This is a genomic window from Novosphingobium aeonii (assembly GCF_052279045.1).
Lineage (GTDB): Bacteria > Pseudomonadota > Alphaproteobacteria > Sphingomonadales > Sphingomonadaceae > Novosphingobium.
The window spans coordinates 880,010-995,352 of sequence record NZ_CP176833.1; the positions used below are offsets into that span (position 1 = coordinate 880,010).

Annotated in this window: 91 protein-coding genes and 1 riboswitch (2 of these 92 running past the window's edge); of the genes, 45 read left to right on the forward strand and 46 right to left on the reverse strand. The window is 66.4% G+C overall.

Going from position 1 to position 115,343, the window contains the following annotated elements; genetic code table 11:
* Positions 1-299 carry the end of an FAD-dependent oxidoreductase gene (locus ACLIMP_RS19475; protein WP_324699556.1) on the forward strand. It extends 853 nt beyond the left edge of the window, so 299 of the gene's 1,152 nt are visible here — the last part of the coding sequence; the start codon falls outside the window, past its left edge; it ends in the stop codon at positions 297-299.
* Positions 296-1,813 carry an aldehyde dehydrogenase family protein gene (locus tag ACLIMP_RS19480; protein ID WP_324699558.1) on the forward strand — a complete coding sequence of 506 codons (1,518 nt, stop codon included), beginning with the start codon at positions 296-298 and terminating at the stop codon, positions 1,811-1,813. Before ACLIMP_RS19475 ends, ACLIMP_RS19480 begins: the two co-directional genes overlap by 4 nt.
* A gap of 66 nt (positions 1,814-1,879) precedes the next feature.
* Here the strand turns inward: ACLIMP_RS19480 and ACLIMP_RS19485 are convergent, their stop codons facing one another.
* From ACLIMP_RS19485 to ACLIMP_RS19505, 5 genes are all read right to left on the reverse strand, one after another.
* Entirely contained in the window at positions 1,880-2,674 is a 795-nt protein-coding gene (locus ACLIMP_RS19485; RefSeq protein WP_054441876.1) for an IclR family transcriptional regulator, read from the reverse strand.
* Positions 2,675-2,914: 240 nt separating this feature from the next.
* Complete coding sequence (locus ACLIMP_RS19490) at positions 2,915-4,033, reverse strand: alcohol dehydrogenase catalytic domain-containing protein (RefSeq protein ID WP_054441877.1); 1,119 nt, start codon at positions 4,031-4,033, stop codon at positions 2,915-2,917.
* A gap of 4 nt (positions 4,034-4,037) precedes the next feature.
* Positions 4,038-4,910, reverse strand: coding sequence for an isocitrate lyase/PEP mutase family protein (locus ACLIMP_RS19495; RefSeq protein WP_324699561.1), 873 nt, complete (start codon positions 4,908-4,910; stop codon positions 4,038-4,040).
* Positions 4,911-4,933: 23 nt separating this feature from the next.
* Complete coding sequence (locus tag ACLIMP_RS19500; RefSeq protein ID WP_324699562.1) at positions 4,934-6,823, reverse strand: hydantoinase B/oxoprolinase family protein; 1,890 nt, start codon at positions 6,821-6,823, stop codon at positions 4,934-4,936.
* Positions 6,824-6,837: 14 nt separating this feature from the next.
* Positions 6,838-8,886, reverse strand: coding sequence for a hydantoinase/oxoprolinase family protein (locus ACLIMP_RS19505; protein ID WP_132468861.1), 2,049 nt, complete (start codon positions 8,884-8,886; stop codon positions 6,838-6,840).
* Positions 8,887-9,142: 256 nt separating this feature from the next.
* Here ACLIMP_RS19505 and ACLIMP_RS19510 point away from each other — a divergent pair, with 256 nt between their 5' ends.
* The 3 genes from ACLIMP_RS19510 to ACLIMP_RS19520 all read left to right on the forward strand — a co-directional run bounded on the left by ACLIMP_RS19510 (position 9,143) and on the right by ACLIMP_RS19520 (position 12,922).
* On the forward strand, positions 9,143-10,648 hold the full coding sequence (locus tag ACLIMP_RS19510) for an aldehyde dehydrogenase family protein (protein WP_324699565.1): 1,506 nt from the start codon (positions 9,143-9,145) through the stop codon (positions 10,646-10,648).
* Between the two features lie 236 nt (positions 10,649-10,884).
* Positions 10,885-12,102: an FAD-dependent oxidoreductase gene (locus ACLIMP_RS19515; RefSeq protein WP_054441880.1), complete on the forward strand. Its 1,218-nt coding sequence runs from the start codon at positions 10,885-10,887 to the stop codon at positions 12,100-12,102.
* Positions 12,103-12,178: 76 nt separating this feature from the next.
* The gene (locus tag ACLIMP_RS19520) at positions 12,179-12,922 is read left to right on the forward strand and encodes a maleate cis-trans isomerase family protein (RefSeq protein WP_324699567.1); all 744 of its coding nucleotides are present in this window, start codon (positions 12,179-12,181) and stop codon (positions 12,920-12,922) included.
* A gap of 49 nt (positions 12,923-12,971) precedes the next feature.
* Here the strand turns inward: ACLIMP_RS19520 and ACLIMP_RS19525 are convergent, their stop codons facing one another.
* The 10 genes from ACLIMP_RS19525 to ACLIMP_RS19570 all read right to left on the reverse strand — a co-directional run bounded on the left by ACLIMP_RS19525 (position 12,972) and on the right by ACLIMP_RS19570 (position 24,175).
* Positions 12,972-14,159, reverse strand: coding sequence for a GAF domain-containing sensor histidine kinase (locus ACLIMP_RS19525; RefSeq protein ID WP_324699568.1), 1,188 nt, complete (start codon positions 14,157-14,159; stop codon positions 12,972-12,974).
* 121 nt (positions 14,160-14,280) lie between these two features.
* The gene (locus ACLIMP_RS19530) at positions 14,281-15,477 is read right to left on the reverse strand and encodes a CaiB/BaiF CoA transferase family protein (RefSeq protein ID WP_324699569.1); all 1,197 of its coding nucleotides are present in this window, start codon (positions 15,475-15,477) and stop codon (positions 14,281-14,283) included.
* Complete coding sequence (locus ACLIMP_RS19535; protein ID WP_185999636.1) at positions 15,474-16,394, reverse strand: hydroxymethylglutaryl-CoA lyase; 921 nt, start codon at positions 16,392-16,394, stop codon at positions 15,474-15,476. Before ACLIMP_RS19535 ends, ACLIMP_RS19530 begins: the two co-directional genes overlap by 4 nt.
* The gene (gene leuD, locus ACLIMP_RS19540; RefSeq protein WP_185999637.1) at positions 16,391-17,008 is read right to left on the reverse strand and encodes a 3-isopropylmalate dehydratase small subunit; all 618 of its coding nucleotides are present in this window, start codon (positions 17,006-17,008) and stop codon (positions 16,391-16,393) included. Before leuD (ACLIMP_RS19540) ends, ACLIMP_RS19535 begins: the two co-directional genes overlap by 4 nt.
* The gene (locus ACLIMP_RS19545) at positions 17,005-18,387 is read right to left on the reverse strand and encodes a 3-isopropylmalate dehydratase large subunit (RefSeq protein ID WP_324699572.1); all 1,383 of its coding nucleotides are present in this window, start codon (positions 18,385-18,387) and stop codon (positions 17,005-17,007) included. The genes leuD (ACLIMP_RS19540) and ACLIMP_RS19545 overlap by 4 nt, the downstream gene beginning before the upstream one ends.
* Positions 18,388-18,415: 28 nt before the next feature.
* On the reverse strand, positions 18,416-19,435 hold the full coding sequence (locus ACLIMP_RS19550; protein WP_443478840.1) for a zinc-binding dehydrogenase: 1,020 nt from the start codon (positions 19,433-19,435) through the stop codon (positions 18,416-18,418).
* The gene (locus tag ACLIMP_RS19555; RefSeq protein WP_132468856.1) at positions 19,432-21,069 is read right to left on the reverse strand and encodes an FAD-binding oxidoreductase; all 1,638 of its coding nucleotides are present in this window, start codon (positions 21,067-21,069) and stop codon (positions 19,432-19,434) included. The genes ACLIMP_RS19550 and ACLIMP_RS19555 overlap by 4 nt, the downstream gene beginning before the upstream one ends.
* Positions 21,070-21,165: 96 nt before the next feature.
* Positions 21,166-22,578 carry an FAD-dependent oxidoreductase gene (locus tag ACLIMP_RS19560; protein WP_443478841.1) on the reverse strand — a complete coding sequence of 471 codons (1,413 nt, stop codon included), beginning with the start codon at positions 22,576-22,578 and terminating at the stop codon, positions 21,166-21,168.
* The gene (locus ACLIMP_RS19565; RefSeq protein WP_185999641.1) at positions 22,575-22,934 is read right to left on the reverse strand and encodes a hypothetical protein; all 360 of its coding nucleotides are present in this window, start codon (positions 22,932-22,934) and stop codon (positions 22,575-22,577) included. Before ACLIMP_RS19565 ends, ACLIMP_RS19560 begins: the two co-directional genes overlap by 4 nt.
* Positions 22,931-24,175 carry a class I SAM-dependent methyltransferase gene (locus ACLIMP_RS19570; RefSeq protein WP_443478842.1) on the reverse strand — a complete coding sequence of 415 codons (1,245 nt, stop codon included), beginning with the start codon at positions 24,173-24,175 and terminating at the stop codon, positions 22,931-22,933. The genes ACLIMP_RS19565 and ACLIMP_RS19570 overlap by 4 nt, the downstream gene beginning before the upstream one ends.
* 101 nt (positions 24,176-24,276) lie before the next feature.
* Here ACLIMP_RS19570 and ACLIMP_RS19575 point away from each other — a divergent pair, with 101 nt between their 5' ends.
* The 7 genes from ACLIMP_RS19575 to ACLIMP_RS19605 all read left to right on the forward strand — a co-directional run bounded on the left by ACLIMP_RS19575 (position 24,277) and on the right by ACLIMP_RS19605 (position 30,077).
* On the forward strand, positions 24,277-24,600 hold the full coding sequence (locus ACLIMP_RS19575) for a RedY/HapK family protein (protein ID WP_185999643.1): 324 nt from the start codon (positions 24,277-24,279) through the stop codon (positions 24,598-24,600).
* Positions 24,597-25,418: an SDR family NAD(P)-dependent oxidoreductase gene (locus ACLIMP_RS19580; protein WP_443478843.1), complete on the forward strand. Its 822-nt coding sequence runs from the start codon at positions 24,597-24,599 to the stop codon at positions 25,416-25,418. Before ACLIMP_RS19575 ends, ACLIMP_RS19580 begins: the two co-directional genes overlap by 4 nt.
* 1 nt (position 25,419) lies before the next feature.
* Entirely contained in the window at positions 25,420-26,796 is a 1,377-nt protein-coding gene (locus ACLIMP_RS19585) for an MmgE/PrpD family protein (RefSeq protein ID WP_443478844.1), read from the forward strand.
* A gap of 133 nt (positions 26,797-26,929) precedes the next feature.
* Positions 26,930-27,820, forward strand: a complete 891-nt coding sequence (locus tag ACLIMP_RS19590) for a VOC family protein (RefSeq protein WP_443478845.1) — start codon at positions 26,930-26,932, stop codon at positions 27,818-27,820.
* A gap of 2 nt (positions 27,821-27,822) precedes the next feature.
* Entirely contained in the window at positions 27,823-28,668 is an 846-nt protein-coding gene (locus ACLIMP_RS19595) for an alpha/beta fold hydrolase (RefSeq protein WP_443478846.1), read from the forward strand.
* Between the two features lie 3 nt (positions 28,669-28,671).
* Positions 28,672-29,334, forward strand: coding sequence for a hypothetical protein (locus ACLIMP_RS19600; RefSeq protein ID WP_054441891.1), 663 nt, complete (start codon positions 28,672-28,674; stop codon positions 29,332-29,334).
* Positions 29,335-29,348: 14 nt separating this feature from the next.
* The gene (locus tag ACLIMP_RS19605) at positions 29,349-30,077 is read left to right on the forward strand and encodes a DUF3108 domain-containing protein (protein ID WP_054441892.1); all 729 of its coding nucleotides are present in this window, start codon (positions 29,349-29,351) and stop codon (positions 30,075-30,077) included.
* Positions 30,078-30,113: 36 nt separating this feature from the next.
* On the opposite strand, the gene ACLIMP_RS19610 is transcribed toward ACLIMP_RS19605, so the two are convergent.
* The 3 genes from ACLIMP_RS19610 to ACLIMP_RS19620 are packed head-to-tail and all read right to left on the reverse strand — an operon-like array spanning position 30,114 to position 34,755.
* Positions 30,114-31,691 carry an FAD-binding oxidoreductase gene (locus ACLIMP_RS19610; RefSeq protein WP_443478847.1) on the reverse strand — a complete coding sequence of 526 codons (1,578 nt, stop codon included), beginning with the start codon at positions 31,689-31,691 and terminating at the stop codon, positions 30,114-30,116.
* Entirely contained in the window at positions 31,688-33,037 is a 1,350-nt protein-coding gene (locus ACLIMP_RS19615) for an MFS transporter (protein WP_443478848.1), read from the reverse strand. Before ACLIMP_RS19615 ends, ACLIMP_RS19610 begins: the two co-directional genes overlap by 4 nt.
* The gene (locus ACLIMP_RS19620; protein WP_443478849.1) at positions 33,034-34,755 is read right to left on the reverse strand and encodes an alpha/beta fold hydrolase; all 1,722 of its coding nucleotides are present in this window, start codon (positions 34,753-34,755) and stop codon (positions 33,034-33,036) included. The genes ACLIMP_RS19615 and ACLIMP_RS19620 overlap by 4 nt, the downstream gene beginning before the upstream one ends.
* A gap of 107 nt (positions 34,756-34,862) precedes the next feature.
* Between ACLIMP_RS19620 and ACLIMP_RS19625 the strand changes: the two genes are divergently transcribed.
* From ACLIMP_RS19625 to ACLIMP_RS19635, 3 genes are all read left to right on the forward strand, one after another.
* Complete coding sequence (locus ACLIMP_RS19625; RefSeq protein ID WP_443478850.1) at positions 34,863-36,173, forward strand: MFS transporter; 1,311 nt, start codon at positions 34,863-34,865, stop codon at positions 36,171-36,173.
* Between the two features lie 78 nt (positions 36,174-36,251).
* Positions 36,252-36,989, forward strand: coding sequence for a GntR family transcriptional regulator (locus ACLIMP_RS19630; protein WP_054441896.1), 738 nt, complete (start codon positions 36,252-36,254; stop codon positions 36,987-36,989).
* Positions 36,986-39,955, forward strand: a complete 2,970-nt coding sequence (locus ACLIMP_RS19635; RefSeq protein WP_443478851.1) for a sensor histidine kinase — start codon at positions 36,986-36,988, stop codon at positions 39,953-39,955. Before ACLIMP_RS19630 ends, ACLIMP_RS19635 begins: the two co-directional genes overlap by 4 nt.
* Before the next feature lie 9 nt (positions 39,956-39,964).
* Here ACLIMP_RS19635 and ACLIMP_RS19640 read toward each other — a convergent pair whose 3' ends face one another.
* Positions 39,965-40,864, reverse strand: coding sequence for a LysR family transcriptional regulator (locus ACLIMP_RS19640; RefSeq protein ID WP_054441897.1), 900 nt, complete (start codon positions 40,862-40,864; stop codon positions 39,965-39,967).
* A 157-nt stretch (positions 40,865-41,021) separates the two neighbouring features.
* Here ACLIMP_RS19640 and ACLIMP_RS19645 point away from each other — a divergent pair, with 157 nt between their 5' ends.
* From ACLIMP_RS19645 to ACLIMP_RS19700, 12 genes are all read left to right on the forward strand, one after another.
* Positions 41,022-42,137 carry an FAD-dependent oxidoreductase gene (locus tag ACLIMP_RS19645; RefSeq protein WP_054441980.1) on the forward strand — a complete coding sequence of 372 codons (1,116 nt, stop codon included), beginning with the start codon at positions 41,022-41,024 and terminating at the stop codon, positions 42,135-42,137.
* Between the two features lie 25 nt (positions 42,138-42,162).
* Positions 42,163-43,065 (forward strand): VOC family protein, encoded by a 903-nt coding sequence (locus ACLIMP_RS19650; protein ID WP_054441898.1) that lies wholly within the window; start codon positions 42,163-42,165, stop codon positions 43,063-43,065.
* 3 nt (positions 43,066-43,068) lie between these two features.
* The gene (locus tag ACLIMP_RS19655) at positions 43,069-44,226 is read left to right on the forward strand and encodes an alpha/beta hydrolase family protein (protein ID WP_443478852.1); all 1,158 of its coding nucleotides are present in this window, start codon (positions 43,069-43,071) and stop codon (positions 44,224-44,226) included.
* Positions 44,223-45,014 (forward strand): cyclase family protein, encoded by a 792-nt coding sequence (locus ACLIMP_RS19660; protein ID WP_443478853.1) that lies wholly within the window; start codon positions 44,223-44,225, stop codon positions 45,012-45,014. Before ACLIMP_RS19655 ends, ACLIMP_RS19660 begins: the two co-directional genes overlap by 4 nt.
* Before the next feature lie 2 nt (positions 45,015-45,016).
* Positions 45,017-45,976: a fumarylacetoacetate hydrolase family protein gene (locus ACLIMP_RS19665; RefSeq protein ID WP_443478854.1), complete on the forward strand. Its 960-nt coding sequence runs from the start codon at positions 45,017-45,019 to the stop codon at positions 45,974-45,976.
* A 54-nt stretch (positions 45,977-46,030) separates the two neighbouring features.
* The gene (locus ACLIMP_RS19670; protein WP_443478855.1) at positions 46,031-46,570 is read left to right on the forward strand and encodes a sigma-70 family RNA polymerase sigma factor; all 540 of its coding nucleotides are present in this window, start codon (positions 46,031-46,033) and stop codon (positions 46,568-46,570) included.
* A gap of 93 nt (positions 46,571-46,663) precedes the next feature.
* Positions 46,664-47,629 carry a FecR family protein gene (locus ACLIMP_RS19675; protein ID WP_443478908.1) on the forward strand — a complete coding sequence of 322 codons (966 nt, stop codon included), beginning with the start codon at positions 46,664-46,666 and terminating at the stop codon, positions 47,627-47,629.
* Positions 47,630-47,839: 210 nt separating this feature from the next.
* Complete coding sequence (locus ACLIMP_RS19680) at positions 47,840-50,914, forward strand: TonB-dependent receptor (RefSeq protein WP_443478856.1); 3,075 nt, start codon at positions 47,840-47,842, stop codon at positions 50,912-50,914.
* Positions 50,915-51,028: 114 nt separating this feature from the next.
* The gene (locus ACLIMP_RS19685; protein WP_165913204.1) at positions 51,029-51,802 is read left to right on the forward strand and encodes a Slam-dependent surface lipoprotein; all 774 of its coding nucleotides are present in this window, start codon (positions 51,029-51,031) and stop codon (positions 51,800-51,802) included.
* A 7-nt stretch (positions 51,803-51,809) separates the two neighbouring features.
* On the forward strand, positions 51,810-53,369 hold the full coding sequence (locus ACLIMP_RS19690; RefSeq protein ID WP_231636244.1) for a surface lipoprotein assembly modifier: 1,560 nt from the start codon (positions 51,810-51,812) through the stop codon (positions 53,367-53,369).
* Positions 53,370-53,396: 27 nt separating this feature from the next.
* Entirely contained in the window at positions 53,397-53,996 is a 600-nt protein-coding gene (locus tag ACLIMP_RS19695; RefSeq protein WP_443478857.1) for a biliverdin-producing heme oxygenase, read from the forward strand.
* Entirely contained in the window at positions 53,989-54,687 is a 699-nt protein-coding gene (locus ACLIMP_RS19700; protein WP_243692609.1) for a TonB family protein, read from the forward strand. Before ACLIMP_RS19695 ends, ACLIMP_RS19700 begins: the two co-directional genes overlap by 8 nt.
* Before the next feature lie 63 nt (positions 54,688-54,750).
* Here the strand turns inward: ACLIMP_RS19700 and ACLIMP_RS19705 are convergent, their stop codons facing one another.
* From ACLIMP_RS19705 to ACLIMP_RS19735, 7 genes are all read right to left on the reverse strand, one after another.
* Positions 54,751-57,261 carry a TonB-dependent receptor gene (locus ACLIMP_RS19705; protein WP_443478858.1) on the reverse strand — a complete coding sequence of 837 codons (2,511 nt, stop codon included), beginning with the start codon at positions 57,259-57,261 and terminating at the stop codon, positions 54,751-54,753.
* A gap of 456 nt (positions 57,262-57,717) precedes the next feature.
* On the reverse strand, positions 57,718-58,353 hold the full coding sequence (locus ACLIMP_RS19710) for an isochorismatase family protein (protein ID WP_443478859.1): 636 nt from the start codon (positions 58,351-58,353) through the stop codon (positions 57,718-57,720).
* Positions 58,350-58,979: a 3-isopropylmalate dehydratase small subunit gene (gene leuD, locus ACLIMP_RS19715; protein WP_324699601.1), complete on the reverse strand. Its 630-nt coding sequence runs from the start codon at positions 58,977-58,979 to the stop codon at positions 58,350-58,352. Before leuD (ACLIMP_RS19715) ends, ACLIMP_RS19710 begins: the two co-directional genes overlap by 4 nt.
* Positions 58,979-60,385 (reverse strand): 3-isopropylmalate dehydratase large subunit, encoded by a 1,407-nt coding sequence (gene leuC / locus ACLIMP_RS19720; RefSeq protein WP_443478860.1) that lies wholly within the window; start codon positions 60,383-60,385, stop codon positions 58,979-58,981. Before leuC ends, leuD (ACLIMP_RS19715) begins: the two co-directional genes overlap by 1 nt.
* 84 nt (positions 60,386-60,469) lie before the next feature.
* Positions 60,470-61,480: an alpha/beta fold hydrolase gene (locus ACLIMP_RS19725; protein ID WP_443478861.1), complete on the reverse strand. Its 1,011-nt coding sequence runs from the start codon at positions 61,478-61,480 to the stop codon at positions 60,470-60,472.
* Between the two features lie 128 nt (positions 61,481-61,608).
* Positions 61,609-62,904: a HAMP domain-containing sensor histidine kinase gene (locus ACLIMP_RS19730; protein ID WP_443478862.1), complete on the reverse strand. Its 1,296-nt coding sequence runs from the start codon at positions 62,902-62,904 to the stop codon at positions 61,609-61,611.
* The gene (locus tag ACLIMP_RS19735; RefSeq protein ID WP_292636141.1) at positions 62,901-63,602 is read right to left on the reverse strand and encodes a response regulator transcription factor; all 702 of its coding nucleotides are present in this window, start codon (positions 63,600-63,602) and stop codon (positions 62,901-62,903) included. The genes ACLIMP_RS19730 and ACLIMP_RS19735 overlap by 4 nt, the downstream gene beginning before the upstream one ends.
* Before the next feature lie 194 nt (positions 63,603-63,796).
* On the opposite strand from ACLIMP_RS19735, the gene ACLIMP_RS19740 reads away from it, so the two are divergent.
* From ACLIMP_RS19740 to treY, 8 genes are all read left to right on the forward strand, one after another.
* The gene (locus ACLIMP_RS19740) at positions 63,797-66,601 is read left to right on the forward strand and encodes a TonB-dependent receptor (protein WP_443478863.1); all 2,805 of its coding nucleotides are present in this window, start codon (positions 63,797-63,799) and stop codon (positions 66,599-66,601) included.
* Between the two features lie 159 nt (positions 66,602-66,760).
* Positions 66,761-67,510, forward strand: coding sequence for a FadR/GntR family transcriptional regulator (locus ACLIMP_RS19745; RefSeq protein ID WP_443478864.1), 750 nt, complete (start codon positions 66,761-66,763; stop codon positions 67,508-67,510).
* A 144-nt stretch (positions 67,511-67,654) separates the two neighbouring features.
* Positions 67,655-68,848 carry an efflux RND transporter periplasmic adaptor subunit gene (locus tag ACLIMP_RS19750; RefSeq protein WP_443478865.1) on the forward strand — a complete coding sequence of 398 codons (1,194 nt, stop codon included), beginning with the start codon at positions 67,655-67,657 and terminating at the stop codon, positions 68,846-68,848.
* Between the two features lie 16 nt (positions 68,849-68,864).
* Positions 68,865-70,814: a MacB family efflux pump subunit gene (locus tag ACLIMP_RS19755; RefSeq protein WP_443478866.1), complete on the forward strand. Its 1,950-nt coding sequence runs from the start codon at positions 68,865-68,867 to the stop codon at positions 70,812-70,814.
* 4 nt (positions 70,815-70,818) lie between these two features.
* Complete coding sequence (locus ACLIMP_RS19760) at positions 70,819-72,213, forward strand: efflux transporter outer membrane subunit (RefSeq protein WP_443478867.1); 1,395 nt, start codon at positions 70,819-70,821, stop codon at positions 72,211-72,213.
* A 287-nt stretch (positions 72,214-72,500) separates the two neighbouring features.
* Positions 72,501-74,600 carry a glycogen debranching protein GlgX gene (glgX, locus tag ACLIMP_RS19765; protein ID WP_443478868.1) on the forward strand — a complete coding sequence of 700 codons (2,100 nt, stop codon included), beginning with the start codon at positions 72,501-72,503 and terminating at the stop codon, positions 74,598-74,600.
* A 17-nt stretch (positions 74,601-74,617) separates the two neighbouring features.
* Complete coding sequence (gene treZ / locus ACLIMP_RS19770; RefSeq protein ID WP_443478869.1) at positions 74,618-76,342, forward strand: malto-oligosyltrehalose trehalohydrolase; 1,725 nt, start codon at positions 74,618-74,620, stop codon at positions 76,340-76,342.
* A gap of 5 nt (positions 76,343-76,347) precedes the next feature.
* Entirely contained in the window at positions 76,348-78,543 is a 2,196-nt protein-coding gene (gene treY, locus ACLIMP_RS19775; RefSeq protein WP_443478870.1) for a malto-oligosyltrehalose synthase, read from the forward strand.
* 25 nt (positions 78,544-78,568) lie between these two features.
* Here the strand turns inward: treY and ACLIMP_RS19780 are convergent, their stop codons facing one another.
* The 3 genes from ACLIMP_RS19780 to ACLIMP_RS19790 form a co-directional block, all read right to left on the reverse strand.
* Positions 78,569-79,771 (reverse strand): mechanosensitive ion channel family protein, encoded by a 1,203-nt coding sequence (locus ACLIMP_RS19780; RefSeq protein WP_443478871.1) that lies wholly within the window; start codon positions 79,769-79,771, stop codon positions 78,569-78,571.
* A gap of 215 nt (positions 79,772-79,986) precedes the next feature.
* Entirely contained in the window at positions 79,987-80,445 is a 459-nt protein-coding gene (gene msrB, locus ACLIMP_RS19785) for a peptide-methionine (R)-S-oxide reductase MsrB (RefSeq protein ID WP_185999672.1), read from the reverse strand.
* 141 nt (positions 80,446-80,586) lie between these two features.
* The gene (locus tag ACLIMP_RS19790) at positions 80,587-81,168 is read right to left on the reverse strand and encodes an outer membrane protein (RefSeq protein ID WP_185999673.1); all 582 of its coding nucleotides are present in this window, start codon (positions 81,166-81,168) and stop codon (positions 80,587-80,589) included.
* Positions 81,169-81,431: 263 nt separating this feature from the next.
* Between ACLIMP_RS19790 and poxB the strand changes: the two genes are divergently transcribed.
* Positions 81,432-83,168, forward strand: coding sequence for a ubiquinone-dependent pyruvate dehydrogenase (poxB, locus tag ACLIMP_RS19795; protein WP_443478872.1), 1,737 nt, complete (start codon positions 81,432-81,434; stop codon positions 83,166-83,168).
* A gap of 51 nt (positions 83,169-83,219) precedes the next feature.
* Positions 83,220-83,669, forward strand: a complete 450-nt coding sequence (gene trxC, locus ACLIMP_RS19800; protein ID WP_443478873.1) for a thioredoxin TrxC — start codon at positions 83,220-83,222, stop codon at positions 83,667-83,669.
* Between the two features lie 19 nt (positions 83,670-83,688).
* Here trxC and ACLIMP_RS19805 read toward each other — a convergent pair whose 3' ends face one another.
* Entirely contained in the window at positions 83,689-86,001 is a 2,313-nt protein-coding gene (locus tag ACLIMP_RS19805; protein WP_443478874.1) for an arylsulfatase, read from the reverse strand.
* Between the two features lie 134 nt (positions 86,002-86,135).
* Here ACLIMP_RS19805 and ACLIMP_RS19810 point away from each other — a divergent pair, with 134 nt between their 5' ends.
* Positions 86,136-87,032, forward strand: coding sequence for a LysR family transcriptional regulator (locus ACLIMP_RS19810; protein WP_443478875.1), 897 nt, complete (start codon positions 86,136-86,138; stop codon positions 87,030-87,032).
* On the opposite strand, the gene ACLIMP_RS19815 is transcribed toward ACLIMP_RS19810, so the two are convergent.
* Positions 87,029-88,561 (reverse strand): DHA2 family efflux MFS transporter permease subunit, encoded by a 1,533-nt coding sequence (locus ACLIMP_RS19815; RefSeq protein WP_443478876.1) that lies wholly within the window; start codon positions 88,559-88,561, stop codon positions 87,029-87,031. The genes ACLIMP_RS19810 and ACLIMP_RS19815 overlap by 4 nt on opposite strands.
* Positions 88,562-88,976: 415 nt before the next feature.
* On the opposite strand from ACLIMP_RS19815, the gene ACLIMP_RS19820 reads away from it, so the two are divergent.
* Entirely contained in the window at positions 88,977-89,786 is an 810-nt protein-coding gene (locus tag ACLIMP_RS19820) for an ABC transporter substrate-binding protein (RefSeq protein WP_324699619.1), read from the forward strand.
* Here ACLIMP_RS19820 and bluB read toward each other — a convergent pair.
* From bluB to ACLIMP_RS19845, 5 genes are all read right to left on the reverse strand, one after another.
* Positions 89,773-90,411 (reverse strand): 5,6-dimethylbenzimidazole synthase, encoded by a 639-nt coding sequence (bluB, locus tag ACLIMP_RS19825; protein WP_132468839.1) that lies wholly within the window; start codon positions 90,409-90,411, stop codon positions 89,773-89,775. The genes ACLIMP_RS19820 and bluB overlap by 14 nt on opposite strands.
* Positions 90,412-90,413: 2 nt before the next feature.
* Positions 90,414-91,019, reverse strand: a complete 606-nt coding sequence (gene cobO / locus ACLIMP_RS19830) for a cob(I)yrinic acid a,c-diamide adenosyltransferase (RefSeq protein ID WP_054441918.1) — start codon at positions 91,017-91,019, stop codon at positions 90,414-90,416.
* 2 nt (positions 91,020-91,021) lie between these two features.
* On the reverse strand, positions 91,022-94,744 hold the full coding sequence (gene cobN, locus ACLIMP_RS19835; protein WP_443478877.1) for a cobaltochelatase subunit CobN: 3,723 nt from the start codon (positions 94,742-94,744) through the stop codon (positions 91,022-91,024).
* A complete protein-coding gene (cobW, locus tag ACLIMP_RS19840) occupies positions 94,744-95,805 on the reverse strand; it encodes a cobalamin biosynthesis protein CobW (protein WP_443478878.1) in 1,062 nt (353 codons plus the stop codon). The genes cobN and cobW overlap by 1 nt, the downstream gene beginning before the upstream one ends.
* Before the next feature lie 190 nt (positions 95,806-95,995).
* Positions 95,996-96,248: riboswitch (cobalamin riboswitch) on the reverse strand.
* A gap of 35 nt (positions 96,249-96,283) precedes the next feature.
* On the reverse strand, positions 96,284-96,877 hold the full coding sequence (locus ACLIMP_RS19845) for a histidine phosphatase family protein (protein WP_443478879.1): 594 nt from the start codon (positions 96,875-96,877) through the stop codon (positions 96,284-96,286).
* A gap of 196 nt (positions 96,878-97,073) precedes the next feature.
* On the opposite strand from ACLIMP_RS19845, the gene ACLIMP_RS19850 reads away from it, so the two are divergent.
* Positions 97,074-97,301, forward strand: a complete 228-nt coding sequence (locus tag ACLIMP_RS19850; RefSeq protein WP_197283150.1) for a CbtB domain-containing protein — start codon at positions 97,074-97,076, stop codon at positions 97,299-97,301.
* Between the two features lie 9 nt (positions 97,302-97,310).
* Entirely contained in the window at positions 97,311-98,096 is a 786-nt protein-coding gene (locus ACLIMP_RS19855) for a CbtA family protein (protein WP_185999683.1), read from the forward strand.
* A gap of 27 nt (positions 98,097-98,123) precedes the next feature.
* On the opposite strand, the gene ACLIMP_RS19860 is transcribed toward ACLIMP_RS19855, so the two are convergent.
* The 5 genes from ACLIMP_RS19860 to ACLIMP_RS19880 all read right to left on the reverse strand — a co-directional run bounded on the left by ACLIMP_RS19860 (position 98,124) and on the right by ACLIMP_RS19880 (position 104,109).
* The gene (locus ACLIMP_RS19860; RefSeq protein WP_185999684.1) at positions 98,124-98,609 is read right to left on the reverse strand and encodes a MarR family winged helix-turn-helix transcriptional regulator; all 486 of its coding nucleotides are present in this window, start codon (positions 98,607-98,609) and stop codon (positions 98,124-98,126) included.
* Positions 98,610-98,685: 76 nt separating this feature from the next.
* Positions 98,686-100,626, reverse strand: coding sequence for an FAD-binding monooxygenase (locus ACLIMP_RS19865; protein WP_443478880.1), 1,941 nt, complete (start codon positions 100,624-100,626; stop codon positions 98,686-98,688).
* 127 nt (positions 100,627-100,753) lie between these two features.
* Positions 100,754-101,728: a DMT family transporter gene (locus ACLIMP_RS19870; protein ID WP_054441925.1), complete on the reverse strand. Its 975-nt coding sequence runs from the start codon at positions 101,726-101,728 to the stop codon at positions 100,754-100,756.
* Between the two features lie 183 nt (positions 101,729-101,911).
* The gene (locus tag ACLIMP_RS19875; RefSeq protein ID WP_443478881.1) at positions 101,912-102,481 is read right to left on the reverse strand and encodes a hypothetical protein; all 570 of its coding nucleotides are present in this window, start codon (positions 102,479-102,481) and stop codon (positions 101,912-101,914) included.
* Positions 102,482-102,672: 191 nt separating this feature from the next.
* Positions 102,673-104,109, reverse strand: coding sequence for a globin-coupled sensor protein (locus ACLIMP_RS19880; RefSeq protein ID WP_221937306.1), 1,437 nt, complete (start codon positions 104,107-104,109; stop codon positions 102,673-102,675).
* Between the two features lie 219 nt (positions 104,110-104,328).
* Between ACLIMP_RS19880 and ACLIMP_RS19885 the strand changes: the two genes are divergently transcribed.
* A complete protein-coding gene (locus ACLIMP_RS19885) occupies positions 104,329-104,850 on the forward strand; it encodes a GNAT family N-acetyltransferase (protein ID WP_443478882.1) in 522 nt (173 codons plus the stop codon).
* A 2-nt stretch (positions 104,851-104,852) separates the two neighbouring features.
* On the opposite strand, the gene ACLIMP_RS19890 is transcribed toward ACLIMP_RS19885, so the two are convergent.
* From ACLIMP_RS19890 to ACLIMP_RS19910, 5 genes are read right to left on the reverse strand one after another with little or no spacing between them, the layout of a single operon-like run.
* On the reverse strand, positions 104,853-105,716 hold the full coding sequence (locus ACLIMP_RS19890; protein ID WP_324699626.1) for a glucosamine kinase nucleotide-binding domain-containing protein: 864 nt from the start codon (positions 105,714-105,716) through the stop codon (positions 104,853-104,855).
* The gene (gene dld, locus ACLIMP_RS19895) at positions 105,713-107,428 is read right to left on the reverse strand and encodes a D-lactate dehydrogenase (RefSeq protein WP_443478883.1); all 1,716 of its coding nucleotides are present in this window, start codon (positions 107,426-107,428) and stop codon (positions 105,713-105,715) included. Before dld ends, ACLIMP_RS19890 begins: the two co-directional genes overlap by 4 nt.
* 14 nt (positions 107,429-107,442) lie before the next feature.
* Entirely contained in the window at positions 107,443-108,540 is a 1,098-nt protein-coding gene (locus ACLIMP_RS19900; protein WP_443478884.1) for a beta-N-acetylglucosaminidase domain-containing protein, read from the reverse strand.
* Positions 108,537-109,688: an N-acetylglucosamine-6-phosphate deacetylase gene (gene nagA / locus ACLIMP_RS19905; RefSeq protein WP_443478885.1), complete on the reverse strand. Its 1,152-nt coding sequence runs from the start codon at positions 109,686-109,688 to the stop codon at positions 108,537-108,539. Before nagA ends, ACLIMP_RS19900 begins: the two co-directional genes overlap by 4 nt.
* Positions 109,685-110,707, reverse strand: coding sequence for an SIS domain-containing protein (locus ACLIMP_RS19910; protein ID WP_231636255.1), 1,023 nt, complete (start codon positions 110,705-110,707; stop codon positions 109,685-109,687). Before ACLIMP_RS19910 ends, nagA begins: the two co-directional genes overlap by 4 nt.
* A gap of 171 nt (positions 110,708-110,878) precedes the next feature.
* Between ACLIMP_RS19910 and ACLIMP_RS19915 the strand changes: the two genes are divergently transcribed.
* From ACLIMP_RS19915 to ACLIMP_RS19925, 3 genes are all read left to right on the forward strand, one after another.
* Entirely contained in the window at positions 110,879-111,736 is an 858-nt protein-coding gene (locus ACLIMP_RS19915; RefSeq protein ID WP_443478886.1) for a protein phosphatase 2C domain-containing protein, read from the forward strand.
* Complete coding sequence (locus ACLIMP_RS19920) at positions 111,736-112,842, forward strand: anhydro-N-acetylmuramic acid kinase (protein WP_054441932.1); 1,107 nt, start codon at positions 111,736-111,738, stop codon at positions 112,840-112,842. The genes ACLIMP_RS19915 and ACLIMP_RS19920 overlap by 1 nt, the downstream gene beginning before the upstream one ends.
* A gap of 163 nt (positions 112,843-113,005) precedes the next feature.
* A protein-coding gene (locus ACLIMP_RS19925; RefSeq protein WP_185999693.1) for a TonB-dependent receptor domain-containing protein crosses the window boundary here: on the forward strand, positions 113,006-115,343 show its 5' portion. 389 nt of this gene lie beyond the right edge of the window; the window shows 2,338 of its 2,727 coding nt (coding positions 1-2,338); it begins with the start codon at positions 113,006-113,008; its stop codon lies beyond the right edge, outside the window.

The following is a 115,343-nucleotide window of genomic DNA, read 5'->3' on the forward strand; positions in this document are numbered from 1 at the left end:
TGACCCTGATCGGCGATGCCGCCCATGCCATGACGCCGTTTCTTGGCCACGGCGCGGCCTGCGGGATCGAGGACGGCGTGGTCCTTGCCCGCGCGCTGGCGGCATCGGCCACCATCGGCGAGGGTCTTCGTCGCTACGAGGCCGCGCGCCACGAACGCGCGACTTTCATCCAGGCGGAAAGCAACGCCAACGCCGACCGGATGCAGGGCCAGAACACCGACTTCTTCGGCCTTGAAGGCACCAAGGACGAGGAATCGCTGGGCCTGTTCAACTACGATTGCAGGACAGTACCGGTATGAGCGCGGTTCCCTTTGCCCCCGTTCCCTTTGATGGCCATAAGATCGCGCCTGAAACCGAGGCGTTTCTCGGCCAGACCCACAAGCTGCTGATCGGCGGCGAATGGGTGGAAGGCAGCGGGGAACTGGCCAGCCGCGATCCGGCGACCGGCCTCGAACTGACCCGCGTGCAGACCGGCGGCGCGGCGGAAGTGGACCTTGCGGTTGCCGCCGCGCGGCGCGCCTTCGACGGGCCGTGGTCGCGCATGACCGTGGCGGAGCGTACCGCGCTGATGCACCGGCTGGCCCGGATCATGGAGCAGAACGCCACGCTGCTCAGCCAGCTCGATATTCTCGACAACGGCATGCCCGGTTTCATCGCCGGGCTCACCACCGCCAACTGCGTCGAGATGATCGACTATTATGCCGGCGCGGTGATGCGGATCGAGGGCACCACCACTGCCCCGCCGCGCCATATCGCGGCCGAGACCGAGGCGCTGACGTATACCCTGCGCGAGCCTGTGGGCGTGGTTGGCCAGATCGTGCCGTGGAACGTGCCGCTCTCCACCGCGATCCTCAAGCTGGCCCCGGCGCTGGCGGCGGGCTGCACGGTCGTGGTCAAGCCTTCGGAAGAGACGCCGCTTTCGGTATTGGCGCTCGGCCAGATGGTGCTCGATGCGGGCTTCCCGGCGGGCGTGGTCAATATCGTCAACGGTCTTGGCGGTGATGCCGGGGCGGCGATCGCGGCGCATCCGGGGATCGACAAGGTCTCGTTCACTGGCTCCACCGCAACCGGGCGCAAGATCGTTTCGGCGGCGCTGGGCAATCTCAAGAAGGTAAGCCTCGAACTGGGCGGCAAGAGCCCGGTCATGATCATGCCGGATGCCGACCTTGCGCTGGCGGTGCCGGGCACGGCGATGGCCACGTTCTTCCTGCAGGGCCAGAACTGCATGGCTGGAACGCGCATCTTCGCCCATGCCGATGTGCATGACGAACTGGTGGCGGGGCTCAAGGCTTTCGCGGAATCGATGACGCTGGGTCACGGGCTGGACCCTGCGACGATTCAGGGGCCGATGATCTCCGACGCCCATTGCGCCAAGGTCATGGGCTATATCGAGGGGGCCGAGGCGGCCGGGGCCAGGCTGGTGACGGGCGGCGGGAAGCTGGACCGCCCCGGCAACTTCGTCCGCCCGACGATCTATACGGACTGCCGCCCGGACATGGCGCTGGTGAAGGAGGAGATCTTCGGCCCGGTGATGGCGGTGATGAAAGTGGAAACCACCGACCTCGACGAGCTGGCGGCACTGGCCAACGACACGCCTTACGGGCTTTCCGGCTCGGTCTGGACGAAGGACCTGTCCACCGCGCACCGGCTGGTGAAGCGTATCCGGTCGGGCCATGTCTCCATCAACTGCCACGGCGCGGTGGGGACGAACATTCCGTTCGGCGGCTACGGCCAGTCCGGCTGGGGCCGGGAGTTCGGCAAGGAAGGGCTCGACGGTTACCTGGAAACCAAGGCGGTAACCGCGCGGCTCTGAACGGGCGCTACATCGGGAAACAGGAAAGGGAGGCCCATCGGGACCTCCCTTTTTTTATCCCGGGCTTCAGGCATTTCCCATCGGCACGGGGTTCGACAGATCGTGGCTGATCGCCGCCGCCGTCGACTTGAGATCGTCTAAATAGAGTTCCAGCGCCTGCGACAGGCGCATGGCGGCCACGAAGAACACCATGGTCATCGCCGCCTCGAAGTGGCCGTTGCGGAAGATCGGCACCGAGACCGACGAGGTCTTGCCCGGCGTGAGGTTGAAGTGGTTGCGGCCCTGCACGGCGTAGCCTTCGGCGCGGATGCGATCGACATCGAGGCTGACTTCGGCGGTGGCGAGGTAATTGAGGTCGATGTCCTGCGAGACGCGCATGAAGCGCAGGATCATCTCGCGCTCGTCATCAGGCGCATAAGCCATCGACACCTTGCCCGAGGCGCTGTCGAGGATCGGCAGGGTAAAGCCGGGGTAATAGTGTTCGAACGTCAGCGAGGAGTTCGAATGGGTGCTGTCGCGCAGCATCATCTCGCGGCCCACGCGGATGGCGATGGAGACCGGCCAGCCGAGCCGCTTGGTCAGGCCCACGATGTGCGGCCGGGCAAGACGGACCAGTTCGTCGTCATGCTGGAAGCCGGTTGCCAGTGTCTGCACCATGGCCGTGGCGCGGTAGCGCTTGCGCGAGGGTTCCTGTTCGATCAGGCCTTCATAGAGCAAGGTCTGGACGATGCGGCAGGCGGTGGGATAGGGCACCTCGGATGCCTTGGCGATCTCCATCATGGAGAGCGAGCCGTGGCGGTTGATCGCCTTCAGCGCCGCGATTGACCGCGTGATAGAGCGAATTGGAACCCCTTTTTCCATCGTCAGACCCCGTCCGTTTTTTGTGTTATCGGAAGAGTGACAAGGGAATGACGTTTGCTCGAAATAATCAAGACGATATCCGCCTGTCGGATAGATATGCCGACAGGCGGAACCAAAACGGGTTCATAGTTTTCCGCCAGCGCCCTTTTTCTTGATCGGAACGAAAATTAATTTCGCGCCGGGCCAGCGGGAGGGCCTGATCGCAAAGGCCGGCGCCCCCATGCGGTAACGATTCGCTGCTTACCAGCCGGGCACGATCACCTGGCGGATCGCCTCGCCCGAGGCGAGCTTGTCCATGGCCTCGTTGATCTCCTCCAGCGGGCCGACCGAGGTCAGCAGCTTCTCCACCGGCAGCCGTCCCGCGCGCCAGAGCTTGATGTAGCGCGGAATGTCGCGCGCGGGGATCGAGGAGCCCATGTAGCTGCCCATCAGCGTCTTGGCGTCCGCCACCAGCGACAGTGCGTTGATGGCCAGATCCTCCGACGGGTTGGGCAGGCCCACCGTCACGATCCGGCCGCCGCGCCGGGCAGAGCGATAGGCATGGGCCAGTACGGCGGCCTTGCCGACCGTTTCCACCACCACGTCGCTGCCCATGGCCGCATCGTCCTCTCCGGGGGCGGAAGCGCTGGCCGCGCCCAGTTCCAGCGCCAGCGCGCGTTTGGCAGGGGACGGGTCCACCGCATGGACCGGCTGCGCGCCCGCCGCCAGCGCGCCGAGCAGCGCGGAAAGCCCGACGCCGCCCAGCCCGATCACGGTCACGCTTTCGCCCGGCTGGACTTTGGCCGTGTTCATCACCGCGCCGACCCCGGTGAGCACCGCGCAGCCGAACAGTGCGGCGGTCTCGGGCGGGATATCGGCGTCGATCTTCACCAGCGAGCGCCGGTCCACCACCGCCTGCGTCGCGAAGGCCGAGACGCCGAGATGGTGGTGGACGACGCCGTCCTCGCAGGAGAGGCGGCTGCCGCCGCGCATCAGTTCGCCCTTGCCGTTGGCGGCGGCGCCTTTCGCGCAGAGGTAGCCCTCGCCCGAGAGGCAGGCCGCGCATTGCCCGCAGCTCGGCAGGAACACCAGTACCACGCGGTCCCCCACCGCGAGGTCCGGTTCATCGGGATCGCCAAGTGCGAGCACGGTGCCCGCCGCCTCGTGCCCCAGCGCCATCGGCATCGGCCGGGGCCGGTCGCCGTTGATGACGGAGAGGTCCGAGTGGCAGATCCCCGCCGCGTCGATCCGCACCAGCACTTCGCCGGGCAGCGGATCGGAGAGATCGAGCGGCCGGACCGCCAGCGGCTCGTTCTCGGCATAGGGCCGGGGATGGTCCCCGGAGCGGGAGAGGACGGCGGCGGCGATCCGGCGCTTCATCGGCTTACTTCGCCGGAGCCGGAGCAGGCGCCCACTGCTTCTCGAAGTCCCACACTTCGTCGAAGCCGATCAGCGAGCAGAACTCCTTGAAGTTGAAGATGCCCTCGGGCTCGCCGATGCCGTGGTCCTTGAGATCGCGCAGCGACTTCTCGATGGCGGTGCAGGCGACCAGGCTGGTGAGCGAGGGGTAGATCGCATAGCCATAGCCGATCTCCTCCAGCACCGAGGCGAGCGGGATCGGCGTGGAGCCGCCGTTCGCCATGTTGGCCATCAGCGGCTTGTCGAAAGCGGCGCAGGCTTTCGCCATTTCCTCCTCGCTTTCCAGCGCTTCGGGGAAGAGGACGTGGGCGCCCGCCTTGTCGTAGGCTTCGAGGCGGCGCATCACGCTGTCCAGCCCCTCGCTCTGGCGCGCGTCGGTGCGGGCGATGACGAGGAAGTCCTCGCTCTCGCGCGCGGCGATCGCCACCTTGATCTTCTCGACCATGTCTTCCACCGGGATCACCCGGCGGAACGGCGTGTGGCCGCATTTCTTGGGGAATTCCTGATCCTCGAGCTGGATCGCGGTGACGCCGGCGGCCTCATAGCCCTTCACGGTGTGATGGACGTTGAGCAGGCCGCCATAACCGGTATCGCCGTCCGCGATGACCGCCGCATTGCTGGTGCGCACCAGCGTTTCCATGCGGTTCTTCATCTCGGTGTAGGTGGCGATCCCGGCGTCGGGCAGGCCCCAGGCCGAGGCGGTAAGCCAGTAGCCGGTGCCATAGACGAGATCGAAGCCGACCTTGTTGGCGATCACCGCGGTGATCATGTCCTGGATGCCGGGAATGACGAAGAACTTGCCGCTCTCCAGCTTCTGGCGGAAAATCGGATTGGCCATGATGGTGCTCTCCTGTGTTCTGTTTATTCGGCGGCTTCTGCGAGAGCAGGAGCGGCCACATGCGTCCACTGCGGCGCGATGGGGGCGGGAAGGCCGGTTTCGGCAAGGCAGTTGGCGCGCAGCGTCTCGATGTCCGGGCCGAAGTTGAACACGCCGATTTCGCCGCGGGCCTTGCGCATTTCGGCGCGCAGGGCCTGCGTCGCGGCTTCGTCCACCGCGCCATCCACCAGCACCACGCCGTAGTCCTTCGCGCCTTCGGCGGTGACGAGGCCCTGCTTCAGTTCCTTGGCCAGCAGCGCGGGATCGCGGTCGAGCGGATCGCCCCAGCCGCCGCCGCCCCAGGTGATGAACTGCAGCTCGTCACCGGCCTCGACCGGATAGTCCTCCAGCTTGTTGCCGACCACGATCTGCGTGCCGTCCGCCTTGGTGAGGATCTTCTTCGCACGCTTGCCCGGAAGGCCGCCGTTGACGCCCCAGGGCGGCACGAACCAGCGGTCGTCATGGATCGCGATCACGCCGCTCTCGAGGAAGCGGTACACCATGTTGATGCCGTTGCCGCCGCGATGGAGGCCCGCGCCGCCCGAATCCGCCACTGTCTCGTACTTGACGATCTCCAGCGGGAAATAGCGTTCGAGGAACTCGTTGGGGACGTTGGTGAAGCCGGGGAACAGCGAGTGTCCGTCCGGCCCGTCGCCCAGCGGACGGCCGGGGATGCCGCCGAAGCCGATCTGGAACAGCTGGAACCACTTACCGGCCTTGTCGTGCCCGGCATAGAACAGGTGCGGCGAGGAAGAGAAACCGGCGGCGTTGAGGAATTCCGGCGTCTTCTGGCCGAGCAGACCGCCCAGGATGTCGAACAGGCGGCCCAGAACGTGGGTGCGGCCCGAAAGCGCGGCCGGGAATTTCGGCTTGAGCAGCGAGCCTTCCGGGATGCGCACGTCGATCAGGTCGTAGTAGCCATCGTTGAACAGGATCTGCGGATCGAAGATCATGATCATGTAGATGCCGAAGAACATGCGCATCATGTTCTCGTTCAGCAGCATGTTGATCGAGGCCTTGGACTGCGGGTCGGTGCCGTCGAAATCGAGCACCACGCGGCCGTTTTCGCGCCACATCGTGCACTTGATCCGGTAGGGACCGTAGCCCATGCCGTCATCGCAGATGTAGTCCTCGAACGTGACCTTCTCCTCGCCGATGGAGGTTTCGATCAGATGCTTCATCGCGCGGTGGTTGCGTTCGAGCAGCATTTCCGTGGCGGAGACGAACACGTCGTCGCCGAAGCGTTCCACCATTTCCACCACGCGGTGCGCGGCGACGCGGCACGAGGCGATCAGCGCGTTGAGATCCGCCTTGCACCAGTCCGGCGTGCGCGACTGGTGCATGACCAGCTTGACGAGATCCTCGTTGTATTCACCCTTCTTCCAGATCTTCACGGGCGGGATGCGCACGCCTTCCTGGAAAATCTCGGTGGCGTGGATCGGCATCGAGCCGGGGACCATGCCGCCGATGTCGCTCTGGTGGCCGAACATCGAGGTATAGGCGATCAGGCGCCCGTCCTTGAACACCGGCAGCAGCACCAGCCAGTCGTTGCAGTGGCTGATCGCGCCGCCGACCGAGTAGGGGTCCGACAGGAAGATCAGGTCGCCGTCTTCCACGGTGCCGTCGAACCCTTCGAGGAAGGGGCCGATGTAGGAACCGAACTGGCCGACGATCATCTTGCCCTGATGGTCGGCGATCAGCGGGAAGGCGTCTCCCTGTTCGCGGATGCCGGGCGACATCGCGGTGCGCACCAGCGTGGCGTCCATCTCGATGCGGGCGTTGCGCAGGGCGTTCTCGATGATGTCGAGGGTTACGGGATCGACGGGAACCGTCTGGAACGGGGCTTCATTGGCCTGAATGATACGTGCGGGCATGGTCTTGGCTCCCCTCAGGCGAGGTTGATGAGGATGTTGCCGGCGTGATCGACGGTGCCGACGCAGTCGGCCTCGATCAGCGTGGTGGAGTCCATCTCGGTGACGACGGCGGGTCCGGGGATCACGTCTCCGGCGCGCAGCTTCGCGCGGTCGTAGATGACGGCGGCCTGCATTTCGGTGCCGGTCCACAGTTCGTGGTCGCGGATCTTGGCGCGGATGGGATCGCCGTCTCCCTGCTCCAGCGGCGGCGAGGGCAGTTCGAGGGCAGGGCCCATGGCGACGGCGCGCAGGTTCACCAGTTCATGGGCGCTGTCCATGTTGAAGGTGAAGAGGCGCAGGTGCTCGGCATCGAAGCGGGCGGTGACGCCGGCAAGGCCATCGGCGCGCAGCGTTTCCGGGTCGATCGAAAGCGGCACTTCGAAGGCCTGGCCTTCATAGCGCACGTCGAGTTCGAACTGGCTGGTGATGTCCGCCTCGGCAATGCCTTCGGCGGCGAGTTCGGCGCGGGTCTGCGCGGCCATTTCTTCCAGCAGGGCCAGCACGTCGGCCTCGCTGGTGTCCGCCACGCGCTGCGAGAACGAGCGCGCGGTTTCGGTGCGCATGCGGGTGGTGGCATCCCCGAGCGCGCAGAGCACGCCGGGCGAGACCGGCGAGACGGCGGGCCAGGAACCCATCAGCTTGGACACGGCATTGACGTGGAGCGGCCCGGCACCGCCGAAGCCCATCACCGCGAAGTCGCGCGGGTCGTAGCCCTGCTGCACCGAGATCATGCGCAGCGCGCCGAACATGTTCTCGTTGACGATGTCGATGATGCCGCGCGCCGCTTCCATCAGGCCGATGCCGAGCGCGTCGGCAATGGTCTGGACGGCCGCCTTGGCGCCTTCGCGGTCGAGCTTGAAGGTGCCGCCGAGGAGGTTCTCGGGCAGGTAGCCGAGCACGACGTTGGCGTCGGTCACGGTGGGCAGCTTGCCGCCCTTGCCGTAAGCGACCGGGCCGGGCACCGCGCCTGCCGATTGCGGGCCGACGCGCAGCGCCTTGGTCAGTTCCGGCACATAGGCGATCGAGCCGCCGCCCGCGCCCACCGTCTTCACGTCCAGCGCCGAGGCGCGGACCGAGAGGTGGCCGACTTCGGTGGTACGCTGGCGGCGCGCCTCGAGGTTCTCGATCAGCGCCACGTCGGTCGAGGTGCCGCCCACGTCGAGCGTGAGGATGTTTCTGATGCCGGCATTGCGGCCGACCCAGATCGCGCCGGTCACGCCGCCTGCCGGACCCGACATCAGCAGCGAGACGGGGTGTTCCTCCGACTTTTCGGAAGACATCAGCCCGCCGTCGGAGCGCAGCAGCGAGAGCGAACCCGCCATGCCGGCGCCGCGCAGCGATGCGCGCAAGTTGCGCACGTACTTGCCGACGACCGGACGCACCGCCGCATTGGCGACCGTGGTGAGCGTGCGTTCGTATTCCTGCATTTCGGGCAGGACCAGATGGCTGAGCGAGATCGGCACCTCGGGCATGATCTCTGCCGCCAGTTCCGCCACGCGCGCCTCGTGCGCGCCGTTGAGATAGGCGTTGACGAGCGCGACGGTCAGCGCCTCGACGCCGGAAGCCTTGAGCGCTTCGAGCGCGGCGCGGATCTCGCCTTCGTCGATTCCGGCGGTTTCCTGTCCGCGCGCGTTCATGCGGCCGCTGATCTCGAAAGTGTCCTCCAGCGCGGCCAGTGGCTCGGGCTTGGGCCAGACGATCCAGCCGGCCAGGCCGCCCGGCACGAAGGAACGGGCGATCTGCATGACCTGCCGGTAGCCCTGCGTGGTGATGAGGCCGACGCGCGCGCCCTTGCCTTCAAGCACCGCATTGGTGGCCACGGTGGTGCCGTGCAGGAAGAATTCCACGTCGGACGGGGCGATGCCGCCCTTTTCGCAGACCGCGGTGACACCGTTCAGGATGCCTTCGGAACTGTCGTGCGGGGTCGATGGCGTCTTGTGACGCCAGAACTCGCCGTTGTCCTGGTTGAAAAGAAGCAGATCGGTGAACGTCCCTCCGACGTCCACGCCCAAACGATAGGTCATGCGTTCCCCATCCGGCTTTGCCCTCAGGCAGTGTTCGGTTCCGGATCTCGGGCGCGGATTGCGGCCGACGACTCCGGGTGATGAAATGGTATATCGATATGACAATACGGCAAGGCCGCATTGCAGTCTGCGTACCGCGCCGGGGGGCGGGCGCTGCGGTTTCGGACAGAGTTATCCGCCAAGCGAATTTTTGGGGTGGCGGGGGGCCGCCGCGCCGTTCACCAGATTAGGAAAGGTCGCAACAAAGGAGACAGCCATGCCACTCGACTTCAGCACGCTTCGCCCCGGCACGAAGGAGTTTCTCGCCCGCCGCGCGGGCGGTGAGGGCCTGCTTATCGGCGGGGCATGGGGCACGGCTGCGCAAGGCGCCACCTTCGCTACCCTCGATCCGGCCACCGGCAGCGAGCTGGGACAAGTCGCCAAGGCGGGCGCGGCCGATGTCGATGCCGCCGTTTCGGCCGCCCGCGCGGCGCTGGCCGGCTGGGGCGCCACCGTGCCGGTGGAGCGCGCGCGCATCCTGTGGAAGATCGCCGACCTTATAGAAGCGAACATCGACGACCTTGCCGAACTGGAAACGCTCGACCAGGGCAAGCCGCTGTTCGTCGGCCGCTGGGCGGAGATCCCCGGCGCGGTGAACCAGTTCCGCTTCTTCGCCGGGCAGGCCATGGCGATCGAGGGCAGCACCCTCGAAAGCTCGATCAACTACCAGCCGCAGGGCAAGCAGATGCGGACCTGGACCGTGCGCGAGCCGGTGGGCGTGGTGGCGGCCATCGTGCCGTGGAACTCGCCGCTGGTGCTCACCGCGATGAAGCTGGCGCCCGCGCTGGCGGCGGGCTGCACGGTGGTGCTCAAGCCCGCCGAGGATACCTCGCTCACCGCGCTGCGGCTTGCCGAACTGATGGTGGAGGCCGGTGTTCCGGCAGGCGTCATCAATGTCGTCACCGGGCTTGGCGGAGAGACCGGCGCGGCGCTGGCCGCCCATCCGGGGGTGGACAAGATCGCCTTCACCGGCTCCACCGCCACCGGCCGCGCGGTGCTCGATGCCGCCAAGACCAACTTCAAGCGCGTGACGCTGGAGCTGGGCGGCAAGTCGCCCTCCATCGTCATGCCCGACGCCGATCTTTCGCTGGCGATCCCTGGCGTGGCCAATGCCATCTACTTCAACGGCGGGCAGGTCTGCATCGCCGGATCGCGGCTCTACGTCCACCGCTCGGTCCATGACCAGGTGGTGGAGGGCGTGGCGGAATATGCCAAGGGCCTGAAGCTCGGCCACGGCCTTGCCCCCGATACGCAGATGGGCCCGGTGGTCTCGCTGCGCCATGCCGAGCGGGTCGAAGGCTTCCTGCAGCGCGCGCGGGCCGAAGGGGCGACGATGCTGGCGGGCGGCGAACGCACCGGCGAGGCGGGCACCTTCATCACCCCCACCGTGGTCGTCGACGTGAAGCCCGGCATGGAGATCGTGCGCGAGGAAGTGTTCGGTCCGGTGCTGGTCGCGCAGGCGTTCGACGATGTGGAGGAAGTGATCGCCGCCGCCAACGACAGCGAATACGGCCTTGCCGCCAGCGTCTGGACCGAGGGGCTGTCGAACGCCCACCGCATGTCGAGCGCGATCAAGGCGGGCACGGTGTGGATCAACTGCCACGCCATGTATGACGCCACTCTTGCCATCGGCGGGGTCAAGCAGTCCGGCTGGGGCCGGGACAGCGGGCGGCAGGCGCTGGAAAACTACCTTGAATGGAAGACCGTCTGCGCGGTCGTCTGATCGGGGGCATCATCGCGGGTTGAGGGAGGAGGGGCGCATCGCAAGGTGCGCCCCTTTTCGTTGTCCTGCCTGCGCCGCTCCGTGCCGCCCGCCCCCCCCGGACCGGCTGCGGGCGGGCGGAGTGTCCGCCAACCGGCGCGCCTCCCCGTACCTCGGATAGTTCCGCGACTTCGCCCGTCCCGCCGGACCGCCCGGTCCATAGCGGGGGACGGAACAGGAAATGGAGTCTGCTCGATATGGCGGCAGTTGAACGGTGTCAGGTGGCGATCGCGGGGGCGGGACCGGTCGGAACGGTTCTGGCGACGCTGCTGGCGCAGGCGGGTATCGACGTGGTGGTGCTGGAAGTGAACGGCGATTGCGCGCAGGATCTGCGCGCCTCCACGTTCCATCCGCCGACGCTGGAAATGCTCGACCAGATCGGGGTGACGCCGATGCTGCTGGAGAAGGGGCTCAAGGCGCCGGTCTATCACTGGCGAGACCGTCACTCGGGCGAAGTGATCGACTTCGACCTTGCCGAGATCGACGACGTGACCCGCTACCCTTTCCGCATCCAGTGCGAACAGTATCACCTGTCGCGTGCGCTTGCCTCGGGGCTTGAGAAGCAGGGCAATGCCGATGTCCGCTTCGGCCAGCGCCTGCTGACCTTCGAGGAGGACGCGGACGGCGTGAACCTTGCGGTCGAGACGATGACCGGCATCGCGCAGATGCGCTGCGATTACCTGATCGGTGCGGACGGCGCGAATTCCATCGTGCGCAAGTGGCTGGGCATCGAATTCGACGGGTTCACTTATCCCGAACGCTTCCTCTGCCTCTCGACCGCGTTCGAACTGGGCGACCACATCCCCAACCTGGCCTGGGTCAACTACGTGTCCGACCCGGACGAATGGCTGGTGCTGCTGCGCGTGCCCACGCTCTGGCGCGTGCTGGTGCCGACCGACGGTTCGCTCAGTGACGAGGAACTGCGCTCGGATGCGATGAAGAACGCGATCTTCGGCAGGCTGGTCGGCGACGGGGAGATGGTGAAGACCGAGCACCGCACGCTCTACCGGGTCCACCAGCGCGTGGCGAAATCCTTCCGCGAGGGCCGCGTGCTGCTGGCGGGCGATGCCGGGCATCTCAACAACCCGCTTGGCGGCTTCGGCATGAATTCGGGCGTGCATGATGCCTTCAACCTGTTCGAGAAGCTGCTGCCGGTGCTCAAGGGGCAGAAGACGGGTTCGGGGGCAGAGGAGAACCTCGCGCTTTACGACCGGCAGCGCCGCGAAGTGACGCACAGCTTCACGCAGATGCAGACCAAGGAAAACATGGCGATGATCCGCGGCGGGCAGGACGAGGCGCACAAGCGCCGCCGCGAAGCCATGCTGGCGATCAAGCAGGACGATACGCGCCGCCGCGCCTACATGCTGCGGCAGGCGATGTACGAGAGCCTCGCCCAGGCGGCCGAGATCCGCTGAACCAGGTCGTAAACCAGACCCCCGGCACCCCATCAACCAGCGGCACCGGCACCGGTCCGCAACAGGAGTATCTGCAATGGGAGACGTTCTCGGTTGGCGAAAGCTGCTGGGTGTCATCGCCCCCTCCACCAACACCGTGGTCCAGCCGGACATGGAGCGCATGCGCCCTGCGGGCGTGACCAACCATTTTTCGCGCATCTATGTCGAGGACCCGCTGGCGCTCTCGAACGAGGATTTCATCGCCGGAACCACGGCGATCGCCGAAAACACGCTGGACGCGGTGCGATCGGTGATGACCTGCAAGCCGGACTACCTCGTGCTCGGCATGTCGGCGATCACGTTCTACGGCGGGGTCGAGGGTAGCCGGAAATGGAAGAGGCAGGTCGAGGAACTGGCGGGCGTCGGCGCGTCTACGGGGGCGGAATCGGTGGCGGCGGCGCTTCATGCCTACGGCGCGAAGACGGTGAGCTTCGTTTCGCCCTATTACCCGGTCGCCAATGCCGAAGTCCGCAATTTCCTGGAGGAATCGGGCTTCACCGTGAAGCGCGACGTGCCGCTGGAATGCCGCCGCTGGACCGACATCGCCAAAGTCGGCCCTGACCGCCTGCGCGAGGTGATCGAAGAGCTGGACGGGGATGACGTTGACGCCATCGTGCAGGTCGGCACCAATCTCTCGATGGTGGACCTTGCGGCCGAATACGAGGCGAAACTGGGCAAGCCGGTGATCGCGATCAACACCGCAACCTACTGGCACGCCCTGCGCGCGCAGGGGATCGCGGACCGGATCGAAGGCATGGGCCGCCTGCTCGCCGAATACTGAGACATGCGCCGCACCGGAGCGGTTCCGGGGCGGCGCAAAGGATCGCCTGTCACGAACCCGAAGGCATCGACAGTTCGAAGACCGTCAGGTTCCTGTCCGAGCTGACATGTACCGTGCCGCCGTGCGCCTTGGCGATTTCGGAAACGATGAACAGCCCGAGCCCCAACCCGTTCCCCCGCTCGTTCCCGTTCGCCATGGTGAACGGTTCGAACAATGTGGGGACGAGCTCCGGGGCGATCGGACCGCCTTCATTGGCGATCGACAAACTGAACCGCCCTTGCCCGCTGCGCGCGTGCACGGTGATCGGCCGGTTCGGGGTCCCATGGACGAGCGCGTTGCCGACCAGGTTGGAAAGCAATTGCGAAATCCGGGAAATGTCGCAGATGATCGGTTCTTCCAGATCGAGGATCACATCGATCGATGCCTCTGGATGAACGATCTGCAATTCCTCGATCACCTCTCGAACGGGCGCTTCCAGCGAGTCCGTCGTCTGCAGATCGAGGAATACGCCGTCGCCCAGGCGGCCGCGCGCAAAGTCCAGCAGGTCGTCGATCAGCATTTCGATGCGCCGGGTGCTCTGGCCCATTTTCTCGATCACCAGGGCGGCCCGAGGTGAGGGATCCATCCTTGCAAGCAGCCTCATTCCCGAAACCACGGCGGCGAGGGGATTGCGCAGATCGTGGCCGAGGATGGCGATGAAACGTTCCCGGATCAAAGCGGAACGATCCGCATTCGCCAGTTCCTGCTCCTTGCGGTGCAGATCGTCCTGAAGGTCGAGTTGGAGGCCGATCAATCTGGCGAAATTCTCGAATGTGGCTACGATTCCCGGATCGGACAGCTTGGCGGGAAGCGGGTCCAGCGCACAAAGGGTTCCGAAGAAACTGCCGTCGCGGCGGAAGATCGGGATCGAGATATAGCTTTCGAAGCCATATAGACGCGGCGTGTGGTGATTGTGGAATATCGGGTCCAGGGCCACGTGATCGATGATCACGCCGGTTCCCGAATCCCGGATCTCGTCGCAGATCGTCGTCTTGAGATCGAGCGAGCCGCCCACTTCCAGGCCGAAGGCAATTTCGTCCCTGACCGCACAGGCCGTCCAGCTGGTGCTGGTCACCCGGGCCACGGCGGCGAAGCGCAGGCCGGTAATGCGGCAGGCTATCTCCAGGATGGAGGGCACCGCGTCGATACGGGCGACCGCTTCCATATCATCTGCGATCAGGTCCGACATCGCGTGCATTTGCTTCCCTAGCCTTGAACCCGATTGGCCTAGCTCAGTATGACTACGCGATCAAATTCAAGTCTGGGCCTCAATCCTTCCGGCTGCAGGGCGCGGGGGCGGCGCCCCGGGAACGGAAAGCTCAGGCCCCTACCGCGCCTTGCGCGACGAGGGCTTCGATCCGCTCCGGCGCATAGCCCAGCGTTTCGAGCACCGCGCGGCTGTTCGCGCCGGGGGCGGGCAGCGTCACCGGCGCGCCGGGGCGCAGGCCGCCCATCTGGAGCGGGATCGTCGGCAGGCGGGTTTCCTCGCCGGTGTCGAGCACGACCGGTTCCAGCCCGCCTTCGGCCAGCTGCGGATCGTCGAACATGTCCTCCGGACGGGCGATGGGGGCGAAAGGCAGGCCGGTGCCTTCCAGCTTCGCCACGATCTCGGCCCGCGTCATCGAGGCGACGAGCTGGCGGACCTGCGGCAGGATACGGTCGCGGGCGAGGACGCGCTGGTTGTTGGTGCGCAGGCTCTCGTCGGCCCAGAGCTCATGCAGTTCGAACAGGGCGCAGAACTTCTGCCACAGCACGTCGGAAACCACGCCGATGAATACGGGCTCGTCGCGGGTTTCGAACACGTCGTAGATCGCCCAGGCCGAGATGCGCGCGGGCATCGGCGCGGCGGCTTTCCCGGTGACGGCGAACTGCGCCATGTGCTGGCCAACGAGGTAGGCGGTGGTCTCGAACAGGCTGGCGACGACCTTCTGGCCGCGCCCGGTGCGATGGCGCTCCTCCAGCGCGGCGAGGATGCCGATCACGCCGAACATGCCGCCGGTCACGTCGATCACGCTGGAGCCCGCGCGCAAGGGGCGTCCCGGCGGGCCGGTCATATAGGCAAGGCCGCCCATCATCTGCGCCACTTCGTCCAGCGCGGTGCGCTGTTCGTAGGGGCCGGGCAGGAAGCCTTTTTCCGAGCAGTAGATCAGGCGCGGATTGGCCTGTGCCAGTTCCTCGTAGGACAGGCCGAGCCGGTCGAGCGCGCCGGGGCGGAAATTCTCGATCAGCACGTCGGCGCCCTCGGCAAGGTCGCGGGCGACCTGCAGGCCCTCGGCCGACTTGAGGTCGAGGCAGATCGACTGCTTGCCCCGGTTGTACATCGGGAAATAGCCCGAGCCCGAGCCGAGCAGGCGCCGGGTCTGGTCCCCGCCGATGGGCTCGATCCGCACCACTTCGGCGCCCAGCCCGGCGAGGATGTGGCCCACGGCGGGGCCCATGACCATGTGCGTGAATTCGGCGACGCGGATGCCGGCCAAAGGCTGCGGGACCGCTGGCTGCGTTACGTTCTCGCTCATCGGGCGATCCTTTCGTTGTAGTCGAGCATCGGCCCGGCATCCGGCGTGAAGCCGTAGAGTGGTTCGCCGGGCAGGGCGGCGGCCAGGATCTGGCGCACTTCCAGCAGGCGTTCGAGGTCGATGCCGGTATCGAGCCCCATGGCATTGAGCATGAGCACGAGATCCTCGGTCACGAGATTGCCCGAGGCCCCCGGCGCGGCGGGGCAGCCGCCGAGCCCGCCGAGCGAGGCGTCAAGCGTGGTGATGCCCTCCTCCAGCCCGGCCAGCGCATTGGCGAGGCCGAGCCCGCGCGTGTTGTGGAGGTGGAGCGTGGTCAGCATGTCCGCCCCCACCGCCGCCCTGACCTTGCGAACCAGCCGCCGGACCTGCGCGGGGTCGGCATAGCCGGTGGTGTCGGACAGGCTGAACTCCTGCGCGCCCGCCTCGGCCGCGGCAAGGGCGAGGCGCACGACAGTATCCTCCGCGACGGCGCCCTCGATGGTGCAGCCGAACGCCGTGGCGAGGCCGACGGCGAAGTGAACGCCTGCCGCCCTTGCGATTTCGGATGCGGCCGCGATTTCCGCCAGCATCGCCGGATGGTCCTTGCGCACGTTGCGGATGGAATGGGTCTCGCTCATCGAAAGGGGGATCGACATGGCGTGGACACCCGCCTCCACCGCCCGCTGCGCCCCTTTGGCATTGGGCACGAGGGCGACGACGTTGAGCCCCTCGATCCCCCGCGCGAAGCGGACCAGTTCGGCGGTGTCGGCCATCTGGGGCAGCAGGCTGGGCGGCACGAAGCTGCCCACCTCGATCTCGCGCACCCCGGCGGCGGCCTCTGCGGCGATCCACGCCTTCTTGGCCTCCAGCGGCATGATCGCCTTGATCGACTGCAACCCGTCACGCGGGCCGACTTCGGAAACGAGTATCTGCGTCATGGTGTTCTTTCGAGAGTGGCCCCGAGGTAGACCCAGGGCCGCGCCTTGCGGTCGGCCGAGGTCCAGTCCTCGATTTCCGGCAACGACTTGAGCGTGAGGTCGATGGCATCGAGCCCTTCGAGCAGCATCTCGCGCGGTTCGGGCTCGATGGCGAAGCGGTGGATGGCGGCGCCGCAGCGCACTTCCTGCGCGGGCAGGTCCACGGTCACCTCCTGCCAGGCCATGGCGGCGATGGCCGCTTCGGGCAGGACCACGGGAAGGAGCCCGTTGCGGATGCAGTTGGCCCGGAAGATCGGTGCGAAGCCTTGCGCGATCACGCAGCGCATGCCGTACTCCGCCAGCGCCCAGACGGCATGTTCGCGGCTTGATCCGCAGCCGAAGTTCGCCCCGCCCAGCAGCACTTGCGCGCCCGCCGCTTCGGGGCGGTTGAGCGGGAACGCCGGGTCCGGCACGCGCGCGGCGGCGTCGATATAGCGCCACGGCGCGAACAGCCCGTCGGCAAGGCCGGTGCGCCCGGTGCTTTTCATCTCGCGGCTGGGGATGATCGCGTCGGTATCGACATTGTCGCGCAGCAGCGCGGCCGCGCGCGAGGTGAGGGTGGTGAACGGGGTCATCGCGCCGGCTTCCGGATCATGAGTTCGCGGGGATCGGCGATCGCGCCGGCAATCGCGCTGGCAACCACGGTTTCCGGGCTGGCGATATGGGTGCGGATGCCCGGCCCCTGCCGCCCCTCGAAGTTGCGGTTGGTGCTGCTGATCGTCCGGCTGCCTTCGGGGAAGCGTTCGCCCCCTGCGAAGAAGCATAGCGAGCAGCCGCTCTCGCGCCATTCGAACCCGGCCTCGGCAAAGATCGCGTCGAGCCCCTCGGCCTCGGCGGCGCGCTTCACGGCGGAGCTTCCGGGCACCACCATGGCCTTGCGGATCGATGGCGCGACATGGCGCCCCTTCACCAAAGCGGCGGCGCGGCGCAGGTCCGAGAGACGGGCATTGGTGCACGATCCCAGGAACGCCACGTCGATCGGCGTGCCCAGCAGCGGGCTGCCGGCATCGAGGCCGATATAGTCGTGCGCCCGCGCCGGTCCCTGCGGCACCGTGCCGTCCACCGGCACTGCATGTTCCGGGCTGGTGCCCCAGCTCACCATCGGGGCGAGCGCGGCGGCGTCTATCACGATCTCGCGGTCGAACCGGGCGTCCTCGTCGGTTTTCAGGCCGTGCCAGTATGGCTCGCCGAAGTCCTCCGGCGCATAGCGGCGGCCCGCCAGATATTCGAAAGTCTTTGCATCCGGCGCGACGATGCCGGTCATGGCCGCGAACTCGGTGGCCATGTTGCACAAGGTCATGCGCGCCTCGATGTCGAGCGCGCGCACAGCCTCGCCCGCGAACTCCACCACATGTCCCGCGCCGCCGCCCGCGCCGTGCGCGGCGATGAGCGCCAGCACCATGTCCTTGGCGGTGACGCCGGGCGCAAGCGTGCCGGTATAGGTGACGCGCATCGTCCCCGGCCGGTCCAGCCGCAGCACGCCGGTTGCCATGGCATGTTCCGCCTCGCTGGAGCCGATCCCCCATGCCAGCGCGCCCAGCGCGCCCTGCGTGCAGGTGTGGCTGTCGGGCGCGACAAGGGTGACGCCGGGCAGGACGATACCAAGCTCGGGCGAGATGACGTGGGTGATGCCCTGGTCGCGGTCGTTCACGTCGAACAGGGTGATCCCGGCGGCCCGCGCGGCGGCGCGGGTCTCGGTGATGAAGGCGGAGCCGCCCTCCATCAGCGTGCCGTCGCCGCGGCCGGGGCGGGTATCGACGATATGGTCCATCACCGCGAAAACGCGCGCCGGATCGCGCACGGGGCGCCCCGCTGCCGCCATCGCCTTGAGCGCGGCGGCGCCGGTCCGTTCGTGCAGGAACACGCGGTCTATGGCGATGAGCGCGGCCCCGGTCGCGCTGTCCGCGACATGGTGGGCCTGCCAGATCTTTTCGAAGAGAGTCTTGCCTGTCATGTGTCGTCGCACCCGCTTTCGCGCGGTTTCAGTCGTCCTGTCCGGCAAGGTCGACCACGACCTTGCCCATCGATCGGCCCGAGAGCAGCCGCTCCACCGCGCCGAACACGCCCTCGATGCCGATGTTCGGCTGATCGTCGAACCGCACCTTGATCCGGCCTTGTGCGTAAAGGTCGAAAAGCCGCTCGCGCGCATCGGCCCAGTGGGGCGTGAGCAGCCCGTTCATGAAGCCGCGTACCGAAGCGCCCTTGTAGTAGATGGCATGGGCGATGCGCGGGCCGGTGACGATCTCGGGCTTGCCCTCCAGGTCCGAGGCGGCGCCGCCCACCACGAGGCGGCCATGATTGGCGAGATTGGCGAGGAAGGCATCGAAGATCGCGCCGCTCACCGTGTCCACCGCCACGTCGAGGCCGCCGGGATATTCGGCCGCCAGCACGGCGCCTACATCCTCGGACTTGTAGTCGATCACCCGTTCCGCCCCGAGCGAGGCGACGAAATCGCATTTCGCCCGGCCGCCCGCCACGCCGATCACCCGCGCGCCATTGAGAACGGCAAGCTGAACCAGCAGGTGGCCAAGGCCGCCCGCCGCCGCCGAGATGGCCACGGTTTCGCCGCGTTTCAGCTCGCCGATCCGCTCCAGCGCGACAAGGGCGGAAACCCCGGTGGAGGCCAGCGCCAGATATTCGCGTGTGGCGGCGGGCGCCTTCACGAACTGGCTGGCGGGGCCGGTATTGGCCTCGCGGTAGCCGCCGGTGAAGCGCACCGTGACCGCCGCATCGCCCACCGCGAAGTCGCTCACACCTTCGCCCACCGCTTCCACCGTGCCGATGGCCTCGACCCCGGTGAAAGTGGGCAGGGCGATCTTCACATAGTCCACCGCGTTGCGGGCGATCTGGGTGTCGAAGATGCCGTTGACGCCGCAATGCAGGTTGCGCACGCGGATCTCGCCGGGACCGGGCGCGGCCAGCGGCAGTTCGACGATCTCGCTTCCTTCGCGGAACGAGGGCGCGACGCGTTCGAGACGGATGGCGCGGTAGATCTCGCTCATTGCGCGATCTTTCCCTGCGGGAAGCCGAGCCCGCCCGGATTGAACAGGCCCTTGGGGTCCATCACGTTCTTCACCGCATCCAGCACATCGAGGAACGCGGGATCGCGCGTCTCGCGGTAGGGATAGGCGCGGCCGATCTGGAAATGGGCGGCGCCGTATTTCTTGCAGATCGCCTTCACCTGCTCGCGCGCTTCGGCGACCAGCGCGGTCGCCTCCGGCGCGGGGCCAAGCTGCTTCAGGCGCTTGAGATGCTCGGGCTCGACCATGGATTCATGGACCGGGCGATAGCCTTCGGGCCAGAAGAACACCGGCTCGATGACGATGGCATTGGTGGAGAGCGAGGAGAACAGGAAACCGTTGTGAATGCCCAGCGCATCGAAGCGGGCCTTCATCGCATCGAAGTAGGCGCGGATTTCGCCGAACATGGCAGGCGCGGTGGAAAGCGAGGCCTGTCCGTGAACCGGCACCCAGCTTTCGCCTTCGGGGCCGAGGATCGAGTTCGGCGCCGGGAACGGCATGGCACGGATCACCTTGGCGATCGAGTTCTCGATCTCGGTGCCGCCGAAGCGCCTGGCGATATCGCGGGCACTGGCGATATCGGCCGCCACCGATTCCTTGCAGCGGCCCTCGGCGGTGATGTGAAGCGGGTAGTCGTCCTCAGGGATGAAGTCGCGCCCGCCCATGGCGATCTTCGCGGCGGCCAGCAGGCCCTTGCCCAGCGACTTCTCCTTGGCCACGACTTTGCCCAGCGTCTTCACGTCGCTGGCGAGCGACATGCGGCGCATGCGGACCTTGGTGAGGCCGGGGTCGAAGCCGCAGGTCTCCGAAGCGATGCCGGCGCGGGTCATTTCCGCCAGCGCCTCGATCATGATCTGGCCGGTGGGGAACGAGAACGAGACCGAATCCTCGAACCGGGGCGTGCGGATCAGGCGGAAAGTCACTTCGGCCTTGAGCCCCAGCGTCCCGGAATCGCCGCAGAACAGCCCGGCGAGATCGGGGCCGAAGTGGCGGTAGTGCGGCGTGTCGCCGTCAGGGCCGCGCGCGCCGGTGCGCAGCGTCCGTCCGTCCGCCAGCACCATGGTCACCGCGATCACGCTCTCGCTGGAGGTGCCGTGGTGCCCGGCGCCGAACATCGCGTTGAGCTGCGAAAGACCGCCGCCGATGGTGGAATAGATGCCCGACATCGGCCCCCAGAAAGGGGTGCGCAGGCCATGCGGCGCGAGCGCCTCGTTGAGCGCGCGCCAGGTGCAGCCGCACTGCACGGTCACCGTCATGTCCTCGGGGCTGATCTTCAGCACCTTGTCCATGCGGGTGGTGTCGATGGTGACGGTGTCGTCCGTGACCGGGAGATAGCTTTCGGTATAGCTCATGCCCGCGCCGCGCGGCGCCAGCGCCACACCTGCCTCGTTCGCGGCCTTGACCACGGCGGCGAGCTCAGCGGTGGTGGCAGGCGCCACGGCCAGCATGGCGACGTGATCGGCGCGGGTCCACACGTCCTCGCTGAACAGGCGAAGGCGCGCCTCGTCGTCGCTGACGTTCTCCGGCCCGACGATGGCCACCAGCGCGGCGCGCAGGTCGGCGGGGCAGGGGGCGATCCCGGACAGGGTTTCGTTCGTGGCAGGGTTGGCGGACATGGCTTGGTTCCCCGAACGCTGGAAGCCTTGAATTGGCTTTGTATTAGATCAATTGAACGCGGGTTTCGCGATTGCCCGCCTGTCGGATGAACATGGTCACCTGTCGGACAGTTCGGCCTCTGCGAAAGCGCTCCCCACGCGCGCGGCGCCCAGCCCGGCGAGCCGCCCGAAGGTCACCGCCGTGGCAAGGCCCATCGCGGGCAGGTAGCCCCAGTAGGACGGTCCCGAGACCGACCTTGCGGCGCCGCCGCCGGCGAAGAGATTGGGCAGCCGCGTGCCATCGGCGCGCAGGACGCGGGCCTCGCCGTCGATCTGGAGGCCGCCCTGCGTGTGGAAGATCGCGCCCACCACCCTGAGCGCCCGGTAAGGGGCGGCAGGCGGCAGGTCGGTTCCCCAGACGCGGCCGAAGGGGTCGGCTCTACCCTCGCTCTGTGCCGTTTGTGTCGCTTTCAGTGTCGCCTCGAGCGCGGCGGCGGGAACGCCCATCGCCTCGGCCAGATCGGCGATGGAATCGGCCTTTTTCAAGGCGTTGAGGGCCTTGAGCTGCTGCATCTCGGGAATATAGTCGGCAGCGGCCTCGATCCTGGCGTCGAAGACCACCCAAACGTGATCGCCCTCCTGCCGAAGCACCGGGTGGACCATGCCGGCGATGTCGGCGGTCTCGTCGGTAAACCGCTCCCCCGCCATGTTGACGAGCACGCCGCCCTCCACCGGAACGCCCGGCGGCACCGGGATTCCCTGCGGTTCGGTCAGCATGGCGTAGCCCTGGTAGGCCCCCATGTCGCCCAGGGCGGCGCCCAGCTGCTCGCCCACCCGCACTGCCGTTCCCCGGCTGCCTTCGTGGCCGTTGTTCCGGGCATGGGCCATCTCGGGCATGTACCGGGCGACCATGGCGTGATCGGCGGCAAAACCGCCGCAGGCCAGCACCAGCGCGCCGCAGCCCACACGCTCTACCGAGCCATCGCGCCGGGTCAGGGAAACGCCCAGAATTCGGCCGTTTTCATCGGATTCCACCCCGGAAAGCCGGGTGCCCGCCATCACGTCCACCCCGGCGTCATCAAGCCGCCGGTGCAGCAGTTCCACCATGTCCTGCCCCGAATGGCCGCGCCATCCGTGAACCCGGTAAGTGCTGTTGCCATAGGCCGGGCGGAAGCCGGTATCGAGCTGCCACGGCATGTCGAGAGCGCCGACCATCCAGTCCACCGTCGGCCCTGCGTGATCGGCGATGGCGCGGGCCAGCACCGGGTCGGTCTGCCCGCGGGTCTTGGCGATGATATCGGCGTAATAGCGCTCGGCATCATCCTCGATCCCGTGCTCCGCCTGCGACCGGGTGCCCGCCGCGCAGATCAGGCCCTGCGACATTCCGGTGGAGCCCATGGGCCGCTCGTCCTGCTCGACCAGCAGCACTTCGGCACCGGATTCCCGCGCGGAAAGCGCGGCAATGCAGCCGCATGCCCCCCCGCCGACCACCAGGACCGGGACGCTGAATTCGAAGGCCTCGCCGCTCATGCCTCGCTCGCGAGTTCGTCGCCCACATCGCCCGAGGCGACATCTTCGGCGAGCATGGCGGCCTCGTTCTCCTGCTGCACGATGCGCAGGATGCGGGCGATGTATTCCTGATTCCACATCTGCCGCTCGGCCGAGGCAGCGCGGTCCGGCGTGAATGCGTCGATCTCGCCTTCCGACAACACGCCCTTTTCGAGCAGCAGGCGTTCCAGCGTGTCCGCGCGCTGGCGGGTAACCGCCAGTTCCTGCGCCACCGCCATGGTGATGGCGAGAACCCGCTCCACTTGCGGTTCGAGGAAATAGGGGCGTTTTCCTGCTGGTTTGGCGCCGGCGTGGTTGAGGGCGTCGGTAAAGCTCATGCCACGGCTCCGATCACGTGCCAGGCCGCCTTGCGGCCGTAATCCTCGGTTTCGTCCTCGGCCGCATCGGGGAACAGTTCGCGGTCGACGACGCCGAACACGCCGCCGTGGATCAGACTGTCGACGGCGAACCCCGCGGCGACCATTTCGGCATCGAGGTCCATCTCGTGCATCCGGCTCCAGAACGGCTCGTTGTTGTAGAAGGCATCCCAGTCGCGCATGGCCTGCTCGAAAAGTGGCATTTCAGGCGCGTACTGCGGCTGCTCCACGTGAAGGACGACGCCGCCGGGCCGCAGCAGGCGGCGGGTCTCGGCGAAGATATTGCGCAGCGCCCTCGTCGAAAGCTCGTGCAGGAACATCGTCGTCTGGATCCAGTCGAAGCTCTGGTCTTCGAACAGCGAAAGATCCTCGCCGCTGGCCTGCACGAAGCGCACGTTGTCAACGCCGAGCGACTTGGCGCGCGCAAGACCGTAGCGCAGGACCGGCGCGCCGAGATCGGCGATCGTCAGTTCGGCATCGGGAAAGGCCTGGGCCAGCGGCAGGCTGGAATGGCCCACCGTGCCGCCGATTTCGAGGATCCTGCGGGGCTTGAAATCCGGAAGGTTGCGGCGGACCCAGTTGACCACGGCATGCCCGCCGCCGTCCGAATACTTGCCCAGCAAGCCGCTGGTGGTGACGAAACCGGCGTGGTCGTAATTGGCGCCGTTGGTCACGTCGCCGGGGAAGTATTCCGTGTGGTAACTGCCCGGCATGCAGTGATGATCCACGGCCGAGACGTAGCGCGGGATTGGCAGCGAGGGATCGAGGGCCAGTCGCTCGTCGCCATCGGTAAGATCGGCGGCGATCCGGGCAAGCCGTTCGTTCTGGCGCAGCGCCGTCCAGCGCCCGGCCTGCTGCCGCTGCTCCATCGTCATGCGGCGCAGTGCCGACCAGGTCTGGAACGCCGGGTCATCGAGCATGGCCTTGCGCGCTTCGTGGCGATTGGCGAGCGGACGGCCGTTCTGCGCGGCGAAGCCCGGCGCAACGCGGTTTTCAAACGATGCCTTGACCCCCGGCACCACGCGCGCGGCGAGATGGCGGTTCATCTGCGCGAGGAAGTTGATCCGCTCGATCTCGTCATGGCTGGTCTCGGGGAAAACCGCGTGGCGGCCAATCACCCGATAGTCCGGCGGGCCATCGTAGGCCGCGTTAGGGTCGTTGCCGGCCGGGGCTGGGGAATGGGGTTTCTGAGACGTCTTCACGGCCTACCTCATTTGTTATAGAGATATGATATAATGGCCGGGCGCCGGAAGCAAGCACGCTAAGCGGCGATGACCGGCAGGCGACAAGAAAGGGACGAAGAATGCTGATTTTCGCGCTGTTCAACCTGAAGCCGGGGATCTCGGTCGAAGCCTATGAGAGCTGGGCCCGCGAATCGGACCTCCCCACGGTGAATGCATTGTCCTCGATCGAGAGCTTTCGCGTTTTCCGCACGACCGGCGTGCTCGGCAGCGATGCGCCGCCGCCGTTCGGCTATGTCGAAGTGCTGGACGTGAAGGACATGGAGCAGTTCGGCGCCGAAGTGGCTTCGGCGGCGATGCAGGAAGTGGCCGCCGCATTCCAGGGCATGGTCGAAGTGACATTCCTCACCACCGAGGAAGTGACCATCGGAGAATTGGCCGCATGAGGTTCGCGGACAAGGTTGCGGTCGTCACCGGGTCGGGCCGCAAGGGCGGTCTTGGCGAGGCCATTGCGCGGCGGCTGTCGGAAGAGGGGGCAAGGGTCGTCATCTCGGACATCGGCGGTTCGCGCGATGCGGCGACGCCGGATGGCATGATCGGCGGAACCGAGGAAATGCGCGAGATTGCTGCCTCGCTGCCCTCCGGCGGCTCGACGTTCGCCTGCGACGTGCGCGATCCGGACCAGGTCGAGGGATTGGCCGATCATGCCATGGAAAAGCACGGTTCGCTCGATATCTGGGTGAACAATGCGGGCATTGGCTACATCATGAAGCCGCTCGCCGAAGTCTCGCCGGAAGACTGGCGCGCGGTGATCGATGTGAACCTGAGCGGGGCGTGGTTCGGCCTTCAGGCGGCGGCGGCGCGCATGGTGCGCCAGGGGCGCGGCGGCCGCATCGTCAACATCGCCAGCCAGGCCGCCAAGTCGGGCTTTCCCCATGCTCAGGCCTATACGGCTTCCAAGCACGGGCTTGTCGGCCTTGTGCGGTCTGCCTCGATCGAGCTTGGACCGGAAGGGATCACCGTCAACAACGTCTGCCCGAACCATGTGACGACCGGCCTTGGCAAGTGGCAGAACGAGCATTTCGCCGAAGTCCAAGGCATCTCGGTGGAGGAATACCTCAAGCGCATGGCTGCGCGTATTCCGATGGGCCGCCCCGGCCTGCCGCAGGATACCGCGAGCGCGGTCGCCTTCCTCTGCTCGGATGAAGCGGCCTATATCACCGGGGAAAGCATGAATGTCTCGGGCGGCGAGGAACCGCACTGAGATGAGCGAAAATCCCGCCGAAGTCCTGATCGATCACGCCCGGTCGCTTCGCTGGGAGGCCATTCCCGGCGCGGCGCGCGAGCGGGCGTCCGTCTTCCTGCATGACAGTCTTGCCGTGGGGGTGGCCGGACGCAACGCCGCCCATGCCGACGGCGTGCTGGAAATGGCGAAAGGTTGGGGCGAGGGCGGCGCCGCTGGTGTGCTGGGGCGGCCGGGGCTGCGCCTTCCGGCGGCTTCGGCGGCCTTCGTCAATGCCTTCCAGATTCACGGGCAGGAGTACGACTGCGTCCACGAACCGGCGGTGCTGCATCCGATGGCGACCGTGCTGGCAGCCCTGCTGGCCGAGGCCGAGCGCGGCGCGCCGGTGAGCGGGGAACAGTTCCTGACCGCCATTGTCGCCGGCGTGGACGTGGCGGTCACGCTGGGTATCGCCGCGCCGGATGCGCTCCGGTTCTTTCGTCCGGCCACGGCAGGCATCTTCGGCTGCGTCGCTGCCATCGCCAGCCTCAGGGCGATGCCGCGCGTCATGGCGCTCGATGCTTTCGGGCATGCGCTCGCGCTGGCCTCCGGCACCATGCAGGCGCATGTCGAAGGCAAGCCCGCGCTGCCGGTGCAGGTTGCCGGTGCCGCGCGCTCCAGCCTTGTCGCCATCGATCTCGCGCATGCCGGAATGCCGGGTGTCGAGCACCCGCTGGACGGCCCTTTCGGCTACTTCGCCCTGATGGAAAAGCGCGAGGAACTCGGCGCGGCGCTTGCGCGGCTGCAGGAGGGGCACCGGATCACCGAAGTGAGCTGGAAGCCGTTTCCGACCGGGCGGGCCGGCCATGGCGGTATCGTTGCTGTCCAGAGGCTGATCGAGCGGGGACTGATCGCGGGCGCGCCGAGTGCTGAAGGGCTGGAGAGCCTTGAATATCACGCGCCGCCGCTCATCCACCGCCTCGTTGGAAGGCCCGCCAAGGCGGCGATGGAGCCGGGCTATGCACGGCTTTGCCTGCCTTTCCTGGCGGCGGTGACACTGCTGCGGGGAACCGTTTCGCTTGGCGATTTCCAGAGGGAAACCCTCGAAGATCCGCAAATCCTTGCGCTCGCCGCCCGGATACGGGTGGTGGCTGACGACAATCCCGATCTTGCCGCCTTCGTTCCCGCAAGAGCGGTGGCGCGAACCCGCGATGGCCGGGAATGGACGGAAGATGTCGCCGCGCAGTTCGGCTCGCCCGAGTGGCCGCTGTCCGGGGCAGAGCATCTCGCCAAGGCGCGCGCCTGCCTTGCCTTTGCAGGGCTGGAGCATCGGCATGAGGCTCTCGCTCAGGCCATCGCGGACATGCCTGGCTCTGCCGATGCGGTGGCACTTCTGAACGATGCCGGCGTGATGGGCTGAGGGGTGGTTTCTCCGCTGTGCGGAGAGCCGTGCCGCAGGGCGGACAGGTCATGTGCAGGCAAGGCACGATTGTCACTTGCATTATGATATAAAACTATATCAAATAATCGAGCGGATCGGGCAGGGAAGCGAAATGACCTTACTCAAGTGCGCCACTCACGTCGTTGCGGACCTTCCGGCGGCGGTGGATCGGTATCGGGACTGGATGGGCTATCGCCTCGTCGAACAGGGAGCGGTTCCCCCCGATCTCGCTGCCGCCTGGCAGGCACATGCCAGTGCCGGACGCGGCTATGCGCTGATGCAGCCCGCCTCGGGCGAGGCGGTGTTCCTGCGCTTCGTCGAAGGCGATCCGGTACCCGGCTACGCGCCGATCCGCAGCTATGGCTGGGCCGCCATCGAACTGTGCGTTTCCGATGTGGAAGCGGTGAACCTGCGGATGCTGGAAAGCCCGTTCGAGGTGATCGGTCCGCCCAGGGAACTGGACGGTTTCGCCACCGTGAAGCCGATGCAGGTGCGCGGGGCAGACCAGGAGACCGTCTACCTCACCGAAATCCTTGCTCCGGGGCCGGAAACCGGCCTTCCCCAGCCTCGCTCCCTCGTCGACCGGCCCTTCATCATGGTGCTGGCCTGCCCGGACCTGCGCAAGTCGGCGCAGTGGGTGAAGGACGTGCTCGGGTTACCGGTGATCGATCCGGTGGCGATCCGCTATTCGATGATCACGCTCAGCTTCGGTCTCGACGAGGATGCGAAGACCGAACTGGTGACCGCCAAGGGTGCGGGGCAGGTCTTCCTTGAGCTCGACCAGTATCCCGAAGGTGCGACCGAGCGCCCGCGCCATCCCGGCGCTCTCCCGCCCGGCGTTGCCATCACGACCATGCTTCATCCCGATCTTGCGCGGCTCGAAGGGCACTGGGCCGCGATGCCGGTGGTGCGCGAAGGGCCGCTCTATGACGGCCGCCGCAGCGGGGTGCTGGTGACGCCGGAGGGCGCGCTGCTCGAAGTGATCGAAGGCGGGGAGATTTGACGATGAACACGCAGATCCGCATCCGGCGCGGTTTCGCCGATCTTGCGCAGGGGCAGGTTCATTACAGGGCGGCCGGCACGAAAGGCGCGCCGCTGCTCATCCTTCACGCCTCGCCGGGCAGTTCGCGCCAGCAAGTGCGCCTGATCGAGGATTTCGCGGGCGAAGCCATGGTCTTCGCGCCCGACACCCCCGGAAACGGCGATTCCGATGCGCTTTGCGCCGAGGAGCCGGAGATTCCCGCGCTGGCGGCAGTCATGGTGGACTATCTCGACGCGATGGGGCTGGAGCGGGTCCGTCTCTACGGTTCGCACACCGGCGCCGCCATCGCCGCGGAACTGGCGATACTCGCTCCGGAGCGTGTCAGCCATCTCGTGCTTGACGGGGTGAGCCTGATCGAAGGCGCCGAACTGGAGGAGATACTCGCCACTTACGCTTTCCCGTTCGAGCCTGATCTGGACGGCGCCTATCTGGCGCGGCTGTTCCAGTTCTGCCGCGATCAGTACCTGTTCTTCCCGTGGTATCGCCGCACCCGCGCCGGGCGGCGGGACGGCGGGCTGGGCAGCGCGGAGGACCTGCACGCCTGGGTCACCGAAGTGATGAAGGCGAGCACGACGTACCATCTCAATTACCGGGCGGCCTTCAAGTGGCCCGCAGACCGGCGCCTGTCGCTGATCCAGTGTCCCACGCTGGTGACGGCGGCGACCAACGATCCGCTCTACGATGCCAGCGTGCGTCTGGCGCCGTTGCTGCCGAACGGCCGCTTCCTGGAACTGCCGCGCTTCGACGATCCCACATTCCGCGCCGTTCGCCATGACGCGATGGCCGCCTTCTTCGCAGGAAATTCCTGAACCATGGATATCGGTCTTTCGCTGCTCACGCTGCTTCACATCCTGATTCCGGTCTACTGGCTGGGCGGCGATCTTGGCGCATTCTACGGTTCGCGCTTCATGGTCGATCCGAAGCGTTCGGTGGCAGAGCGCATGATGGCGCTCAAGATCCTCAACAATATCGACATGGCGCCGCGCACCACGCTGATCCTCGCATTTCCGACCGGTTTCGGGCTTGCTGTCGCCAAGGGATGGCTGGATCTGCCCGCAAGCTGGGCGATCCTCGCAGGGGTGCTGGGCCTGGCATGGCTGGCGCTGGCCTGGACGGTACACCTCAAGCACGGCCCGCAGGGACAGGCATTCAAGCGCTTCGACATTCTCGTGCGCTACATCGTGCTGGCCGGGCTGGCGGCGGCGGTGATCCTGGGACTTTCGGGCGAGATCGCGCTGCCGCTGTTCATCACGCTCAAGATGCTGGCGCTGGGCGCCTGCATCACGCTCGGCCTTGTCGTGCGGCGCCAGCTGGTGCCGCTGTTCCCCGCCATCGTGCAGATGCGCGAAAGCGGACCGACGCCCGAGACCGACCGCGTGATCGCCGCCGTCAACGGCCGCGCGCGTATCAGCGTCCTCACCATCTGGGTGCTGGTGCTGATCGCCTGCTTCCTCGGCATCGCCACCCCTCTCTGACTTACGGAGCAACCATGCAGCAGCATCGCACGATCAGCGGAAAGATCCTCTACACCTCGCGCAAACCGGGCCGTGAAGGCCAGGAACGCGGGCGCGAATGGTTCACTTTCACGCACCACACCGACGGCAAGCGCTCCCTGCGCGCGCGATGCGAGATCGACGAGCCCGCGCCCACCGTTCACCGCGACGTGGTCTACAGCCTCGACGAGAACGACCGTCCGATGGATTGCTTCGTCCGCCTGACGATCGGCGACAGGTTCATGGGTTCGGGCCTGTTCATCATCGGCGAGGACACGGTGGAATGCGAAAGCTACGGTCCCTCGATCGGCCGTATTTCGCAGAAGATGCCGATCGGCGGCGATTTCGACGGCTTCGGCACGCATCCGATCTCGGGCGACGCCTATATCACCAAGAAGATCGACCGCTCGCTGGGCGTGCACAAGCGCAATTTCCGCTGCTTCCTGCCTTCGCCCGACCATCGCGGCGCGACGCCGCCGCTGATCGCGGAATCGAACATCGATCTCGGCTTCGTCGGAGAGGAGACCGTTACCGTCGCGGCGGGGACGTTCGATTGCTACAAGTACCAGTTCACCGACGATGCAGGCGGCATGATCTCCGTCGATGGTCATGCCCATCCGCCCTACGAGCTGTGGGTGACGGCAGACGACGACGCGATCTTCGTGCAGGGCGGTGTCGGCGGATATATGCAGACATGGTATGAACTTGTCGAACTAAGTCGCTGATAAAAAGCATACATCTGAGCCGGATTGAACCCCGGCTCAGCCCAGTTCGAGCGCGCCGGGGTTCATCAGCCCTTCGGGATCGACCGCGCGCTTGAGCGCTTCGAGCAGTGCGCGCGCTTGCGGGCGCAGGACCGAGGCATAGGGATAAGTACGCCCGATCTGGTTCGACGCTGCGCCCAGTTGCGCGAACAGGGCGATCAGTTCCTCGCGAACTTCCATGACCAGCGCGCGCGCATCCGGCGCGGCGGGCGGCTCGTCCAGACGGGTCGCCGGGCCCAGCACGTCGCGGTGCAGCGGCAACCAGGCATCGCGCCAGTTCAGGACCGGCTCGTAACTGAAGGCATGGGTGCCCATCACGGTTATGAGGCGCGAGACGGTCACGCCGGCGGCGTCCAGTGCGGACTGGCGGCGGGCCAGCAGCGCTTCCACCGCCGCGGTGAGGCGCTGCGCCTCGCTGTGCGGGACTTTGGCGTTAAGGGCGATCCAGCGGTCTGCCAGGGGGCCGAGGATCATGTCCCTGACCGGCGGGAACAGGTCGGCGCGGCCCGCGCGCGGAATGGAGTCCGGCAGTTCGCGGCCGCCGAAACGGCCGGCGATTGCCCGCGCCGCCTGCCTGTCCGCCGCGATGGCCGCCTCGCTGCGGCCGGCGAGGACGAGGTGGAGCGAATGGCATCCCGCCGCGATGAACGAGCGCCCCGCCAGGGCGAGTTTCGCACCGGCCCTCAATCCCTTCAGGAGCCCGCGTTCCTGCCCGGCGACCTTGGCCAGCATCCGGGCGTCGCGGAGGAGATCGGTCGGGCCGGAGAGAGCGCTGCGGGTCTTGTCGGCGTCCATCAGGTAGGCATCTTCGGCAAGGTCGGCGCGGGCGACTTCGCAAAGCGCGGCGATGCCGTCGGCCTGTCGCTCGAAACCGAAGGAGAGATAGCCGAAGTGTCCCGGCGCGCGGATCAGGCGCAAGGTCACGCGGGCCTTGATACCCAGCGCGCCTGCGTCATGAACGAAAAGGCCGGTGGTATCGGGGCCGAAGGTGCGCAGGAACGGGCGCGGGGCGCGGGCGACGGCCCTTTGTCCGGTATGGAGGATCGAACCGTCCGCCAGTACCACTTCCATGCCAACGACCGCTTCCGCCGCCGAGACGTGACGCGCGGTGCCGAGGAACAGCGCGCCGTTCGACAGGCCGCCGCCCACCGTGGCCCGGCTGCCGGAAAAGGTCCCGAAAAACGGCAATCGCAGGCCGAGCGGAGCAAGCGCATCGTGGATCTGCTTCCACGTCGCGCCGGCCTCCACGGTGATGGTCATGTCCTCCTCGCTCACCGCGATCACGCGGTCGAGGCGGGACAGGTCGATGGCGGCGAAGCGGCGGTCGGCGGGCGTATAGCCGCGAACATAAGTAAGGCCGCCGCCGCGCGGGGCCATGGCGATCCCGGCCCGTCCGATCAGCCCGACCGCTTCCGCAAGCGCCTCCACCGTAGCGGGGCGGACGACAAAGGCGCAGTCCGCGCCTTCTTCCAGCAGGTCCGAGCCATGGAGGCGCAGGCTGTCGGGATCGGCGAGGATGCCGTCCGGGCCGAGCGTCTCGGCCAGTCGGTCCAGCAGCGGGGCGAGGCCGGTCATGCCGTTTCTCCCGCAAGTTCGGCGGCGGCGGCGCGGAAGCTGCGCCGCGCTGCCATGAGGAAGAAGCAGGCGCCAAGGCCGCAGCCGAAGAATACGCTTCCCAGCGACCAGGCGATGCCGCTCCTGCCGGTGAACACCGTGTCCGACAGGAAGCCGACGATGAAATTGCCCGCCGTGAGCGCGATCAGGCCCGAAGCGATCGTCTGGAGCGCCATGACCTGCGCACGCAGGGCATTGGGGGTTATCTGCGCGAAGCCGGAATAGACGGCCGAGGTGTTCCAGTTGAGGAACAGGGCGTTCAGCAGATATCCCGCCAGCGCAAGGCTGCCGCTTGGCGCAAGGCAGGCAAGCGTGCCGAATACCGCCATCGAGGCGGCGCAGCCCATCGCGCAAAGGATCGGTGCGTCGGCATGCCCGCGCCGGGCCAGCCAGGCGATGACCCAGCCGCTGTTCACTGCCGCGAAGATCGAGACGGGAAAGCCGTAGAGACCGAGAATCTTCCCGGTTTCGGCGGCGCCCCAGCCATGCACGCGGATGAACAGCGCCGGGAACCAGCCGACGATGGCGTAGACGCAGACGAGGTTCAGGACCGATCCCAGCATGAACAGCGCGAATGCGCCAGGACGGCGGGCGAACAGGCGAAGGATCGGGCGCAGGCTGATCGGTTCGGTCGCCCTTGCGCCGCCCTGCCGGGCCGGTTCCCGCGCCGTGAGCCAGAGCAGCAGGGCAAGGACGATGCCCGGCGCTCCGCAAAGCACGAAGACCACCTGCCAGGTCTGCATGCCGCCGAATACGGCGGGCAGGCCCGCAATCAGCCCGTCGGCCCAGTCGAGGAACAGGCCGCCCAGCGCCATGGCTCCGGCCGTGCCGAGCGAACTGCCGGTCACGAACAGGCCATAGGCCTTGGGCCGCACGTCCGGTGCGAAGTAGTCGGCGATCAGCGATGTCGCGACCGGCACCAGCGCCGCTTCGCCCACGCCCACCATCATTCGCGCGGCGAAGAGTTCGTGAAAGGTGGTGGCGAGCGAACAGCCGATCGTTGCCAGGCTCCAGAGCGTAAGCCCGCCCAGCAGCAGCGGCACGCGCCGCCAGCGATCGCTCAGCATCCCCAGCGGTAGCCCCAGGACGCTGTAGACGACGCTGAACGCCATGCCTTGCAGAAGGCCGAACTGGGTATCGTCAATCGCCAGCGACTTTTGCAGCGGTTCGATCAGCAGCGCGATCGAAACCCGGTCAAGGATAGCCAGCGCATAGGCCAGCGTCAGGAGCGCGAGGACGTACCAGGCATAGGACCGGCGCGGGAACGCGGCGGCGAGCGGCGCTGCGCTCTCGATGCCGGCGCTCACGAAGCGGCCGGGACGGCGGCGCCGAGCATGGCGGTCAGGATGGCCGCGCCTTCCTGCGGCGAGGCGGGCAGGGCGGAGGTTTGCCCATCGCGCAGAAAGCCTGCGATTTCCTCCGCCCCGCGCTGGGCCGGATCGTCGCCAAGGGTCACGAAGGTCGGCACTGTGACTTCCCGCCACTTCTCTGCAGAGGCGGCAGTCAGGGCGGCGGCCACGCAGTCGCCATAACGCGGGAGTTGCTTGAGCACGCCGGTCAGCGCGGCGTGCATCTGCGCCGGTTCGGGCAGCGCCGCGGACTTGCGCGCTGCGCCTTGCGTGCCGTCGAACCATGGCCACTGCACCTGACTGTCCCGCAGCATATGCCAGATGCGGTGGAGATGGGTTCCGGCATGGGCATCGAAGGGGATGACCGGGCAGCAGGCGGCGTTGAAGGCAGCGTCGATGTCCATGTGGGGGGCGCCGTGGATCACGAGCGTTTCCACCAGATCGGGACGCTGCGCCGCCAGCCTGGCGCCCAGCGGCGCGGCAAGGCCGATGGCGAGCACGTCCACTTTGCCGAGAGCCAGATGCTCGATGACTTGGGCCAGGCTATTGGCCAGAAGGTCGGCATCCGGTTTGGCCAACGGATCGGAATCGCCAAATCCGGGCGGGTCGGGCACGAGTGTCGGGCGCGAACCGGCGAGGGCCTGTGCCCATGCCTGCGCTTCCAGGGTGGTCGGCGCGGAAAGTGCGAGCACCGTTCGGCCGCTGCCCGACAGGTTCCGGCGCCAGTGAAGTTGACCTTTCGGAAGGTCCACATAGCCGGCCTGCGCATCCGGTGCGGCTTCAGGCGGGGGTGGCGATGCCGCTCCCGCTCCCGCTCCCGCTCCCGCAAGCGTTTCCGCCAGCCAGTCCAGCCATTCGTCGCGATCGCTGCCGAGCCTTTCGACCGTCAGCCTGTCGTTCTGATCGACGGGTACCTTGCCGAGAAACCCGTAGAGCACGTCGTCGCTGCGGGCGGCCACCCGGGTCGGCACTTGCACGGTGCGCAGGTCTTCCAGCGGGTTCCAGCGCATCGCGGCGGCATAGGCGTCGGAATAGTGCGGTCCGGCGCTGAACAGGTCGATACCGTAGTCTTCCAGCCATTCCGGCGCGGGGGCATCCATCGCCATGCGGCTCTCGGCCTTGCGCGAGAACCAGGGGAACCAGCGCAGCATGTCGCGGGCATGAACCCATTCCGCCGCGAGGTAGGCCCCGTCGGCATCCGGGCGGAAGGGCCGCATATAGGCGTTGATGAAGGTTTCGGGGGCGGGGGCGTCGGGGATCGAGAGGCCGTCCAGCACCAGCAGCGGCATCTTGCCGCCCCGCGCGGCGAGGGCCAGCGCGATCTTGGCGCTGGTGTGCGTGGCGTAAAGCGGGGCTTCCTCCAGCCCCAGCGCCGCAAGCGCTTCGCGCAGAGCCTCGGCGAAATCGGGGATCGCCGGATCGATCAGGCCGAGCGGCTGCGAATTGCCGTAACCGGGCGTGTCGAGGGCGAAGACGCGAAACCGGCTGGCGAGCATTTTCATCGTGATGGTGTGCAGGCGGGAGGATCGCGGGGAATCGTGAAGCATGACCACCGCCGGCCCTTCGCCGCAGACCCGGTAGTGAACCAGCCGGCCTGCTTCCGCTCCCTTGCCGATCGCTTTGCCGGCAATCGGGGCAGTCACGTAGCGGCGCCTGATGGTGCTGGCGGTGGTCATGCGGCCCGTCCTTTATGGTATATCAATATGACTATTACTGTGTCAGGATCGCGGCCTTGTCCAGTGTCCGTCCAGAGCGGGGCGGCCCAATCTCCGACAGGTGAAAAATGCGTTCGAATTCGATGGTGACAGCAGCACCGTCTTCTGCGGAGATACGGCCTTCATCTCCCGAAGCGACGTCCGATCGCAGCCTTCCGGCGCGAGACAGCGGCGCGGGTTGGGTCGTGGTCTTCGCGGCGATGGTGGGACTGGCGATGGGGCTGAGCCCCTTGCCGTTCTATACGGCGGGCATGTTCGCGCCGGAGTTGCAGAAGGCTTTCGGCTGGAGCTTCGCCGCGCTCATGGGCGCGATTACCGTGCAGTCGCTGGTGGTCATGGCGACCGGGCCGATGGCGGGCTTTGCCGTGGACCGTTTCGGCGCGCGGCGGGTGGCGCAAGTCTCGCTGCTGCTGTTCGGCCTGACTTTCATGAGCCTCTCGCTCAGCGACGGCACGCTCTGGATCTATTACAGCCAATGGGTGCTCATGTCGGTGGTCGGCGCCGGAACCCTGACGGCGACGTGGATGCACGCGGTCAACGGCTGGTTCGACCGTCACCGCGGGCTCGCCATCGGCGTGGCCAGCACCGGCACGGGCATCACCGGTTTCCTCGTGAAGCCCTTGGCTGCCTGGCTGATCGGTGACTTCGGCTGGCGCTGGGCGTTCGTGGCGATCGGGGCGCTGCCGATCGTGATCGGCTTCCCGGTGGTTTCCCTGCTGTTTCGCGAAAGGGGCGAGCGGCGCGGTTCGGGCGAGGAAGCATCGCCGGTCATGGAAAGCGGGCTGACCCTGCGCGAGGCGCTGCGTGACAGGCGCTTCTGGATCATGACCTTCGCCTTCCTGCTGATCGCCTTCGCGCTTACCGCGCCTACGCCCAATCTTGAGAATATCCTGCGCACCCGGCACTTTGCGCTGGCGGAGATTGGCGCGATCACGGCCGGATTCGGGCTTTCGGTGATCGCCGGTCGGGTGATCGGCGGCTGGCTCCTCGACCGGTTCTGGGCGCCCGGCTGCGCGCTGGTGATCCTCGCCATGCCCGCCACCGGCAGCTTCATGATGGCGCAGCCGCAACTCGACACCACCCATGCCGTGCTTTCAGTGATCGCGCTGGGCCTTGGGGCGGGCTTCGAGTTCGACCTGCTGGCCTATCTCATCGCGCGCTACTTCGGGCGGCGGAACTACGGCACGATCTACGGCTGTTTCTATACCGTGATCGCGCTGGGCGGAGGCCTTGGCCCGGTGGTCTACGGGTGGGCCTTCGACACGATGGGGCGCTACGATCCGGCGCTCATGGCGGGGGTCGGCTGCCTGGTGGCGGGAGGGTTCTCGCTGCTGCTGATGGGCCGCTATCCGGTCTGGCGCGTGGCGGCGGCGACTTGACTAAGCGGGGGCGGGCTCCGAAGAGCAGGGTCGGACCAAGGCGGGCGTCCTTGGCCCGACACCTCCCGGGGGAATGACGTGCTCGATCGCGATGCGGCAGTGCCGCTCTATCACCAGATCTACCTCATGTTGCGCGACGAGATCCTGAGCGGCCAGCGTCCCTTTGGCAGCGCCATGCCCACGGAGGCGGAAGTCTCCGAAATCTACGGCGTCTCGCGTATTACCGCGCGCCGCGTGCTGAACGATCTGGCCGAGCAGAACTATGTCGAGCGCAAGCGCCGCCTTGGCACGCGCGTGGTGTTCAAATCCCCGGCCAAGCCGCTGGAGGCCAACATCGACCAGGCGGTGGATTCGCTGCTGGCGCTGGGGCAGGGCACCACGGTCAACGTGATCTCGGTCGAAAGGCGCGAGGCGACCGCCACCGTGGCAAGCGCGCTGGGGCTGGGCGTAGGGGCCGAGGTGGTCCGCGCGGTGCGCGTGCGCTGTCTTGACGGGGTGCCGATCGGCTATGTCGTCAGCTACGTTCCGGGCGAACTGGGCGCGGTGGTCAACGAGGCGTCGCTGGTGCGCGCCCCGATCCTCAAGCTGCTGGACGAGGCGGGCCACCACGCCGCGCGGGCGGAACAGACCATCGGCGCCATGCTGGCCGACGTGCTTTGCGTGGAACGGCTTCAGGTGGAGCCGATGTCCGCGATCCTGCGCATCACCCGCACCGTCTATGATCGGCAGGACCGGCCGTTCCTGCGCACTTACGCGCATTATCGTTCGGACAGGTTCAATATCCGCATGGATCTTCAGAACCCCGGCGCGGAATGAGGCCACTGGCTCGCCGTTTCGCGGCGCTGCTCTGGACCTTGCCGCTGCTGGGCCTTGCCGGGCCCGGCGCCGCGCTCGATCCGGCCCGCAGGCTCGATCAGTTCCGGCATACGCGCTGGTCGCTGGGAGACGGCGCTCCGGGCAATATCCGCGCGATGGCCCAGGGGCGCGACGGGTTCCTTTGGCTTGGTACTTCCACGGGACTTTACCGCTTCGACGGCATTCGCTTCGAACGGGTCAATCCGGTGGACGACGATCCCGGCCGGTCGATACAGGTCACGGCGCTGCTGGCGGCCCGCAACGGGGACATCTGGGTCGGCTATGATTTCGGCGGCATCGCGGTGCTGCGCGGCAGCGGTCCTCATCGCGGCGTGCTGCGAGGGGCGAACCCGCGGCCGCCTTCGGGCGGGGTGGACAGCATCCGGCAGGGCCGCGACGGCGCCGTCTGGATCGCGGTTGACCGCAAGGGCGTGATGAACCTGTCGCGCTACCTGAACGGACGATGGACCTATTTCGGACCGGCGCAGGGCTTTGCCGAGGCGGCGATGGGCTCGATGCTGAGCGCATCGGACGGCAGCTTCTATGTCGCCCAGCCATCGCGCGTGCTCCGCCTTGCTCCGGGGGCCTCGCGCTTCGAGCCGCTGGGGGCCCGCGCCGGTTCGTTCGCCGCGCTTGCCGAGGATTCCCGTCACCGTATCTGGCTGGCCGACGAGGGCGGGCTTCGCAACCTGTCGGGCGGCGGGCCGGTCGCCCCGCTGTCGCCCGTCAATACCCCCTACGTTCGCCGGCAGATCGCCTTCGATCGCGGCGATGCCCTGTGGATCGCCGGTCAGGATGATGGTCTCGCCCGGGTCGTTCCCTCCACGGCGGCGGGGAGGCCCGTGTTCGATCGGCTTCCCGACCGGGACGGGCTGACCGCATCGCTTGCCCTGTCGGTTCTGGAAGACCGCGAGGGCAATGTCTGGGTCGGCACCGAATCCGGTCTCGATCGGTTTTCCGCCAGCAATGTCGCCCGGCCGCGCAATCACGAAGCGGTGGTGACGGGGTTCGTGGCCGATCCGCGCTCGGGGCATGTGTTCTATGCCGGGCTTTCCGGTGTCTACCGGGCCGGGCGGGACCGCGAGGAGCCGGAACTGATCTTCCGCAAGGCGTCCCTCGGCGTCCTGTGCGGCGATACCCGGCGCCTGCTGGCCATCGGCCTTGACGGGAATTACCTGCTGACATTGCGGGGCGACGGAACCGTCGCGCAGTCCAAAGCGATAGCCGGTCCGCTTTCGGTATCCTGCACCGTGGACGATACGGGAACGTTCTGGACCGGCATGGACCGGGTCTATCGGCTTTCAGGCACTCGGCTGGAACCTGCCTCCGGTCCGGCAGGAGACCGGAACGGCACCGTGCTGACCCTGCGCCCCGATGGGCCGGGCACATTGCTCGTCGGTCGCAGCAAGGCCGGATTTCAGCGCATCGCGGGCGGCTCGGCGACCAGCCTCTGGCCGGCAGGCGCAAACCGCATCGGTTCGGTCAACCTCGTCGTCGGGAGCGGGGGTAGCTTGCTGTTCGGCGGGCAGAAGGGCATCGCGCGGCTGCGGGGCACGCGTCTCGAGAGCCTTTCCGAGCGGGACTATCCCGTGCTGGCCGGCGTGACCGGCATTGGCCGAACCGGGGACGGTGCGGTCTGGACCATCGGGGCGACGGGGATCGCACGCATTCCGGCCAAGGGGCTGGACCACGCCTTCCAGAGGCCCGGCGCCGCCCTGCCGTTCGACCGCTTCGGCCATGAGGAAGGGTTCCGGGCAAGATCCAATGTGTTCGGCACCAATGACCTGGCGGCAGATGGCGGCGGGCGGCTCTGGCTGGCGTCCAACCAGGGGCTGGCCTGGATCGATACGGAAAGGCTGACGCGCAACGACGTCGTGCCGCCGGTGATGATCCGCTCGCTGATTGCGGGCAAGACCCTGCATGCTCCGTCCGATAGCGTGATCGCACTGCCGGTCGGCACGGACCGCGTAGAGATCGAATTCGCCGCGCTCAGCCTTACCGATTCCGGTGCCAACCGATATCGCTATGTCCTGCGCGGCGCTGACGGCAACTGGGTCGATGCCGGGCACCAGCGCCAGGCGCTTTACACGAACCTTGGTCCGGGGAATTACGAGTTCCGCGTCATCGCCTCGAACAACGACGGGGTATGGAACCGGCAGGGCGCGAAAATCGCCTTCACCATCGCTCCGGCCTTCTACCAGACGGGCTGGTTCCTCGCTCTCGCGTGTCTGGCGATCGGCGCGGTGGTCTGGGCATTCTATCGCTGGCGCCTGCGAACCGTGGCGGCGCAGGCCAGCAGCCGTCTGGAGGCCCGCCTTTCCGAACGGGAGCGGATCGCGCGGGAACTTCACGATACCCTGCTGCAGGGTTTCCAGGGCCTGATGCTGCGGTTCCAGTCCATCGTCGAACTGCTCCCCAAAGGAGACAAGGCCCGCAGCGCGCTGGAGGATACGCTGGAGCGGGCGGACGACGTGCTGCTCGAAGGGCGCGACCGCGTCCGTTCTCTGCGGGAGGACCGCGAGCCGGTGCCGCTGGCGCCCCTGCTGGCTCCGCTCGCGGCCCGCATCGTACCTTCGGCCCTGCGCTGGACGATCGTGGAGGAAGGCAGTGTCCGGCCGATCCGCGCCTCGGTGGCGGACGAACTGGCCCGCATCGTCGGCGAGGCGCTGGCCAATGCCATTCGCCATGCGGAGGCTTCATCGGTCGAAATCCGTATCCGGTATGGGGCGGACAAGCTCACCCTCTCCATCGCGGATGACGGTATCGGCCTGCCCGATGCGATCCGGGAAGCGGGGCGCCGCGAAGGTCACTATGGGCTGGTAGGAATGCGCGAACGCGCCGTCCGGCTGGGCGGCACGCTGGAATTCCGCGCCCGACAGCCGCACGGCACCGAGGTCTTTACGGCAGTGCCTTCGCGCCTGGTATGAGGCCGGTGTTCACCGGGAGCGCGCTGCCGTCATCAGCTTGTCCTTGAACCAGATCATCCCTGCATCGGTGGTGCGGGCGGCATGGTACTGGATCATCTCACGCATCGCCGGCATGGCCATCGGCGCCGGACGGATTTCCAGCGGCAGCAGCGGCGCGAAGACCTGGGCGAGGCGTTCGTGCATCAGGGCCAGCAGGTTCGTGCCGGGCAGCAACCATGGCACCAAAGAGAACGAGGGCGCCGTCACCTCGATCCGGCGGCGGTCTTCCGATGCTAGCAGGTGGCGTTCGGCAAAGGAGGGAACGCCGGTGATCCGCACCGCGACCTGACCGCAGGACAGGAACGCTTCCTCTGTCATTTCCTGCCGGAACACCGGATTGCCCGACCATCCGACAACGACGTGCCGTTCCTCGAACAGGAGTTCGCTGGGGTGGTCGGGGCTGAGGTATTGTTCGGGCGTGAGCTGGAAATCGAGCTTGCCGTCTTCCAGAAGCGCGCTCGATTCCCGATTGGGCAGGACGACGTTGATCTCCACACCGGGCGCCTCGTGCTTGAGCTGGGGCAGCAGCGGGCTGAGGAGCACCGTCGAGATATAGTCCGAAGCCGCGATCTCGAAGCGGCGATCGGACGTGGCGGGATCGAAGGCGGTCGCGCCCGAGATCAGCACGCGAAGATTGCGCACCGCTTCCGATACCATCGGCGCCAGCGCCAGCGCATGGGGCGTGGCCACCATCCGGCGCCCGTGCGGCACCAGCAGTTCATCGTTCAGCGCCAGCCGAAGCCGACCCAGCGCGGCGCTCATCGCGGATTGCGTCAGGTTCAGTCTCTGTGCCGCTCTGGTGACGTTCTGTTCCTCCAGCAGCAGTTCAAAGGCGATCAACAGGTTGAGGTCGAACTTGTCCAGGCGCATCAGGTATCGATTCTATCGTTGATAATGGACAAAAACAAAAAATTTGATCTGTGGCAAGCGGTCCTGCAATCCCTCCGGCAACGGGCTCGCGATGGGCATGGGAGAAGAATGGCGGCGCATCGTGGCGGATGCGGATGGCGTTCCTGAAAGCAGGTATATGGAAAAACTCGATATTCTCGTGATCGGCGGTGGCATCGGCGGCCTTTCCGCCGCGATTGCGCTCCTTCGCAAGGGGCATCGCGTCACCGTGATCGAGCGCGATCCGGAGTGGTCGGTCTATGGCGTCGGCATCATCCAGCAATCGAACGTGGTCCGCGCGATGGACCAGCTCGGCGTGCTCGAAGCCTTTCTGGATGCGGCCTGCGGGTTCGATGCCGTGGAGATCTACCTTCCCGACGGGACCCGCGTGGCCCGTATTCCCACCCCGAGACTGGTGGAGGGCAGGCCCTCCAACGTCGGTATCGGCCGCCGTGCCCTGCAGAAGGTGCTTGGCGACAGCGCCCGGGCCCTCGGCGCCGAGATCCGCCTCGGCGTGACTGTCGAACTGCTGGATCAGGATGAAACGGGCGTTTTCGTGCGCTTCTCCGATGGCTCCGACGGGCGCTATGATGTGGTGGTCGGCGCTGACGGCGTCTATTCGCAGACCCGCCGCATGGTCCTGCCTCAGGCGGAAAGCCCGGAATTCACCGGTCAGTCGGTCTGGCGCTACAACTTTCCGCGCGCTGAAGGGCTCGATGCGCTTCACGTCTACAACGGACCTACCGGCGTCGGCCTCGTGCCGATGTCGGCCGACACGATGTACATCTATGCGACCACGCCGGAGCCGGACAATCCCCGCTATCCGGTGGATGGCCTGGCCGCGGCGATGCGCGCCAGGTTGTCCGGGGCCGCACCGGCAATCCGCGAACTGGCCGAACATATCACCGATGACGAGGGCGTGGTCTACCGCCCGCTCGAAGGCATGATGGTTCACGGCCCCTGGCATGCAGGACGGGTGGTGCTGCTGGGCGATGCCATTCACGCCACCACGCCGCATCTGGGGCAGGGCGCCGGCATGGCGATCGAGGATGCGCTGGTTCTGGCCGAGGAACTCTCGGCGCACACCGCTCCCGAGGAGGCATTCGCGGCCTATCGCGCCCGTCGTTACGAGCGCTGCCGCTACATCGTCGAGGCTTCGCTGGCGATCTGCCACGGCCAGATCGGCAAGGGCCCCCCGGTCGATAACCACAAGGCCACCGCTGAGATGTTCGCGGTTGTCAGCCAACCCATTTGACCATTTCATTCAAGGAATTGCAGCCATGAGCCGAGTGACCGAAATCCGCTATGTCGGATATGGCGTTCAGGATTTCGACGCCGAGCGCGCCTTCTATACCCAGGACTGGGGCCTCGTGGAGGTCGCCGCGCAGGACGATTTCGCCTGGTTCAAGACCCACGGGCATGACGAGCACCATGTCGTGCGCCTCCACAAGTCGGATGCCGACCATGTCGAGGTGATCGCGTTTGCCGCCGATACGCGGGGGGATGTGGATGGTCTGCACGAGAAGGTCGTGGCGGCAGGCTGCAAGGTGATCTTCGCCCCGCGCGAACTCGATGCCCCCGGCGGCGGCTATGCCTTCCGCTTCTTCTCGCCCGACGGCCTCCCCTTCGAGATTTCGGCGGACGTGGAGAAGCTCGGCAAGCGGGCGATGGAGCGTTGGGAAGGCGTGCCGGTGAAGATCAGCCACATCGTCATGCACTCGCCTGATCATCAGGCGCTGGTGGCCTTCTTCACCGATGTGCTCGGCTTCAAGATCAGCGACTGGCTGGGCGACTTCATGTGCTTCCTGCGCTGCAACGGGGCGCACCACCGCGTCGCCATCCTGCCCGGTCCGCCCTGTCTCAACCATGTCGCCTACGATATGCTCTCGGTCGACGACATGATGCGCGGCGTCCATCGCCTCAAGCAGCGCGGCACGGACCTGCGCTGGGGGCCGGGCCGCCATACGGCGGGCAACAATACCTTCAGCTACTTCACGACGCCCGGCGGCTTCGCGGTCGAGTATACGTCCGAGCTGGAAGAGGTCGATTTCGAAACGCATCAGCACAAGGTCCATATTCCGGGCCCGCAGATCATGGACCAGTGGGGCATCGGTGTCGGGGGCCCGCAGACGATGCCGCATCCCGCACCCGATGCGCGCCTGTTCCAGCCGGCGGAGGCCTGAACCATGGCTCTGTTCGAATACTTTCCGAACTACATCTGGAACCTCTCGGTTTCGATCGCGATGGAATCGGGCGCGCAGCTTGGCGAGATCATCGACATGTGCCAGCCGATCCGCGACGCGGCGGCCAGCGGCGCCGATGCCGGCACGCCGCAGTTCATGAAGGCATGGGCGGCGATGGGCGACAAGCTGCTCGAACTTGCCGCCGAGGACGAGGCTGCGGGGCGCAAGTTCTCCGCCTCGAACAAGCTGGAGCGCGCCTCGCTCTACCTCATCACCGCGGAACGCATGCAGGGCCACGGCCATCCCGGCCGTCAGGAAACTTACGCAAGGGCGCGCGAAGCGTTCGACCGTTCGACCGCGCTGGGCCAGATCAACCGCGAGCGCGTGGAAATCCCGCTGGAAACCGGCACGATGCCTGCGCTGTTCACGCGGGCACCCGGAGAGGGACGCCAACCGGTGGTGGTGTTCTGCAACGGTCTCGATAGCTGCAAGGAACTGCTCTACTGGACCCGCCTGCCGCAGGAACTGGCGCGGCGGGGCATCTCCACGCTCTGCGTCGACCAGCCAGGATCGGGCGAGGCGCTGCGCCTTCAGAACCTGCCGGTCGATCCCAATTCGGAAAGCTGGGCGAGCAAGGCGGTGGACTGGCTGGAGCAGCAGCCGGACGTCGATCCGGCGCGCATCGGCATGACCGGCATCTCTCTTGGCGGCCACTTCGCGCCGCGCGCGGTCGCTTACGAACCGCGTTTTGCATCCGGCGCGGTCTGGGGGGCAAACCACAACTGGCGCGAAGTGCAGGACAAGCGCATGGCACGCGAGGGCGAGAACCCGGTGCCGCACTACTGGGCGCATGTCCACTGGGCCTTCGGCGCCGAGGATCAGGACGATTTCCTGGCGAAGTCCGATGCGATGAACCTCAACGGCCACATGGACCGCATCAAGGTGCCCTTCCTCGTCACTCACGGCGCGCAGGATCGCCAGATCAGCGTGAACTACGCCAGCGATCTCTACGACCAGCTGGTCAATTCGCCGCGCCGCGAGAAGGTGATCTTCACGCCCCGCGAAGGCGGCGTCGAGCACGTCGGAGCGGACAACATGGCTTATGGCCGCGATCTGATTTCAGACTGGTTCGCCGAGACGCTGGGAGGAAAGACCGCATGACTCGCCGTTTCGTCGATCTCTCGATCTCGCTCTGCAACGATGTCGTCAGTGATCCGCCGTTCCTGAAGCCGGAGATCACCTACCAGACCCATGCCGAAACGGTGGGTGAACTGAACATGTTCTTCCCCGGCGTGACTGCCGAGGATACGCCGGATGGCGCCGGTTTCGCTGCTGCGGAATGGGTCAGGCTGACCACGCACAGCGGCACGCATCTTGACGCGCCTTATCATTTCCATCCGACCATGAACGGCAAGGACGGAGAGCCCGAGCGTTCTCTCACCATCGACGAAGTGCCGCTGGAATGGTGCTTCCAGTCCGGCGTTAAGCTCGATTTCCGGCACTTCCCGGATGGCTATGTGGTTACGGCCAGGGATGTCGAGGACGAACTGGCCCGCATCGGCCATACGTTGAAGCCGCTCGATATCGTCCTCGTCAACACCGCCGCCGGCAAGGCGCTGGGCGAGCCGAACTATGTCAACCGCGGTTGCGGCATGGGCTACGAGGCGACCATGTACCTCACCGAGCGGGGGGTACGGGTGACGGGCACCGATGCCTGGTCATGGGATGCGCCGTTCAGCTACACCGCTGAAAAGGTCAAGGAAACCGGCGATCTGTCCCTGATATGGGAAGGCCACAAGGCAGGCCGCGATATCGGGTATTGCCACCTCGAAAAGCTGCACAACCTCGAAGTGCTGCCCGGCCATGGCTTCACCGTCTCGTGCTTCCCGCACAAGATCAAGGGTGCCTCGGCGGGCTGGACCCGCGCCGTCGCGATCTTCGAGGATTGAGCATGCGCCTTGCAACTCTGGAAAACGGCCGCCCGGATGGCGCGCTGGCGGTCGTCTCGGCCGATGGCGCACGCTATCTGGAGGCGGCCGGGTTGAGCCTGCTTTCGGCCATGGAGGACTGGCCGGCGGCCGAGCCCGATCTCCTTCGGCTTGCCGCGGCGCTTGAGGGCGGAGCGGGCGGACGGATCGATTCCGCCTGCCTGCGCGCGCCGCTGCCGCGTTCGTGGCAATGGCTCGACGGGTCGGCCTTCGGCACGCATGGCGAACTCATGCAGGTCGCTTTCGGTCTGCCTCCGGTCGATAGCGACCGGCCGCTGATGTACCAGGGTGTTTCCGACCGCTTCTACGGCCCGAGCGACGCGGTGCCGTTTGCAGACACTGCCCACGGCATCGATTTCGAGGGCGAGTTCGGCGTGATCGTCGATCACGTTCCCATGGGCACCCGCGCCGAGGATGCGTTGAAGCACATCAGGCTGGTGGTCCAGATCAACGACTGGTCGCTGCGCACCCTGGCGCCGGTGGAGATGAAGACCGGCTTCGGCTGGATCCAGGCCAAGCCGCCGTGCTCGATGGCGCCGTTCGCCGTAACCCCCGCCGCGCTCGGCAATGCGTGGCGCGATGGGCGTGTCTGCCTGGATCTGGAGATAGATCTCAATGGGCAGCGGTTCGGCGCCGCGAGCGGTTCGGCCATGGATTTCGGCTTTCATGAACTGATCGCCCATGCCGCGCTGACGCGCGATCTCGTTGCCGGAACGGTGATCGGTTCCGGTACGGTGTCCAATGCGAACTACGCAGAAGTGGGATCGAGCTGCATTTCCGAAGTCCGTGCCATCGAGATCATCCGGGAGGGCAGACCCGTTACGCCGTTCATGGTGCATGGCGACACGATCCGCATGACGGCAACCGGCGCGGACGGCACCGCGCCGTTCGGTTCGATCGATCAGGAAGTCGTCGTTATCTGATTTTCCATAAATTGCGATTGGTTCGCAATAAGTGATCTGCTATCCGTCCCGGCCATGGATCGAGCAGACAGGGAAAACGGAGCATCGTCCGATGGCGAACTGCTGCGCGTCTTCCTGGCGCAGCGTTCCGAACTCGTCCGTTATACCGCGAACATCGTTGGGGACCGGGCCGGGGCGGAAGACATCGTCCAGGAGGCCTGGCTGCGTTTCAATGCTGCGGCGAAGAAGCAGCTTATCGGCGAACCTCGGGGATTCCTGTTCCGCATCGCCCGTAACCTTGCGCGCGATGGCCGGCGCCGCCGCAGCTTCGAGCAGAAGCTGTTCAGCGGCGACGACAGCGGCGTGGCCGAACTGATTGCAAGCGACGAGCCTTCCGCACAGACCCGGCTGGAGGCGATGGATGAGCTTTCGATCATTCGCACGGCCATGGACGCCCTGCCGGAGCGGACGCGGCTGGCGTTCACCATGCACCGGTTCGAGGGCGCGCGCCTGATCGACATCGCGGAGCGGCTCGGCATTTCCAGGAGCCTGGCGCAGGAACTCGTGGTGGATGGTCTGGAGCGCTGCCGCAAGGCCTTGCGGCGGCGGCCATGACGATACCTGCATTTTTATCCGGATTCCCGGCGGCGTCGTTCGTCTCAATCATGTGGAGTCTCGTTGGCGACAGGAAATGCGGCAAGACCCGTGATGAATGACGAAGTGGATATGGGCGCGGTCGAGCGAATGGCATCGACCTGGCTGGTTCGTCTCGATGACGATCCGGAGGACGCCGGATTGCGCGCGGAATTCGAGCAGTGGCTCGATGCCAGCCCTGAGCATCGCCGGGTATGGGCGGAAACGCGGGATCTCGATCTCCTGCTTGAGGCTGCAAGGCCGGTGGATGCCGTAGCGCTGCCTGCCGGCAATGTCGTTCCGCTGAAGCTTCGCCGCAAGGCGCGGGGCAAGTGGCGTGTGTTCGTGCCGCTCGCGGCAGCAGCCTGCCTTGGGCTGCTTCTGGCGGCCGACATTCCGGTCTGGATGCAGGCGCAGGATATCGCGCGCACCGGAGAGGTTCACAAGGTGGCCTTGCAGGACGGCAGCACCGCCTGGCTCGCGCCCGGCGCCGCGATGGCGTTCTCGATGGACGCAGAGGGCCGGCGCCTGAAACTTCTGCGCGGAAAGGGCTATTTCGACGTGGCCCACGATCCTGCCCATCCCTTCCGCGTGGAGGCCGGAGACGGGGAGGTGAAGGTTCTCGGCACCGCGTTCGAGGCAGGGTTCAACGAGCAGGGTATGGCGGTTTCCGTTCGGCGGGGGCTTGTGGAGGTTTCCTATCCCAAGGGCCGGGTGCGAGACCGGCTGCGCCCCGGACAATCGATCGCGGTGCCCTGGGCCGGAAGCCCTTCGCGCGGCCAGGTCCGGCCGGACCGGATCGCGGCGTGGATGAACGGCCGACTTCTGGTCAACGATCGACCGGTAAGGGACGTGCTCGAAGCGCTGCGTCCCTGGTACAGGGGCTATATCGTCGCCCGAGGGCCGGGGCTCGACACGCGGCGGGTAACGGGCATTTACGATCTGCGCCATCCTGATGCAGCGCTGGAGGCGCTTGCAAGAGCCCACACCATCGCGGTGCGCGACATTACGCCATGGCTGCGGATCGTCACGGTAGAGTGAGCCGGGGGATGGATGGCAGGCACTGAGAAGGCTGCTTTTCCATGCAGTTTCCCTTAGGCTTCAATTAATTTACCGCTCACTGCATTTTTTTCCGGAATTTCCTGAGCCTCGCCCGTCGTTAGGATATGCGACTGACTTGCATTAGCATTTAGTCGCCCGTTTGACGAATGGGGGATTTTGACGGTGATTGCGGGGGTGAAGTTTTGTGGGATGGGGCGGCGCGGTGCCTGGGCGGGAGCGCTTCTGGCGTCGGTATCCGCAGGAGGGCTGGCTTTTCCCGCTGTGGCCGCAGCGCAGGCCAGCACAAGCGGCGAAGCACGGGCGTTCAGCATTCCGGCGCAGTCCCTGGCCGATGCGCTGACGGATTTCGGAGAGCAGTCCGGCCTCCAGGTCAGCGTCAATGCGGATGATGTGCGCGGCCGTTCGACCGGCGGCGTGAGCGGCCGCATGGCTCCGGCGCTGGCGCTGGGGCGCCTGCTGGCGGGCACCGGCCTCGGTTATCGCATCGAAGGCAGCGTGGTCAGCCTCTCGAAACTGCCTGCCGCATCCGACGGAAGCGTCCAGCTCGGCCCGCTGCGGGTCGAAGGCAGCGTGAGCAACGCGGCGGAGACCGGCGCCGAGCGCGACACCCGGCAGCGCGATGCAGTCTACGATCAGGATATCTCTTCGACTTATGCGGGCAAGGAGGAGGTCGAACGCTACAAGGGCGTGAATACCGCCGACGTGCTGAAGGGCATGGTCAATGTCTTCAGCGGCGATGCCCGTAACGGCGGCGCGCTCGACCCCAGCATTCGCGGCATCCAGGGGCCGGGCCGCGTGCCCGTGCTGATCGACGGAACCGAGCAGGCGCTGACGGTCTGGCGCGGATACAACGGCGCCAGCAATCGCAGTTACATCGATCCCAGCCTGATCTCGGGCGTGCAGGTGCTCAAGGGGCCGGTTTCCACCCGCGGGGTCAACGGATCGACCGGCGGTGCCGTGGTCATCAACACGCTCGACGCCAGCGATATCCTCCAGCCCGGGCAGAGCTTCGGCGTGGAGATGCGGCTGGAAGGCGGCAACAACTCCACCGATCCGCGCCTGCCGACGCTGCTGACCGGGCAGGACTATCGCGATATTCCCGGCTTCGTCGGCTCCGGTGTGGGCGCTTCGCCGACCTATCCCTATGCGGACCCTTCGTTGCGGGTGAACCTGAAGGGCAGCGACGACAACGAATTCGTCTCGTTCGGCGATCGTGCCGCGCGGCTGGCCGTGGCGGGGCGCGTGGGAGACTTCGAACTGTTCGGTGCTTACGCCTACCGCGAGCGCGGCAATTACTTTTCGGGCAAGACGGGGGGCGGTTATTACCAGCAGGAAGACCTGCCGCTGAACGCCGATACTTATGTGCGGAAGCTGGGCCTCAATTACGAACCCGGCAACGAGGTTCCCAATACCTCGAGCGAGCTGGAATCGTGGCTGCTGAAGGCGACCTGGAAGATCGCCGACGATCAGGCTCTCCAGATCGGTTTTCGCGACAGTCGCTCGAAGTTCGGCGAGATCATGCCATCGCGGATCATGACCGCCGGAGGCGGCTATTTCGGCAATATCCAGTGGCCGCTCAGCAAGGTCCATGCACAGGCCTGGAACGGGGAGTACAAGTGGGACCCGGATAGCCGCCTGATCGATTTCAAGGCCAATCTCTGGGCGACCCATACCGTTGGCGATACCTACAGCGCGGGTGGCTTTCCCAATGCCGCTTCGGAGGCGGACCCGATCATCACCAATACGGCGCTCTCCAACTCGCGGAACAACCGCTATGGTCTGACCGCCAGCAACCAGTTCGAACTGACCTCGACGCTGGACCTGCTGATGGAGGGAAGCTGGCAGCACGAGAAGCTGCGTTCGGACGACGAATATTCGGAGGCGATGGCCAACGGCTGGCGTCAGTTGCCGCGTGCGGGACGGCGCGAGGAATATCGCCTCAGCCTCAAGGGCGAATGGCGCCCCGCGCAATTCCTGAAGTTCAATGCCGGACTGACCTATTCGGGATATTGGGCGAAGGACGATTTCCTGCCCAAGTATCTCGAACTGCAGGGCGGTTCGATCTCGCAGTATGTCACGCCCTCGTGGAAGACCACTTATGAAACGGAGGAATCCGGCGCCGCCGCGTGGGAAGCCTATCGCAGGGCCTATTGGACCGGGCTGAACATGCCGCAATCGGTGATCGACATCATCCTGCCGATCGAGATCGCCAGCTACGCGGCCAATCCCTATACTTTCGTCGTCAGTCACGACGGGCCGGACTGGACCCCGGACGCCTCGGGCAACTTCCACCGCGCGGGCAATTTCTGCCTGAACGGTTCGACCGACAGCATCGCCGGCTTCGTGGCGGGCCGCTGTGTGGTCAGCGCCCAGAACGAACTGGTCACGATAACGCAGGCCAAGCGCAAGTCGGGCAGCGGCTGGGCGCCGACGCTTTCGGCCACCGCTTACATCAGCAGCGCCAGCCGGGCCTATCTGCGCTATGCCGAGGCCTATCGCTTCCCCAGCATGTTCGAGAGCACGATCGGCTTTTCAGCCTCGATCAACCCCTCGCGCGATCTGAAGCCCGAGCGCATCCGTTCGTGGGAAGCGGCCTGGATACAGGACCTGCGCCCGCTGTTCGGCCTGAACGACGGCCAGTACGCCGATCTCAAGCTGACATGGTATTACAACACCACCCGCGACGTGATCGAGCGCGACATCCACCTGATGTTCAGCAATCTCGACAAGCAGGTGATAGCCGGTTTCGAGCTTCAGGCGCGGTATGACAACGGGCGCTTCTTCACCGATCTGAGCGCCGGCCATATGACGACCAACAAGGTTTGCGACGAGAGCCAGGCGGCGACCATGGACCCGAGCCGGGGCCGGGTGCCCGACTGCGTGAAGTACGGCTTAATCGCCGGTTTCCTGCTCACCCAGGCCACGCCCGAGGATACGGTGAACTGGACGGTGGGCGGCCGTTTCCTCGACCGTCGGCTCGAACTGGGCGGCAGGCTCACCTGGTATGCGGGCTACGACAACCCGCAACTGGCCGAATTCACCAACGAGGCGGACTGCATCGGCGGCTGCGCGCTCAATATCCCGTACACCTGGGGAGAGATCGTGACCCTGGATGCCTTCGCGAAGTTCCGCATCAACGACCGGTTCAGCGCCGAGCTGACCGGCCTCAACCTCAACAACCGCTATTACCTCGACCCGCTGTCGCGTTCGTTGCTGCCCGCACCGGGACGCACCGTGAAGCTCAGCGTGACCGGCCGGTTCTGAGGAGAATTTCAGGACCGCCGCCGGTGCCCTTGATCCTGACAGAGCAGGGCACCGGCGACGATCCTGGATCAACGCGCCCGAACGATCGGGCGCACCAACTGCAGGAGAAGTAGAATGAAGTCTGCCTATCTCAAAGCAATTGCTGCCGCCTTCACCCTTTCGACCGCGCTGGCCGGTACGGCCCAGGCGCAAGTGGTCGGTGCATCGAGCGACACGGCGAAAGTGAAGATCGCCGCCAGCACGGTCAGCGGCGGGCCTCACGTGGCCGGACGCGTGGGCATCAACGTGCCGAGCCTGACCAGCGTGCAGTACGTCGATTTCCAGGGCCTTCAGGCCTATGCCGCCGCTGATGCCAACGGCGTGACCTCGGTTGCGCAAGTCACCGGCACCGTCACCGACCACAGCAAGTACGGCCGCTTTGACTTTGCCAAGGTCGGTACGCAGGATGTCTACTTCGGCGAATGGTCGCAGACCGGCAGCGCCACTGCCGGCGATCACACCGTCTACTACGGCGGCACCGGCCAGACCAGCGCAGTGCCCAACAGCGGGGCCGCCAGCTACTCGGTCAAGGGCATCAGCGACTATGCCAACAAGGGCATCCTGACCGGCACCTTCAACGCGACGTTCACGGGCGGCGGCACCGGCATTCTCACCGGCAGCCTGAGCAATGCATCGGGAAGCTACGGCGTCAACATCGGTACGGCGGGCATCAGCGGAGGCGCCTTCTCCGGCACTACCGCCACGGCTACCAGCGGCACCACCACGGTCGCCACGAACGGCGCCGTCAGCGGCAGCTTCTTCGGCACCAATGCCGATGCGCTGGCCGGGATCGTCAACTTTGCGTCGGCCCGCCAGTACAACACCGCTTTCGGCGGCACCAAGAACTGATCCGAGCGTGAAATCGGGATCGGGCGCCGCCGTGCGTCCGGTCCCACCACGTGCGAACGGGATAGACACGATCCTCATGGCCGCCTTTCGCAAGTACCTGCTGCTGCTCTGTGCGGGCATGCCGCTTGGAACCCCCTCGGCAGTGGCACAGAGCGGAAGCGGGCAGGACACGCGCCTGCGCCTGGACCAGCAGATCGACCGGCAGCAAGCCCAGCGCGAAGCCGAAGCGCGGGAGGATGCCGAAGCACTGGACGAAGTGCCCTCTTCAATGGTGATCGACGGCGAGACCTATGCGGTCGGCAACAATGCCAGCGACCTCGGGCAGGCGCTCTACATTTCCGTCTCTCGCAAGCAATGGCGCGACGTGCGCCGTTTTCTGGCGGCCTACCGCAAGCTGGAAGATCGCGATCCGATGCTGGAGCTTTACGCTCTCGGCGCGCTTGCCCGCAGCGAGGGCAAACTGGCGCAGGCGGAACGCGATTACCGTGCGCTGCTGGACCTCAAGCCGGATTTCCTGCCCGGGCAGCTCGAACTGGCGCGGACGCTGTTCGAGAACCGCAAGGACCGGGAGGCCGCCCGCATATTCCGCGCCGCGCGGCTTCAGGTGGCCGGAGGCGGGCCGCAAGGCGAAGGAGTGCTGCGCTCGATCGACGCTTTCCTCTCCGCATTGAAGACGCGGCAGGGCTGGCAGGGCAGCCTGGCGCTTGGGCCGGGCTACAGCACCAATCTCAACCAGTCCTCGGCAAGCTATACCTGCCTCCTCGCCGCCGATGACGGCACCTGCCTGATCGATCGCAAGGTGCCGGATGCGATCGCCTCCACCGGGATCAACATCGAGGGAACGCTCAGCCGCCGCATCGCGCTCGGCGGGCATGGCGGGCTGCGGGCAAGGGCGATGCTGTTCGGGGACATCTATCCCGAGCATCACGCCTATTCGCAAACCACCGCGATCATGCGGCTCGGCTACGATTACCAGACGGCCCGAGACGGCGTGGCCATCTCGCCCTCCTTCGATCTGGGGACCTTCGGTTCCTCGATCCTCTACACGGCCTGGGGCGTGAATGCGGAGTGGACGCATACCCTTTCTCCGCGCGCGCTGTTCAAGCTGGAGGGCAACTACCGCCGGTTCGACTATGCCCTGGCCGGCTACGACACGCAGGACGGCGGGCTGGCCGATCTGTTCCTCACCGGCTGGTATACCCTGCCGCACGGCTGGACCCTGCTGGGCGGGCCCGATGCGCTCGACAAATCGGCGGGCGATCCCGTCGATGCCTATCGCCAGCTGGGTGCGCGCCTCGGTGTGGCGAAGTCCTTCGGCAATGCCGCCAGCCTGCTCCTGCTCGGCTCCGCGAGGGAGCGCCGCTACCGGGCCTACAGCGAACTTTTCGAAGCGAAGCGCCGGGACCGGGAGCAGGTCTATACCGCAATCCTGCGCGTGCCGGCGCTCAGGCTGGCGGGGCTCGTGCCCGAGGCGCTGGTCCAGCACAACCGGGTGAAGAGCAATATCGACTGGCTCTATTCCTACCGGCGCACGACCGTCAGCCTCCGGCTTAGCCGCTCCTTCTGAAACCGATCCCCGAAAAAGGAGAGTTCGATGACCATGACCACCGATACCGTTCCCCTTCCGCTCTCGAAGCGTCTCAAGGTGGAAACCGAAAGCGTTCACGAGGCACTGGACAAGCGCATCATGTCTGCCGATCCATTCGCGGACCGTGAGCGTTACGGGCGCTTCGTTGCCGTTCAGTACCTGTTCCACCGCGATATCGATGCGCTTTACGAGCAGCCCGCGCTGGCCGCCTTGCTCCCCGATCTTGCCGACCGCCGCCGACTGCCGCTGATCGCGTTCGATCTTGCCGATCTCGGCCTTGCGGTTCCCGAGGCGCGTGCGGCGCCGGCCTTCGGCGCAGGCGCGGACATTCCCACGGCGCTGGGCTGGCTCTATGTTGCGGAAGGCTCAAACCTGGGGGCGGCGTTCCTGTTCAAGGCGGCGGCGGCACTGGGTCTGGACGAGAATAGCGGCGCGCGCCACCTCGCCGGTCATCCCGAGGGCCGCGCCCGGCACTGGCGCAGCTTTACTGCCGCACTGGACGCGGCGGCGCTTTCCCCGGCAGAGCAGGCCCGCGCGCGCGCCGGAGCGGAAGCGGCATTCCTGCGGGTGAGGGGGCTCGTCGAGGATCATCTCGCCCGTGCCTGATTTAAGGGCAGGCCAGACAGGTTACGCACCGGCCCGCAATCCGGCTGCATTCGGGCTGAGCGTGGCGCTGCATCTGGCTGTTGCCGGGGCCATGCTGGTGGTCTGGCGGGAGGCGCCGAGGATACTGTCCGCCTCCACGCCTGCGCTCACGGTCAATCTCGTACCGCTGGCGGCGCCCGACCCGGTCCGCGATGTCGCGCCCGGGCCGGAGCAGGTCGAGAGGCAGGAGGAACGGGTGGAGGTCCAGGCCGAGGAAGCCCCCGTATTCACGCTGCAGAAGGTTTCCATCCAGCCTCGGGAGGAGCGGCAGGAAGTGGCCGAGCCGGTCGATCCCGGCCCGCCGATACCGGAAACGACCGCACCGAAAAGCATCCAGGCGCCGCCTGCGCCGCGGCTTTCGAACATGGCCGAGCCGGACTGGGAAGCCCGGCTTCTTGCGCATCTTGAACGGTTCCGCCGCTATCCGGCGCGCGCCCGCTCGGCGCGGCAGCAGGGGACCGTTCTGGTGCGCTTCAAGGTTACGCGCGGCGGGCAGGTTCTTGCTGCCGTCATCCAGCGCAGTTCTGGCTTTTCGGGACTGGATCAGGCGGCGCTCGAAACCTTTGGGCGCGCGCAGCCGCTGCCCCGTCTTCCCGAAGACCGGCCTGACCCGCTGGAACTGACGGTTCCTGTGGAATTCTACTTGCGCTGAAAAGAGAAGGGCCGGGCGCTCCCCGCGCCCGGCCCTTCCTTCGTAGTTGTATGAAGACCGCGATCAGAACGTGATCTTGGTCTGGATACCGGCCGTGCGCAGTTCCGGCAGGCCCAGCATGAGCGCGGAATAGCGCGCGGTGTAGCTGAACGTCGGGTTGAACACGAAGTTGTCCGATACCGAGATCGGCGTGTGGTTGTTGAACAGGTTGTTGACGAAGGCCTCCACCGTGATCTGGCCGTGAGTGATGCCGGCACGCACATTGAAGAGGTGCAGGTCCGGCGTCTTCGCGAGGTTGGCCTCGTTCGACCATTGACCGGACTTGAAGTTCCAGTCGCCGCGCACGAACCAGCGGCCTTCGTCCCAACCGGCGATCTCGGTGCCCAGCGTCACGCCGACGTTGGCCGAATACTTGGAGGTGTTCTTCATCTCCTTGCCGGAGAAATCGTAGATGCCCGTCAGCGCGCTGATGGTGGTGCTGGTGAACTTCTGGATGTCGGTTTCGTTGACCGCGCCGGCCGCATCGATGGTGATGAAGTCGGCCGGCCGCCAGGAAACCTCGCCCTCGACACCGTAGAGATCGACGTCGCCCGAGTTGGCCGAGGTGTTGACGAAGCTGAACCCGGTAGCCTGCGTGGAATCGGGCGCGACGATGGTCACCGCGTTGATCTGGTCGCGCCACTGGGCGTAGTAGGCCGCCAGGCTGTAGCGCAGGTTGCCGCCCAGCGCCTTGCCCTTGAGACCCAGTTCGTAGTTGGTGATCTTCTCCGGCTTGATCGAGAGCTGGCCGCCCGCGTCAAGCGCGGCCTGCTGCACGGTTGCCGCGTTGGACAGGATAGAGGTGTTGAACTGGGCGGGATTCACGCCCTTCGACCACGAAGCGTAGACCATCATGTCGGGCGAGATCTGCCAGTTGATGATCGCACGCGGCGTGAAGTTCTTGTAGGTGGCGCTGGCCAGCAGCGAACCGCCTTCGTAGAACCCGGCCGGGATGAAGGCGCTGGAGGCCACGGTGAGCCCCGATGCGGTGGCGAAGGCCTGCAACTTGTCGATCTGGTAACGACCTTCGACGCTGGCCGAGATGGTGTCGGTCAGGTCATAGGTCAGGCCGAAGAAGAAGCCGGTCGTCTTGTTGCGGCTGAGACCGCCGGGGAACATCGACGCGGTGAGCAGGGAGCCGGTGCTGCCGCCGTTGCCCTGGATCTGGTCGGCGCTGAGGTAGCTGACACCAGCGACGCCGCGGAACGGCCCCTTGGTGTAGGACAGGCGCCCTTCGAGCGAGAAGTCCTCGATCTTGCGCTCGATCAGGTAGGGATAGTCGAAGTAGCCCTTTCCGTAGTTCGCGGGCGGATCGTAGGAGTCGTTGCTGAAGGCGCGGGTATCGTAGCCGTCGAGGTCGATCAGCGTGGTCCAGACCTCGCGGTTGTAACCGGCGAGGGCGGAAGCGGTAAGGTTGTCTGTCAGGTCCACGTCGATGGTGCCGTGGACGTGGCGGGTCTTGCGCAGCAGGCCGTAGCCCGAGACGGTATCGTCAGGCGAGACGACGCGGCCGCGCGTGCTGGCCAGGAACTGGCGCACCTGGTCGGTATTCTCGACGTTGGCCGTGACGGGGTTCGCGATCGTCGGGATCGTGCCGCAGAAATAGGGATTGCTGACTGCGGTGCCGATCGGCTGGCCCGTGGTGGGATCGAGCACGCCGCGCGTATCGCCGGTCAGGGTGCAGTTCGACTGGCCCTGAAGCACGACGCTGCCGTTGGGGGCGGTGACGGTATAGGCGCTGAGGCGGGTCTGTGCCGCCGGGCCGTCCTTGTCCTCGCCCATCATGCCGAAGAGCTTGATGGTGACGGAGGAGGAGGGGGTGATCGCCAGCATCGCGGTGCCGACGGTGGAGGACTGGTCGCCCAGCGTGCTGCCGTCATAGTTCTTCCACGAGCCGCTCTTCGACCACTTCTCGCCGGTCACGCGGAAGGAAATCAGGTCCTCGATGATCGGCCCTTCGACCGAGCCCTGCAGGCGCCAGTTGTCGCGCGTGCCGACCATGCCGAGGATCTGGCCGCCCCAGTCGTTGCCGGGCACCTTGTTCACGACGTTGATGGCGCCTGCAAACGTGTTGCGGCCGAAGTAGGCGCTTTGCGGGCCCTTGAGGATTTCGATGCGCTCGGGATTGCTGATCGCGCCGACCTGCGAGGGTGACGAGACAGGCACGCCGTCAATGAAGGTCGAAACCGTGGTCGCCAGCGTCGTCGACGGCGTGAAGCCGCGCAGCACGACCTGCTGGAACGAGCGATCCGCATGGCCCGAGGAGCTGTTGTTGATGTTGATGCCCGGCGTCGAGTTGGCGACATCCACCATCGAGACGATGCCCTTGGCTTCGAGCGTCTCGGACGTGATCGCCGTCACCGTAACCGGCACCTTGAGGATGTCCTCGCCGGTCTTGCGCGCGGTGACGACGATGTCGCCACTGGTGTTTTCGGGAGCTTCGGCCATGGCCGGTGCCGACCATGTCATACCGGCGACGAGCGCCAGGGTTGATAGCGTGGAAGCGAGACGGATGGTGTGAGAATTGCCAGTCATGTTTTCCCTCAATGCTGATCGAAAGGACACGCAAGGGCGCATCGCTTCAAATTGAGTCCCTGCTGCTTGAACACTTTGTTCTTGCAAGGCGTCAGGATCGCGCTTCAGCGCTTGTCTCCGGATGTTCGCCCGATTTTTTCTTCAGATTGTATTCTGGTTGTTTTTACGTGTTCTTGGGGTGTTGTTTGGCGGTCCCGATATTTGTCCGGGTTGTCGCCATGATTGCTTCTTCCCTCTTTTTGTCTTGCGTCCCGATCGAGCGGGCCGCTGCTTTTTTGTCAGTGATAGATTTACTTGAGTCTCGTCAGAATGACGGCGAATCTGGTGCGTATTCGCCTGTCGGATGAGCGTGCGCGGCGCTCGCGGCCGGCCCATGCGCTGCGAACCCGCGCGGGCTGGGCCCGGCGGGTTCGGCATGTGATCGTGCTGGGAATGCGCCTTTTCAGGCGCGCCGATTCAGCGGCTCAGGCCCCCGAGGAAGGCAATCGTCTCCGCCTCGCTCACGACGTCCGCGTATTTTGCGTTCATGTCGAAGAGGTTGGCATCGTGCGGCGCCGCGTGACGGTCGCCGCAGGCCTCGGCAACGACGGCGGTGCGGAAGCCGTGGCTCATCGCATCGACGCAGCTCGCGCGGACGCAGCCGGAGGTCGTGAGGCCGGTGAGGATCACGCTGTCGATCCCTGCCGCCGTCAACGTCGAGGCGAGCGATGTGCCGAAGAAGGCGCTCGGATATTGCTTGGACACGACGAGTTCGTCATCGAACGGTTCCAGCCCCGGTCCGAAGGCGCCCATCGGGCTGCCCTTCAGGAAGTTCTTCAGCGGCATGGCTTTCTCGTAGAATCGGCCGCCGTCGAACCCGGTGGGGTGATAGACGACATTGGTCAGCACCACCGGCACGCCCGCCGTCCGGGCGGCCGCGCGCACGCGCAAGGCCGATTCGAGAGCATCGTCGACTTCGGAATAGAGTGCGTTACCCGGTTCGAAATAGGCCTGGCAGAAGTCTATCAGGATCAGCGCCGGACGCGATCCGAAGCCGACGCGGTTGTCATAGGCCTTCCTGTAGTTGGCCAGCAGGTCTTCCTCGCTGCTCATGCGTCCTGTTCCTTGTGATGCAGCCATGGCTGCGTGCGGCGCTGCCGCTGTTCGAAAGAGTCTATCTCGGCGCCGTACTGGTTGACGATCTGGTCGGTCTCGTCCCACCCGTTCAGCATGGCGAGGCGCCGTTCGGGCGGAACTTCGAAAGCCCGCGCGGGGCGCCCTTCCACACCGAGTTGCTGCGCATCGAGATCGACCGTGAACCGGGCGCCGCTCTCCGCTGCATCCATCAGCGCGGAAACCTCGGTTTCGGGCAGCACGATCGGGACCACGCCGTTGCGCAGGCAGTTCGAATAGAAAATCTCGCCGAAGCTGGAAGAGATCACCGCACGGGTACCGCGGCCGAGCAGGGCCCAGACCGCCTGCTCCCGGCTGGACCCGGAACCGAAGTTCGCCCCTGCGACGATCACCGGCGCATCGCGGAACCCGTCCGAATTGAGCACGAAGCCTGGCACTTCCTTGCCGTCCGCGTCAAATCGGCGGTCATGGAAGGCATATTCGCCGAGCCCGGCCCGCGCGGTGATGAGCAGGAAGCGGGCGGGGAAGATGATGTCGGTGTCGATATTCTCCTCGCGCATGGCGGCGGCGAGACCGGAGACGGTGACGAAAGGCTGGTTCGGCATCAGGCGAAGTCCCTCACGTCGGCCAGGTGGCCGGAGACGGCGGCGGCGGCGGCCATGGCCGGGCTCATCAGGTGTGTGCGCCCGCCGGGGCCCTGCCGTCCCTCGAAGTTGCGGTTGGACGTGCTGGCACAGCGTTCGCCCGGCGCGAGGCGGTCATCGTTCATGGCCACGCACATCGAACAGCCTGCAAACCGCCACTCGAATCCCGCGTCCCGGAACACGCGGTCCAGCCCTTCGGCCTCGGCCTGCGCGCGGGTCGCGGCGGAGCCCGGCACGACCAGCGCGCGGACGCCTGCGGCGACCTTGCGCCCCGCTGCGATCCGGGCGGCGGCGCGCAAGTCCTCGATGCGGCCATTGGTGCAGGAGCCGATGAAGACGTGATCGATGACCACCTGCGATAGCGGCTGGCCGGCCATGAGGCCCATGTAGGCAAGCGCCTTCTCCGTCTCGCGGCGCTCCGAGGGGTCGGTGATTGCCAGAGGATCGGGAACGAGGGCGCCGATCGGCAGCGTCTGGTTGGGGCTGGTGCCCCAGCTGACCTGCGGCTCTAGCCGGTCCAGGTCGAGCGTGACGACCTTGTCGTAGACCGCGCCGGGATCGCTGGCGAGCGTGCTCCAGTAAGCGGTGGCCGCATCCCACATCTTCCCTTCGGGCGCGAGACGGCGGCCGGCCAGATAGGCGAAAGTCACGTCGTCAGGCGCGACCAGCCCCATGCGGCTGCCGGCCTCGATGGTCATGTTGCACAAGGTCATGCGCTCGGACATCGCCATGCCCGCCACTGCCGCCCCCACATATTCGACCGCGTGGCCGACCGCGCCGTGCGCGCCGATTTTCGCGATCAGGGCCAGGGCGATGTCCTTGGCATCTATCAGGGGATGGCGTTCGCCGAGCAGTTCGACCTTCATCGTGCGGGCCCTGGCCTGCGGCAGTGCCTGCGCCGCCATGACCGTGCCTTGCTCGCTTGCGCCGATCCCGAAGGCCAGCGCGCCGAATGCGCCGTGGGTTGTCGTGTGGCTGTCCCCGCAGACGATGGTGGTGCCGGGCAGGGTGAAGCCGGTTTCCGGGCCGATGACGTGGACGATGCCTTGTTCCGGCCCATCGAGCTGCGCGTAGGGCACGCCGAACTCGGCGACGTTGTCCTCCAGTTCGGCCACTTGCGCGCGGGCCTGCGGATCGGCGATTTCGCCGCCGCGGCTCCGGGTCGGCACCGCGTGATCGGCTACGCCGAGGTGCGTCTCGGGACGGCGAAGCTTTCGCCCGCTCTCGCGCATGGCGACGAAGGCCTGCGGACTGGAAACTTCGTGGACGATGTGGCGATCGATGTAGAGCAAGCTGGCGTCGCCGGGCATTTCGGCGACGACGTGGCTGTCCCACAGCTTCTCGTAAAGCGTGCGCGGTGCGGTCATGCCCTCTTACTAGGCCGGAACCGGACGGGAAGGAGGGCGGGGCGGCATAGTCTCCGAACAGCGGGCACTCGGCGCCCGCCCCGGCTACCGCGCCAGATCAGGCGTCCCCGCCTCGACATAGGCGGCGATCAGCTGGGCAAAGCGGTCCGGAACTTCCAGCGGCGGATAGTGGCCCACGTCAGGCATGATGACCTTGGAAATCTGGGCATGGGAAAGATAGCGCGTGATCGCGGTGACCGCCGATTCCGGCAGGAGCGGGTCGGCACCGCCCCAGATCAGGAACGTGGGCTTGTCGACCTTGGCCATTTCTATCGAAGCCTGCTTGCCGTCGCCGATGCGGGCGATCAGCGCGATGAGGTTCTTTTCGGGCACGCGGCGGTAGAAATCGTAGTATTCCTTGCGCGTCTGAGTGGAAATGCGGGAGGCATCGCCGGCGAAATAGCTCAGGAACTCGTTCCAGAAATCCTGGTCGCGAAAGCCGGTCTGCCTGGCCCGGGCCTGCGCATCGAGAAAGCTCTTCGGCATGACGAGATGGCTGGTATCGACAGGATCGGAAGGCGTATTCGACAGGATCAGCCGCTCGACCATGTCCGGCCGTCTGGCGGCAAGGTACATGCCCATGGTGCCGCCGCTGGAAACGCCCACGAAAGTGACCTTCTTCACGCCCAACCGGTCCAGCAGGGCGATGGGGACGTCAGTGGGTGAGAGGGTCTTCGCCGCCTCGTCGGTCGCGCCGTCCGACAGGCCGTAGCCGGGCAGGTCGAAGCGGATCACGCGGTATCGGCCCTTGAGCACTTGTGCGATACGGTCCCAGGTCCGCAGGCTGCTTTCCGACCCATGGACCATCAGCAGGACGGGCGCACCGCGCGGGCCTTCGTCCTTGTAGTGGATGGAGAGCCCGCCAACGGTGAAGAACCGGCTCTGCCTGTCCGTATAGGTCTTGCGAAGCTGCGTGACGGTCAGCCATGGATGGGCCTGCGCCGCGGCATCCGGCGCGGCGGTCTGGGCGAGGGCGGAGGGCGCAACCGACAGCGACAGGGCCAGCCCGGCGGCGAGCACCGCCAGAGCGCGGTCGATGTTTCGCTTTATCGTCATGAGGTTCCTCCGGGGCCGTCTGTTCGCGGGCGCTGTTCTTTCCAGACGCCGGTTCTGCCGGTGCCGCTGTCGCTGTCGAATGTGCGAGGATGAAATGTCCGCCTGTAGGATAGTCCGTCCTCCACGGGTCAAACGGCGGCGGGTATCTCGATCTCCACCCTGAAGCCGCCTTCGGGCAGGTTTCGGGCGGTGATGAGCCCGCCGTGCACGGCGATGGCCCGCGACGCGATGGCCAGCCCCAGTCCGAGGTTCTTCCCGTCCGGCCTGCCGCGCACGAAAGGGTCGAAGATCGTGTCCACCAGTTCCGAAGGAACGCCGGGCCCCTGGTCGCTCACCGAAATCAGGAAGCGGTTCTCCCGCTCCCGGTAGGTGCAGCACACGTCGATATGTCCGAGCGGCGCCGAAAAGCGCAAGGCATTGCGAACGATGTTGTCGATCGCCCGGCGAAGAAGCTCGGAGCTGCCGCGAACGGGCGGAAGTTGCTCCGCCATGGCGGCGGGCGGTTCGAAGGAGATTTCGATGCCGCCGGGCTGCGCTTCATAGCGTGCATCGGCCACCACGCTTTCGGCGATCCCGGCGATATCGAAATACTCGTCGCCCGGATTTTCCTCGTTCTCGACCCTCGCGAGGATCAGCAGTTCTCCGACGAGCCCGTCTAGCCTGTCGACCTCGCGCTCCATCCGTTCCATCGCACTTTCGAACCGCTCGGGGGTCTGGCGTGCGAGCGCGATGGCGAGTTGCAGCCGGGCCAGCGGCGAGCGCAACTCGTGCGAGACATCGTGCATCAGCCGCTCACGGCTTTCGACGAGTTTTTCTAGCCGACGCGCCATGCGGTCGAACTCGCGTGCGAGGTCCGCCACTTCGTCGCGCCGGCTGCCGATCGCCGGCGAGACGCGGGCGGTCAGTTCGCCGCGCGCGAGCCGCTGGAAGCCGCGGCGGAGGTGCTCGATCGGGCGCACCAGATACCAGGCGAGGAACGCGCTGAACAGCAGCCCGGCGATGACGCCGATGACGAGAAGTTCGGGCGGGACATTCAGCCGCCAGGGCTGCCTGTCCCGGTGGTAGCGGAAGCGCACGACGAAGGGATTTCCGGCCAGGTCGGTCACCCCGCGCTCCATCGCGGCATTCTCGGGATCGTCCGCGAGAGGTGCCGGGACCGGCTGGCTTGCGTCGAAGATGTCGAGACGGCGGCGCTGGTCCTGCGGCAGGTGGCTGGCCATCTCGTCGTACCGCGTCCTGCCGCCTGCCGCGACGGCCTGGGTGGCCGCCTCCAGCACGGCGGGGCCGATCTGCTGCGTCATCAGCCATTCGGGAAACTCGCGGTCGTCACGCAGGGCGAACAGCAGCCATACCGCCTGCGTCATCAGCAGGAACGTCACCAGGAAGCCCAGCAGGATCTTCCAGAACAGCCTGCGCCGCATCATCGGACCTGAAGCCGGTAGCCTACCCCGCGGATCGTCTCGATCGTGGCCGCACCCTGCGAGGCGCCCTCCAGCTTGATGCGCAAGTTACTGACGTGGACGTCCACGCTGCGGTCGTAGGACTGGCGCGCGCGGCCCAGCCCCCTCAGCGAGAGTTCGTCCTTGGTCGAAACCGCCTCGGCCGCACGGGCCAGCACGAGCAGGATGTTGAACTCCGATGCGGTCAGTTCCACCGCGCTGCCCAGCCATAGCGCCTTGCGGGCGGCCACCTGCACTTCGAGCCCGCCTGCCTCGACGACCGGGGGCGGCAGCGGCGTCCGGTCGGCCGGGTAGTGCCGGCGCAAGTTGGCGCGCAGGCGCGCGACGAGTTCGCGCGGGTAGCAGGGTTTCGCCACATAATCGTCCGCGCCGAGTTCGAGCCCGATCACCTTGTCCACCTCGTCGCCGCGCGCCGAAAGCATGATGACAGGCACTTCGTTGTTCTCGCGCAGTTGGCGCAGCACCTCTATCCCGTTCAGGCGCGGCAGCATGATGTCGAGTACGACCGCGTCGTGTTCTCCGGACAGGGCGCGGCGCATGCCGTCCAGACCGTCCGTCACGATCTCGACCCGGAACCCTTCGCTTTCGAGATACTCGCCGAGCATGGCGCCCAGTTCGAGGTCGTCGTCGATCAGCAGGATGCGTTTGGCTTCCTCTTGCACACCCCCTGATGGCGCAGTCCGCCGCGAATGTCAGCCTTTCGCGTTGCGCCTTACGAAAACTTTACGATGCGCTTGCGAACTCTTTACCCACAAGTGCGCCGCCTCGCGCCATATCCTCATTACTCGGACAAATAGAGGTCCGGTATAGTTTGAAGGGGCATGGTATCGGCCAGCCCCTCAGGGAGGGTTGATTCATGGCGCTCAAGCCATTCGCATTCTGCACCGCATCCGTTCTCGCTCTCGGCCTTGCCGGGATGGCCCAGGCGCAGGACGCCGGGTCAGGCCAGGGTGGGGCGGATAATGCCGCCAGCGACGACAGTTCGCAGCCGACAGCGGAAGATATCATCGTCACCGGCGTGCGGGCCTCGATTGTCGGCGCGCTCAACGTGCGCAAGGAGAATATCCAGATCGTCGACTCGGTGGTGGCCGAGGACGTGGGTAAATTGCCGGACAATAACGTGGTAGAAGCGCTCCAGCGCGTGACCGGCATCCAGATCACCGACCGTGCCGGCGGCGAGGCGGGCACCGTTACCATTCGCGGGCTTCCCGACGCGGTGACGACGATGAACGGCCGCAACATCTTCACCTCAACCGGGCAGTCCTTCGCGCTGCAGGACATTTCCGCCAACCTCGTGAAGCAGGTGGACGTTTACAAGACGCGCTCGGCCGATCAGCTCGAAACCGGGCTGGCCGGACAGATCGACGTCAAGACCCGCCGTCCGTTCGATTTCGATGGCCTGGCGGTTTCCGGCCTCGTGCGCGGCATCTACAACGAGGTTTCTGACAGCTTCAATCCGAACGTGGCGCTGCTCGTGTCCGACCGCTGGGAGACACCGATCGGCGAGATCGGCCTGCTGGTGAACGGCAGCTACAGCCAGACGAAGTATCGCAACGAGACCGTCACTGCCGGCGCGCTGGTGCCCTTCGCCACCGAGAACCCGACGGAAGGCTCCGGCCTCTCCCCGCTCGAACGCATCTTCTCGGGCTGGACGCCCGGCCTCAACGAAGGCCTGCCGACCACACCCGGTTCGACGATCAACTACGACGGCGTGGAGGTGCCTTACTACCTTTCGCGCGATGCGGTGTTCTCCACCGACCAGTACGGCAAGCGCAAGCGTCCCTCGTTCAACGCGGCGCTCCAGTGGGCCCCCAACAGCAGTTCGGTCTACACCGCCGAGGTGTTCTACACCGGCTATCGCAGCTCGCTCTACAGCGACATGATGTTCAGTTATGTCGATTACTGGAGTAATCCGGGCGCCTTCGAGCTCTACCCCGACACGAACATCATCAAGTCACGCACGACCGACGACGTCTACGGCTTCAACAGCGGCGACTATACGAGGTCGAAGACCGACAGCTACGTCTACGCGCTCAACGGCCAGTGGGATCTGGGCGATCGCGGCAAGATCACCGGCGACCTCGCCTATCAGACCAGCACCGCGAAGACCTCGTTCATCGCCATGCGTACCGATCGCACGGCCGACCAGATTTCGGTGGACTTCAACTCGGGCGGCGGCGTGCCCTCGTACCATTTCGACGACGATTCCCTGCTCACCGATCCTTCTGCCTGGAACGTCGCACAGCTTTACGACAACGCCAACAAGGACAAGGGCAGCGCCGTCACGGCCTCGCTCGATGGCTACTATACCTGGGACGAAGGCTTCATCCGCCGCATCAAGGCGGGGCTGCGCTACGACGATCGCAAGGCGTCGAGCTACGTGCGCACCGCCGATGCCGCCAGCCTCGGCACCAGTCTGACCACGCTGCCCGAAGCCGCCTATTTCACCAACTCCGGTTTCATGAGCGGCGAGGCCGACGTGCCGCGCAGCTGGGTGACGGTCGATGGCGCTTGGCTTTACAATAACGCCGACTATGTGCGCAGCCTCTATGGCCTGCCGACCTCGGAATCGCTGGTCCTCAACAAGACCTTCGACATCGACGAGATCACCATGTCGGCCTACCTGCTGGCGGATGGGCAGGTCTCTGTCTTCGGGCGTCCGCTCGATATCGAGGGCGGCGTGCGCTATGTGAACGTGGCGACCGACTACAACTTCTTCGACCGCTATAACGATTATGCCCGCAGCCGCGCCAATTCGGGCTCGGCGAAGTTCCTGCCGAGCTTCACCGCGCGTTATGCCATCACCGACCGCCTGCGCCTGCGCTTCAACTATGGCGAGACGCTGCGCCGCCCGAACTTCAGCGACGTGAACCCGACCTATTCGCTCACGGGCGATCTCACCAGCGTCGGTTACGGCAGCGGCACGGCGGGCAATGCAAGCCTGAAGCCCACGCATTCGAAGAACTACGACGTGGCGCTGGAATGGTACTTCGACCGCGACAGCGCGATTACCGTGACCGCTTTCCGCCGCGAGATCGACGGCCTCGTCGTCAGCCTGCCGGTCATGACCTACATCCCCGGCAACGGCATCGTCGCGGGCGCAACGGACTATTTCGTGGTGACGAAGCCGGTGAACGCATCCAACGGCGTGCTGAAGGGCGTCGAAGCGGGGCTGACCTACTTCCCGCACTACCTGCCCGGGCCGCTGGACGGGCTCGGCTTCCAGGGCAGCCTTACGGTGCTCGATTCCAGCCAGACCATCCCGGTCACGGACTCGGCCGGCACGATCACCGGCTATTCGCGGTCGGCGTTCTTCGACGTCTCGAAGCTCTCGTACAATGCCACGCTGGCCTACGACCGGGGGCCGTTCAACGCGCGCCTCTCCTACATCTGGCGCAAGGGCTTCCTGCACAACAACGAGTCCAGCCTCTTCGCGAACCCGATCGGCATCTGGTACAAGTCCGAGGAGAGCCTCGACTTCCAGCTGACCTGGAACGTCACCAAGGCGATCGGCGTGACTTTCGACGCCACCAACCTCACCAAGTCGAAGCAGCAGAGCTACTACAAGTTCGCCGATGCCGGCGGCTCCACCACCGACAATCTCGGCACGACCCTGCTGGCGCGGACGTTCGCCATCGGTGCGCGCTTCACGTTCCAGTAGGGCGGACTTGGCCGTTCGTCTTCCTTCCGGCAGCCAGCGACGTACCGCCATTCTGTCGCCGGTGGCCGAGGGTGCCCGTCCTTCGCGATTTTCGCGGAGGACGGGCGTCTTCCCCTTTCCATCTCGCGGGTGCGTCGCGCTTGAAACGGACCTGACCGGATGAACAAGATGACCTTTTCGCTCACGCCCGAGCCTGACGCCCTTGCGGCTGCGGGGCACGGAAGGCTGCATCACGACGTGGCTCGTCGCCTCGCGCTGCGGATCGTTTCGGGCGAATATCCCACGGGCCATCTGTTCACGGCCGAAGTGGAACATGCCGATGCGCTGGGCGTCTCGCGTTCGGTCCTGCGCGAGGCGTTCCGCATGCTCACCGCCAAGGGGCTCGTCTCGAGCCGCCCCAAGGCGGGAACCTGGGTCAACGAGCGCAAGCGCTGGAACCTGATCGATCCCGACGTGCTGGCCTGGCAGCTCCAGTGCGGCGCCAGCGATGCGTTCCTGAGGGACCTGTTCGAACTGCGCAGGGTGGTGGAGCCCCAGGCCGCCGAAATGGCCGCGCTCCGCCGCGAGGAAAGCCAGCTTCTGGACATGGCCAATGCGCTCGACACGATGGAGCATCACACGCTCCAAAGCGAAAAAGGCCGCGCTGCAGACTTGCGGTTTCACGCCCTGCTCATGGAAGCCACACACAACGAGATGCTGCTGGCGCTGTCGAATTCGATCCTCACGGCAATTGCCTCGACCACGGCGGTCAAGCAGCACATCCATGTCCATCCGCGCGACCCGATGCCGGAGCACCGCGAACTCCACCGGCATATCGCCGATCGCAGCCCCGGCCGTGCACGGCGTGCCATGCGCAAGCTCATCGACCTGGCGCTGGCCGACATGGAAATGGCGCTCAAGCATTTCTGAAGGCGGGCATTTTCCGGGGATGACCGGCGGCAAGGCGCGATGACGGTCCAGCAACACTTCGCAACCCTTTCCTTGCGATAACTTTACAGTTCGCTTTCGAACTCTTTACCCACAACCGCCTCGTCCCTCGCCATACCGCAGGGCATGTCGACCAAGCGCCGTCTCGTGATCGGGGGCATTCTCGTTGCCGCCGCCCTTGCCCTGCTCCTTGTCTGGAAGCTCTTCTCGGGACCGGCCGAACCCGTCGTCGCCACCGCGAAAGTGACGCGCGGCACGATGGAGCAGACCGTCGAGGCGACCGGCACGCTGGAGCCCAAGGAACTGGTCAGCGTGGGCGCGCAGGTTTCCGGGCGGCTCGAACAGCTCAACGTCGCGGTGGGCGACGTCGTGCATCAGGGCGACCTTATCGGCCTGATCGATCCGCGCACGCAGACCAACAGTCTCGAAACCGCCAGGGCCGACCTTTCCAACATGCAGGCCCAGCTTGCCGGAGCGAAAGCCACGCTCGCCAAGGCGCAACTGGCGTTCCGGCGCCAGCAGGCGCTCGGCGCGGGCGAGGCGACCTCCCAGGCCGATTTCGAGGCTGCGCGGGCAGAGCTCCAGTCGGCGCAGGCCAGCTTCGATGCCTTTCAGGCGCAGATCCGCGCGGCCGGGGTTAGCGTCGATACCGCGCAGGTCCAGCTTGGCTACACCAAGATCACCGCGCCCATGGACGGGGTGGTGGTTTCGGTCGTCACCAAGCAGGGGCAGACGGTCAACGCCAACCAGTCGGCTCCCACCATCGTCATCCTCGCCAAGCTGGACGTGATGACGGTGAAGGCCGAAGTTTCCGAGGCCGACGTGATCGACGTGAAGCCGGACCTGCCCGTCTACTTCACGATCCTGGGCGATCCTGACAAGCGCTACGAGGCAAAACTGCGGCTGATCGAACCGGCACCGGAATCGATCGTCAACGAAGTGGATTCCTCGTCGACCACCTCGTCCAGCAGCACCACGGATTCGGCGATCTACTACAACGCCCTGTTCGAGGTTCCAAACGAGGACGGCAGGTTGCGCGCGCTGATGACCGCCAAGGTCAGCATCGTTCTGGCCAAGCGCGCCAATGCCCTGATGATCCCTTCGACCGCGCTCGGCGCCAAGGGCAAGGACGGCACATATTCCGTCCGCGTGAAGGGCGAGGACGGCAAGATCGCCGCCCGCAAGGTGCGCATCGGCATCGACAACAATATCAGCGCCGAAGTGCTCTCGGGCCTGAAGGAGGGCGAATCCGTTGTGGTGGGCGAGGCCAGCACCGCGGCCAAGACCAATCAGGGGCCGATGGGCCCGCCCCCGGTCTGAGCCGCCGGCCCGTTCGATGACCAGCACCCCGCTCATCACCCTGTCGCACGTCCGGCGCGAGTATCCCTCGGGCGACGGTGTCTTCGCGGCGCTCAAGGACATCGACCTGTCGATCGAGGCGGGAGAGATGGTTGCCATCGTCGGCCAGTCCGGCTCGGGCAAGTCTACCCTGATGAACATTCTGGGCTGCCTCGACCGGCCGACTTCGGGGTCCTACCGCATCAACGGGCGGGACACCGGAGACCTCGAGCCCGACGAACTGGCCGCGCTGCGCCGGGAGCATTTCGGCTTCATCTTCCAGCGCTACCACTTGCTGACCGACCTGTCGGCCCTCGGCAATGTCGAGGTGCCCGCCGTCTATGCCGGCCGCGCGCGCGGGGAGCGGGCAGGGCGGGCCCGCGAGATACTCGCCCGTCTCGGCCTTGCCGAGCGTACCGACCACCGGCCGGGGCAGCTTTCGGGCGGCCAGCAGCAGCGTGTCTCTATCGCCCGCGCCCTGATGAACGGCGGCGAGGTGATCTTCGCCGACGAACCGACCGGCGCGCTCGATTCCGCCAGCGGCGTGGAAGTCATGGCCATCCTAGGCGAGCTTCATGCCGAGGGCCACACCGTCATCATCGTCACGCACGATATGAAAGTGGCCGAGCACGCGGACCGGATCATCGAGATCCGCGACGGCGAGATCATCGATGACCGCCGCACCCGCGAAAACGCGGTGCGCCCGGCCGTGCAGAAGGCCGCGCCGGTCGCCAGCGGCTTCCAGCAGGTGGCAGACCGCTTCCGCGAAGCCTTCCGCATGGCGGTGCTGGCGATGTCCGCCCACAAGCTTCGCACGTTCCTGACGATGCTGGGCATCATCATCGGCATTGCCTCGGTGGTTTCGGTAGTGGCGCTGGGCGGCGGCGCGCAGGAGAAAATCCTCTCCGATATCAGCAGCCTGGGCACCAACACGCTGACGATCTATCCGGGCAAGAGCTTCGGCGACATGCGGTCGGCCAGGATCGAGACGCTCAAGGATGCCGATGCCGATGCGCTCGGCCAGTTGCCTTACGTCGACAGCGTCACCCCCAGCGTCTCGACCAGCGTGACCGCCCGCTATCGCAATGTCGCGGCGACCGCGCAGGTCAGCGGCGTCGGTGCCGACTACTTTCGCGTGCGCGGGCTGGAACTGATCTCCGGCGGCCTGTTCGATGCCCAGAGCGTGCGCGAACTGGCGCAGGACGTGGTTATCGACGAGAATTCGCGCGATACCCTGTTCCCCAATGTCGAGGACCCGCTCGGCAAGGTCGTGCTGCTGGGCAAAGTGCCCGCGCGGATCGTCGGCGTGGTCGGCACCCAGCAGCAGGGCTTCGGCGGCAGCGACAGCCTGACCGCCTATGTGCCCTACACCACGGCGATGAGCCGGATGCTAGGCCAGACCTACCTGTCCAGCATCACCGTGCGCGTGAACGACGATACTTCCACGGCGGCGGCGGAATCGGCGGTGACGCAGCTTCTCGCCAAACGGCACGGGACCACGGACTTCTTCATCAGCAATTCCGACAATATCCGCGAGACCATCACGAACGCCACCAACACGATGACGCTGCTGATCGCCGCCATCGCGGTGATCGCGCTGATCGTCGGCGGGATCGGGGTGATGAACATCATGCTCGTTTCCGTGACCGAGCGTACCGCCGAGATCGGCGTGCGCATGGCCGTGGGCGCGCGCCAGTCGGACATTCTCCAGCAGTTCCTGATCGAGGCGGTGCTGGTCTGCCTCATCGGCGGCGTGATCGGGGTGGGCCTGTCGCTCGCGGTCGGCGTTGCGATCTCCTTTACGCCGATCGACTTTCGCATGGCCTATTCGGTCACTTCGATCGTCGCCGCCTTTGCCTGTTCCACGCTCATCGGCGTGATCTTCGGCTTCCTGCCCGCCCGCCGCGCGGCCCGGCTCGACCCGGTCGATGCCCTTTCGAGAGACTGAACCCGTGCCCCAGCAGACCAAGCCCTTCCGCCCTGTCCTGCTGGCCACGCTGGCGCTCGCGCTGGGCACCGGCGGCTGCGCGGGTGTGACGCGTTCTCGCTATGCCGCCCCGGAACTGCCGATCGCGGATGCATGGGACCAGCCCTCGCAAGGCGCGGCCCGAACGGCGGGCGCCCCGTGGTGGAACGAATTCGGCGATCCGGCGCTGAGCGCGCTTGTCGATCAGGTGCTGGCCGCCAATGCCGATCTGGCGGCGGCAGGCTTGCGGCTGAAGCAGGCCCGCCTTTCCGCCGAACAGGCGCGGCAGGGCCTGTTCCCGAGCGGCACTGCCAGCCTCTCGTCCAGCGGCTCGAAAGCTCTGGACGGCGGGGCGGGTTGGACGAAATCGAGCGCCGCCTCGCTCGGCGTGTCGTGGGAACTGGACCTCTTCGGCCGCCTTGGTGCCACTGCCGATGCCGCGAAGTGGGAAGAACAGGCTAACGCGCAGGATCTGGCCGAAACGCGGCTCTCGCTGATCGGCACGGCGGCGCAGGCCTGGTGGCAGCTCGGCTATGCCAACGAACAGATCGCCATTGGCGAGGAAAGCCTGGGCTATGTCCGCCGTGCGCTGGACCTCGTGCAGCGCCAGTACGATGCGGGCGCGGTGTCACGCCTCGAACTGCGCGATGCCCAGCAATCGGTCGCGGCGCAGGAAGCCTCGCAGACCCAGCTCGTGCAGGCGCGTGTCTCGGCATTGAAGACGATCGCCGCGCTGGTGAACCGCCAATCCTACGAAGGGACCGAGCTTCAGGCTCTTCCCCGGCAACCGCTGCCGCAGATCGCCGCAGAGGCGCCGGCCTCGCTGCTGTCTCGCCGTCCCGACCTCGCCGCCGCCGAACTGCGCCTGCGCAAGACGCTGGCCGCCAGCGATGCCACCGTCGCTGGCTATTACCCCAGCTTCAGCCTGACGGGCGGACTGGGCACGGCCAGCTCGGCGCTGCTCGGGTTCTTCAGCGATCCCGCAGCCAGCCTTGGCGCGGTGCTGTCACTTGCCGAACTCAACCCGGAGAAAATCCGCCTCGGTACCGGCATCGCCCGGGCCGACTACGAAATCGCGGTGCAGGATTTCCGCCAGACCTTCTACGATGCCTTGCGCGATACGCAGGTCTCCCTCTCGGCGCGGGAGCAATATCTGAAGCAGGCAGGCTTCTTGGAGGCGAACTACGCTGCCGCGCGTGACGCCGAAAGGCTTTATGAACGGCAGTATCGGGCCGGGGCAATCCCTTTGCGCGACTGGCTGGACGCGCAGGAACGCCTGCGCAGTGCCCGCACCGGCCTGATCCAGAACCGCTATAACCAACTGGTGACACAAGTGCAGGTCTATCAGGCACTTGGTGGAGATACTTCACCAGAAAGCTGAGATCTATCCGGCCTTTTTGATCCTGCCGTTCCGGGAAGCCGGAACCCGGCCGCCGTTCGCGATTTTACGCTGCCGATCACGACGTTTCCGATCCGGGGGCCTAATGCACGGTGTGATTTCCGGCCGACGACCCTGCAAGATTGCCCCGGCACCCACCGGCGCGGAACCGCGCCCGGCGCAAACGCGCTCCTTCCGGCCGGGATCTGTCTGCAAACATATTCCCACATATCGGCCTACGTGCCCGTTATCCTGACCGGCATGCATCCTCCTACCCGCAAGGGGAACCGATGACATTTGCATTCACCAAGCCCGACCGCCAGTACCATGAACTCGGCGCGGAATTCACGGGGGACGGAACGCACTTCGCGGTCTTCTCCGAAAATGCCGAGGCGATCGAGCTCTGCCTCTATTCGGACGATGGCGACGAGGAACTGGCGAGGCTGGAAATGCCGAGCCGGGAGGGGGCGATCTTCTCCGGCTACGTTCCGGGGGTGCGGCCCGGCCAACTCTACGGCTACCGCGCGCACGGCCCCTATGCGCCGGAACAGGGCCACCGCTTCAACCCCAACAAGCTTCTTCTCGATCCCTACGCCCGCGAGATCGCCGGCAGCCTGAAATGGGACGAAGCGCTCTGGGGCTACGACCTCGCCTCGGGCGACGACATGACTTTCGACACCCGCGATTCCGCGCCGTTTATGGTCAAGGGCGTGGTCCAGGACCCCGAGTTCGACTGGGAGGGTGACAATTCCATCCGCCACCCATGGAATGAAACCGTGGTCTACGAAGCCCACGTCCGCGGCCTGACCATGTCCCATCCCGACGTGCCCGAGGAATTGCGGGGCACTTATGCCGGCATGGTCAGCGAGCCCATCCTCGATCATTTGCGCAAGCTGGGCGTATCGGCGATCGAACTGCTGCCCTGCCAGTATTTCCTCGACGACCGGATGCTGCTGGACAAGGGGCTCTCCAACTACTGGGGCTACCAGACCCTGGGCTACTTCGCGCCGGAGCCCCGCTATCTCGGGCCCAAGCGGGGCAAGGCGCCGGCGATCCGCCAGTTCAAGGACATGGTGAAGCGTTTTCACCGGGCCGGGATCGAAGTGATCATGGATGTGGTCTACAACCACACGGCCGAGGGTTCCGAGCGCGGTCCGGCACTGTGTTTTCGCGGGCTGGACAATGCCAGCTACTACCAGCTCTCCCCGGAAAACCCGCGCTACAGCTTCGACCAGACCGGTACCGGCAACACGCTCAGCGTGGCCCATCCGATGGTCATCCGCATGGTGCTGGATTCGCTGCGCTACTGGGTGCAGGCGATGCACGTCGACGGGTTCCGCTTCGACCTCGCCTCCACCCTCGGCCGCGAGGCCATGGGTTTCGACAGGGAAGGCGGCTTCTTCGACGCGATCAGGCAGGATCCGATCCTCTCCGGCGTGAAACTGATCGCGGAGCCATGGGACGTGGGCAGCGGCGGCTATCAGGTGGGCGGTTTCCCTTATCCGTTCCGCGAATGGAACGACAAGTTCCGCGATACGGCACGCGGCTTCTGGCGAGGCGATCCGGCGCTCGTGGGCGATCTGGCCAACCACCTGATCGGTTCGCCCGAACAGTTCAACCATTCCGATCGGGGGGCGACGTCCTCGGTCAACTTCCTCGCCGCCCATGACGGCTTCACTCTGCTTGACACGGTTTCCTTCAACGATCGCCATAACGAGGCGAACGGCGAGGGCGGGGCCGATGGCCATGACAACAACCTGTCCGACGACATGGGCGCCGAAGGCGCGACCGGGGATGAAGCCATCAACGCCGCCCGCGCGCGCCGCCGCCGCGCCATGCTGGCAACCCTGCTGCTCAGCCAGGGCGTGCCGATGATCCTGGCCGGGGACGAGATCGGCAACAGCCAGCAGGGCAACAACAACGTCTACTGCCAGGACAACGAGACGGCCTGGATCGACTGGCCGGGCCGGGATGACGCCCTGCTGGAGTTCTGTGCCCGGATGATCGGGTTCCGCCGGGACCATCCCGTGCTCTCTCAGGACAACTTCCTCAACGGCGAGCCTGCCGAAGACGGCCGCGTGGAGATCGCGTGGCACCAGCCCGACGGGCGGCAGATGGACGCGGAGCTATGGGGGCAGGCCGAACTGCGCATCCTGGGCTTCTTCCTGAGCTACTCGGCGCAGGAGGCCTTCGTAGAAGGCGAGCGGCCGCTGTTCATCGTCCTGAACGCGGGCGATGCCGTGGACTTCGTCCTGCCGGCACATAACGGGGTTTCGAAATGGCACCGCGTGCTGGATACCTCGCGCGATCTCGCTTTCGAGCCTGAGCCGGTCGAAGGAGAGGCGGCGACCATTCCGCCGGCCAGCGTCTGCGTCTTCGCACCGGAATGACGGGGCCGGAATTGGCGATGCCGCAGGATCTCGACTGGACCTGGGGAGCGCGGCCCCTCGGCGGCGGCAACTGGCGGTTCAGGCTCTGGGCCCCGGATGCGGGAATGGTGGCGGTGGAACTCGCCGATGGCCTTGTGCCGCTGGAGCGCGGGGAGGGCGGTTGGTGGAGCATCGACACCCCGGCCGCCTGCGGGGATACATATCGGTTCCGGGTGGACGACGCGGCCTTTCCCGATCCGGCCGCCCGCGCGCAAGAAGGCGATGTTCACGGGGCCTCGGTTCTGGTCGATCCGGCGGCATATGCGTGGCAGGCGGAGTGGCGGGGCATCCCGTGGTCGCAGACGGTCATCTACGAGCTGCACCTCGGCACGTTCACCGAAGAAGGCACTTTCGCCGCCGCCGCCGGGAAGCTGCGCCATTTGCGCGATCTCGGAGTGACGATAGTGGAAGTGATGCCGGTGGCCCAGTTCGACGGCGAGCGGGGCTGGGGCTACGACGGCGTCCTGCCCTATGCGCCCCACAACGCCTATGGATCGCCCGGCGATTTCAGGCGCTTCGTGGACAAGGCGCACGGTCTTGGCATGGGTGTCCTGCTGGACGTGGTCTACAACCACCTGGGGCCCTCCGGTAACTACCTTGCCGCGTGGGCGCCTTCGTTCTTTCATGCCGACCGCCGCTCGCCCTGGGGACAGGGCATCGCCTATGAGCAGCGCGCGGTCCGCGACTACTTCATCGAGAACGCGCTCTACTGGCTGGACGAGTACCGGCTGGACGGCCTGCGCCTCGATGCGGTCCATGCGATCGAGGATCGCTCCGAGGTTCATTTCCTGGCCGAACTGGCCGAACGGGTACGCGCGGTGGAATGGGGCCGCCCGGTTCATCTGATCACCGAGGACGAGCGTAATCCCGCGTCCGGCTTCGGGCCGGGAGCACCTTTCGACGCGACGTGGAACGACGACTGGCACCACGCCCTGCATTGCCTGCTCACCGGCGAGGACGAGGCCTATTATGCCTCTTTCGCCGTCGACCCGCTGGCCGATATCGAAACCGCGCTGCGAGACGGTTATGTAGAGCAGGGCCAGCCTCGCAAGGGGGCCTCTCATCCGCGCGGGGAACCTTCCGCCGGGATGGCGCGAACCGCCTTCATCAATTTCCTCGGCAATCACGATCAGGTGGGCAACCGGGCAAGGGGCGAGCGGCTGCACCACCTCGTCCGAGAACGGAACGCGCTTCGCGTGGTCACGGCGATGACGCTGCTTTCGCCTTTCGTGCCGATGATCTTCATGGGCGACGAATTTCTCACGAGTGCGCCGTTCCAGTTCTTTGCCGACTTCACCGGCGATCTCGCCGCAGCGGTACGGACGGGGCGGGCCGAGGAGTTTGCCGGTTTCACGGCGTTCGGCGGGGAGGTTCCGGACCCGATCTCGCCGGACACCTTCCTCGCCTCGAAGATCGGACATGCCGTTGGCGCGGATCAGGTCTCGCATGAGGCTTTCGTCCGCGACCTCCTGGCGCTGCGCCGGGACCGGATTGTGCCGCTGCTCGCCGCGGGCGCCCATCCTCAAGTGGAAGTGACGCGGGACGGCGGCGCGATCGACGTGACCTGGACGTTCACCGAGGGCCGGCTGCTGATGCGCGCCTCCCTCGGCAGCGGGACGGTTGTGCCGCATGATGATCCGCTCATCGAAGTGGGAGGCGGGGCAAGCCGCTTCGCATTCTCCGCAGCGCTTGGGAACGGATGACTTACATGGTTATCGTATCCAATTATTCATACAATATAACAGCTACATACAGATTACAGCTGCGAAACGGTGTGAGCCTTGATGACGCGCGTGAGCTTCTGCCTGAACTGGGTGCGCTTGGCGTCAGCCATCTCTATCTCTCGCCGCTTTTCAGGGCAGCGACTGGCTCTACCCATGGTTACGACGTGATCGATCCCAACGAGGTGGACCCGGTGCTGGGCGGGGAGGAAGCCTTCATCCGGCTGAGCGACGCAGCAAGGATTGCCGGGATCGGGGTGGTTCTGGATATCGTGCCGAACCATATGGCCTGCGTACCGGAAAACCCGCTGCTGTATGAGCTCATGAAGGGCGGCCGCGATAGCGCCTCCAGTGAGATTTTCGATATCGACTGGAACAAGGGGTCGCTGCATTTCCCGGTGCTTGACGGCACGCCGGACGAAGTCCTTGCCGCAGGGCAGATCGCGATGGGGCGATGGGGCGATGATACCGTGCTGGAGGTCTACGGTCAGAGCTATCCGCTCGCCGATACGCCCCTGTCGCGGGAGCTTGCGGAGCGCGGTGAACTGGATGCGTCAGCGCTTGCCGACCTGCTGGCGGAGCAATGCTGGTCCATCGGAGACTGGCGGCAGTCAGCTCAATCCATAAATCACAGAAGATTTTTTAATATCAGTAGTTTGATCGGGGTTCGTCAGGAAGATATAGGAGTATTCGGGCTTACCCATCGCTGGATTTCGCGGCAAGTCGAAGCCGGCCGAATTCAGGGGCTTCGGGTCGATCATGTCGATGGTCTGGCGCGGCCCGGCGGCTATCTTGCCCATCTGCGCGAGCTTGTGGGGCCGGATGTGCCCGTGTGGGTGGAGAAGATCGCCAAGGAAGGCGAGGATATCCCGGACTGGCCGGTACAGGGCATGAGCGGTTACGAGTTCATGACCCCGGTCACGCAGTTCCTCACCCTGCCGGACGGGCTTGCGGCGATGCGGGCAGCGGCCCGGCATGCCGTGCATGAAGATATGGCGAATGAAGTGCGGAGCGTCAGGCGGGCCTTGCTGCACGGCACTTTCGTGCCCGAGCACGCGCGCGTTGTCGATGCGGCCATGGCGGCGCTAGGCTGTGCCGAGGCGCTGCGGGGTGCGGTCGAGCAGGCGGTGGACGCGCTTGCGCTCGTCTGGCCGGTCTACCGTTCCTACACGGCCGACGGTCTGCCGCTCTCGCCGGAATTCGCGGGGCTGCGCTCCGCCGGGGGGATGGCGGGGGCATTGCTGGACCTGCTGCAAGCCGCTGCCGGAGATCCGCAGGCCCGGCAGTTCGCAGCCCGGTTCGAGCAGTTGACCGGAGCGCTCACCGCCAAGTCCGAGGAGGATACCGTCTTCTTCCGCGCGGTATCCTACCTGCCGTTCTGCGAGGTGGGCGCCGAACCCGAACTTCAGACCATTTCGAGGAGTGCGTTCGAAGCCTTGATGAACCGGCGCGCGGCGCGGACGCCTTACGGGCTCAACGCGCTTTCGACGCACGATACCAAGCGCTCGGCCGATGCGCGTGCGGCGATCGTCGCGCTCTCGTACTTTCCCGCGCTCGCCAGCCGCTTTTACGCTCATGCGGGTGAGTGTGCTTCTGCGTGCGGGCTGGCGCCGCGCTGGGGCATCTATGCGCTTCAGACGGCACTCGCCATGCGGGAGGAACCCGATGCGCAGGCCCGCCTGATGCAGCACATGACGAAGGCAGCGCGCGAGGCCAAGGACTTGTCCAGCTATGAAAACCCGGATGAAGGTGCCGAGCGGAAGCTCGGCGCGCTCGCTGCCGGGCTGCTGGAGGAACTCGCCGGGGATGGCATCTGGAGCGGGAAGGAGAAAGCGTCGTTCCATGAGGTGCTCGATGCGGTGATCCTGGCTCAGGTCGCGCTCCAGATCACCGCGCCGGGCATCCCGGACATCTATCAGGGCACGGAGTGGGTCTCGGCAAACCTCACGGATCCGGACAACCGCCGCGCCGTGGATCGCCGGGCCGAACACGCCGCCGGCTCGCTCCCGGAACGGAAGTTCTCGCTCACCGCCCGTTTGCTGGCTTTACGGAAATCGGCGCCCGAACTTTTCGCGAGAGGAAGCTATGAACTTCGCGCCGCGGAGCGGGAATGGATCGTCAGGCGGACATGGCAGGGGCAATCCGCCGAAGTGCCGGTTCCGCGCCCTTTGCCGCCGGATTGAGGGCGGGCGCCGAACCGGCTGTTCGTCAGGAATCCTGTGCGGGAACGTTCCGCGCCGGAGCAGGATGGTTCTCTACCGAGTGATCGGGGTAGGGCATGATGAGCTTACCGTCGGGTGAGGCGGTGTAGGTCGTCTGGGTCGGATAGGGGATGGAGATGCCCTCGGCGGCGAAGCGCCGCATGATCGACACCAGCAGCCGGTCGCGCAGCGGATGCGCGACCGACCAGTCCGCACCGGGCACGTCCACCAGCAAGGTGAAGTCCAGCGAACTCGCTCCGAACGCCTCGAACCCGGCGCGAGCAGCCTTGCCGCCTTCGGCTTCGACCAGTTCGGACAGGATGCCGGGTATGCGGGCGAGCGTGTCGGGCGGGGTTTCGTAGGCGACACCGATGGTGAACTGCAGGCGGATATGATCGCGCCGCGTGACGTTGAGAATTTCCTTATCAAGCAAACTCTTGTTGGAAATTACTCGCAATTCTCCTGAATAGGCGCGGATGCGCGTGGACTTCAGGCCGATGGCTTCGATCGTCCCGGTGCTGGTGCCGAAGCTGATTGCATCCCCCTTGCTGAAGGGGCGGTCGAAGATGATGGCCAGCGCCGCGAACAGGTCCGCGAAGATGCCCTGCGCAGCAAGGCCGATGGCTATGCCGCCAACGCCGAGACCCGCGACCAGACCCGTCACGTTGACCCCGAGGTTATCGAGCAGCACCACTGCCGCCACGGCGAAGACCACCACGCTGACGAGGAGGCGGATCAGGCCCATCGCATTGATGATCGCCTCGCCCTGGAAATGTTCGGCGGAAGTGCGGTGTTCGATTGCGCCGAGGATCAGTTCGCGCGCCCAGATCGCGCCTTGCAGGACCGCTGCGATCGTGAACAGGAACGTCACCAGACCGTCTAGCGCGGGCGGCGTCTGTGCATAGCCGTCCACCACGCGGATCGCGACCATGACGATGAAGTAGTTCGTGGTCTTGGTCACGGCGCGGCCGATCACGGTCAGCCAGGCACCCCTGCCGCGTTCCGCCCGGCAGAGGCGATTGCCCAATCCGCGAAGGGCATAGAGGCCGGAGGTTATGGCAATGGCGATCAGTCCGGCGACGATGATCTGGAGCCAGTAGGTCTGGAACCACGAGACCGTGGCGCTCGACAGGTTATGGACCTGCGTGGCCACGTCCGGCATCGCGTGGGCGCCGGGGCTGGGGCTCGGGGGGGAAGTGGGGGTGCTCATCCTGCGCTCAATCCATGTTCGTTTCGGCGACCGTGGCTGCCGCCGATATCGCGGCATGCCGACATGCGAACGGCCTTACCGTGCAAGACGGCCAAGGCTCAACGTCTTGCAATGGCTCGGTGGACGAGTTGTTCCTTGCGTTTTTCGGGAGTTCGGTTGCGCCGCAGCGGCGAGCGGCCCGGCCACAGGGCTCGGGCCGCCCCTGCATCAAGGCGTCAGCCGTGGTGGCCGATTTCCTCGACCTGATCGAGATAATCGCCGTAACCCTCTGTTTCCATGTCTTCACGCGGCACGAACCGCAGAGCGGCCGAATTGATGCAATACCGCAATCCGCCCCGATCGCGCGGCCCGTCCTCGAACACGTGGCCGAGATGGCTGTCGCCGTGGGCGGAGCGCACTTCGGTGCGGATCATGCCATGGCTGATGTCGCGCAGTTCGCTGACGTTGGCCGGTTCGATGGGCTTGGTGAAGCTCGGCCAGCCGCAGCCGGACTCGTACTTGTCCGAGGAGGCGAACAGCGGCTCGCCCGAAACGATGTCCACGTAGATTCCGGCGCGCTTGTTGCCAAGGTATTCGCCTGAGCCGGGGCGCTCGGTCCCGCTGTGCTGGGTTACGTGGAACTGCTCGGGGGTCAGGCGTGCGATCGCCTCGTCGGTTTTCTTGTAGGTCGGCATGGATCGTTCTCCTTGGCGCCCTAGATGGGGAGAACGCGGGCCGGGGTGAAGTCCTTTTTCATTCATTGCTGTCATCGGAGGCCGCAATTGCCGCCGCGTCGCCCGGGGGCCGCCTGTCGGCAGCCCCGCCCGGCGGTGGGGTCAGAAGTGGTAGGCTACGCCGACAAGCGCCTGATGGCGGTCGAAGTCATGGTCGTTGTTGCCGAGATCGGAGTAACGATACTCGATGCGGGCCGTTACGTTCTGCAGGATCGCGCGCTCCACGCCGCCGCCCACGCTCCATCCATCGAACGTATCATGACCGGTCGCCGTGCCATCCGAAATGCGGGCGCGCATGTTCTCGTAGCCGCCGCGCACATAGAGCAGCGTTTCCGGGGTCACGAGGTAGCCGGCGCGGGCCGACAGGTCGAAGGAATGGTTCGGGTCGATCACGGCTGCGCCGCTGCGCAGGGCGTCGTCGGCGCCGATGTCGAAGCTGCCTTCCGCGCCGATCACGACATGGGGCGTGAGCCTGTAGTTGTAGCCTGCAAAGGCGCCGCCGATGAAGCTGTCGCGGGAATCGCGCACGTTGACTTCGCCGATGTCGGTATCCGCGCCGCGGGCGCGGTCGTGGTTCAGGCCGGCCTGAACGCCGACATAGGGGCCGTCGAACGTTTCGGCGAAGGCGGGGGAAGCCGCCATCACGGAAGCTGCGGCCATGATCCCTGCGATAATCCTGTTCATTGTCTTGTTCCCTGATTCATGTCCGGATCGGACAGGAGCGATATGGCCCTCGAACAACAGGCGGATAATCGGGGATGATCGAGACAGACTGATTCCCTCAGGGAGACAATGCGACCGGCTCATACTTTGGTCAGGGTTGCCCCTCGCCGGGAAAGCGCGCGTTCTGAAACCGGGGTTGCAGGGATCGCACGGCACTTCCGCGGCCCCTGACCGTTCAGAAGGTTTCCCAACAGCCGCGCGCGGCGAACGACGAGGAGTTGCAGATGGCCAGGAACGTAGCGGACCAGTTCATCGCCACGCTGGAGGCAGCGGGCGTGAAGCGGATCTACGGTCTCGTCGGAGACAGTCTGAACGGACTGACCGATGCCATCAGGGCTCGCGGCACCATCGAATGGATCCATGTCCGCCACGAGGAAGTTGCCGCCTTCGCCGCCGGGGCCGAGGCGCATCTCACAGGAAGCATCGCGGTTTGCGCGGGAAGCTGCGGCCCGGGCAATCTCCACCTCATCAATGGACTGTTCGACTGTCATCGCTCGCGCGTGCCGGTGCTGGCCATCGCCGCCCATATTCCCTCGCCGGAAATCGGCTCCGGCTATTTTCAGGAAACCCGTCCGCAGGACCTCTTCCGCGAGTGCAGTCATTACTGCGAACTCGTGTCCGATCCCTCGCAAATGCCGCGCAGCCTTGAAATCGCCATTCGCACCGCGATCGGGGAAAAGGGCGTCTCCGTTGTCGTCATTCCCGGAGACGTGGCCTTGCAGCCGGCGACCGCCGCTGCCGAGCCCCCGCCCGCCTCGCTCCTGCCCCGCCCGCCCGTGGTGGTCCCGGACGAGCCGGACCTCGCGGCGCTGGCGGCGATGTTCGACGACGAGAGCCGTGTCACGATCCTGTGCGGCTCGGGCTGCGCCGGCGCTCACGCGGAAGTGGTGGCCCTGGCCGAGCGGCTCCAGGCGCCCATCGTCCATGCGCTGCGGGGGAAGGAACATGTCGAATACGACAACCCCTACGACGTGGGCATGACCGGCCTGATCGGATTTTCCTCGGGCTACTATGCGATGATGGATACCGACGTGCTGCTGATGCTGGGCACGGACTTTCCCTATCGCCAGTTCTATCCGGCGGGCAGCGGCGTGCGGACCGTGCAGGTCGATATCCGGCCCGGCCAGCTCGGCCGCCGCACTTCGCTGGACCTCGGGGTGGTGGGCGATGTCGGCGCTACGGTGCGGGCCTTGCTGCCCCGCCTGCGGGCAAGGACGGATGGCAGGCATCTGGAAAAGGCGCTCAAGCATTATCGCCGCGCCCGCGAGGACCTCGATTCGCAGGCGGTAGGCCGTCCCGGCAAGACGCCGATCCATCCGCAGCAGGTCGCCAGGGCGATCAGCGATCTTGCGGCGGACGATGCGGTGTTCACCTTCGATGTCGGGCTGCCTACCGTATGGGCCGCCCGCTACTTGCGGATGAACGGCAGGCGCAGACTGATCGGTTCGCTGTGGCATGGCTCCATGGCCAATGCGATGCCGATGGCCATCGGCGCCCAGAGCGCCTTTCCCGGCCGGCAGGTGATCTCGCTATCGGGCGATGGCGGGCTGGCCATGCTGATGGGAGACCTGCTTACCCTGCGGCAGAACCGGCTCCCGGCGAAGATCGTGGTCTTCAACAACGGCACGCTCGGTTTCGTGGAGGTGGAGCAGAAATCGACCGGTTTCCTGCCGTTCGGAACCGATCTCGACAATCCCGACTTTGCCGCCATGGCCGACGCGATCGGCATCAAGGGCATTCGTCTCGAAGACCCTGCCGATGTCGAGCAGGGGATCCGCCGTGCGTTCGAGCATGACGGCCCGGTCCTGATCGACGCGGTCGTCGCGCGGACGGAACTGCCCATTCCGCCCAAGATCAATGCCGAGATGGCCAAGGGCTTCACCCTCTACATGGTCAAGGCCGTGATGAGCGGCCGGGGTGACGAGATCGTCGATCTGGCGCGGACCAATCTCTGGCATTGATCCGCTGGCGGGATAAAGGAAGAGCAAAGCTTACGGAAAAAGGGAAAGACCATGCCCACCGACAGGGGCGATGCCCTGCTGATCGCCTGCCCGCACTGTGCGGCGCGCAACCGGGTGCCGTCCGATCGGCTTGCCGCGGGCGGAAAATGCGGGCGCTGCGGCCAGCCGCTTTTCGCCGGCGTGCCGATCACGCTGACTTCGGCCAACTTCGATGCTCATGCCGCGCGCTCGGGCATCCCGCTGCTCGTCGATTTCTGGGCGAGCTGGTGCGGGCCATGCCGGCAGATGGCGCCTGCCTTTGCGGCCTCGGCCCGGCTGCTGGAGCCGCAGGTCCGCCTCGGCAAGCTCGATACCGAGGCAGAAAGCGCGATTGCCGGGCGCTATGGCATACGCTCGATCCCCACGCTCATCCTGTTTTCGCAGGGCCGGGAGATCGGGCGCCAGTCCGGCGCCATGCCGGAGCGGGCTATCGTGGACTGGACGCGGGGGCTGCTTAGCTGAAGGTCTGCCCCCGCCCGCCTCAGTCGAACGTGATGGAGATGCGCGGAATGTCTCCCTCGATCGCGCCATGAGGCACGGGATAATCCGTGACGGTGACGCCGAGATCCCGCCCGATGTCCAGCGTCTCGCCGCCGCCCGCCGGGGTCAGGATACTGGTGGGCAGTGAGCCGCGCGCCAGTTCCTCACCGCCGGTGCTCAGTGCGATTTCGGCGGGGCCGCCCGGCTTTGCCACGGCGAAGCGAAGACGCAGGGTCGTGGGCCCCTGCGGCAGCGCATGGGCGGCGCGGACCCTGACGATCTCGTCCGGGTCGGTGGAGCGGGCCCAGACGAAAGTCGGCACTCCGCGATCGAGGTAGAGGCTCCAGCCGCCGAAGCGGCTGCCCAGCGCCACGACGGCACCGGAGGCTGAGGCGGTGTCCAGCCTCAAGTCCGCATCCAGCGTGAAGGAACGACCGATCAGCACGGGTTCCGTGGTGGAGGGGATCGACACGTCCTTGCCCCAGAACGTGAACTGCTTGCGCCCGCTGGGGCGCATGGCGGCCACGGCGCGGGCCATGGCGAAGCGGTGATCGAGCGGGAAGACGTTGTTGCGCCGTGCTTCCTGCTGCCACAGCTCCAGCATCCGTTTCAGCCTTTCCGGCTCCTTCGCGGCAAGATCGGTGGACTGCGAGAAATCCTTCGAGAGATTGTAGAGCGACCATTGCATGCGGGGCCGGGGCCCTTCGGGCGGCAGGTTCTCCCATGCCATCCGGCCATCGTCGCCCGAGAGGAACCAGCCGTCGTGATAGAGGCCGACCTTTCCGCCGATCTCGAAATACTGGGTGCGCGGCATGGCCGGATCGCAGGAAGCGAGGCCGGGCAGGAGGCTGCGGCCGTCGAGCGGCTTCTGCGCCGAGCCGAGCACGTTCGCCGGCATCGGCACGTGCGCGGCATCCAGCAGGGTCGGCGCCATGTCCACCAGATGGCTGAACTGCCCGCAGATGCTGCCGGGACGGGCGACGTGGCCCTTCCACGACAGGATCATCCCGTTGCGGATGCCGCCCAGCATGGAGGCATATTGCTTGGTCCAGCGCAGCGGCGTGTTCATTGCCCAGGTCCAGCCCGCCGGATAGCTTTCGTAAGTATACGGCCCGCCGAGCCGGTCGAGATTGGCCGTCATCCAGGCTTCGGCCTCATCATGGCGGCCCATGCTGCGCATCTCGTTGATCGTGCCGCGCGGGCCGGCCTCGGCGCTGGCGCCGTTGTCCCCCTCGATGATCGCGACGATGGTGTTGTCCAGCTGGCCCATCCGCTGGAGTTCGTCCAGCACCCGGCCCACCTGTTCGTCCTGGAACACGAGCTGCGCCGCGGCCACTTCCATGGTTCGCGCCGCAAAGGCCTTCTGCGCCGGGGTGAGCGTGTCCCACGCGGGAATTTCCGGCGGGCGGGGCGTCAGCCGGGTTCCTTCGGGAACGATGCCCATCGCGACCTGGCGGCGGAAGGTCTCTTCTCGCACTTTGTCCCAGCCCTGGTCGAACTTGCCCTTGAAGCGCGCGATATAGGCGGGCGGCGCCTGATGCGGCGCATGCGTGGAGCCGGGGGCGAGATAGGCGAGGAACGGCTTGTCCGGCGCTCCGGCCTTCTGGTTGTGAATCCAGCGGATCATGTCGTCCGCCAGCCGCTTGTCCAGCAGTTCGCGCGGGCCATCCTGCGGATCGGCGCGCTGGACGCCGCGATAGAGCATCGGCGAATACTGGTCGCTGTCGCCGCTGACGAAGCCGTAGAAATATTCGAAGCCAAGGCCCGTGGGCCATGCATCGAACGGGCCTGCCTCGCTGCGTTCGTTCGACGGGGTGTTGTGGTGCTTGCCGAACATGGCCGTGTTGTAGCCGTTGAGCCGCAGGGTCTGCGCGACGGTGGCGGTTTCCGGCAGAATCTTTCCGCCATAACCGGGGTAGGGGGAGGGAACGTCGCTCAGCCAGCCCACGCCGGCGGCATGGTGGTTGCGCCCGGTCAGCAGCGCCGCGCGCGAGGGGGAGCAGATGCCGGTGGTGTGAAAGCGGTTGTAGCGCTGGCCCTGCGCGGCGACCCGCTCGAAATTGGGTGTCGGCACCGGGCCGCCGAATGCGCTCGACATGGCGAAGCCCACGTCGTCGCTCATCATCACGAACATGTTCGGCGCGCCGACAGGAGCGCTGATGGGTCTTGCCGTGCCCGGCCGCGCGTCAAGGACGTTTTCGGCGAATGTGCCGTCGAACGGCGCGGTCGGCACGGGCAGCACCGCTCGCCCGGTTTCCTCCTGCGCATTCGCCGTCCCGCCCGAAAGCACGGTGGCCGCCAGCAGCCACCGCATCCATCGATTTCCCATTGCCCGCCCTCTTGCCCGCTATTGTTTCAAGCGGCGTGTTTGGGCTTGGCGCGCCATTACGTCCAATGCATATCAATGCGAAATTCCATGCCCCATGGTAATGGAAAGGGAGCGCTGCCTTGGAACATGTCCGTCTTCGCCATATCCTCGCGGTCGCGCGCACGGGAAGCTTTTCGCGCGCGGCCGAGGAAGAACGGATCACCCAGCCGGCCCTCAGCCGCAGCATCGCCGCGTTTGAACAGCGCCACGCGGTGATCCTCTTCGATCGCGGGCGCGGCGGCGCGCGGCCGACCCCGGCAGGGGAACTGGTGATCGAGCAGGCGCGGACCCTGCTCGCCGCCGCAGACGATCTGGAACGCAGCCTGCGGCTCTATGGCACGGGCGATGTCGGCCGCGTCGCCTTCGGGCTGGGCCCGATGCTGGCAAGCCTGCTGCTTCCCGATCTCGGGCAGGCGCTGCTCCGGGCGCGGCCGGGGCTGAGGATCGTGACCGTCACCCGTCCCCCGGAGCAATTGCTCCCCGAACTGCTGGACGACCGGATCGAGATGATCGTCGGCAACAACTGGAAGATGAGCCACGTTCCCGGCACGGAAAAGCGCGATCTGGGCAGGGTGCGGCTGGAGGTGATGGTCCGCGCGGGCCATCCGCTGGCGGGCCGGACTGCGGTGTCCACGCCGGACCTCGACGGCTATCCCACCGCAAGCGCGGTCGAACTGTCCTCCGGCGGTTTCGGCGGGCGCGGGGGATCGTTCGTCTGCGACAACTTCCACGTCCTGCGCGACTTGGTGCTCAGGACCGATTGTGTCTGGCTGTCCTCGGCCGCCTTCGTGGCGGGGGAGCTTGAGCAAGGCAGCCTTGTCCGGCTGGCGGTAAGCGATCTGGCGCCGATCGACAGCGAAATCTGCATGCTCCTGCGGCGAGGGCGCTCCCGCTCTCCCGCCGCGCTGGTGGTGGCGGCAGAGATAGAGGCCATGCTCGGCCGGATCGAGCGGGGGAACGCGCTTTCCGCCGCCTAGGCGGGCTCGCGCTTGGTTTCGCCGTTCGGCTCGGACTGGACATGGCCGCTGATCTCGCCGCCCGCCTCGGGCGCGAAGCGCAGGTTCCAGAGCGTTGCCGTCAGCGAAATGGAGGTCACCACCCAGAATGCCGCCGAAAAGTCGCCAAGGGAGGGCGTCTCGTTCCCGCTGGCGAGCATGGCAAGGTGCAGCGCGATCGCCGCCACGCAGATGCCCAGCGAAAGCATGAGCTGCTGGAAGGTCGAATAGAACGCGGTCGCGCTGCTCATGTGGCGCTTGTCCACGCAGTCATAGGCGATGGTGTTGTAGGCGGTGAACTGGAACGACATGAAGAAGCCGGACAGCGCCAGCACGCAGAACATCGTCCACACCGGCCAGCTTGGGCGGAACAGGCCGCAGATCGCATAGCCTGCGGTGGCGATCACGCCGTTCCAGATCAGCGCGCGGCGAAAGCCGAAGCGGCGCAGCAGGCGGGGCGCGAAGCTCTTCATGGCCAGCGAACCTATCGCCGTCGCTACCGTGATCGTGCCGCTGCGCGCGGCGGAAAAGCCGAAGCCGACCTGCATCATCAGGGGTAGCAGGAAGGGCTGGGCGCCCTGCGTGATGCGGGTGATCGAACCGGCGATCACCGAAAGCCGGAACGTATCGTCCTTGAGCAGGGCGAGATCGAGGATCGAGCCTTCGTGCCGGCGGGCGTGGAGGATGTAGAAGAACCCGGCCACGACGCCGACGGCGATCAGTCCCGCCGCGATGGCGCCTTCGCCGGGACGGCTCACCATTTCGAAGCCGAACAGCAGGCAGCCGAGCGAAATCCCGCTGAGGACGAAGCCAAGGGTGTCGAACCGGCCGGGTTCGTCCTCGCGGATATTGGCGATGTAGCGGCTGGTCAGCCAGAACCCGAGCATGCCCATCGGCAGGTTGATGTAGAAGATCCAGCGCCAGTCGAGATAGGTCACGATGAACCCGCCGAGCGGCGGTCCCACGATCGGGCCGATCAGCGCGGGCACCAGCAGCCAGGACATGGCATTGACCATGTCCTGCTTGGCGACCGAGCGCAGCAGCACGAGCCGCCCCACCGGGATCATCATCGCGCCGCCGATCCCCTGCACGAAGCGGGAGGCGACCATCATTTCCAGCGATCGGGACTGGCCGCAAGCAAGGCTGCCCAGCACGAACAGCACGATCGCGGCACGAAACACCGTTCGCGATCCGAAGCGGTCGGCCAGCGAGCCGGAAGCCGGAATGAATACGGCAAGCGCTAGCAGGTAAGAGGTCAGCGCCACGCTCATCTCTTGCGGGCGGACGCCGAAGTCCCGGGCCATGGTGGGAAGGGCGGTGGCGAGCACCGTTGCGTCCACGAATTCCATGAACAGTGCCGACGCGATGATGAGCGCGACGAGCCGGTAGTTCGCTCCGGATTCGGCTGGGCCGAGATCGCGGGTCTTGGCGATGGAGCCGGCGGCCGGGACGATGCCGTCACGCACTTCCGCGTTGACGGAGGCGATACCGCGCCGCCTGGGCCTCAGCATGGGGCCTCGGGGAGATTGGCAAGCTGGATCATGGGCATGTTTCCGGTTGGCGTACTGACAAGGACGTCCCCCCAAATCCAAGGCCGTCCATCTTCTGTGCGGGCGTACCGGTGCCGACCATATAGGTGCAATGCAGCATTTTGAAACCCACCGCCTGACGATAGGCTATTCGTTTGCGCTAACTCTGCCGCCGTTCCGGGCGCCCTGCTGAACGGCGGGAAAATGCGGCAGGGAATAGGGCGTTGCCATGGCGCCGGTGATCCCATAGTCGCCTTTCGTCAGGGGATTTCGGGTGGGAGAGCATCACCGAAAGAATCTCGATAGCGTCTCAGGATTGGCGAACAAGTCTATGAAATTGCGTGGTGCGATGAAGGAGTTTGCCCGGCATCGGAATCTCGGCGTCGTTGCCGGGGTCATGTTCGCGCTCCTTCCGTGCGCGGCGACCGGGAATGCCCCTCCTGCCGCGGCAAACAAGGGCGCGGTTCCGCATCGCATCGTATCGCTCAATCTTTGCGCCGACCAGTTGCTGGTGGCTCTGGCCGACCGTGACCAGATCGCCGGACTTACGCGCTATGCTTCCGATCCCGAAATGTCCGCCGTGGCGTCTCAAGCGAAGGGGCTGCCCGTTTTCGGAGGGTCGGCGGAGGAGGTCATGGCGGCGGATCCCGATCTCGTGGTGGGCATGCCGGCAAGACGCAATCCGGCCATCGCGGTGCTGCGGAACCGCCATTATCGCTCGCTCGATCTCAAGTCGGCGCATGACTATGACGAGATAGTCGCCTCCATACGCGACGTGGCGCGGGCGGTGGGACATCCGCAGCGCGGAGAGGCACTGATTGCGCGAATGAACGCCGATCTCGCCGGAATTCCCCGCGCGCGCGGCGGCAAGGTTGCGGCCTATTACCAGCGCCGGGGCTATCTCACCGGCACCGGCACGCTGATCGACGACCTGATGGTGCGGGTCGGCCTCGTCAATCTGGCAGGACAGCTAGGAAAACCGTCGCTTTCGCAGATGAGCCTGGAGGAAATGGCGATGGCGCGTCCGGACTACATCGTGATCGACAGCGCCACGCAGAAGGTCTCGGATCAGGGCACCGAGATGATCCATCATCCGATCCTGCGCGACATTCCGCGCGTCGCGATCCCGCAGGCCTGGACGGTTTGCGGCGGTCCCGCCTACGTCAAGGCGGCGCGCAGCCTTGCGCGGCAGGTCAACGCTCGCTGACGTTCGTTCGCCAGTCGAGCCGCGCCTGCCAGCCCCGCCGCTGGAGTTCGGGGACCATGTCCGGTTCCTCGGGGTGGCCCAGGCACAGCAATGCGATGAAACGCCAGCGCGGCGGCACGCCCAGGAGCGCGGTGACGAAATCGGGCTCGACGATGGATATCCAGCCCAGCCCCAGCCCTTTCGCCCGTGCCGCCAGCCAAAGCGTATGGACGGCGAGCACCACCGAATAGGCCCGCGTCTCCGGCATTGTCGCCGCGCCGAGGCCGCCGCCCTCAGCGGCGCCTTCGTCGCAGAATACCGCAATGATCTCCGGCGCCTCGCGCAGGCCGTGGAGCTTGAGCGAGGCATAGGCGGCACGCCGCGCCGGGTCTGCCAGGCCCGATCCGGCGGCGGCCTTTTCGGTATCGGCATGCTCCGCCAGTGTTTCGCGCAAGTCCGCCGAGCGGACGCGCACGAACCGCCAGGGCTGCGAGTTGCCCACCGACGGCGCAAGCTGCGCCGCCGCCAGCAGTTCGGCCACCACGCTTTCACCCAGCGGATCGCTGCGGAAATGGCGGACATCACGCCGCCATGCCAGCAGCTCGCCCAGCTGCTCCCGGAATTCGGAGCCGAAGCGCGGCGGCATCTTCAGAATTCGATGCCGGCCTGTGCCTTCACGCCCGAACGGAACGGATGCTTCACCAGCGTCATCTCGGTCACGAGATCAGCGGCTTCCATCAGCGCTTCGGGGGCGTTGCGGCCGGTGACGAGCACATGCTTCATCTCGCCGCGCGCGGTCAGTACGTCCAGCACTTCGTCCAGCGGCAGATAGTCATAGCGCAGCACGATATTGAGTTCGTCCGCCAGCACCATGTCATAGCCCGGATCGGCGACCATCCGCTTCACTTCCTCCCACGCCTCGCGCGAGAGTTCGATGTCGCGGGCGCGGTCCTGCGTGTTCCAGGTGAAGCCTTCGCCCATCGGCTTGAATTCGACCTGATCCGGGAAGGCATCGAAGACGACCTTCTCGCCGGTGGTCATCGCGCCTTTCACGAACTGGACGACGCCCACTTTCTTGCCGTGGCCGATGGCGCGCACCACCATTCCGAGCGCGGCGGTCGTCTTGCCCTTGCCCTTGCCGGTGTGGACGATCAGCAGGCCCTTTTCGACCGTCTTTCCGGCCATGATCTTGTCATGCGCGGCCTGCTTCTTCTTCATCTTCTCGGCGTGCTGTTCGTCACTGCGTTGCACCATGGTCATGCTCCTGAGAGGGCCGCGAGCGTCAGGCCCGCGCTGTTCGATCGGGGTTTCCAGAGGCCGCGTTCGAGCGCCTCGGCAAGGCGTGCGGCGGTTTCGCGCAAGGCGGCGGGATTGGCCTTGGCCATGAAATCACGCACCGCCTCGTCCTCAATGAAGGCGGCGTGGACGGCGTCGAAATGATGGTCCTTGACCGCGTGGGTCGTGGCGGCAAAGGCGAAGAGGTAATCGACCGAGGCGGCGATCTCGAACGCGCCCTTGTAGCCGTGGCGCATCACGCCGGCGATCCACTTGGGATTGGTGACGCGCCCGCGCACGATGCGGCCGATCTCATCCTCAAGCGTGCGGACGACCGGGCGTTCCGGGCGGCTGTGGTCGTTGTGATAGCTGATCGGCGCGCGGCCTTTCAGATGCTCGACGGCAGCGGCGATGCCGCCTTCGAACTGGTAGTAATCGTCGCTGTCGAGCAGGTCGTGCTCGCGGTTGTCCTGATTCTGCACCACGGCATCGACCGAGGCGAGGCGCGCGGCGAAAAGGCCGCGCTCGGCATCACCCTCCACGCCGCCGCCATAGGCGTAACTGCCCCAGTCGAGATAGACATCGGCCAGATCGCTACGTTCGTGCCAGATCTTCTCGTCGATCATGGCCTGAAGTCCGGCGCCGTAGGCACCCGGTTTCGATCCGAACACGCGCACACCAGCACGGCGGGTGGCCTGCGTTTCGGCCTCGCCATCTTCGACCAATTTGGCGGTTTCGGCGCGGTGGCGCTCGGCGGCGGGGTTGTCGCCCAGCGGTTCGTCGAGCGCCATAACCGCGCGCGCGGCGCTGTCGATCAGGTCGATCTGTTCGGGGAAGGCATCGCGGAAGAAGCCGGAGACGCGCAAGGTCACGTCCACGCGCGGGCGGCCGATTTCGGCCACGGTCATCACCTCGAAGCCGACCACGCGGCCCGAAGCCCAGTCCCAGCGCGGGCGCACGCCCATCAGCGCGAGGGCCTGCGCGATGTCGTCGCCGCCGGTGCGCATGTTGGCGGTGCCCCATGCGGAAAGCGCCATGGCCTTGGGGTATTCGCCCTCGCGCTGGAGGTAGTCTTCCACCAGAAGATCGGCGGACTTGCGGCCGAGTTCCCAGGCAACGGCGGTGGGCACGGCGCGGGTGTCGACCGAATAGAAGTTGCGCCCCGTGGGCAATACGTCCGGCCGCCCGCGCGTGGGCGCGCCGGAGGGGCCGGGCAGAACGAAGCGGCCGTTCAGACCGGCCAGCAGGGCCTCGGCCTCGCGTGGACCGCACAGGTCAATGCGGGGGGCGAGGTCGGTGCGGATGGCGTCGAGGACGGCGGCGGTTTCGCTGCCGAGGTTGCCGCTGGGCTTATCGACCATTTCGGCTGCCAGCAGTTCGAGCCGCTCGACGGTATCGCCATGCGTGCGCCAAGGCTCGCCCGAAATCGCCGCCAGCGCTTCAGGCCGCGCGCCGTCCCAGCGATCGCCCATGCGGCAATCGAGCGGATCGAAGTCGAGGCCTAAGTCGATAGACATCGCGCGCAAGAGCGAGGCCTGTCCGGCATGGTCATAGCCACGCGGCGTGCGGGCCAGCGCCACCAGCAGGTCGCGCCGCAAGCGGCCTTCGGGCGACTGCGTGAAGACATGCAGACCGTCGCGAATCTGCAATTCCTTCAGTTCGCACAAGTAGTTGTCGATGGCCGAAAGCGCGTCGTCATCGTCTCCGCTGGCCCCGGCATCGCGGTCGAGGCCGTGGCTGCGCGCCAGATCGAGAATGTCCCGCCGCAAGCGGTCGAGGCGGCGCGGGTCCATCCCGGCGGCGAGGTAGTATTCGTCCACCAGCGCCTCAAGCTGCTTGAGCGGGCCATAGGTCTCGGCGCGGGTCAGGGGCGGGGTGAGGTGGTCGATCACCACCGCGCCGATCCGGCGTTTGGCCTGTGTGCCTTCGCCGGGGTCGTTGACGATGAAGGGGTAGAGCTGCGGCAGCGGCCCGGCGCAGATCTCCGGGAAGCACTCGCGCGAGAGCGAGATGGCCTTGCCGGGCAGCCATTCCAGATTGCCGTGCTTGCCGACATGGACCACCGCCTGCGCGCCGAAGTCCTGCGCCAGCCAGACGTGGAAGGCCAGATAGGCGTGCGGCGGCGGCAGGGCCGGATCGTGATAGCTGGCCTTGGGATCGATGTTATAGCCGCGCGCGGGCTGCACGGCGACGGCGAGATTGCCGAAACGGTGGACCGGCAGGCGGAATGCGCCGTCCCGCACGAAGGGGTCGGCGGATGGCGCGCCCCAGCGCTCGGCCATGGCCTTGCGCGCGTTTTCGGGCACCATTGCGAAGGCGGATTCGTAGGCCGAAAGCGGCAGCGAAACTTCGCCCGCGCGTTCCAGCGATGTCAGATCGTTGGTCACGCCGCCGGTCATCACGCGCATCAGTGCGGCGCCGTCTTGCGGAGCCTTGCCGGTGTCGTAGCCCGCCTCGGCCAGCGCGGCGACGATCGCAGCGGTGCTGGCAGGGGTGTCGAGGCCCACGCCATTGCCGATGCGTCCATCGCGGTTGGGGTAGTTCGCCAGCACCAGCGCCACACGGCGCTCGGTGGACGGCGTGCGGCGCAGGCTCGCCCAGTTAGCGGCGAGATCGGCGACGAAGGCCACCCGGTCCGGCGCGACGCGCGGGACGACGATGCCGCACTGGGTCACTTCGTCGAAACGCTCGGCCGCCTTGAAGGCGACGGCGCGGGTGAAAATGCGGCCGTCCACTTCGGGCAGCGCCACGTTCATCGCAAGGTCGCGCGGGCCAAGGCCGCGCGCGGCGCTCTGCCACTCGCTTTCCAGGACTCCCGCAAAGGCGACTTGCAGGATCGGGCAGTCCGCCTTTTCGAGAATGCCCGGCTTGCGATCGTCACCTGCGGAGGAGGAGGCGAAGCTGGTGGCGTTGACGATCACATCGGGCGCGATCTCGCCCAGCAATCCGCCCAGCCAGTCCACCGCGAAAGGTTCCCGCAAGGCGCGGACGTGAACGGCGGCGACGTTGAAGCCGCGCTCCTGCAGCGCCGCGATCATCGCGTCTACGGCGTCCAGCGTGCCCGCGATCATCAGCGCGCGGTAGAACACCAGCAGGGCGAGCGGGCGGCCTTCGGTCCAGCCTGCCTGCACTTCGGCAAGCCCGGCGCGCTCGGTGCCTGCAAGGTAGAGCCCGGCATCGGCCACGGGCACCGGATCGTCCGGCTCGCCTGCGTCATGGCCGATGGTCCGCGCGGCGGTGCGCAGGAACGAGAGGGCATTGGCCATGCCGCCCTGCCGGAGATAGTCGCGCATCCGCTCGCGGACCTCGGCGGTCAAGGTGGAGGCGCGGTCGAGTGCGGGATCGGCCTCGCGCCCATCGGCGATGGCGGCGAAGGCAATGCCGTTCTCCCGCGCGACACGGGCGATCTCGTCGATCCCGTAGCCCCAGTAGCTCTTGCCGCCGAGCAGGATCACGCAGACGAATCTGGCCTTCGCGATCACTTTCTCTACATAGAGGTCGATCGAGTAGGGATGGCGCAGTTGCAGCAGATTGGCGAGGCGAACGCTCGGCCCACCTTCCGGCAAACGCGCCGCCGCGCCCGCGAAGCAGGCGAGTTCGCTGTCCGCCACGGTGAGGATCACCATGTCGCCGGGAGACTGGTCGAGGTCGATCGCCTCCTCGCCGTTGGAGATCGTCCCCGGCGTGGCGGACAGCAGGTGCATCAGGCGTCTGCTGTAGTGGCCACGGGGCCGAGAACCCCGGCAAGCCCTGCTTCGATGGCGGTGCGGTCCAGCCCCTTCTGGCCGATGACGACGAGCTGCGTACGGCGCATTTCCTGCGGCAGCCAGGCGCGGTCGTAGAAGTGCTGGATGCGCGGACCGACGGCCTGCACGACAAGGCGGCTGGGCTTGCCGCCGACCGCGACCATGCCTTTCACGCGCAGAATGTCGTGCTCTGTGATCAGGCCGTTCAAACGGGCGAGAAGGGCGTCGAGATCGGCCACATCGCCGCCGGAAACGACGAAGCTGTCGAAGTCGTCATGGTCGTGATCCTCGTCCAGCCCGTCGATGTGCGAAGGGCGGGAATCGAGATCGTCCTCGGCAGCGGCGGTGATGCCCAGCAGCGCGGCGATATCGACGGCGCCGTGATCGGCGCGCACGATCTTCACGCCGGGGCGCGTTTCGGCCAGCACCAGCGTTTCGACATGGGCGAGGGCATCGGCATCGACGAGGTCGGTCTTGTTGAGCACGACCATGTCGGCGCAGCCCAGCTGTTCCTCGAACAGTTCTTCCAGCGGGCTTTCGTGGTCCAGCATCGGATCGGCCGCGCGGGCAGCGGCCAGTGCTGCCTCGTCAGTGGCGAAGCGGCCCGCGGCAACCGCATCGGCGTCGATCAGGGCGACCACGCCGTCAACGGTGGCGCGGGTGCGGATGTCGGGCCACTGGAAGGCCTTCACCAGCGGCTTGGGCAGGGCAAGGCCGCTGGTCTCGATGATGATGTGATCGGGCCTGTTCTCGCGGTCCAGCAGCTTCTGCATGGTCGGCAGGAAATCGTCGGCGACGGTGCAGCAGATGCAGCCGTTGGCCAGTTCGACGATATCGTCTTCCGGGCAGGCTTCGTCGTTGCAGCCCTTCACCAGTTCGCCGTCCACGCCGACATCGCCGAATTCGTTGATGATGAGGGCAAGGCGGCGGCCCTTGGCGTTTTGCAGCAGGTGGCGGATCAGCGTGGTCTTGCCGGCGCCCAGAAAGCCGGTGATGACGGTGGTGGGAACTTTGCTCATGTGTCGTCTCCCGCGCGCCAGCGACCTGAAGCGGCGGGGCTTTCCGCCGCGACCTGCGACGATTCCGGCGTGCCGCGTCGGACCGGCGCACGGGCGCCCGACGCGATATGCCGCTGCGGCCCCGGCCGCATGCATCACGTCGCTCAGACGGAAGAGTTACCGTGCCTTGGCCATCCCCTGGACCCGGGCAAGAGCGACATCGACGCAGGCAGGTTTCCTGGCTCGCGGGTCAGGGCGTGATGCACGGCCTTCCCAGGCCTCGCAGGATTTAGCGTCCGGCCCAGTGGCTGCGTCGGGAAGCGATTGTCCCGCCGCGAATGTGCATCGCGCTCACCGCTTACAGTTGCAGGGACAGCCCCGGAATCGAGCAAACTCTTTCGAGCAAAACTCTACCGGGTTCCCGTATTAAGCCCCTTGCGGGGCACCGGCGCGATCTTTGCCCGCGGCGTCCTGAAGGGCGAAACGGGCCCTGCGGCGATTAGCCGGGCAGGCCGCTGCCCGCAAGCCCCCCGGCAAGGCCAAGCGATTGCAGCCGCCATCTGCCGCTGAACGAAAACACGGTATGCGAAAGCGGCGCGATGTCTATCGCGAGCGTGGTGGAAAGCGGCAGGCAGAGCGCATGGGAAAGCGCCGCGCGCACGATCATCGGGTGCGTGATCCCGCAGGCCGGGCCGTCGTGACGGGCGATCTCGTCCATCCAGCGGCCGATCCGCTGCCGGGCGGTTTCCATCGATTCTCCCCCCGGAGCGCCGCCAAGCGGGTCTGCGATCCATGCCGAGAACGCGCCGGGTTCCTCCTCGTGCACTTGCGCAAAGGCGCGGCCGGACCAGCGGCCATGATCGATATCGGCCAGCGCGGGTTCCGTCCGCCCGGTAATCCCCATCGCCCCTGCGGTCTCGGCAGCGGCGAGGGCGGGGCTGGTGAAGGTGCTATCGCGGAAGCGATCGTTCAGCGCGGTGCGCGCCGCATCGCGCAGCCCGCCCTCGTCCAGCGGTTCGTCAGGCCCTGCAAAGCCGCCGTGACGGGCCGGGGCCGTGGCGGCGATGCAGATCAGCAGGAGGGTCGTCGCCAAGGCCTGAATTCCATCGAGGTCGTTGACGCCGCCGGTAACCCGGCCCTAAGGGAAGGCGTCGAGGATTGAAGAAGCCGGTGGAATTCCGGCGCGGTCGCGCCACTGTAATCGAACGGGAACTTCCCCGTCGAGAGCCAGACCTTCCGCCTTGGCACAGATTTTCCGGGGACGCGCAATCCCGCCAAGGAGCATGAGCATGGCTGTTTCCGCCGCAATTTTCGATGACACCTTCATTCCGGTCGAAGGCGGCAGCGCCATCCCGATCGAGGACATCGCTCCCTGGGCCGTGCTGGGCACGCTGCTGGCCCTTATCTTCCTCTATTTCGTGAGCACCGAACAGGGCGCTTTCTCCCTGTTCCAGGGCATGTACGTTCACGAATTCGTCCACGACGGCCGGCACCTCCTCGGTTTTCCCTGCCACTGAGGTAACGTCATGACCCGTCAATTGCTTTGGCGCGGAATGCTTGCCGGCATTCTGGGCGCGCTTCTGGCCACGCTTTTTGCACGCGGTTTCGCGGAACCGCAGATCGACCTCGCGATCGGTTACGAGGAAGATCACGCGGCCCACGGCGCTCTGCCCGATCACCCGGCGCCCGATCACGCCGGAATGGCGATGGCATCTGCCCCGCTCGCACACCCGCATCCGGCGGACGAAGAGGAACTCGTCAGCCGCGATACCCAGAAGGGGGCCGGCCTCGTCACCGCGCTCGCGCTTTACGGCGCGGCGGTGGGGGGCATCTTCTCGCTGGTCTTCGCATACGGCTATGGCAGGATGGGCCATCTCGGCCCGCGCAGCTTCGCACTGCTTCTGGCGGCGCTGACTTTCGTGCTGGTGGTGGTGGTTCCCGCGATCAAGTATCCGCAGACCCCGCCGGCCGTAGGCAAGCACGAGACGGTGGCGCTGCGCACGGCGGCCTATTTCGGCATGATCGCGCTGTCGCTCGGCGCGGCCGTGGTTGCCGGGCGCCTTCGCGGCAGGCTGGCGCGGCCGGGCAGGGGCTTCGATGCCACCCTGCTGGCTTTCGTCGTCTATCTCGGGATGGTCGGCCTCGGCCAGTTCCTGCTTCCCGCGATCAACGAAGTGCCTGCCGATTTCCCGGCGGTATTGCTCTGGAACTTCCGGCTCGCCTCGATGGGAACGCAGCTCGTGCTGTGGGCCACCATCGGACTGGCTTTCGGACTATGGGCGGAACGCGTGCTCAGGCGCCAGTCGGCCTGAGCACGGCCTGCCTCCCGGAAGGCTTGCTCACTCGCTCCGGTTGCCTGCCCCCGTGGGCGCCGGGCGCAGCGGCGCGCGGCTCAGCTCGTTACCGGCGCGCGTGGTCTTCTTCAGAAGTTTCAGGAAGATATCCTGTTCTTCTGATGTGAGATGAGAGACGATGTCGTCCTGCACCTTGTCCACCCATGGCGTTGCCGCGGCCAGAGCCTCGCCGCCCTGCCGGCTCAGCATCAGCACGCGGGCGCGGCGGTCGGTCGGGCTGACCTCGCGTTCGACCAGCCCTTTCTGCACGAGCCGGTCGATCACGCCGCCGATCGTCACCCGGTCATAGGCGATCATGCCCGCCAGCGTCTGCTGGTCCAGCCCCGGATGATCGCGCAGGGTCAGCATCGCCGCATATTGGACCGAGGTCAGGTCAAGCCCGGCCTCGGTCATGCGCGATGTGAAGCGCGCCACGGAAATCTGCTGAAGGCGGCGGATCAGGTGGCCGGGCATGGTCTCGAGGTCGCTCATGACAGCCACCTAGCTTGATAACGCCCGCCTGCTCAAGCCTCCCGTGTGCTGCCATGGCCGACCTCGGCCGGAAGGTTCAGCCCGCCGGTTCGGGAATTCGGGCGGCGGTCAGGTTGGCGGCGAAGTAGGCGGCCAGTTCCCGCGTGCCGTCAAGCGGAAGCACCTGCGCGATGTACTGGTCCGGGCGGACCACGATCATGCAGCCTTCCTCCCGGTTCACGCCGCGCATGTCGTAGATGTCGCCCGCGCCCGGATCGGCGCAGAACGCCTTTTCGTAATCGCGCAGGCCCAGTTCGCCCTTGCGCGGCCAGAGCAGCCCGGGAAGCTCGTCCATCGACAGCGACCGGTGCGATTGCTGGAATACCGCGCGCAAGTCGAACAGGGCGTCGGCATCGGCGCCCTTCGGCGTGTGGCGAAGCAGAGGCGAGGCTGGGTCGGTTTCCAGCGTGCGGCACAGCCGGGCAAGGCGGGAGCCGGGCTGGAGACCGTCATCGCCCGCGAAGAGGTAGATCCGCCAGCGCCCGTCCGCCTCGGCGGCGTGCCCGAGGTGCATCGGCTTTGCATCGGCAAGGCGCACGACGGGCGCCGAATGGAAGCGCATCCCGACCCTGAAACCTTCCGCAAGGTGCTGGTGCTCGCCGCTGCCGGTCAAGGCGGAGCGGCGATACTGCGTGGCGGTTCCTGCCGTGAAGCGACCCTGCTTCACGAAATAGCGCTGGAATTCGGCGGGATCGACACCGTCCTCGTCCTCGGCGGTTTTCGGCTTCGCACTGAACATCGCGGCGAATTCGCGGTCGAAATCGATCAGCTCCTGCGCGATCGTCTGCCGCTCGGCCGAATAGCTGTGCAGCAGTTCCGGCCCGGCCTGCCCGCGCAGCACGGCAGCAAGCTTCCAGCCGAGGTTGAAGGCGTCCTGCATGGACACGTTCATGCCCTGTCCGGCCTTGGGGCTGTGCGTGTGGCAGGCATCGCCCGCGATGAAGACGCGGGGGAGGCGGCGCTGCTCCGCTCCGGCGGGCACATCGTCGAACTTGTCGCAAAGGCGCTGGCCGATCTCGTAGACGGACCACCACGCCACTTCCTTCACGTCGAGCACGTAAGGATGGAGGATGCGCCGGGCGGCGTCGATGAGCTGTTCGCGCGTGATGTTCCGCGCCGCCACCCGCTCGTCCCGGCCGAGCTTGTCCAGTTCGATGTAGAGACGCACCAGATAGCCGCCTTCGCGCGGGATGATGAGGATGTTGCCCTCGTTCGCGGAATGGATCGCGCTCTTGAGGCGGATATCGGGAAAGTCGCTGTAGGCGAGCACATCCATGACGCCCCAGGCCTGGTTGGCGGATTCCCCGATCAGTTCGCGGCCGATCGCCCGGCGGACCTGGCTGCGGGCGCCGTCGCAGCCCACGACATAGCGCGCCCGCACCAGTTCGGTGCCTTCCTCTCCCTCTGCGCCCACGCGCCGCAGCCTTGCGAGGACCGGCTCGGCCGGGTCTTCCGGTATGGTCAGGTCCGCCACTTCCATGGCGTAGTCCGGCACTAGGCGGGTCGGCGCATTGCGCATGGCTTCAAGGTAAAAGTCATGGACGCGGGCCTGGTTGAGGATGACGTGGGGGAATTCCGAAAGCCCATCCTCGGTATCGGCAATGCGGCCGTGGCGGGAAATCCGGCGCGCTTCGCTGTCGTCCGGCTTCCAGAACGTGGTTTCGTTGACCCAGTAGGCTTCCCGCGCCACGCGGTCGGCAAAACCGAAGGCGTTGAACATCTCCATCGTGCGGCAGGCGATGCCGTCCGCCTGACCGAGCGCGAGCGGACCGTCCTTGCGCTCGACGATGCGGGTGCGGATCGAGGGGAACCGCGCAAGCTGCGCGGCCAGCGTCAGCCCGGCGGGGCCGCAACCGACGATCAGCACGTCCACATCGTCCGGCGCGCCGGAGGGCCTGTCGCTCCCAAGTGCGAGGGTGGGGGCCGGTTCAGAAACGGCCGGGTCGCCGGTGCGGAATCCGTTCAGGTGAAATTGCATCGTCTCATCCTCTCCAACACAGGCAGGCTCCCGGTTCGGACGAACGGGTACCGCCTTAACGAATATAAGTAGTATGCTACCTATATTCCGGAGTCAAATGCGGGCGAGCAGTGGGAGAGCGCGGCGATCAGGGGTGCAGGGTATCTCCGTCGCTTACCGGCACCGTCCCGGGCTTGCGATGGGCGGCGATGCAGGAGATCACGCTGGGCACCAGCAGGGCGAAGGCGGCGGCCTCCATCGGGGTGGGCAGGCGCCGTTCCCAGACGAAGGCATAGACGAGCGCGAACAGCGTTTCGAACAGGATCATCTGCCCGGCGAGCGTCAGCGGAAGCAGGCGGCTCATGCGGTTCCACAGCGCATTGCCGAGGATCGAGGCGAGCACCGCCACGCCCAGCGAAATTGCGCCGAGGCGCAGCCACGCGGCATCGGTATGGTGCGCGGTATCGAGCAGCAGCGCGAAAGGCAGCAGCAGCAAGCTCTGCGCGCCGGTCACGAGGCCGGTCAGCAGGTTCCAGTCATGCGGGGAAACATGGTCGAGCCGCGCCAGCCAGCGGGAATTGCCCACCGCGAAGCCGGTCCACGAAATGAGCGCGCCCACCGCGCAGCCCAGGCCGATCAGTTGCTGCTCCACCGTGCCGGAAGAGGGATCGACAACGGCCTGCCAGCCGATGCAGATCGCGCCGGCCATGCAGAGCAGCAGCGAGGGGACCAGCCGCCGCAGCGGCACGGCGCCATGGTCGCGGCTGCCGATGATGGTTACGGCAACCGGCAGGAACCCCACGACAAGGGCGGTAAGTGCGACGCCGCCGTTCTGGACCGCGCTTGATAGCAGGATGAAATAGAGCGTATTGCCGGTGAAGGCGAGCCAGCCCAGCGCCAGCCATTCGCGCCGGGTCACATGCGGGCCGAGCTGCCGCCAGCGCGGCAGGAGCAGAAGCAGCGAGAGCGCGCCGTAGAACAGGTAGCGCCCGGCAGTGAGCTGCAGCGGCGTGAAGTCTCCGGCCAGTTCGGGCGCCAGGAACACGAGCCCCCAGAACGCGCCCGCACCGGCGCCGCAGGCAATGCCGGCGATGGTGGCGTTGCCGGTCTTCTGGTTGCTCACTGGATATCGCTCCTGCGTTGGGGAGCGGGAGCCGTTCACCAGGCGGCGCGAAACGTCAATGCCCGCAGTGCCGCTTTTCGGCAATATCCTGTCGTGATCTCGGGCGGCTTGAGTGGTGCGTGTGCCTGTCCCGCGTGACACTTTGCCGAGCGCCGGGAAGCGGAGGGGGCGCCCCGCGTGTTTTCAGTTGAGCGCGAGTTCGCCCTGCCTGCGATCGCCCGAGGTGGGGCCGGAGCGTCCCATCAGGCAGCGCGCCCGGCCGGTCAGGGTGTAGACGACGTGCCGCTGCGCCCCCCGGTTGTGATGGTCCACGCGAAAGCCCTGATAATGGCGCTGGATCAGGCCCGCCTTGACCAGTTCGGTGGTTGCCCGGCTGAGGTTGGTCTTGCCCGAACTGCGCACACGCTCGCGGACTTCGGCCTCGATCGCGGCTTCGGCGGCAGTGGGCTGCTGCGGGAGTCTTCCCGTCCGTTCCAGCTCCGCGCGCACTTTCATCATCAGCGCCTGCCGTTTGGGATCGCGCCCGCCCATCGGTGTCAGCGCGTCGCAGAGCCAGTCCCGCAGCAGGATGGACTGGCCGCGATGGGCGATGAAGGGCCCGGCGCTGCCGTCCGGGCGGGCGATCTCGGCGATCAGGCTGAGCACCATGAAGGCATAGCGGGGCCGGCTGCTGGCATGAGCGACCTGATCTAGCAGGGCTGCCATGTCGCTGGCGGGGGCGCGGCGGGCGGGATCGGTCGGCGCGAGAAACATAACGGGAATCTATAGAGCACAGATCGCGAATCGTGAGAATCCCTGATCTTTCGCAATTCTGCGCTTTGTCGGCCGTGACACTTTACCGCCGGGCAAAGTGTCGAAAGTTAAACTTTGAAGAGGGGCGAAAAATGGGGCGAAGGGGGAGCCGGGTGCAAGGATTCTCCTTTCCGCACCCGGCCCCGCTTCGCTCAGACCGCCTGAAGCCGGGGCTTCAGGCCGCCGGGTGCTTCGCCGATCTGAAAGCGCCTGGCATGTTCGGCAAGGGTGGTCGCGTCGGAGATCAGCGTGCGGGCGGCAGCGGACGTCTGCTCGACCATCGCGGCGTTCTGCTGGGTGGTGCGGTCCATCATGCCCACGGCGACGCTCACTTCGGAAATCGCCGAGGCCTGCGCGTCGTTGTCCCGCGCCATGGTTTCGACGAGGTGGTGAACCCGGTCGACTTCTCCGGCGATCCGTTCCAGCGAGCGGTCCACCCGCGATACCGTCTCTACCGCCCGGTCGATCTCGGAGCGGGTGGCCGAAAGGCCGTTGCGGGCCTTGCGGGCCTCTTCCTCGGCGCGCATGGCCAGCGAACTGACGAGGTCGGCCACGACCGCGAAACCGCGTCCGGCGTTTCCGGCACGCCCCGCCTCGACGGCGGCGTTCATGGCCAGGACGCGGGTCTGGAAGGCGATCTTGTCCACCCCCTCGATCACCTCGTCGATCCCGCGCGCGCTTTCGTGGACCACTTGCATGGCCTGCACCGCATCTTCGGCCACGGCGCGGCCCTGCTGCACGACGGAAAGCGCGCCGCCTGCAATGCCGAGGGTTTCCTGCGCGCCGCCGGCAGTGGCCTTCACCCGTTCCTCCACCCGCACAAGGGTGGCGGCGGTCTCTTCGAGATTGGCGGCGCTGCTTTCGGTGCGGCGTGCGAGGTCTTCGGACGCGCGGGCGATCGCGCCGGATTCGCCGTAGATCGCCTCCGACGTCCGCACCACCGAGCCGATCGTGCCGCGCAGGTTCGCGAGGCTGCCGTTGTAGGACTGCTTGAGCGAGAGGAAGCCGCCGGGCAGGTCGTCGATGTCATGGATGAGATCGCCGCCCGCCAGCCGCGACATCGCGCGGTCCAGCGCGGCGATGGCCTGGTTCCGCTCGGCCTCGGCTTCTTCGAAGTAGATCGAGATCGACAGGTCCATGTCGAGCATGGCCGCCTTCATCAGCGCCCGGCTGAGCTTGCCGGGGCGCGAGAGGCCGAGCATCCGCTTCCACGGGCTGGCGCTGCGCTCCACCGCGCGCATGATTTCCTCAAGCACGAGCGCATAGCCGCCGATGTACCAGCGCGGCTCAAGGCCGATCCGGGCATGGACCTTCCCGATGCGGCTGACGGCGGCGTGGTAGCTCTCGTCGAAGCGGCCGGTGGCGATGCCCATCCAGTGCCCGAGTTGGGCGCTCTTGGCGGAATCGATGTGCCGGTCGCTGGTGAACATGCGCGCCATTTGCGGCGTGGCGCGGACCCGTGCGTAGAAATGGTCGAGCGCGGGGGGAATGCACTTGCGAAGCAGGGGCTGCGCCGCCGCGAGAACGCGGCGCTGCGCAGGGTCGAACTCGAGGAATTCCAGCCGTTCCTCGATCGTCTTGACTGTCAATTTGATCTCCCGTGCGGCGGCGGCTCGCCGGCCGTAATGAAATCCTTTGCGTCAATGCTTTATAGGAAAGCCGCGGCCCCGGCCGGGCGCTTGGCCGTCATAATTTTCCGCCTGGGGAAGCTTCGCGTTCGGGGGGCTGCTTGCGGGGACCGAGCCGTCCACTATAGTGCCGGGATGACGCAAGCTGACGATATCGACCGGCACCTCGGTGGAGCATGTTTGACCATTCGTGATGCCGTAGCGGCGGATATCGAAGGGATCACGGCCATCTACAACGACGCCGTGCTGAACACGACCGCGATCTGGAACGAGACCGCCGTCGACACCGCCAACCGGCTCGCCTGGCTGGCCGACCGCAGGCAGGCGGGCTATCCCGTGCTGGTGTCGCTCGACGAATCCGGGACGGTGCTGGGCTATGCCTCCTTCGGGGACTGGCGCGCATTCGACGGCTATCGCCACACCGTCGAGCATTCGGTCTACGTCCGCGCCGACCGGCGCGGCGGCGGGATCGGCGAGAGTCTGATGATCGCCCTGATCGAACGGGCGCGGGCCATCGGCAAGCACGCCATGGTCGCGGGGATCGAGGCCCGCAACGAGGGCTCGATCCGCCTTCACGAGAAGCTCGGCTTCGAATCCGTGGGCCTGTTGAAAGAGGTCGGCTGCAAGTTCGGAAACTGGCTGGACCTCGCCTTTCTTCAGCTCACGCTCGACAGCCGCGAAGCGCCCGATCGGCTGCCGTAAGCTCAGGCAGGCACGAAACCGGCAAGGCGCAGCGCGCCGTCCAGCGAATCTCCGAGGGCAGGGCTCAGACGCTCTACCGTGCGCGAACGCAGCCACGGCTGCATCCGCGGGGCAAGGCCGCCGACGAGCGTGCAGCGCGTGGCGCCGCGTTCGAAGATGGTCTCGATGAAGCGCTCGATATGGCCTGCCGCGTGTTCGACGATGGAGCGGGCGATGGCGTCGTCGGCCTCGGCATAGTCCATCACCAGCGGCGCAAAGGTGCCGTAATCGCGCGGGCTTGCATGGTCCATCCAGGCGATGGCCCGTGCAGTGTCATGCTCGAACCGTTCGGTCACGGCGGCGCTGAGCGGGGTCTTGCGGGTGCGCCCGTCCAGCGCGCGCAAGGCGTGGCGCATCGCGGAAAGGCCGAGCGCGGCGCCGCTCCCTTCGTCCGAGATCGGGAAGCCGTAGCCGCCGATGGTGAAATCCCGGCCGTCCACCCGCACCTGCGCGGCGCTGCCGGTGCCGATGATGAGGATTGCACCGTCCTGTCCGGCGTGCGCGCCGAGGTTGGCGATCTGCGCGTCCGTGGCATAATTCACCGAAGCGAAGCCGAAATCAAGTTCGGCCAGCGCATCGCGCACGCCGGGGCGGGTGATCCCGGCGATGCCCATGCCGGCATGAATGGCGGCGCGCTGCCCATCGGTCAGCCCGGCTTCGGCCACGGCCTGATCGACCGTATCCTTGAGCGTTTCGTAAAGCGCTTCCATGCCGATCCGCGCATTGGCGGTGCCGGACCTGCCATGGCCGATCTCCTTGCCCTGCGCGTCGACCAGCCGGGCGCGGCAATTGCTGCCGCCTGCGTCGATGCCGAGGAAATAGGTCATGGGTGTTCTCCGTGAGTCCCCGTCCAGTCGCGGCCACGGGGGGTATGGCCGATGCCGGGGTTGAGCTGGTTGCGCGGGTCGATCTCGCGGTAGAATTCCGCCAGTTCGGGCCGCGCGACATAGAGGTGGCCGACGTTGTGCTCGGCCGGATAACGGGCGCCGCGCGCGTCGAGCAGCGCCCAGAGCGCGTGCTCGAAACCGAGCGGGTCCGTGCCCTTCTTCACGATGTAGTCCTGGTGGAACACCTGGCAGAAGAAATGGCCGTAATAGAGCGTGTGGATCGTGCGCGCGGCAAGATCGGCGGGAAGCTGCTCCAGCCATTCGCGGGTATTGCGGGGCAGGGCGACATCGAGCGCGACGATGTCCTCCACTTCGCGGCGATGAACAGCGCGGTAGCGCACCGCCGCCCCCGCCGCGACGAAGCGGTGGAGGAAGGCCTTGGCGCTTTCCTGCGGCGTGCATTCGAAATGATCGCCATCGGCATCGCCGGGGAACAGCGCGGCAAGCAGCGCGCGCGCCGCCTCTACCTGATCGCGCGGCACCTTGAGGATCAGGTGATGCGCGAAGCGGGCGCGGTATTCGCGCATGCGGGGCGGGAGGTGCTCGGGGATGAACCGGCTTGCCCATTGCATCAGCCGGTCGGCAAGGCCGCCGCCGAACAGCCCGTCGAAGCGGGACTTGGCCGCGAACAGCGCGGGCAGGCGATCCGTGCCGAGCCGCTCGATGGCGTAGAACATGTCGCGGCCGTAGCGGTCCGCCACGTCGAAAGCCTCGGCGTGCATGTATTCGCCCGCGATCGGCAGGGTATCGAAATCGCGCAGCATGGTGCGGCGCAGGTCGGTCAGCCGGTTGGGATCGCGGGTGCCGATGTAGAACGTGGTCGTCTCGTCCTCGCGCGCGAACGTGTCTAGGCGGACGGCGAAGACGATCAGCTTGCCCGCGCTTCCCGCCGCCTCGAACAGGCAGCGCGGATCGGCGTTGAAGCGGGCGGGCACCTCGCTCTCGATATCGCGGACGTGCCGGGCATAGGCATGGTCGTGCGCCCACTTGTCGCCCGCGGGGTCGATGTCGGCCTCGGTATACTGTTCGCGGTCGAGGCGGGAGAGCATGGTCTCGGGCTCGTCGCCAAGATCGATGCCGAGGTGGTTGAACAGGCGCAGCGAACCGTCGGCCTGGACCTGCGCATAAAGCGCGAGCTGGGTATAGGCAGGCCCGCGCCGGATCAGCGAGCCGCCCGAATTGTTGCAGACCCCGCCCACGACCGAGGCCCCGAGGCAGGATGAGCCGATCACCGAATGCGGCTCGCGCCCGAAGGGGCGCAGCGCCTGCTCCAGCTTGTAAAGCGTGGTGCCGGGCATGCAAAGCACCTGGGTGCCGCGCTGGATCACCTTGAGCGCGGAGAGCCGCGTGGTGCTGATGATGACGAGACCGCCGGGATAGTCGTCGCCATCGGGGGTGGAACCGCCGGTAAGCCCGGTGTTCGACGCCTGCATGATGATCGACACGTCCGCCGCCACGCAGGCCTGTACCGCGCGCCACAGCTCCACCAGGGTGCCGGGGCGCACCACCGCGATGGCCGGGCCCTCGCCGGTGCGATAGCCCTTGCGGAAGCGCGCCGTGGCACGGGGAGAGGTGAGCACGTCACGCTTGCCGACCGCGCCGCGAAGGGCGGCCAGAAGCGCCTTGTCCCGTGTGGTGATGCTCGCTGCCATGGTTCTTTCCCCGGTTACTGGGTCTGGACCTCGTCGTCGGTCATCAGGTCGGCGCCGTCGAGCCAGTGCAGGATCTCGCGCGCGGCGGGATGGTCTATGCCTTCGTAGCGCGCGCGAAGACGGCCGCCGCGAACGCCGAGCCGCTCGTAGCCCACGTCCTGGAGGGCCGGAAGGTCCTGCTGCAACATTACGGCGAATTCATCTCCGAGAAGCCGGCGGGCGGCGGCGGCGAAGGCGGCGCCATAGGCATAGTCGCCGCCCTGCGCATAGACCATCGGCAGCGTCAGCGCCGGGATGCAGCCGAGATGGGCCTGGATCGCCGGGTTGATCGCATGGCCGGAAACATGCTCCGCGATGCCTGCCGGGCGGCCGGTGAAGGCGCGCAAGTGCAGGAAGCGCGACATGCGCGCGCCGTCGTTGACGGGCCAGTTGTCCCACAGGCAGACCTTGCGGCCCAGTTCGCCCGCCACGCGTTCGAGATGGGCCGGGCCGATTTCCTTCGCGCAGACTTCCTCGCCCGTCCAGTAGACCTGCACGGCCGGATCGAGCAGCCGTCCGAGCTTGCCGAGATAGTCCGCCGGGCGGTCCGCGAAGACGAGGTCCAGCACCGGATCGTCGGAATAGTACGTCGGGCAGGTATAGACCCGCGTGGCCCGGGTAAGCCCGGCGCAGAAGTTGACCACTTCGGCCTGACGCTCCGCAAGTTCCGGCATGTCGCCGCGAAGGTCGTCGAACAGCACCGCAAGGTCGTCTATGCCGATGGCGTCAAGCTCGGCGACGCGGCGCGTCAGGTCGGCGCGGGCGGCATCGTCGAAGGGGTGCGTCGAGCCGACCGGCGTGATCGCCATGCCGAAGCGCATCCCGGCGGCCCGGCACTCGGCGGAAAGGCGGGCGAGGGATTCGGCCTGCGCGGCGTCATGCGTCTTTCGCCATTCGCGCCGCAGCGAGCGGTCCGCCTTGGGGCCGTAGTGGTAGAAGCCGTAACCGGCCTCCGCCAGCGTCCTGACCACGTAGCTGCGCTCGGCCTCGTTCCAGATACGGCCGAAGCGCCCTTCGATCAGGCCCAGTTCCGGCTGAAGCACGGGCTTGGCGGCAGGAGCTTGCCGGGTCATTCCCGGTGATCCTCGCGGGCGCCGCCGATCCAGGTCGAGCGGACCAGACGGTCATCGCCCAGGTGGACGAGATCGGCGCGAAGGCCGGGCGCGATGGCGCCGGTTTCATGATCCAGCCGCAGGAAACGGGCGGGATTGCCGCTCGCCATGCGCGATGCGGTCACGATGTCGCAGCCGATCATGTCCATCGCGTTGCGCAGGGCCTGCGCCATGGTGAGCGCGGAGCCTGCCAGCGTGCCGTCCGGCCCGGTGCACATGCCATTGGCGACCTTGATGTCCTGATCCATCAGCGTGAACTGCCCCAGCGTGCCGCCCACCGGCGGCATGGCGTCGGTGACGAGCATCACGCCTTCATCGCCGCGGGCCGAAACCGCCACGCGCATGGCGGCGGGGTGGACGTGGAACCCGTCCACGATCAGGCCGAAGTGGCTGGCGCGGTCCTCCAGCGCGGCGCCGACCATGCCGGGATCGCGGCTGAGGAACTGCGTCATCGCGTTGAACAGGTGCGTGAAGCCGGCCAGCCCTTCGGCCAGCGCCGCGCGGGCCTGGTCGTAATCGGCCAGGCTGTGTCCGGCGCAGACGAGAACGCCCGCCTCGGCAAGCGCGCGCACCGTGCCCTCGGCGGCGAGTTCGGGTGCCAGCGTCACCACCCGGCGACCGGCGGTGGGTGCGGAAAGCCGTGCGATCACTTCGGGATCGACCCGCGTGAAGCGGTTCTGGTCGTGAATGCCCTTCTTGGCGACATTGAGGTGCGGCCCCTCGATATGGACGCCCAGAACTCCGGGAACGCCTTCCGCCAGCGCGGCTTCGCCCGCTGCGATCGCGGCTTCCACCACTTGCGGGTAATCGCTGATGAGCGTGGGCAGCAGGCCGGTGGTGCCATAGCGGCGATGTGCCTTGGCGATCGCGCGAATGCCCTCGATGCAGGGCATGTCGTTGAACAGCACGTCACCGCCGCCGTTCACCTGGGTATCGATGAAGCCGGGCAGCACGTAGCCGCCGCCAAGGTCGACGACCGTGCAGTCTTCCGGCAGGGCGCCGGGCGCGGCAAGGCCGTGGATGCGCGCGCCGTCCAGGATCAGCGCCTCGCCTTCCACCACGCGGTCGGCAAGAACGATGCGCGCTCCGATAAGGGCTGTCAGGGTCATAGCGTGCGCGTTACCTTGTTGAGGTGCGGAGGGTTGTCCGGATTGCGACCGCGCGCCAGCGAGAGTTCGTTGGCGAGGCTGTAGAAACTCTGGATCTGCCCGATGGCGCCCAGTACCGGATGAACGTCCGTGCGCGAAGGCAGGACGAGCGCTGCCGGGGCGATGTCCTCGGCAAGCCCGGCGGCGATCACCCGCGCGCCGCGTGCCGCGAAGTCCTCAAGCCGTTCGCGCAGGCCGGTGCGGGCCACGTCGAGCGGGGCGAGCACCAGCACCGGATCGCCTTCGCCCACCAGCGTCATCGGGCCATGGGCCACTTCGGCGCTGCTGAAGGCTTCGGCATGCAGGCTGGAGGTTTCCTTCAGCTTGAGCGCGGCCTCGCCCGCGATGGGAAGCGTGGGGCCTCGGCCGAGCACCAGCATCTCGCCGGCGTCCCTGAGCAGTTCGACCGCCGCGGTCCAGTCCGCATTCGCGGCTTCTTCCAGCACTTCGCCTGTCGTCTCGAGCGCGGCGAGCAGCGCCTCGTCCTGGCTCCACTCGGCCACGAGATGGGTGAGGGCGACGAGCGTGCAGACGAAGCTCTTGGTGGCGGCCACGCTGGTTTCGGGTCCGGCGTGGACGGGAATGACGATCTGCGCCAGTTCGGCGAGCGGCGATGCGGCGTCATTGACCACCGCGATCACCACCGCGCCCTTTTCGCGCGCATCCTGCGCCGCCGCCAGCAGGTCGGGGCTGCGGCCGGACTGCGAGATCGCGATCAGCGGCACGCCTTCAAAACGCGGCGAAGTGGCATGATAGAGCGAGCCCACCGAAGGCGCATGGCTCAGCGTGGGAACGCCGGCATGGGTTTCCAGCAGGAACTTGGCGAAAGCGGCTGCCTGGTCGGAACTTCCGCGCGCAAGGGTGGCGGCGAAAGGCGGTGCCAGCGCGCGGAGTTGCCGTCCGGCCTCGCGAACGAGATCGGCATTGAGCCGAAGCTGCTCGACGCAGCGCTGGGGAGCCTCATGGGCTTCGCGGGCCATCTGCGTACCTGCCTCAGGTGCCGCTCTGGTCTCTTTTGGTGTCGCTAGAGTCATGTCGAGGACAGATACCAGTTTCGATTTTTGGTACAAGTGGCATTAAAGTGGTTTTATATTTTACCGTGGTCGTGATACCGGTCTTACATCGCAAGTGAATTGTGACGGGAGAATCCGATGCTCAGGATCGAGATTGCCGCCTCCGATGGGCAAGGTGAAGTCAATGACGACCGCTTCGGCTATCAGGGCGATGCGGCATGGGTGATCGACGGTGCCACCGGCATCGGGCCATCGCTGCTCGGCGCGCCGAGCGACGCTTCCTGGCTGGCGCGCAAGGCCGGCGACCTCCTGGCCGACACGCTAGCGCAAGCGCCGGAAATTCCGACCGTGGAACTGCTCCGCCAGGTCATGGCCGGATGCGCCGAAGCGCTGGCACGCGAACAGGTCAGGCCTGCGGACGGCCCGCACGAGCACCCTTCTGCGGCCTTCGCGATGGTGCGGATCATCGGCGGCGAGGCGGAATTTACGACCCTGGCCGACTGCCGAATCGCGGCATGCGAAAGCGGCGGCGGCGCCCGGTTGTTCGGCAGTTCCGCGCTCGATGCGATCGAGGCCCGCACGATCGAGGCGATGAAGGCGATTGTCGCGGAAGAGGGCGATCTCGGTTTCGAGGCGCTCAAGGCCCGGTTGATGCCGGGGCTGCGCGCCAATCGCCGGTTGATGAACCGCGATGGCGGCTACTGGGTGCTCGGCACCCAGCCGGCCGCTGCGGATCATCTCTGGCAAGTGCGGATGCCCGTGCGGCCCGGCCAGAGATTCGCCATCGCCAGTGACGGTTTTCTGCGCCTCGTCGAACTGTTCGGCGCGGCGGCACCGGCCGATCTCCTCGCCATTTCCGGGCAGGAGGACTGGGCGCGCTGGCTTGGGCTGCTGCGCGATCTCGAGGACGAGCCCGATTCGCTGCATCGTTTTGCCCGCGTGAAGCCGCGCGACGATGCCAGCCTTGTTGTCTGTAGCTGGGAGGATGCGCGCTGATGCTGGTCATGGGATACATGAGCGGAACCTCGCTCGACGGTGTCGATGTCGCCCTGATCGAAACCGATGGAGAGCGGATCGATGCTTTCGGGCCGTCGGCGATGATCGCCTTTTCGGCAACCGAACGCGCCGTGCTCGAAAGGGCCACGCATGAGGCGCTGGCGTGGGACGGGCAGGGTGAAGAGCCCCGATCCTTCGCGCTGGCGGCGGATGTGATCGAGGGCGCGCATGTCCGCGCCGGTTTCGACGTGATCGCGCGGGCCGGGCGGCGGCCGGACCTGATCGGATTCCATGGGCAGACCCTGCTCCATCGGCCGGAGCGCAAGCTTTCCGTGCAAATCGGCGACCCGCAGGTGCTGGCCGATGCGCTGGGAATTTCAGTCGTGGCGCAGATGCGGCAGGACGATCTCATGGCGGGCGGGCAGGGGGCTCCGCTGGTCCCGGCCTATCATGCCGCGCTGGCAGATCGGATCGGGCTCGATGGGCCGGTGGCTTTCCTCAACCTTGGCGGCGTGGCCAATCTCACCTGGATCGGAGCCGACGGATCGCTGGTGGCGTTCGACACGGGGCCGGGAAATGGTCTTATCGATCAGGTGGTTCAGGCGCACGGCGCCGGTCGCTACGACGATGGCGGCCGGATCGCGGCGGCAGGCACGGTCAATCGGGATGTGCTGACGGACCTGCTTTCGCACGCGCATTTCCGGGGAGAAGGCCCGAAGTCGCTTGACCGATACGACTTTCCTCTCGAATGGGCCGAGGCCTGTTCGCTCGAGGACGCGGCAGCAACGCTCACGGCCTTCACGGCGGAAGCGGTTGCACTGTCGCTCCGCACCTTGCCGCAGGCGCCGAATGTCTGGGTCGTCTGCGGGGGCGGGAGCCACAATCCCACGCTGATGCAGGCCCTGCGCGATCGGCTTGGAGACTGCCGGACGGCGGACGAAGTGGGCCTTCGGAGCGACTTCGTCGAAGCCGAGGCGATGGCTTTCCTGGCGGCGCGCAGCCTGCGCGGCCTGCCGCTCACCTTCCCCGGCACGACCGGGGTCGCCCGCCCGCTCACCGGGGGCACGATCTGGCGCCCGGAACCGGCCGCGCTCGAAGTGGTCTGATATCCTGCCAAATTTTATATCACCACTTGAATACCACACCTTTACATATCCATGACAGGTATGCATGGTGCAAAAACGCTAAAAAGGCACGCCGTCGAGTCTTCGGGTCGCACCAGAAACGACGGGATCTGGGTCCAGGGAAACGAAAATGAGGAAGTCATAAATGGTTAAGTCTCAACGACATACCGTGGCAATCGCAGCTCTCGCCATCGCGCTTTCGCAGGCGCCGGGCACCGCTTTCGCGCAGGCAGCCGATTCGGGCGAAGACGCAAACACCACCGCGGACATCGTCGTCACCGGCACCCGCATTGCGGTAGCCGGCCTGACGTCCAGCAGCCCCGTCGCCTCGACCGGCGAAGAGCAGATCAAGCTGCAGTCGGCGCTCACCGTTGAAGACTTCTCCACCAAGCTTCCGCAGCTTTCCGGCGGCGTCCGCCAGGGTTCGCAGGGCAGCGACGCCTTCGGCGCGCAGGTTCTCGAACTGCGCAACTTCGGCCAGAGCCGCTCGCTCGTCCTGATCGACGGCACCCGCGCAACGCCGTTCAGCTTCCGCAACTCGGCCGACGTCAACGCCATTCCCGCCTCGCTGATCAAGCGCGTTGACGTGCTGACCGGCGGCGCCGCCGCAGTTTACGGCGCAGATGCGGTCGCCGGTGTCGTGAACTTCATCCTGAACGATGATTTCGAGGGCATTCGCGGCACGGCCACCAGCCGCCTGTCCGAACATGGCGGCGCCACTTACGGCGGCTCGATCATGATGGGCACCGGCCTTGGCGATCGCGGCCACATCGTGATCGCGGCGGACTATACCCAGCGCGACCTGATCCGCTCGGGACAGCGGGACTGGGCGGAAACTCCCAACCAGACCATCCCCAGCATCGGCGGCGTCTTCACCGACGTGGCCAGCGGCCGCAAGTTCGGCTTCACCGACAGCGGCGACTTCACGACCAGCCCCTCGGCCACCTCGAACATCTCGGACCGCTACCCGCTGGTATCGCCGCTCAAGCGCATCAACGTCGCGGCGCTGTTCAAGTATGAGATCACGCCCCAGGTCGAAGTCTACGGCCGCGCGATGTATACCAATTCGCGCACCGAAGAGACCGGCACCCCCGGCGCCACCCCGGCCTCGGTGAACCGCACTGTCTCGATCAGCGAGAGCAATCCGTACCTCACCGACGACATCCGCAACCAGCTGACTTTCGTCAACGGAGCGGCGCAGGTGAACGTTTCGCGCTCGCTCGCCGAACTCGGCCTCATCAACTACGAAACCGAGCGGAACACGCTTCAGCTCCAGACCGGCCTGCGCGGCCCGCTGACCAGCGCCGTGAAGTGGAACGTCTACGCCCAATACGGCCGTTCGACCGAGAACACGCTGATTACCGGCGACGGCCTCGTCACCAGCTCGACCGGCGCCAACAACTTCGCTTCGATCGTCAACAGCGTCAACATCTTCGGCCCGAACCAGACCGAACTCGCCGATGCCCTTGGCAGCTCGATCAACGGGTTCAACCGCAAGCGTGACCAGTTCGTCACGGCGGCAACCCTGAGCGGCACTCTGGAAGAGCTGTTTTCGCTGCCTGCCGGTCCGATCGGCTTCGCCGTCGGCGTCGAATATCGCCGCGAAACCGCCAGCATCGACCAGGATACGGCGCTTCTGACCGGCAATACCTACCGCCAGGGCGTTCAGGCGGCCTACAGCGGCTCGTTCGACGTCAAGGAGCTCTACGGCGAAGTCCTGGTGCCGATCCTTCGGGACCTGCCGCTGATCCGCAAGCTCGACGTGGGCGGCGCCTACCGTCTGTCGGACTACAACATGTTCGGCACGCACGGCACCTGGAAGGTCGAGGGCAACTGGGAAGTCGATCGCAACCTGCGCCTGCGCGGCACATACCAGCGCGTCCTGCGCACGCCGAACTTCGGTGAGTTCGCAGCCAGCACCTCGTCGCTGCCGTTCAGCAACCTCGTGACGGTCGACCGCCTGAAGCCGCGCTACGGCGGCGATCCGTGCGTGCTGGGCACCGGCGACGCCGCCCAGTGCGCCCGCTTCGGTGCGCCGGCCGTGGGCTCTGCGGATTCCACGTCTGCCAGCTACCTGACCGGCAACTACTATTACGGCGGCAATCCGGACATCAAGCCGGAAACCGGCTACACCACGACGCTTGGCGCCGTGTTCACGCCGACCTTCCTCCCGGGCCTGAACCTGACCGTAGACTGGTACGAGCTTGACCTGCGCGGCGCCGTGGGCGTGATCCAGCCGATCGCGGCGATCACGAGCTGCTACGTCACCAATCCGACCGCCAGCAACCCGCTGTGCTCGCTGGTGACGCGCAACGCGGACGGCACCTTCAAGGACGCCTACGTCAACAACCAGAACCTGGGCCGTCTGCTGCAGCGCGGCTTCGACATCTCGGCGAGCTACACCTTGCATCCGGCATTCCTGCCGGGCGAAGGTGTGCGCCTGAGCTATCAGGGCAACATCGTCACCTCGTACCTGATCCAGG

What these genes read in the sequence shown, in the direction of transcription:
- nagA (WP_443478885.1), bottom strand. Translation starts at nt 109,688, where the DNA reads ATGACCCTGACAGCCCTTATCGGAGCGCGCATCGTTCTTGCCGACCGC.
- ACLIMP_RS19920 (WP_054441932.1), top strand. Translation starts at nt 111,736, where the DNA reads ATGCTGGTCATGGGATACATGAGCGGAACCTCGCTCGACGGTGTCGAT.
- ACLIMP_RS19820 (WP_324699619.1), top strand. Translation starts at nt 88,977, where the DNA reads ATGTTCGCGCTCCTTCCGTGCGCGGCGACCGGGAATGCCCCTCCTGCC.
- ACLIMP_RS19585 (WP_443478844.1), top strand. Translation starts at nt 25,420, where the DNA reads ATGAGCGAAAATCCCGCCGAAGTCCTGATCGATCACGCCCGGTCGCTT.
- glgX (WP_443478868.1), top strand. Translation starts at nt 72,501, where the DNA reads ATGACATTTGCATTCACCAAGCCCGACCGCCAGTACCATGAACTCGGC.
- ACLIMP_RS19610 (WP_443478847.1), bottom strand. Translation starts at nt 31,691, where the DNA reads ATGACCGGCCTCGCCCCGCTGCTGGACCGACTGGCCGAGACGCTCGGC.
- ACLIMP_RS19550 (WP_443478840.1), bottom strand. Translation starts at nt 19,435, where the DNA reads ATGAGCGAGATCTACCGCGCCATCCGTCTCGAACGCGTCGCGCCCTCG.
- ACLIMP_RS19645 (WP_054441980.1), top strand. Translation starts at nt 41,022, where the DNA reads ATGGAAAAACTCGATATTCTCGTGATCGGCGGTGGCATCGGCGGCCTT.
- ACLIMP_RS19900 (WP_443478884.1), bottom strand. Translation starts at nt 108,540, where the DNA reads ATGACCCGGCAAGCTCCTGCCGCCAAGCCCGTGCTTCAGCCGGAACTG.
- ACLIMP_RS19750 (WP_443478865.1), top strand. Translation starts at nt 67,655, where the DNA reads ATGTCGACCAAGCGCCGTCTCGTGATCGGGGGCATTCTCGTTGCCGCC.
- ACLIMP_RS19725 (WP_443478861.1), bottom strand. Translation starts at nt 61,480, where the DNA reads ATGACGATAAAGCGAAACATCGACCGCGCTCTGGCGGTGCTCGCCGCC.
- cobN (WP_443478877.1), bottom strand. Translation starts at nt 94,744, where the DNA reads ATGCACCTGCTGTCCGCCACGCCGGGGACGATCTCCAACGGCGAGGAG.
- ACLIMP_RS19590 (WP_443478845.1), top strand. Translation starts at nt 26,930, where the DNA reads ATGACCTTACTCAAGTGCGCCACTCACGTCGTTGCGGACCTTCCGGCG.
- ACLIMP_RS19580 (WP_443478843.1), top strand. Translation starts at nt 24,597, where the DNA reads ATGAGGTTCGCGGACAAGGTTGCGGTCGTCACCGGGTCGGGCCGCAAG.
- ACLIMP_RS19640 (WP_054441897.1), bottom strand. Translation starts at nt 40,864, where the DNA reads ATGCGCCTGGACAAGTTCGACCTCAACCTGTTGATCGCCTTTGAACTG.
- ACLIMP_RS19510 (WP_324699565.1), top strand. Translation starts at nt 9,143, where the DNA reads ATGCCACTCGACTTCAGCACGCTTCGCCCCGGCACGAAGGAGTTTCTC.
- ACLIMP_RS19850 (WP_197283150.1), top strand. Translation starts at nt 97,074, where the DNA reads ATGGCTGTTTCCGCCGCAATTTTCGATGACACCTTCATTCCGGTCGAA.
- ACLIMP_RS19655 (WP_443478852.1), top strand. Translation starts at nt 43,069, where the DNA reads ATGGCTCTGTTCGAATACTTTCCGAACTACATCTGGAACCTCTCGGTT.
- ACLIMP_RS19560 (WP_443478841.1), bottom strand. Translation starts at nt 22,578, where the DNA reads ATGAGCGGCGAGGCCTTCGAATTCAGCGTCCCGGTCCTGGTGGTCGGC.
- ACLIMP_RS19525 (WP_324699568.1), bottom strand. Translation starts at nt 14,159, where the DNA reads ATGCACGCGATGTCGGACCTGATCGCAGATGATATGGAAGCGGTCGCC.
- leuD (WP_324699601.1), bottom strand. Translation starts at nt 58,979, where the DNA reads ATGCCGAACCAGCCTTTCGTCACCGTCTCCGGTCTCGCCGCCGCCATG.
- ACLIMP_RS19650 (WP_054441898.1), top strand. Translation starts at nt 42,163, where the DNA reads ATGAGCCGAGTGACCGAAATCCGCTATGTCGGATATGGCGTTCAGGAT.
- ACLIMP_RS19710 (WP_443478859.1), bottom strand. Translation starts at nt 58,353, where the DNA reads ATGAGCAGCGAGGAAGACCTGCTGGCCAACTACAGGAAGGCCTATGAC.
- ACLIMP_RS19635 (WP_443478851.1), top strand. Translation starts at nt 36,986, where the DNA reads ATGAGGCCACTGGCTCGCCGTTTCGCGGCGCTGCTCTGGACCTTGCCG.
- cobO (WP_054441918.1), bottom strand. Translation starts at nt 91,019, where the DNA reads ATGGTGCAACGCAGTGACGAACAGCACGCCGAGAAGATGAAGAAGAAG.
- ACLIMP_RS19680 (WP_443478856.1), top strand. Translation starts at nt 47,840, where the DNA reads ATGGGGCGGCGCGGTGCCTGGGCGGGAGCGCTTCTGGCGTCGGTATCC.
- ACLIMP_RS19805 (WP_443478874.1), bottom strand. Translation starts at nt 86,001, where the DNA reads ATGCGGTGGCTGCTGGCGGCCACCGTGCTTTCGGGCGGGACGGCGAAT.
- ACLIMP_RS19665 (WP_443478854.1), top strand. Translation starts at nt 45,017, where the DNA reads ATGCGCCTTGCAACTCTGGAAAACGGCCGCCCGGATGGCGCGCTGGCG.
- leuC (WP_443478860.1), bottom strand. Translation starts at nt 60,385, where the DNA reads ATGACCGCACCGCGCACGCTTTACGAGAAGCTGTGGGACAGCCACGTC.
- cobW (WP_443478878.1), bottom strand. Translation starts at nt 95,805, where the DNA reads ATGAGCAAAGTTCCCACCACCGTCATCACCGGCTTTCTGGGCGCCGGC.
- ACLIMP_RS19505 (WP_132468861.1), bottom strand. Translation starts at nt 8,886, where the DNA reads ATGACCTATCGTTTGGGCGTGGACGTCGGAGGGACGTTCACCGATCTG.
- ACLIMP_RS19745 (WP_443478864.1), top strand. Translation starts at nt 66,761, where the DNA reads ATGAACAAGATGACCTTTTCGCTCACGCCCGAGCCTGACGCCCTTGCG.
- ACLIMP_RS19755 (WP_443478866.1), top strand. Translation starts at nt 68,865, where the DNA reads ATGACCAGCACCCCGCTCATCACCCTGTCGCACGTCCGGCGCGAGTAT.
- ACLIMP_RS19890 (WP_324699626.1), bottom strand. Translation starts at nt 105,716, where the DNA reads ATGACCTATTTCCTCGGCATCGACGCAGGCGGCAGCAATTGCCGCGCC.
- ACLIMP_RS19595 (WP_443478846.1), top strand. Translation starts at nt 27,823, where the DNA reads ATGAACACGCAGATCCGCATCCGGCGCGGTTTCGCCGATCTTGCGCAG.
- ACLIMP_RS19695 (WP_443478857.1), top strand. Translation starts at nt 53,397, where the DNA reads ATGACCATGACCACCGATACCGTTCCCCTTCCGCTCTCGAAGCGTCTC.
- ACLIMP_RS19860 (WP_185999684.1), bottom strand. Translation starts at nt 98,609, where the DNA reads ATGAGCGACCTCGAGACCATGCCCGGCCACCTGATCCGCCGCCTTCAG.
- ACLIMP_RS19515 (WP_054441880.1), top strand. Translation starts at nt 10,885, where the DNA reads ATGGCGGCAGTTGAACGGTGTCAGGTGGCGATCGCGGGGGCGGGACCG.
- msrB (WP_185999672.1), bottom strand. Translation starts at nt 80,445, where the DNA reads ATGCCGACCTACAAGAAAACCGACGAGGCGATCGCACGCCTGACCCCC.
- ACLIMP_RS19605 (WP_054441892.1), top strand. Translation starts at nt 29,349, where the DNA reads ATGCAGCAGCATCGCACGATCAGCGGAAAGATCCTCTACACCTCGCGC.
- ACLIMP_RS19685 (WP_165913204.1), top strand. Translation starts at nt 51,029, where the DNA reads ATGAAGTCTGCCTATCTCAAAGCAATTGCTGCCGCCTTCACCCTTTCG.
- ACLIMP_RS19575 (WP_185999643.1), top strand. Translation starts at nt 24,277, where the DNA reads ATGCTGATTTTCGCGCTGTTCAACCTGAAGCCGGGGATCTCGGTCGAA.
- ACLIMP_RS19815 (WP_443478876.1), bottom strand. Translation starts at nt 88,561, where the DNA reads ATGCTGAGGCCCAGGCGGCGCGGTATCGCCTCCGTCAACGCGGAAGTG.
- ACLIMP_RS19555 (WP_132468856.1), bottom strand. Translation starts at nt 21,069, where the DNA reads ATGTCCGCCAACCCTGCCACGAACGAAACCCTGTCCGGGATCGCCCCC.
- ACLIMP_RS19730 (WP_443478862.1), bottom strand. Translation starts at nt 62,904, where the DNA reads ATGATGCGGCGCAGGCTGTTCTGGAAGATCCTGCTGGGCTTCCTGGTG.
- ACLIMP_RS19670 (WP_443478855.1), top strand. Translation starts at nt 46,031, where the DNA reads ATGGATCGAGCAGACAGGGAAAACGGAGCATCGTCCGATGGCGAACTG.
- ACLIMP_RS19740 (WP_443478863.1), top strand. Translation starts at nt 63,797, where the DNA reads ATGGCGCTCAAGCCATTCGCATTCTGCACCGCATCCGTTCTCGCTCTC.
- ACLIMP_RS19600 (WP_054441891.1), top strand. Translation starts at nt 28,672, where the DNA reads ATGGATATCGGTCTTTCGCTGCTCACGCTGCTTCACATCCTGATTCCG.
- treZ (WP_443478869.1), top strand. Translation starts at nt 74,618, where the DNA reads ATGCCGCAGGATCTCGACTGGACCTGGGGAGCGCGGCCCCTCGGCGGC.
- poxB (WP_443478872.1), top strand. Translation starts at nt 81,432, where the DNA reads ATGGCCAGGAACGTAGCGGACCAGTTCATCGCCACGCTGGAGGCAGCG.
- ACLIMP_RS19660 (WP_443478853.1), top strand. Translation starts at nt 44,223, where the DNA reads ATGACTCGCCGTTTCGTCGATCTCTCGATCTCGCTCTGCAACGATGTC.
- ACLIMP_RS19480 (WP_324699558.1), top strand. Translation starts at nt 296, where the DNA reads ATGAGCGCGGTTCCCTTTGCCCCCGTTCCCTTTGATGGCCATAAGATC.
- dld (WP_443478883.1), bottom strand. Translation starts at nt 107,428, where the DNA reads ATGGCAGCGAGCATCACCACACGGGACAAGGCGCTTCTGGCCGCCCTT.
- bluB (WP_132468839.1), bottom strand. Translation starts at nt 90,411, where the DNA reads ATGCCGCCGCGCTTCGGCTCCGAATTCCGGGAGCAGCTGGGCGAGCTG.
- ACLIMP_RS19790 (WP_185999673.1), bottom strand. Translation starts at nt 81,168, where the DNA reads ATGAACAGGATTATCGCAGGGATCATGGCCGCAGCTTCCGTGATGGCG.
- ACLIMP_RS19705 (WP_443478858.1), bottom strand. Translation starts at nt 57,261, where the DNA reads ATGACTGGCAATTCTCACACCATCCGTCTCGCTTCCACGCTATCAACC.
- ACLIMP_RS19625 (WP_443478850.1), top strand. Translation starts at nt 34,863, where the DNA reads ATGCGTTCGAATTCGATGGTGACAGCAGCACCGTCTTCTGCGGAGATA.
- leuD (WP_185999637.1), bottom strand. Translation starts at nt 17,008, where the DNA reads ATGACCCCGTTCACCACCCTCACCTCGCGCGCGGCCGCGCTGCTGCGC.
- ACLIMP_RS19565 (WP_185999641.1), bottom strand. Translation starts at nt 22,934, where the DNA reads ATGAGCTTTACCGACGCCCTCAACCACGCCGGCGCCAAACCAGCAGGA.
- ACLIMP_RS19530 (WP_324699569.1), bottom strand. Translation starts at nt 15,477, where the DNA reads ATGAGCGAGAACGTAACGCAGCCAGCGGTCCCGCAGCCTTTGGCCGGC.
- ACLIMP_RS19490 (WP_054441877.1), bottom strand. Translation starts at nt 4,033, where the DNA reads ATGAAGCGCCGGATCGCCGCCGCCGTCCTCTCCCGCTCCGGGGACCAT.
- trxC (WP_443478873.1), top strand. Translation starts at nt 83,220, where the DNA reads ATGCCCACCGACAGGGGCGATGCCCTGCTGATCGCCTGCCCGCACTGT.
- ACLIMP_RS19485 (WP_054441876.1), bottom strand. Translation starts at nt 2,674, where the DNA reads ATGGAAAAAGGGGTTCCAATTCGCTCTATCACGCGGTCAATCGCGGCG.
- ACLIMP_RS19520 (WP_324699567.1), top strand. Translation starts at nt 12,179, where the DNA reads ATGGGAGACGTTCTCGGTTGGCGAAAGCTGCTGGGTGTCATCGCCCCC.
- ACLIMP_RS19535 (WP_185999636.1), bottom strand. Translation starts at nt 16,394, where the DNA reads ATGACGCAGATACTCGTTTCCGAAGTCGGCCCGCGTGACGGGTTGCAG.
- ACLIMP_RS19675 (WP_443478908.1), top strand. Translation starts at nt 46,664, where the DNA reads ATGAATGACGAAGTGGATATGGGCGCGGTCGAGCGAATGGCATCGACC.
- treY (WP_443478870.1), top strand. Translation starts at nt 76,348, where the DNA reads ATGGTTATCGTATCCAATTATTCATACAATATAACAGCTACATACAGA.
- ACLIMP_RS19865 (WP_443478880.1), bottom strand. Translation starts at nt 100,626, where the DNA reads ATGCAATTTCACCTGAACGGATTCCGCACCGGCGACCCGGCCGTTTCT.
- ACLIMP_RS19875 (WP_443478881.1), bottom strand. Translation starts at nt 102,481, where the DNA reads ATGTTTCTCGCGCCGACCGATCCCGCCCGCCGCGCCCCCGCCAGCGAC.
- ACLIMP_RS19780 (WP_443478871.1), bottom strand. Translation starts at nt 79,771, where the DNA reads ATGAGCACCCCCACTTCCCCCCCGAGCCCCAGCCCCGGCGCCCACGCG.
- ACLIMP_RS19495 (WP_324699561.1), bottom strand. Translation starts at nt 4,910, where the DNA reads ATGGCCAATCCGATTTTCCGCCAGAAGCTGGAGAGCGGCAAGTTCTTC.
- ACLIMP_RS19915 (WP_443478886.1), top strand. Translation starts at nt 110,879, where the DNA reads ATGCTCAGGATCGAGATTGCCGCCTCCGATGGGCAAGGTGAAGTCAAT.
- ACLIMP_RS19855 (WP_185999683.1), top strand. Translation starts at nt 97,311, where the DNA reads ATGACCCGTCAATTGCTTTGGCGCGGAATGCTTGCCGGCATTCTGGGC.
- ACLIMP_RS19545 (WP_324699572.1), bottom strand. Translation starts at nt 18,387, where the DNA reads ATGACAGGCAAGACTCTCTTCGAAAAGATCTGGCAGGCCCACCATGTC.
- ACLIMP_RS19500 (WP_324699562.1), bottom strand. Translation starts at nt 6,823, where the DNA reads ATGCCCGCACGTATCATTCAGGCCAATGAAGCCCCGTTCCAGACGGTT.
- ACLIMP_RS19910 (WP_231636255.1), bottom strand. Translation starts at nt 110,707, where the DNA reads ATGGCCCGCGAAGCCCATGAGGCTCCCCAGCGCTGCGTCGAGCAGCTT.
- ACLIMP_RS19620 (WP_443478849.1), bottom strand. Translation starts at nt 34,755, where the DNA reads ATGACCACCGCCAGCACCATCAGGCGCCGCTACGTGACTGCCCCGATT.